Here is a 113,271-nt window from a genome sequence, read left to right on the forward strand (position 1 = left end):
GCAGTACCGCGGCCGTGGCGGCGTCGGACAGCTCGTTGCGGTACACGTCGCTCTTGCCGGCCGGCGGCACCGGGAAGGTCCCGTCCGCCCAGACGTCACCCGCGTCCAGCGCCGCCTCGGCCTGAAACACCGTCACCCCCCACTCGCGGGCGCCCTCGTCGATCGCCCAGTCCAGGGAGGACGGGCCCCGGTCGCCGGGCGGTCCGGGACGCACGATCAGACAGGTGTGCTCCCGCCACACGTCCTCGGGCAGCGCCGACCTCAGCAGGGGCGCGACGATCAGGTCCGGACGCACCTCGCGCACGGCGGCGCGGACCGCGTCGTCCCCGTGCGAGGCGAGGACGGCGTCCACCCGGTGTCCCTGGTCCGACAGTTCGGCGTAGACGCGCTGGGACAGGCTGTTGAACGCGCTGGCGACGAGCAAGATGTCCATGACACGGCATGGTCGCGGGTCGGAGCGGGGCCACGAAGGACCACGGCGGCGTTTCGCCCCTCTTGTCCGCTTACGGCCGGTACGGCGCCGCCCGGTTCAGGCCGGTGGCGACGGGCGCGGGCCTGGACCGGGCGTCGGCGACCGTCCTCAGCCGCCGCGCAGGTCCTTCACCCGGCGCAGTTTGCCCAGCGAGCGTTCCAGCGTCTCCGGTTCGACGATCGTCACCTCGGCGGAGACGCCGACCCCGTCCTTGACGGCTTGGGCGATCGCCCGGGCCGCGGCCTCCCGCTCGCCGGGGGCGGTGCCGGGGCGGGTCTCGACCCGCACGGTCATGTGGTCCAGCCGGCCCCGCCGGGTCAGCTCGATCCGGAAGTGCGGCGCGACCCCGGGCGTGCGCAGCACGATCTCCTCGATCTGGCCCGGGAAGACGTTCACCCCGCGCAGGATGATCATGTCGTCGCAGCGGCCGGTGATCTTCTGGATGCGGCGGAACGCGGGCCGGGCCGTGCCGGGCAGCAGCCGGGTCAGATCGCGGGTGCGGTAGCGGACCACCGGCAGCGCCTCCTTGGTGAGGGACGTGAAGACCAGTTCGCCCTCCTCGCCCTCGGGCAGCACCTCGCCGGTGATCGGGTCGACGACCTCGGGGTAGAAGTGGTCCTCCCACACGTGCAGCCCGTCCTTGGTCTCCACGCACTCCTGCGCGACGCCCGGGCCGATCACCTCCGACAGGCCGTATATGTCGACGGCGTGGAGGTCCGTCCGCTCCTCGATCTCGCGGCGCATCTCCTCCGTCCACGGCTCGGCCCCGAAGATGCCCACCCGCAGACCGCACGCGCGCGGGTCGACGCCCTGCCGCTCGAACTCGTCGAGCAGCGCGAGCATGTACGACGGGGTGACCATGATGATCTCGGGCCGGAAGTCCTGGATGAGCTGCACCTGGCGGGCCGTCATGCCGCCCGAGGCGGGGATCACCGTGCACCCGGCCCGTTCGGCGCCGTAGTGCGCGCCCAGGCCGCCGGTGAACAGGCCGTAGCCGTAGGAGATGTGCACCCTGTGACCCGGGCGCCCGCCGGCCGCCCGGATCGAGCGGGCCACCAGGTCCGACCACATCGACAGGTCGTTCTCCGTGTAGCCCACCACCGTGGGGCGGCCGGTGGTGCCGCTGGAGGCGTGCACGCGCCGCACCTGGTCCATGGGGACCGCGAACATGCCGAACGGGTAGGTGTCCCGCAGGTCGGCCTTCGTGGTGAACGGGAAGCGGGCGAGGTCCGCCAGGGAGCGGCAGTCCTCGGGCGTGACCCCGGCCGCGTCGAACTTCTCGCGGTACGCCTCCACGTTGTCGTAGGCGTGCCGCAGGCTCCGGCGCAGCCGGTCCAGCTGGAGCTCGCGCAGCTGCTCGCGGGTCAGGCGCTCGGCGTCGTCCAGCAGGTCGTGGGGGAGGGGTTCGCCCCGCCGCCCGGCGCCGGCCGCGGTGTCCGTCGTGGTGCCCGTCTCGCTGGTCATGCCGGCTCCTTCGGCCTCGTGCTCCTGATGCTGCGGCTGCGGCCCCGGAACTCCGCTATCACCTCGTCGCCGCGCCGCACGGTCACGTCGTACAGGCCGCTGCGGCCGTACCGGGTGCGCTCCTCGGCCCGTGCCACGAGGACGTCGCCCTCGTGCGCCGGGGCCACGAAGGTGATGTCGGCGCCGGCCGCGACCGTCGTCGGGCCGTGACTGTTGCAGGCGCAGGCGAAGGCGCTGTCGGCGAGCAGGAAGACGTACCCGCCGTGGGCGATGCCGTGCCCGTTCACCATCGACCGGGTCACGGTCATCCGCAGCACGGCCGTCCCCTCGCCCCGCTCCAGCAGCTCGATGCCCAGCCCGCGGGAGGCCTCGTCCGCGGCGAACATGGCCTCGACGGCCGGTGTCGCGTCAGCGGCATGACTCACTTCTCGCACCACCTTGTAGCCCGACCGAACATTCGGTTAGCTTCGGTGCCGCCAAATAACCAATCCGCCTCGGCGCCTGTCAAGGGCCGGGGTCTTACCAAGGTGCGGCGCCTTGTCATACCATGGACCGAACGAATGGTCGGTTGGGAAGTGGGACGGATGCACACGACACACTCCAGCCCCCCGGGGGCGGACGGCACCGAGCCGGACCTCCAGCGGCACTTCGACGCGACGATCGCGCGCGACCAGCGGATCGAGCCGCGCGACTGGATGCCCGAGGGCTACCGGAAGACACTGATCCGCCAGATCGCGCAGCACGCGCACTCGGAGATCATCGGCATGCAGCCCGAGGGCGAGTGGATCACGCGCGCCCCGTCGCTGCGCCGCAAGGCCATTCTGTTCGCGAAGGTCCAGGACGAGGCCGGGCACGGGCTGTACCTGTACGCGGCGGCGGAGACGCTCGGCGCCGACCGCGCGGATCTGACCCAGCGGCTCATCGAGGGCCGCCAGAAGTACTCCTCGATCTTCAACTACCCGACGCTGAGCTTCGCCGACGTCGGCGTGATCGGCTGGTTCGTGGACGGCGCCGCGATCTGCAACCAGGTGCCGCTGTGCCGCTCCTCGTACGGGCCGTACGCGCGCGCCATGGTGCGCATCTGCAAGGAGGAGTCGTTCCACCAGCGGCAGGGCTACGAGCTGCTGATGACGATGATGCGCGGCACCCCCGAGCAGCGCGAGATGGTGCAGGACGCCGTGAACCGCTGGTGGTGGCCGTCGCTGATGATGTTCGGCCCGCCCGACGACGCCTCCCCCAACTCCGCGCGGTCCATGGCCTGGAAGATCAAGCGGCACAGCAACGACGAACTGCGCCAGCGCTTCGTCGACATGACCGTCCCGCAGGCCGAGAAGCTCGGCGTGACGCTCCCCGACCCGGAGCTGCGCTGGAACGAGGAGCGGGGACACCACGACTTCGGCACGCCCGACTGGGACGAGCTGATGCGGGTCATCAAGGGCGACGGCCCGTGCAACGAGCAGCGCGTGACCCGGCGGCGCACGGCCCACGAGGAGGGCGCCTGGGTGCGCGAGGCGGCCTCCGCCCACGCCGCCAAGCAGGCGTCCCGGACGCGGAAGGGAGCGGTGGCATGACCGCCGGCAAGCAGGACTGGCCGCTGTACGAGGTGTTCGTGCGCGGCAAGCGCGGCCTGAACCACGTCCACGTCGGTTCGCTGCACGCCGCCGACGACCGCATGGCGCTCACCCACGCCCGCGACCTCTACACCCGCCGCAACGAGGGCGTGTCCATCTGGGTCGTGCGCTCGGAGCACATCGCCGCCTCCACGCGCGACGAGAAGGACCCCTTCTTCGAGCCCAGCGCCGACAAGGTCTACCGCCACCCGACCTTCTACGACATCCCCGACGACGTCCCGCACATCTGAAGGAGAGGGCATGAGCGACGACCACGTCTACCTGACCCTCGCCGAGGGACACGAGGACGACACCCGCTGGGCCTACGGCACCGGCTTCGAGGACCCCCTGCACGGCGTCGACACCACCGTCCCGGACGGCGTCGACCCCGGTGAACTGTCGGACCTCTGCGTCACCTTGGCCGACGACGCCCTGGTCTCGGCCCAGCGGCTCGCCGAATGGACCACCCGGGCCCCCGAGCTGGAGGAGGAGGTGGCCCTCGCCAACATCGGCCTCGACCTGCTCGGCCAGGCCCGTCTGCTGTACTCCCGCGCGGGCCAGGTCGACGGCACCGGCCGCGACGAGGACGCCTTCGCCTACTTCCGCGACGCCGGCGACTTCCGCAACGTGCGCCTGGCCGAACTGCCCAACGGGGACTTCGCGTTCTCCATCGTCCGGCTGCTGGTGTTCGCCAGCTGGCGCCTCGCGCACTTCGAGCGGCTCACCGGCCACCGCGACCCGGTGCTCGCGGCGATCGCCGCCAAGGGCGTGAAGGAACTGACCTACCACCGCCAGTACGCCGCCGAGTGGGCCGTGCGCCTCGGCGACGGCACCGAGGAGTCGCACCGGCGGATGCGCAGGGCCCAGGAGCAGGTGGCGCCCTACCTGGGCGAGCTGTTCACGGCGTACGACGTCCGGGACGAGGTGGTCGCCGTCCTGCGCCAGGTCACCGAGGCGGCCGCACTGCCCATGCCGGTCTACCGGCCGCTGCCCGGCTCCGGCCGCGCCGGCGAGCACACCGAGCATCTGGCGCCGCTGCTGGCCGAGTTGCAGGGCGTGGCCCGGGCCCACCCGGAGGCGGCATGGTGACCACGCTGCTCGACGCCCGGCGGGCCCGGCGGATCGCGGAGCAGGTGCCAGACCCGGAGCTGCCCATGCTCACCCTGGCCGACCTCGGTGTGCTGCGCGAGGTGTCGCTCACCGAGGACGGCACGGTCGTCGCGAGCCTGACCCCCACCTACTCGGGCTGCCCGGCCATGGCGGAGATGCGCGCCGGGGTGGCCGCCCGGCTGCGCGACGCCGGGTACGCGCGCGTGGAGATCCGCACCGTCCTGGACCCGCCGTGGACCAGCGACTGGATCACGCAGGAGGGCCGCCGCAAGCTCGCCGAGCACGGCATCGCCCCGCCCGGGGCCGCCCCCGTGCGCGCCGCCGGTCCGGTGCCGCTGGTGCTGTCGCCGACCCGGCGCTCGGTGCCCTGCCCCCGCTGCGGCAGCGCCGACACCGAGGAGACCTCCCGCTTCGCCGCCACCTCGTGCAAGGCCCTGTGGCGCTGCCTCGCCTGCCGCGAGCCGTTCGAGTACGTCAAGGAGATCTGATGGAGGACCTGATGGAGCCGGCCCCCGCCCCGGCGGCCCGCCCGCGCGCCCGCCGACGCCCGGTCTTCCACCCCCTGCGGGTCGCCGCCGTGCAGCCGCTGTGCGAGGACGCGGCGGCCGTCAGCTTCGACGTCCCGGCCGAGCTGGCCGAGGAGTTCGCCTTCGCGCCGGGCCAGTCGCTCACCCTGCGGCGCGAGATCGACGGCCGCGACGAGCGCCGCTCCTACTCCATCTGCTCACCCGCCGGCGCGGCGCCGCGCATCGGCGTACGGGTCGTCCCGGGCGGCCTGTTCTCCTCCTGGCTGGTGCGCGAGCTACGCCCCGGCGACACCGTCGAGGTCATGGCCCCCACCGGCGCCTTCACCCCCGACCTCACCACGCCCGGGCACCACGTCCTGATCGCGGCCGGTTCCGGGATCACGCCCATGGTCTCCATCGCCGAGTCCGTCCTGGCCGCCGACTCCCGTTCCCGCGTCACCCTCCTCTACGGCAACCGCCGCAGCGGGACGGTGATGTTCGCCGACGAACTCGCCGACCTGAAGGACCTGTACCCGACGCGCTTCCAGCTCGCCCACGTCCTCTCCCGCGAACCCCGCGAGGCCGAGGTGCTCTCCGGCCGCCTCGACGCCGAGCGGCTCTCCGCGCTGATCGGCGCGCTGGTCGACGTGGAGTCGGCCGACCACTGGTGGCTGTGCGGCCCGCACGGCATGGTCCGCTCCGCCCAGCAGGTCCTTGCCGAGGCGGGCGTCCCCGCCGGCCGGGTGCATCAGGAGCTCTTCTACGCCGACGACGAGCCGGTGCGCGAGGTGCGGCACACGGAGACCGGCCCCTCCGGCCCGGTCAGCCAGGTCACGATCACCCTGGACGGCCGCTCCACCACCTCCGCCCTGCCCCGCGAACGCACCCTCCTCGAAGGCGCCCAGCAGACCCGCCCCGACCTGCCCTTCGCCTGCAAGGGCGGCGTGTGCGGCACGTGCCGGGCCCTGGTCACCGACGGCAAGGCCGACATGCGCCGCAACTTCGCCCTCGAACCGTCCGAGGTGGACGCGGGCTACGTCCTCACCTGCCAGACGTACCCGGTGTCCGAGACGCTGACGGTGGACTTCGACACCTGAGCCCCGGGCGGAAAGGGAAAACCCCGCCCGTGCCCGACGCCCGGGACCGGCCGCGAAGACGCAATATGAAGGCATGAACGGGTCTTCATGTATTCCTGTATGGTGAGGGGCGCCGACGCGTCCCCGCCAGAAGGACCCCCGATGACCTCCACCCTCACCCCGCAGCCGGTCGACCGGGCCGCACCCGCCCGCGCCGGGGCCGCACCCCGCCGGCGCACCCGGGTCCTCGCGCTCCCCGAGGCGCGCTGGGCCGTCGCGGCCACGGCCTTCTTCCTGCTCGCACTGCCTCTGGACCTCACCGGCGCCCCCGCCTGGGCATGGGGCCCGCTGTACGCGCTGGCGTACGTCACGGGCGGCTGGGAGCCGGGCTGGGAAGGCCTGAAGGCGCTGCGGGAACGCACCCTCGACGTCGACCTGCTGATGGTCGTCGCAGCCCTCGGCGCGGCCGCGATCGGGCAGGTGATGGACGGGGCGCTGCTCATCGTCATCTTCGCCACCTCCGGCGCGCTGGAGGCCCTGGCCACGGCCCGCACCGCCGACTCCGTCCGCGGCCTGCTCGACCTGACCCCCGCCACGGCCACCCGGCTGGCCTCCGACGGCGGCGAACAGACCGTGCCCGTGGAGGAACTGGCGGTCGGCGACATCGTCCTGGTGCGCCCCGGGGAGCGGATCGGCGCCGACGGCCGGGTCCTGGACGGCGTGAGCGAGGCCGACCAGGCCACCATCACCGGCGAACCGCTCCCCGTGCCCAAGGAGCCCGGCGACGAGGTCTTCGCGGGCACCCTCAACGGCACCGGCGCCCTGCGCATCCGCGTCGGGCGCGACGCGTCCGACTCGGTCATCGCCCGGATCGTCCGCATGGTGCAGGAGGCGTCCGAGACCAAGGCCCCCACCCAGCTGTTCATCGAGAAGGTCGAACAGCGCTATTCCCTGGGCATGGTGGCCGCGACCCTGGCCGTCTTCCTCGTGCCGCTCGCCTTCGGCGCACAGCTCACCGACGCCCTGCTGCGCGCCATGACCTTCATGATCGTGGCCTCGCCCTGCGCGGTCGTGCTGGCCACCATGCCGCCCCTGCTCTCCGCCATCGCCAACGCCGGACGGCACGGCGTGCTGGTCAAGTCGGCCGTGGTCATGGAGCGGATCGGCCAGGTGGACGCCGTCGCGCTGGACAAGACCGGCACCCTGACCGAGGGCACCCCGCGCGTCACCGACGTCCGGCCGCTGCCCGGGTCCGGCCTGTCCGAGGACGAGCTGCTGACCCTCGCGGCGGCCGCCGAGCGGCCCAGCGAACACCCGCTGGCCCGGGCCGTCGTGGACGCCGCACGCGAGCGCGGCCTCGACCTGCCCGAGGCGGCGGACTTCGCGTCCGCGCCCGGTGTCGGCGTCACGGCCGTCGTCGCCGGCCGTGCCGTCGCGGTGGGCGCCCCGGCCCGGCTGCTGGACGGCACCGCGGGCCCGGCCGCCGACCTGGAGGAGTCGGGCCGCACCGCCGTCCTGGTCGTCGTCGACGGCGACCCCGCCGGGCTCCTCGGCATCGCCGACCGGCTGCGTCCGGACGCGGCCGGGACAGTGCGCTCCCTCGCCCGGCTCACCGGCACCGCCCCGGTGCTGCTCACCGGCGACAACCCACGGGCCGCCGCGCACCTCGCCGCGGAGGCCGGCGTCGCGGACGTGCGGGCCGGGCTGCTGCCCCAGGACAAGCTGGCCGCCGTCCAGGAGATGACGGACGCGGGCCGCAAGGTGCTGGTCGTCGGGGACGGCGTCAACGACGCGCCCGCCCTGGCCGCCGCCCACACCGGGGTCGCCATGGGCCGGGCGGGCTCCGACCTGGCCCTGGAGACCGCCGACGCCGTCATCGTGCGCGACGAACTCGCCGCCGTGCCCGCCACCGTCGCCCTCTCCCGCCGCGCCCGCAGGCTGGTGGTGCAGAACCTCGTCATCGCCGGGGTGTTCATCGCCGGTCTCGTCGTGTGGGACCTGGCCGGCGACCTGCCGCTGCCGCTGGGCGTCGCGGGCCACGAGGGCTCCACGGTCCTCGTCGGGCTGAACGGACTGCGGCTGCTGCGGGAGGGCGCCTGGCAGCGGGCCGTCACCGAGGGCCGGGCCTGACGCACACCGCCACCGCCCGGCGGCGCACGGGCGCGGGCCGCCACCGGCAGGCACGACCGCAGCGTCCGGGACGCGCCTCGGGGCCCCGGCGGCGGACCACCGCGCCCGTACGAGCCGGCCGACCGGGGCGAGCGCGCCGCGCGGGGCCGCACGCCGGGCCGTCGAGGCGGTCCGGGGCGGGCGCGGCGAGCCTGAGCCGGTCCCGGCGACGTCGGTGCGGACCGTGATCGGCGCGGGGCAGACATCCCGCCTCGGGGGTGTCGTCGTCATCGACGGCGGTGACGTCCTGCGGGGGTGGTGCGGCGGCCCCAGGGCCATCCGTCGCTCGGCGACCCAGCGTGCGACGCCGCCGTCTCCGCGGCGGCTGGGCACACCAGCGGACGTGCCCGTCGCCAGTGTCCGGGCCCCACGAGGTCGCAGGCGGTGCGGGCGGCGGGTGCGTAGGCCGGCTGCCAGGAGAAACGGCGGGCGAGGTGCGGACGGGCGTGACGGCCGTACCTGTCGCTACGGAGGCGGCCGGCCGGGGCGTAGTCTCAAGGGCTTCCACCGACCCGACGGAGAGGGAACCAGCCGCATGGCCGTCATCCACCGGACCACACTCGAGCCGACCAAGCTGGAACTGCTCGCCTCCTGGCTGCCCTCCCGCCCCTGGTACCGCGCCGGTGCGGCCCGGCCGCGGCTGGCCAGGGCCGGGGGATTCCGGCTGGACGACCCGCGGGGCGAGGTCGGGATCGAGTTCCTCGTCGTCACCGACGCCCGCGGCCCCCGCCCCACGGCCTACCTGGTGCCGCTCACCTACCGCGGCGCCCCGCTCGCGGGGGCCGAGCACGCCCTGGTGGGCACCATGGAGCACGGCGTGCTCGGGCGGCGCTGGGCCTACGACGGCTGCCACGACCCCGTGTTCCTCGCGCAGCTGCCGGCCCTGATCGAAGGGCGGGCCCGGGCGCAGGACCAGGACGTCAGCGACCTCCCCGACGACGACGTCTCCGCCTCCTGGACCGGCGAAGACCCCCTCCCCACCGACTTCACCGCCACGGACGACGAGGACGGCACCCGGCTGGTCCCGGCGTCCGGGCCGGTGCTGCGCCTGCACCGGGTCCTGGAGCCCGCCCCGGACGGCCCGCCCGGCGGGGGAGCGACGGGCCACCTCGCCGCCTCCTGGACGCTGCCCGACGGCACGCGCGTACGGGGACCGCTCGCCGTTCTGCACGGCTGATCCCCGAAGCCTCCCGGGAACCTCCGGGACCGGCGAGGGTTGCCCCGGGCCCGTTCGGGTACGCGAGCAGGACCGCACCCGGGGCGGATCATGCCCCGGGTGGGCCGCACGACCGCCGCTACCAGGGAATCTGCCATGGAGACACCCGCAAACGACCCCACGCCCACGCCCGCCCAGCGGGCTCTGGACGTCCTCTCCGAGAACACGGAGGACGCGGCGGCTCTGGACGCGCTCGCCAACAGCGACGTGCTCATCCCCGTGCCCGACGACGCCAACGACGCCGACGCCGCCAACCCCTCGGCGGTGGCGCTGCCCGTCCTGGAGCAGCCGGGCGGCGAGCCGGTGGTGCCCGTGTTCACCTCGGAGGTGGAGATGGCCGGGCTGCTGCCGTTCGTCTCCCGGTACCGTCTGGTGCCCCTCGGCGCGCTCGCCGCGCAGTGGCCGGCCGACGACCTGTCGCTCACCATCGACGGCAGCTCGGAGCACCGGCTGACACTCACCTCGGAGGGAGTCCGCACCCTGCTGGCACGCCCGTAGGCGTACCGGCCCCCGTCCGGGCCCTGGCGCCCTACTCGCCCAGGGTCCGGGCCAGCGCGGCGCGCTGCAGGGGCAGCACCTCGGCGTGCAGGTCCCGGCCCTTGGGCGTGAGGGCGACCCACACGCCCCGCCGGTCCTCCTCGCACACCGACCGCGTCACCAGCCCGTCCTTCTCCAGCCGGGCGATCAGCCGCGACAGCGCGCTCTGGCTCAGATGCACCCGCCCCACCAGGTTCTGCACCCGGCACTGCTCGCCCCCTTCGGCCGTGGCAGTCGCGAGCATGTCCAGGACCTCGAAGTCGGACGCGCCGAGACCGTGCGGATGCAGCGCCCGGTCGATCTCGCACATCGTGCGCGCGTGGGCCGACAGGATGTCCCGCCACCGTTCCTCGAGCCGCGCACCAGCCGTTTTCGCCGCCATACGGGAACGGTAACACCGGCACGGCGTTCCATGACCATGCATGCAGCGGGACTGCCGCCCCGCGGCCGGGGGCTAGGTCGATTCCCGCTTCACCAGCTCCGTCGGCAGGATCACCGCCGCCGGATCCTCGCCCCCGATCTGCGCCAGCAGCACCCGGACCATCTCGGCGCTGATCCGGTCCCACGGCTGCCGGATGGTGGTGAGCTCGGGGCTGGAGGCCAGCGCGGCGGGGGAGTCGTCGAAGCCGCCGACCGCGACGTCCTGCGGCACCCGCCGCCCCGCCCGCTGCAGGGCCGTCAGCACGCCCTGCGCCATGAGGTCCGAGGCGACGAAGACCGCGTCCACGTCCGGGGCCTGCGCCAGCAGCCGCTCGGCGCCCGCCTCGCCGCCGGACCGGCTGTAGTCGCCGGGGACGACGAGCCGTTCGTCGAACTGCAGCCCCGCCTCGGCCAGCACCTCCTTGTACCCGGCGAGGCGCTCCACACCGCCGGGCGTGTCCAGCGGCCCGGTCACCGTGCCCACCCGGCGCCGCCCGAGCGACAGCAGGTGGCGCACCATGTCCCGGGCGCCGTCCCGGTCGTCGGCGGCCACGTAACTCACCTTCGAGCCCAGGCCGATCGGCTTGCCGCACGCGACCAGCGGCACCCCCGCTCCGCGCAGCTGCTCGGCGACCGGATCGCCGGAGTGGCTGGAGACCAGCAGCACCCCGTCCACGTGCCCGGCGGTGATGTAGCGCGTGATGCGCCGCCGTTCGTCGTCGGTGCCCGCCAGCATCAGCAGCAGCGGGATGTCGTGCGCGGCGAGCGCCTGGGTGCAGCCGCGCAGCAGGACGTTGAAGTTCGGGTCCTCGAAGAACCGCTCCTGCGGCTCGGTGAGCAGGAAGCCGACCGAGTCGGACCGGCCGGTGATCAGGGAGCGCGCGTGCCGGTTGACGACGTAACCCGTCCTGCGGATGGCCGCGTTGACCGCCTCCTGGGCGGCCGGGCTGACGTAGTGACCGCCGTTGAGCACACGTGAGACGGTGCCGCGCGAGACCCCCGCCTCGCGCGCCACGTCGTGGATCGTGGGCGGCCTGCGCCTGCCCCCCGCAGCGTTCATGGTCATGACTTTACGGCTCCGGAGAGCAGATCCAGGCTCCAGAACCGCTGGATGACCAGGAAGAGGGCGACCAGCGGCAGCACCGCCAGGAACGCGCCCGTGATGACCAGCGTGTACAGCGCCGGGGTGTTGGCGCCCTGCTCCAGCAACGTGAACAGCCCCAGGGTGATCGGGAACTTCTCGTCGTCGCTGAGCATGATGTACGGCAGCAGGAAGTTGTTCCAGATCGCCACGAACTGGAAGAGGAAGACCGTGACCATGCCGGGGACCATCATCGGCAGCGCGATCCGGGTGAAGATCCGCCACTCGCCGGCGCCGTCCATCCGCCCGGCCTCCACGACGTCGGCCGGCACCGCGGCGGCGGCGTAGACCCGGGCCAGGTAGACGCCGTACGGCGAGAGGACCTGCGGCAGCAGGACCGACAGGTAGGAGTCGGTGAGGTCGGCCTGCGCCAGCAGCAGGTACTGCGGGACGGCGAGGATCACCGGCGGCATCAGCACGCCCGCGAGCAGCACGTTGAAGAGCGTCTCGCGGCCCCGGAAGCGGTAGACCGCCAGGGCGTAGCCGCTCACCGCCGAGACGCACGTCGACAGCAGGGCACCGAGGCCGGCGTACAGGGCGGAGTTGCCCATCCACTGCCAGTAGACACCGTCGCGGTAGGCGTTCAGGTCCCGGAGGTTGTCCGCGAGGCCGGTGCCGGGCAGGAACGTGAACGTGGAGAACAGCTCCCGCCCGGACTTGGTGGCCGCGATGACCACCCAGGCCACCGGCAGCAGGCAGTACAGGGCGCCCAGCAGCAGCGTGACCGTCGGGAGCAGGGCGGTCCGGCGGCGCAGCGGCGGGCGGTCCTGGGCCGTACCGGGCGTGCTGCCCGCCACCGGTTCGGCCTGGGGGACGGCAAGGGAGCTCATCGGGCTGCCTCCTGCTTCTGACGACGGTTCGCGGCTCGCAGGAAGCCGAAGGACAGCAACAGCGTGGCGAAGGCGATGATCACGGCCTGCGCTGCGGCCCCGTGGATGTCACCGTCGCCGAAGGCGTCCCGGTACACCTTCATCAGCGGACTCCACGTCGTCGACACGGAGTTGGTGAGCGGCTTGAGGGTGGTGGGCTCGTTGTACACCTGCAGCGTGGCGATGATCGAGAAGAAGAACGTCAGCACCAGCGACGGGGCCACCATCGGGATCTTGATGCGCAGGGCGATCTGCAGCGGCGTGGCGCCGTCCAGCCTGGCCGCCTCGTACAGCTCCCCGGGGATCGCGCGGAGCGAGGTGTAGATGACGATCATGTTGAAGCCGGTGCCGCCCCACACCGCGATGTTCGACAGGGCCAGGTACAGCGGCCCGCCGTCCAGCAGGTCCGGCTGCGGCAGCCCCAGCTCGTCGAGCACAAAGTAGAAGGGGCTGACGTCCGGCAGGTACAGGAAGCCCCACAGCAGCGCCGCCACCACGCCCGGGATGGCATACGGCAGGAAGATCGCCAGCCGGGTGAAGGGCGCGAGCCGCACCCTCTCCGAGTCGAGCATCAGCGCGAAGAGCAGGGCGAGCCCCAGCATCACCGGGACGACGATGCAGCCGTAGCCCAGCACCCGCAGGGTGCCGTCGAGCAGTTCGCTGTCGGAGAGGGCGTCGGTGTAGTTCTCCACACCTGCCCAGACCTCCCTGCGGGCGCCGGAGCCCAGGCCGAGGCCGGAGACCTGGACCTTGCGGAAGCTGAGCCAGAGCGCGTAGCCGATGGGGAGGGCGAAGAACGACGCGAACAGGACGATCGCGGGGATCAGGAAGACGTACGGGGCCCCCTTGACCCCGTACGACCGCCGGCGTGCCGTGCTGTTCACTCCGCGACCTCGAAGCCCTGCTTCTTCATGTCGGCGACCGTGTCGGCCTGCACCCTGTCCAGCGCGGCGCCGAAGTCAGACTTGTTCTTCGCGGCGGCCCCGAAGGCGTCCTTGAAGCTGGTGTAGGCGACGTTGACGTTCGGGCCCCAGGCGGAGGGGGCGGTGGTCTCCGCGATGTCGGCGGCCTTGCGGTAGAAGTCGGCCTGGTTGGCGAAGTAGGCCGGAGGCTTGAGGAAGGCGCCGCTGGTCTGGGCGGTGGTGGCGGCCGGGTAGATGCCGCTCTCCTTGGCCAGCGCGTTCAGCGCGGCGCGGTCGGTGTTCAGCCAGGTGGCGAACTTCGCGGCGGCCTGCCGGTGTTCGGAGTCCGTGGTGACGGCGGTGGAGGAGCCGCCCCAGCTGCCGGTGCGGTTCTCGCTCGCCGACCACTGGGGGAGCGGGGCCATGGCCCACTTGCCCTGGGTGTCGGGGGCGGCGGTGGTGAGGGTGCCCGGGGCCCACACCGCGCTGACCCAGGCGATCTGCTTGCCGGTGTTGAGCGCCTTGTTCCAGGACGGGGTGTACATCGGCTGGTTGTCGATGGCGCCCTCCTTCACGAGGCCGCCCCAGAACTTCGCCACCTTCCGCGTCGCCGCGTCGTCGATCGCGACCTTCCACCGGTCGCCGGAGGTCGTCCACCACTTCGCGCCCGCCTGCTGGGCGAGGCCCGCGAAGAGGCCGGAGTCATTGGCGGAGAAGGTCGTGAGGTCCTTGTCGGGCGCCGCCTTCTTCAGCCTGCGGGCGGTGTCGGCGAACTCGTCCCAGGTGGTCGGCACGGTCAGGCCGTACTTCTCGAACAGGTCCTCGCGGTAGTAGAACATCATCGGCCCGATGTCCTGGGGGACCGCGTAGACCGCGTCCGTGCCCAGGGTCGTCTGCTGCCAGACGCCCTCGGCGAACCGGTCCTCGGCCTCCGCCACGTCCTTCGATATGTCGGCGAGGGCGTCGTTGCTGACCAGCGTGGGCAGGGCCTGGTACTCGGCCTGCACGAGGTCGGGCGCCTTGCCGGCCTTGTGCGCGGTGAGGATCTTGGTGACCAGGGTGTCACCGGAGGCCTGCTTCTTCACCGTGACGGTGATCCCGTCCTTCTTGCCCGGGCCCTTGTTCCACAGGTCCACGACCTTGTCCATGCCGGGCGTCCAGGTCCAGTACGTCAGCGAGGCCGGCCCCGACTCGGTCCCGCTGTCCCCGGAGTCCGAGCCGCAGGCGGCGAGGGTGGTGGCGCCGAGCGCGAGGGCGACGGCGGATGTCACGAGGCGGCGGCGCGTCGTGTACGGCATGGATCTCTCCCCTGACCTGGGGTCCTCGCCTGCTGCGAGAACCTGCCATGCTTCTGTGAGCGTTCACAGTAGAGAAACATCCCGGACACTTGTCAATGGTTGATGCTGTGCGGTTATGTTGGGCTCCGCACCGCGCTGCTGTGTGTGCACGTTCCCAATTGATCGATCAACGGGAGACCATCCATGCCGGACACCACCCCCAGGGGCCTGACCAGGCTCGCCTTCGGCGGGGACTACAACCCCGAGCAGTGGCCGGAAAGCGTCTGGCAGGAGGACGTCCGGCTGATGCGCGAGGCCGGCGTCACCATGGTGAGCGTCGGGATCTTCTCCTGGGCCCTGCTGGAACCCTCGCCCGCCACCTACGACTTCGGCTGGCTCGACCGGCTCCTGGACCTGCTCCACGAGCACGGCGTCCGCGTCGACCTCGGCACCCCCACGGTCGTCCCGCCCGTGTGGTTCTACCGGGCCCACCCCGAGGCGCTGCCCGTCACCGCCGAGGGCGTGCGCTACGAGTTCGGCTCCCGCGCCGCCATCTGCCACAGCAACGCCCACTACCGCGCCGCCGCCGCGAGCATCACCACCGCGCTCGCCGAGCGGTACGGGAACCACCCCGCCCTGGCGCTGTGGCACGTCCACAACGAGTACGGCGTTCCCGTCTCGGCCTGCTACTGCGACTCCTGCGCCGCCCACTTCCGCCGCTGGCTCGCCGCCACGTACGGCACCGTCGACGCCGTCAACGAGGCCTGGGGCACGGCCTTCTGGGGCCAGCGGTACACCGACTTCGAGCAGATCAACCCGCCCCGGCTCACCCCGGCGGCCGTCAACCCGGGCCAGGCGCTGGACTACAAGCGGTACGCCGACGCCACCATGCGCGAGAACTTCGTCGCGGAGCGGGACATCCTGCACCGCCTCTCCCCGGGCGTCCCGGTCACCACCAACTTCATGACGGCCCTGAGCCAGTGCGACTCCGTCGACTACTGGGCCTGGGGCCGCGAGGTCGACCTCGTCACCAACGACCACTACCTGATCACCGACGGCCGCCGCACCCACGTCAATCTCGCGATGGCCGCCGACCTCACCCGCTCCGTCGCGGGCGGCGCCCCCTGGCTGCTGCTGGAGCACTCCACCTCGGGCGTCAACTGGCAGGCCCGCAACCCCGCCAAGGCGCCCGGCCAGATGGCCCGCAACTCCCTCGCGCACGTGGCGCGCGGCTCCGAGGGCGCGATGTTCTTCCAGTGGCGCCAGTCCCGGCGCGGCGCCGAGAAGTTCCACTCGGCGATGGTGCCGCACGGCGGCACGGACACCCGCGTGTGGCGCGAGGTCGTCGAACTCGGCTCCCGCCTCGAGGCGCTGAGCGAGATCCGCGGCACGCGCACCGAGGCCGACGTGGCCGTGCTGTGGGACTGGCAGTCCTGGTGGGCGCAGACCCTCGACTGGCGCCCCAGCGTCGACCACGACGCCCGCGAGCGCGCCGACGCCTTCTACGAGGCCCTCTACGACCGCCACCTCACCGTCGACTTCGCCCACCCGGAAGCCGACTTGTCGAGGTACCCCCTGGTCGTCGTTCCGGCCCTGTACCTGATGACCGAGGCGGCCGGGCGCAATCTGGCGGCGTACGTGGAGGGCGGCGGCACGCTGGTCGTCTCGTACTTCTCCGGCATCGTCGACGAGCACGACGCCGTCCACGAGGGTGCCTACCCGGGGCCGCTGCGGGACGTCCTCGGCCTCACGATCGAGGAGTTCTCCCCGCTGCTGCCCGGCGAACGCGTGCGGATCACCGGCCCCGACGGGACGGAGCTGGGCGCCGACGTGTGGACCGAGTTCGTGGTGCCCCGCGGCGCCGACACGGTGCTGACCTACGCCGACGGCCTGGCCGCCGGCCTGCCCGCCGTGACCCGGCACCGCCTCGGCGAGGGCACCGCCTGGTACGTCTCCACCCGGCTCGGCGCCGACGGCCTCGACGCGCTGCTCGGCATGGCGGGCGCGGACGCCCGGCTCGCGCCGCGGACCGACCTGCCCCGGGACGTCGAAGTGGTCCGCCGCACCGGTGCGTCGGGCACCTACCTGTTCGCCGTCAACCACACCGGGGCGGACGTCAAGGTGCCCGTGGAGGTCCCGGGCACCGAGCTGCTCACCGGCGAACGGGCCGCCGGCCGCCTGGCCGTGCCCGCCGGAGCCGTCCGGGTCGTCCGGCTCGACGGCTGAACCGACTCCCTCCGCCCGCGCGTGCCACGAGCCGCGGGCGGAGGGCTCTCCCGCCCGGCCGCGGACGGGAGGCACTCCCCAACCCCACGTCGAAGGGACGACGGACGACGATGTTCCATCCCAGACGCACCCTGAGAGCCCTGCTGGTGCCGCTCACCGCCGGGCTCGCCCTCACCGCCCTGCCCGCCACCTCCGCCCACGCCGCGAGCACGCTGACCAACGGCGGCTTCGAAGCCGACGGCGCGGGCGCGGCCGCACCGGCCGGCTGGTCCGAGTACGGCGACACCGGCGCCTCGTTCACCGAGCCCGGCGGCCACGGCGGCAGCCACCGCCTGAGCCACTGGGCCGCCGGCGCCTACAAGGTGGAGACCTACCAGTACCTGTCCGGACTCACCAACGGCGCCTACAAGCTCACCGCCTGGGTACGCTCGGGCGGCGGGCAGAAGTCCGCCTACATAGCGCTGAAGAACTGCGGCGGCGCCGAGCAGCGCACCGACCTGCCGGTCTCGGCCAGTGGGTGGATCCGGATCGTGGTGCCGGTCAACGTGACCACCAACCAGTGCACCATCAGCATCAACAGTGACGCGAACGCGGGCAACTGGATCAATGTCGACGACCTGACCTTCGCGTCGGGCACGTCCGGCACGTCGATCAAGGGTGCCGACATCTCGTCCCTCGCCAAGAGCGAGGCCAGGGGCGGCGTCTACCGCAGCGCCTCCGGCACCGCCGGCGACGCCCTGTCCCTGCTGAAGTCGAACGGCATGAACTACGCCCGCCTGAAGGTGTGGGTCGACCCGGCCGACGGATTCAACAACAAGGCCCGCGTCCTGGCCACGGCCAAGCGCGTCAAGGCCCAGGGGATGAAGCTGCTGGTGGACTTCCACTACTCCGACTTCTGGGCCGACCCGGGCCGCCAGGACAAGCCCGCGGCCTGGGCGGGCCATTCTTACAGTCAACTGAAGACGGACGTGTACCACCACACCTACGACGTGTTGAACGCGTTGAAGGCCCAGGGCACCACCGCCGACATGGTCCAGGTCGGCAACGAGATCAACGGCGGCATGCTGTGGAACGAGGGCTCCACCTCCCACTGGACGCAGCTGGCCGGTCTGCTCAACTCCGGCTACGACGCCGTCAAGGCGGTCGACTCCGGCACCGCCGTGGCCCTGCACCTCGCCGAGGGCGGTGACCTGGAGGGCACCCGCTGGTGGTTCGACAGCGCGCGCTCCCACGGCGTGCGGTTCGACGCGATCGGGCTGTCGTACTACGGCTACTGGCACGGCACCCTGTCCGACTTCCAGACGACCCTGGACGACGCCGCCACCCGCTACGGCAAACCCGTCTTCGTCGCCGAGACGGCCTACCCGTTCCGCCTGGACAGCGAGGACTCCCACGAGAACATCATCGACACCGCCGCTGAGCTGGTCCCCGGCTATCCGGCGAGCGTGGCCGGCCAGACGCGGTGGATGAACGACGTGGCGAGCATCGTGGAGGCCGTCCCGAACGGCCGCGGCCTCGGAGTCTTCTACTGGGAGGCGACCTGGACCGCCGTGTCCGGAAACGGCTGGGATCCGACCGCCCCGTCCTCCGGCAACGGCTGGGAGAACCAGGCGCTGTTCGGCTACGACGACCGGGCGCTCGCCTCGATGTCCTGGTTCCGGCACCGCTGAGCCGGTGGGGGAGGGGACACGGCCCGGGATACCGCCCGTTCCGCCGTGTTCCCTCCCGCCCTGCACAACTCCTGCGTTCCACGGAGGAGTCCGGTATCGGTCAAGCCTGCCGAGTGCGGGACACGGCCGCATCGAGTGCGGGACAGTGGGAAGACGCGGTGGGGAGGAACGACGCCGCGAGGCAGGGGCACGTCATGCTGAGGACTCCCACGGACGAGACGCGGCTGCGCATCCTGGCCTGGCTGAGGGAACCGGGGGCCGCCGCGGACGGGGTCACCGCCGACGCCGTCGCCGAGCGGTTCGCGCTGCCGCGCCCGGTCGCCGCCACCCACCTGCGGCTGCTGGAGGCCACCGGCATGCTGCGCACCAGCCGGTCCGCGGGCCGGCTGCGCTACCGCCGCGACGACATGCGCATCGCCGAGGTCGCCCGGATGTTCGAGAAGGGCTGGTAGGCCACTCCGGAGTAAGGAGTGGGTGTGAAGCGCCGAGGCGGTGACACGGTGCACCGCGCCTTGCCACGGGGGACAAGGGCGCGGCAGGGGCGTTCGCGAGGGCTCGCGCCCGCGCGTAGGTGAGAGCCGGTTCTCGCCCGCGTGGAGTACGACTGACGCCTCCGCTCCCGCCCCTCCCGAGCAGAACTGGATCCCATGAGCGCCATCACCGTCGGTCAGGCCGTCGTCCTCGGAGCCGTCGAGGGGGTGACCGAGTTCCTGCCCGTCTCCTCCACCGGCCATCTGAAGATCGCCGAAGGGCTCATGGGCATCCCCGTCGACGACCGTGCCGTGGTCGGGTTCTCGGCCGTCATCCAGGTCGGCGCGATCGCGGCGGTGCTCGTGTACTTCTCCCAGGACATCCTGCGGATCGTCTCGGCCTGGGGGCGAGGTCTGCGCCACTGCGAGGAGCGCCACCACCACGACTACAGATTCGCCTGGTGGGTCATCTGCGCCACCGTCCCGATCGTCGCCGTGGGACTCGCCGCCAAGCCGCTCATCGAGGGTCCGCTCGCCTCGCTGTGGGTGGTGGCCGGCTCGCTGATCGCGGGCAGCGGTGTGATGTGGGCGGCCGACCGGATGGGCCGGCACAAGCGCGGCGAGGACGACACCTCCTTCAAGGACGCCATGCTGGTCGGCAGCTCCCAGATCCTCGCCCTGCTCTTCCCGGGCTTCTCCCGCTCGGGCGCCACCATGTCGACGGCTCTGGTCCTCGACCTCGACCGCGTCGCCGCCACCCGGCTCTCCTTCTTCCTCGGCATCCCCGCGCTGACCGGCGCCGGACTCTACGAGCTGAAGGACGCCCTGGGCACCGGGGTGGGCGCGGTGCCACTCGCCGTCGGCACGGTCGTCTCCTTCGTCGTGGCGTACGCCTCCATCGCCTGGCTGCTGAGGTTCGTCGCCAGGCACTCCTTCGACGCCTTCGTGATCTACCGCCTCGCCGTGGGTGTGCTGCTGTTCGGGCTGCTCGGGGCGGGTGTGCTGCACAGCTGAGTGTCCTGCGGATATGTGCCGTCGTCTGTCCGCGGTGCCATCGTGGCTCGTCGCGCAAGTTCCCCGCGCCCCCTGCGGGGCGCCCCTTGACAGCTTGAGCCGCCGCCCGGAGGATCACTCCCGTGAACCTGTCAGACAGCCGGACAGCCGGACAGCCTGTGCGCCGCGTCAGTGCTATGGAAGCGGTGCTGGCGCACCTGCGGGGCGCCATCGAACGGGGCGAGTACGCCATCGGCGACAAGCTCCCCTCCGAGGCGGAGCTCTGCCGCACCCTGGAGGTCTCCCGGCCGGTGCTGCGCGAGGCGCTGCGCGCGCTGCAGACCATGGGCCTGACGGTGTCCCGCACCGGCAAGGGCACCTTCGTCGTCGCCAGCACGGTCGAGGACCCCACCTTCGGCGACTACGCGGCCAGCGACCTGCTGGAGGTCCGCCGCCACGTGGAGATCCCGGTCGCCGGGTACGCGGCCCTGCGCCGCACCCCGGAGAACCTCGACCACCTGGCCCACCTGCTGGACCGGATGGAGCGGGAGACCGACACCACCGCCTGGGTCGCCATGGACTCGCTGTTCCACCTCGCCGTGGCCGAGGCCGCCCAGAACCCGGTCTTCCGCCGGGTCATCGAGGAGATCCGGGACGCGCTGGCCCGGCAGTCGGCCTTCCTCAACGAGCTCGGCGGCCGCCGCGAGCAGTCCAACCGCGAGCACCGGGCCATCGTCGAGGCGCTGATCGACGGTTCCGAGAACGACGCGGTGGAGGCCATGACCCACCACCTCGACCGCGTCGAGACGACCCTCACCGACATCGTGCGCTCCCCGCGCACGGACACCGGCACGGAAACCCCCACGGAAGGCGGACCCGAGGCGTGAGCGAGCAGTCCCTGCACGACGGAGTGCAGAAACGTTCCGGCCATGTCGACGCCGGAGACGCGGGCTACAGCAAGTCCCTGAAGTCCCGGCACGTCAACATGATCGCCATCGGCGGCGCCATCGGCACCGGCCTGTTCCTCGGCGCCGGCGGCCGCCTCGCCGACGCGGGCCCGTCCCTCTTCCTCGCCTACGCGGTCTGCGGCCTCTTCGCCTTCCTCGTCGTCCGCGCCCTCGGCGAGCTCGTGCTCTACCGTCCGTCCTCCGGCGCCTTCGTCTCGTACGCCCGCGAGTTCATGGGGGAGAAGGGCGCCTACACCGCAGGGTGGATGTACTTCCTGAACTGGGCGACCACCGGCATCGCCGACATCACCGCCGTCGCCACCTACACCCACTACTGGGGCATGTTCTCCGACATCCCGCAGTGGGTGATCGCCCTGATCGCGCTGGCCGTCGTCCTCGCCGTGAACCTGATCTCGGTGAAGATCTTCGGCGAGCTGGAGTTCTGGTTCGCGATCGTCAAGGTCGGCGCACTGGTCGTCTTCATGTGCATCGGCATCTTCCTGCTGGTCACCCGGCACCCCGTCGACGGCCACACCCCGGGCCCGTCCCTGATCGGCGACAGCGGCGGCGTCTTCCCGCACGGCCTGCTGCCCATGCTGCTGATCATCCAGGGCGTCGTCTTCGCCTACGCCTCCGTCGAACTGGTCGGTGTCGCGGCCGGCGAGACCGAGAACCCCGAGAAGATCATGCCCAGGGCGATCAACTCGATCATGTGGCGCGTGGGCCTGTTCTACGTGGGCTCGGTCCTCCTGCTGTCGATGCTGCTGCCCTGGAACAAGTACACCGCCGGCGAGAGCCCCTTCGTCACGGTGCTGTCCAACATCGGCGTCCCGGCGGCCGGCGGCGTCATGAACCTCGTGGTCCTCACCGCCGCGATGTCCTCGCTCAACTCCGGCCTGTACTCCACCGGCCGCATCCTGCGCTCCATGGCCATGGCCGGCTCCGCGCCCAGGTTCACCTCCGTGATGAGCCGCAGCCAGGTCCCCTACGGCGGCATCCTGCTCACCAGCGGCGTCTGCGTGCTCGGCGTCGGCCTCAACTTCGTGGTGCCCGCCGAGGCGTTCGAGATCGTGCTGAACTTCGCCGCGATCGGCATCCTCGCCACCTGGGGCATGATCATGGTCTGTCACCTCCTTTTCTGGCAGAAGACCCAGAAGGGCGAGCTCACCCGCCCCGGCTACCGGCTGCCGGGCTCCCCCTGGACCGAGATCGTGACGCTGGCGTTCCTCGCCTCCGTCCTGGTCCTCATGTACGCCGACGGCGGCGCGGGACGCACCACCGTGCTGTGCCTGCCGCTGATCGTCGGGGCCCTGGTCGCCGGATGGTTCGGCATCCGGGGCCGTATCGCCCGCACGTCCACCACCGGAGCCGACGCGTGACCCACGCGCGACTCCCGGAGAAACAGGCAGTGATGCACAGCAGTTCCCTCGCGGCCGCACCCTTGGTCCGTGAACCCGTCCACGCCCCCGTCGCCCACCTCATACGCGGCGGAATCGTCGAAGGCATGCACTACGGCTCCGTCGTCGTCCTCGGCGCCGACGGGGAGGTCCGGCTCCAGATCGGAGACGTCGAGGCCGCCTTCTACCCCCGCTCCGCGATCAAGCCCGTCCAGGCCGTGGCCATGGCCCGGGCCGGACTCCCGCTCCACGGCGAGCTGCTGTCGCTGGCCGCGGCCAGTCACTCCGGCGAGGAACGCCACCTCGCCGGTGCCCGCCGCATCCTCGAACTCGCCGGGCTCAGCGAGGACCACCTGCGCAACGTCCCCGACATGCCGTTCGGCCCCGCCGTCCGGGACGCCTGGATCCGCGAGGGCCGATCGCCCTCCCGGCTCGCCCAGAACTGCTCCGGCAAGCACGCGGCCATGCTCTACACCTGCGCCCTCAACGGCTGGCCGCTGGAGACCTACCTGGACCCCGGCCACCCGTTGCAGCAGGCCATCGCCGAGATCGTCGAGGACCTCACCGGGCAGCGGATCGCCCGGGTCACCGTCGACGGCTGCGGCGCGCCCCTGTTCGCCATCTCCCTGCACGGCCTGGCCCGCGCGACCGCCCGGATCGTCTCGGCCGCCCCGGGCACGCCCGAGGCCCGGGTCGCCGACGCCATGCGCGCGCACCCCGAGATGGCCTCCGGCTCCGGCCGGGACGTCGCCGCGCTGATGCGGGCGGTGCCCGGGCTCCTCACCAAGGACGGCTTCGAGGGCGTGCAGGTCGCCGCCCTGGCCGACGGGCGGGCCGTCGCGGTGAAGATCGCGGATGGTGCGAACCGCGCGCGTGTGCCGGTGACCGCCGCCGCCCTGGCCCGGGCGGGTGTCGACCCGGAGCTGCTCACGCAGTTCGCGGGCGAGCCGCTGCTCGGGGGCGGACGGGAGGTCGGGCGGGTGCGGCCCGTTCGCTCGCTGGAGCCGCTCGCCGGTGCCGCCTGCGCCTGAGCGCGTGCCGGGTTCTTCCGTGCGGCTGCGGGCTTCCCGCGGCTGATCGCGCAGTTCCCCGCGCCCCCCGACGGGGCGCTCCTCCCCTGTCCGTTCCAGAAAAAGGGACCCCTCACCCTCATGACCGCCGCCACTCGCCGCGAGCACGACCTGCTCGGTGACCGTGACGTTCCCGCCGACGCCTACTGGGGTGTGCACACCCTGCGGGCCACGGAGAACTTCCCCATCACGGGAACGCCGATCTCCGCCTACCCGCACCTGATCGACGCGCTGGCCGCGGTGAAGGAGGCCGCGGCCCTGGCCAACGAGGAACTCGGCCTGCTGGAGGCGCGGAAGGCGGCCGCCATCGTCGCGGCCTGCCGGGAGATCCGTTCCGGTGAGCTGCACGACCAGTTCGTCGTCGACGTCGTGCAGGGCGGGGCGGGCACCTCGACCAACATGAACGCCAACGAGGTCATCGCCAACCGGGCGCTGGAGCTGCTGGGCCACGCCAAGGGCGAGTACCGCCACCTGCACCCGAACGAGGACGTCAACCTCTCCCAGTCCACCAACGACGTCTACCCGACCGCGGTGAAGGTAGCGACCGTCTTCGCGGTGCGCGGGCTGCTGGAGGCGATGTCCGTGTTGCAGGACGCGTTCGCCCGCAAGGCCGTGGAGTTCCGTGACGTGCTCAAGATGGGCCGTACGCAGTTGCAGGACGCGGTGCCGATGACGCTGGGGCAGGAGTTCTCCGCGTACGCCGTCATGCTGGACGAGGACCGGTCCCGTCTTTCCGAGGCCGTGGAGCTGATCCACGAGATCAACCTGGGCGCCACGGCCATCGGCACCGGTCTCAACGCCCCCGCCGGATACGCCGAGTCGGCCCGCCGCCACCTGTCGGAGATCACCGGACTGCCTCTGGTGACCGCGGCCAACCTGGTCGAGGCGACCCAGGACTGCGGCGCGTTCGTGCAGATGTCCGGCGTGCTCAAGCGCATCGCGGTCAAGCTCTCCAAGAGCTGCAACGACCTGCGGCTGCTGTCCTCCGGCCCGCGCGCCGGCCTCGGCGAGATCAACCTGCCGCCGGTGCAGGCGGGTTCGTCGATCATGCCGGGCAAGGTGAACCCGGTCATCCCCGAGGTGGTCAACCAGGTCGCCTTCGAGGTGATCGGCAACGACGTCACCATCACCATGGCCGCGGAGGCCGGACAGCTCCAGCTCAACGCGTTCGAGCCGATCATCCTGCACGCCCTGTCGGAGTCCCTGACCCATCTGCGCGCGGCCTGCCTGACGCTGGCGGAGCGCTGCGTGCACGGCATCACCGCCAACACCGAGGCCCTGCGCGCCACCGTCGAGAACTCCATCGGCCTGGTCACCGCGCTCAACCCGCACATCGGCTACACGGCCGCCACCGACATCGCCAAGGAAGCCCTCGCGACGGGCCGGGGCGTGGCCGAACTCGTCCTGGAGAAGGGCCTGCTCCCCGCCGAGTCCCTCGCGGCCCTGCTGCGCCCGGAGGTCCTGGCGGGCAGCGGGCCCACGGAGCGTCCGGCCGTGGTCTGATCCGGGTGAGCGCCGGGGCGGAGAGCCTCGGCTGACCCCCGCGTGTCAACCACCGGCCGCGTCCGCCCGGGCCGGCGGCGTCCGGCCCAGGCGGGCGAGCGGGGACAGCGCCATCAGCACGGGGGACAGCAGCATCCCCGCTGACGTCACCAGGAGGCCGGTGCGCAGACCCCACTGCTCCGCGACCACACCGCCGAGCAGGGAGCCGAGCGGGGCCAGGCCCATGCCCGCGCACGTGACGGTCGCCGCCACACGGCCCTGCAGGGCGTCCGGGGTGACGGCCTGCCGCACGGACATGGTGGTGACGTTGACCAGCTGGCCGAAGACACCGAAAAGGAAGTTGACCGCCACGAGCGCGGGCGCGGTCACGACGGCAGGGCCGTGCAGCCACGGCACGCACAGCATCACGCCGTCGCCCAGGGCCGCCGCGGACACCAGCACCACGCCGTGGCCGAACCGGCCCGGCAGCCGGGCGGCGAGCAACGAGCCCAGGAGCGCGCCGGGCCCGGTGGCCGCGAGCGCCAGCCCCACGGCGGTGCCCGACAGGTGCAGTTCCCGCGGCAGGAAGAGCAGGTACACGGTCATCACGGCCGCGAAGGAGAACTGGAAGGCGGCCGAGGCGAGGGCCACGGCCCGCAGCAAGGGGTCACGGGCGACGAGGCGGACGCCCGCCATGATCCGGTGCCGGAAGGGCGGGGGAGCGGCGGTGGGCTCGGGAACCGCCTCGATCCGGCGGATCCGCCGGATCGACAGGAACGACCCCACGAAGAACAGCGCGCCGCACGCCGCCGCGACCGGAGCCGACAGCAGGGACACCAGCGCCCCGCCCAGAGCGGGGCCGCCCGTCTGCGCCGCCGACCGGCTGCCCTCCAGGGCGCTGTTGCCCCGCAGCAGCTGATCGCGCCTCACCAGCCGTACCAGGGACGTCTGGTAGGCCACGTCGAAGAACACGGACAGGGCCCCGACGGCGAACGCGGCGACGAGCAGGGCCGGCAGTCCGAGCGCCCCGAGGAGACCGGCCACGGCGACCGCACCCAGCGCCACGGCGCGGCCGGCGTCCGCCAGGACCATCACCGTGCGGGTCCGCCACCGGTCCACCCAGGCGCCGGCGAGGAGCGAGAGCAGCAGGACCGGCGCCTGCCCCACCGCGCGCAGGACGCCCAGCCGGCCGGCGTCGGTGTGCAGCGTCAGCACGGCGATCAGGGGCAGCACCACCAGGCAGGCGTGCTCGCCCAGCTGGGAGGCGGTCTGGCCCCACCAGAGCCTGCGGAAGTCGACGTCCCGCCACAGGCCGGGCGGAGCGGAGCGGAACGCGCGGGACGCGGAGGAATCGGACGGCACGAGGACCCCTTGGCTTGCCGAGGAGGAGGCCCGCCACCCCGGGCGACAGGGCGCACCGAGGGTGCCGGACGGGAAGAGGGCTCGCCGTGCCACGGGTCGAGGGCGGCACGCGATGACGGGCCGGCGACGGCCCACGACGTCAACGCGCGCTTCGGCGACCGACCATGCTCAGCTCCTCCGGGATCACTCGCTGCCCGCACGGTAGCCGCCGGCGTCCCGGCGCGGCAACGGAATAGGGGCGCGTGCGCGGGCGGGCCGGCACGCGGGGACAATGGTGATCATGACGTCGCCCACCACCTTCCAGCCGGTTCTGGAGCGCATCGCCGAGGAGATCGAGCGGACACCCGGCCGCGGCCGGGCCGCCGACTACATCCCGGCGCTCGCCGCCCGCGACCCGCGCAGCTTCGGCATGGCCGTGGCCGAACCCGACGGCACCGTGTACGGGGTGGGGGACTGGCGGCAGCCGTTCTCGGCCCAGTCCATCACCAAGGTCTTCACCCTCGCCCTGGTCCTGGCCCGGGAGGGCGACGCCCTGTGGGAGCACGTCGGCCGGGAGCCCTCCGGCAACCCGTTCAACTCCCTGGTGCAGCTGGAGTACGAGAACGGCATCCCGCGCAACCCGTTCATCAACGCCGGTGCGCTCGTCGTCACCGACCGGCTGCACACCCGCACCGGCGACGCGTCGGGCGAACTGCTGGGCTTCCTGCGCGCGGAGAGCGGCAACCCGGAGCTGACCTTCGACAAGGAGGTCGCCGCCTCCGAGTCCGCCCACGGCGACCGCAACGCCGCGCTCGGCCACTTCATGGCGTCGTACGGCAACATCGACAACCCGGTGCCGGTCCTGCTGGAACAGTACTTCCGCCAGTGCTCCGTCACGGCGTCCTGCGCCGACCTCGCCCTCGCCACGACCTTCCTGGCCCGGCACGGCATCCGCGCCGACGGCACCCGTCTGCTCACCCGCAGCCAGGCCAAGCAGATCAACGCGATCATGCTGACCTGCGGGACGTACGACGCGGCGGGCGACTTCGCGTACCGCGTGGGCCTGCCCGGCAAGAGCGGCGTCGGCGGCGGCATCGTCGCGGTCGTCCCGGGCCGCTGCGCCCTGTGCGTGTGGAGCCCGGGCCTGGACGAGCGGGGCAACTCGGTGGCCGGAGTGGCGGCCCTCGACAGATTCACGACCCTGACGGGCCTGTCGGTCTTCTGAACGCCCCAAGGGGTGCGGGGAACGACCCGGCAGGCCACCCGGCCTGCGTGCTGATCACCCTCCGGTCACACCCCGGCCGCTCCCCGGAGGGCCCCGCGTCGCCGCGGCGCCACCCCGCGTTGCCACGCTGCCCGAGTGTTGGCCATGGCTCTTCCCGTCGATCTCCGCCGCTGCCAGGTACTCGGTCTGGCCGGAACCGCCTGCCTCGCCCTGGGCGGTGGGACGGCCGGAGCCCTGCCCGTACGGGACCTCCTCCACCCGGCCTCCGCGCGTGCCGCCCTGGGGCTGGTCGGCACGTACTTCGGCGTCGTGCTGCTGATCGCCGCCTGGGCGCTGCTGGGCCGCCTGGTGCGGGGCCCCCGGCCGCCCGCCCCGCGCGCCCTGCTGCTCGTCCTCGCCGTCTGGGCGGCCCCCCTGCTGCCGGCGCCGCCGCTGTTCAGCCGGGACGTGTACAGCTACCTCGCCCAGGGAGCCATGGTCGAGGCGCACCTGGACGTGTACGCGCACGGGCCGGCCCGGCTCGGCGGCCCGCTCGCCGACGAGGTCGCCCCGCTGTGGCGGCACACCGGTGCCCCGTACGGCCCGGTGTTCCTGGCCGTGGCCGCGGCCCTGGCCGGTGTGACGCGTGGTGAGCTGCCCGCCGGGCTCCTCGGGATGCGGCTCGTCGCCCTCGCCGGCGTCGCCCTGATGGCGGCCGCGCTGCCCCGCCTCGCCCGGCACGGCGGGGCCGACCCGTCCGCCGCGCTGTGGCTGGGCGCCCTCAACCCGCTCGTCCTGCTGCACCTGGTCGCCGGCGCCCACAACGACGCCGTCATGCTGGGCCTGCTGGGCGCGGGCCTGGTCGCCGCGCTCGGCCGTCGGCCGGTCCTCGGCGCCGTCCTCGTGACGCTCGCCGCGCTGGTCAAGGTGCCCGCGCTGCTCGGTCTGGCCGCCGTCGTCGCCGTGCGGGTCCGCGCGGGCGACAGTCCCGTGCGGACCCTCGCGACCACCGCCGTCGCCGCGGCGGGCACGACCGTCGCCGCCACGGTCGTCGCCGGCACCGGGTACGGCTGGATCGGTGCCCTCAACACCCCCGTGTCACCGGAGAACTGGGCCCTGACCACCCTGCTCGGCCGGGCCACCCGCGCGTTCCTGGAGCACCTCGGCAGCGATCTCGCGCCCCTGGCGGTGCCCGTCTGGCACGTCCTGGGCATCGTGGCCGCCGTGGTCGCCGTCGCGGTGATCTGGCTCCGGCTGCGGCCGCGGCCGGTGTACGCCCTGGGCCTGAGCCTGGCGGCGGTCGCCGCGCTCGGCCCGGCGATCCGCCCCTGGTACGCCCTGTGGGGCCTGTTCCTCATCGCCGCCGCCGCGCCCAGCGGCTCCGTACGCCACCGCATGACCGCCGTGACCGGCGTCCTCGCGCTGTGTGTCCTGCCCAGCGGCGGACCGGCGGACTCCGGGCAGCTGCTGCTGGCCGTCTCCGGCGGGGCGCTCGCGGTCGTCGTGCTGTGGCAGGCCCACCAGGCCCGGCTCGCCCCGGCGCTGGGACGCGCCGCATGACCCCGTCCCTGCCGCGCACCGACCGCGGCCGGCTGCTGCTGGTGCTCGCCCTCGCCACGGCGGTCACCGTCTTCACCGCGACCGTTCCCCTGCTGCGCGACTGGTTCGACCTGCGCGTCTACCACGGCAGCATCGACACCTGGGTCCACCGGGGCGGCGCCCTCTACGACTACCGCGTGCCGGGGACGCCGTACGGCTTCACCTACCCGCCGTTCGCCGCGGTCGCCATGCTGCCCATGGCCCTGCTGGACCTGCGCACCGCGATCGCCGCGGCCCTGCTGCTCAACCTGGCGGCCCTCACCCTGGTGCTGCGTCTGCTGGCGGGCCCGGCGTGGCGGCGGTTCGGCTGGTTCGGGTGGGCCCTGGCCGCCTGCCTGCTCGCGCTGTTCGAACCACTGCGCGACACCTTCAGCTTCGGCCAGGTGAACGTACTGCTGCTGGCCCTCGTCCTCACCGACGCGGCGCTGCTGGCGACCGGACGCGGCCGGCTCGCGGGCGTGGGCATCGGACTCGCCGCGGCGGTCAAGCTCACGCCGGCGCTGTTCATCGGGCTGCTGCTGGTGACCCGGCGGTGGCGCGCCGCCGCGGTCGCCACCGCCGTCGCCCTCGGTGCGACGGCCCTCGCCGCCCTCGTGGACCCGGACGCCTCGCGCTTCTACTGGACCGAGGCGCTGTGGGACACCGGCCGGGTGGGCCGGCTCGCCTACGTCTCGAACCAGTCGGTGCAGGGCGTCCTCGCACGGCTCGGCGCGCCGGACCGGGCGGTGTGGGCGGCGGCCGTCCTGACGGTCCTCGTCGTGTGGGCCGTACGGGCGCGCCGGGCCGCGGCGGCGGGGGACTGGACGGCCGCGTTCGCCGTGACCGGCCTCGCCGCCTGCCTCGTCAGCCCCGTCACCTGGGTGCACCACCTCGTCTGGCTGCTGCCGTCCCTCGCCGTACTGGCCCGGGCCGGGCACCTGCGCGTCGCGGGCGCCCTGTACGCCGCGCTGTGCACCAGCGTCGTCTGGCTGTGGTTCGACGACGCGTCCGGCGTCGACGGGTTCCTCGGGGGCAACCTCTACGCGTGGATCACCCTCGGCCTGCTGCTGTGGCTGCCGGCCGGTCAGCTCCGTCCCGGCCTGCGCACCGGGAGCCGCAGCACCAGCACCACGACCGCGGCGCCCAGCCCGGCCGCTCCGACGATCAGCCCCGCCTCCGTCCAGGCGGACCCCGGCTCCCTCGGCACGGTTGCCGCGGCCGCGGGCACGGCCGTCACCTCCGTGCGCGCGGGCGGACGCGGCACCGCGAGCGAGCCCACCGGTTCGACCGTCCCGGCCGAACCGAAGCCCCAGTCGAGCAGCGACCGGGCCTCCTCGTAGACGGCGGACCCGCCGCCCTCCTGGGGGTTCATCACCGTCACGACCAGGGTGCGGCCGTCCCGCCGCGCCGCCGCGACGAGCGTGCTGCCGGCTTTGCTGGTGTAACCGTTCTTGATGCCGATCAGCCCTCGGTACGGCTTCACCCCGCGGGCCCCGCTCAGCAGCCGGTTGGTGTTGCGGATCGGGTACGACCAGCGGTCGCCGCCCGGGAACCGGGCCTCGACCGTGGCGCAGTACCGCGCGAAGTCCGGGTTGCGCAGTCCCGCCGCGCCGAAGACGGCCAGGTCGAACGCCGACGACACCTGGCCCGGGGCGTCGTAGCCGTCCGGCGACACCACGCGCGTGTCGAGGGCGCCGAGGGACCGGGCCTTGGCCTGCATCCGCTCGGCGGTGGCCCGCCAGCCACCGTTGAGCTCGGCCAGGACCCGCACGGCGTCGTTGCCGGAGTTGAGGAAGACACCGCGCCACAGGTCGGCGACCTGGTACGTCCGGCCCTCGGCCACCCCGACCAGGCTGCTGCCGGCGCCGATGCCGCGCAGTTCCTCCGCGCGGACCGTGTGCCGGATGCCCGCGGGCAGGGACGGCAGCACCGTGAGGGCGAACAGTGTCTTCAGCGTGCTGGCCGGCGGGAGCCTGCGGTGCGCGTTGCGGGCGGCCAGCACCTCCCCGGTGCGGGCGTCGGCCACCAGCCAGGACAGGGCGGAGACCTCGGGGAGGCGCGGTGTTCCGGCGCGCGGGCGGACGTGCAGGCCCGGCCGGTACAGCAGCGAGGGGTGCGGGGCCGCCGCCCGCGGCGCGGCCGGCGCGGTGGGCTCCGCGCGGCCGGGGTCGGCCGCGGCGGCGGGCGTCACCACCAGGAGCCCTGCCACGCAGAGCGCGCCGGCCGACACGGCCACCCGGGAAGAGAATCCGATGATCATACGATCAACGTAGAAACGGTCGGACTGCGTACGGCGACGACGGGGCCGGAGACCGCCCGCGAGCACCCGGATGCCGCACCGGCCGCGTCGGCCGGCCGGGTCCGCGAGCGGCCTCACCACCGCCGCCGCGGGGGCTTCCTCGGCCCCGTCCTGCCCCGCGCGGTCCTGCCGAACCCCCGTCCCGCCCCGCGGGTCCTGCCGGGCCCCGTTCCGCCCCGCGCGGTCCTGCCGAACCCCCGTCCTGCCCCGCGGGTCCTGCCGGGCCCCGTTCCGCCCCGCGCGGTCCTGCCGAACCCCCGTCCTGCCCCGCGCGGTGCCGCCGGGCCCCGTTCCGCCCCGGCGGGTCCTGCCGGGCCCCGTTCCGCCCCGCGCGGTCCCGCCGGACCCCGTCCCGCCCCGCGCGGTCCGGCCGGGCGGCGGCCGTCTCCCGCGCGGCTCGGCTGGGCCAGGGCGAGCATGTGCGGCGCCTTGCGCCGGACGGCGGTGTCGAGGCCGGGTGAGGACCTCCGGACCCGGGCGTCCGGAGGGGTGCGCGGGCCGCCGGACGTACTCGCGGGTCCGCGACCCAGCGGCCCTTCGCCGCGCCCGCGTCCTTCCGCGCACCCGTCAACGGGGAGGCAGGGTCGGCTGGATGCGCCGCAGGAACGTCGCGTTGTCCGGTGTCTCGCGCAGGCGGTCCAGGAGGGTCTCCAGGGCGCTCCCCCCGTCCCGGTTCTGCAGGACCCGTCGCAGGCCGTGCAGGGCGGTCAACTCGGCCGGGGGCAGGAGGAGTTCCTCACGGCGGGTGCCGGAAGGGGTGATGTCGACGGCCGGGAAGACGCGCCGGGAAGCCGGTTCGCGGCTCAGGCGGAGCTCCATGTTGCCGGTGCTCTTCAGCTCCTCGAAGTAGTAGTCGTCCGCCCGGGAGCCGGTCTCCACCAGGGCAGTCGCGAGGATGGTGAGGGAGCCGCCCTCCTCGGCCGCGCGGGCGGCGCCGAAGAACCGCTTGGCCCCGGTCAGCGCCGTCGCGTCGACGCCCCCGGTGAGGATGCGGCCACCGGCCGCGGCCGCGTTGTTGTGCGCCCGGCACAGCCGGGTCAGCGAGTCGAGGAGGAGGACGACGTCCTCACCGGCCTCGACGCGCCGCTTGGCGCGTTCGACGACGAGTTCGGCGAGCGCGATGTGCTGCCGGGCGCCGCGGTCGAAGGTGGAGGCGTACACCTCGCCGCGCACGCTGCGCCGCATGTCCGTGACCTCCTCGGGCCGCTCGTCGAGCAGCAGCATCATCAGCCGGCACTCGGGATGGTTGCCGGCGACGGCCGCCGCGAGCTGCTGGAGCAGGACGGTCTTGCCGGTCTTCGGCGGCGCCACGAGGAGCCCGCGCTGGCCCTTGCCGACCGGTGCGACCAGGTCGACGACCCGTCCGGCCAGACCGGCCGCCGGGTGTTCCAGGCGCAGCCGCTCGTGCGGGTGCAGCGGTGTCAGATCCCGGAACCGGCGGCGCCCGCGCGGTGCGGCCGGGCCGGCACCGCCGACGCGTTCGACCTCGGTGAGGCCGCCCCGGCCGTCGTGTACGCCTGCGACGAGGTCGCCCGCGCGCAGGTCGTGCCGGCGGATCAGCGCGGGGGAGACGACGGGGTCGGCGGGTGTGGGCAGGAGGTCGTCGCCGCGCACGTGGCCCTTCCCCCGCGCGTCGATGTCGAGGACGCCGACGGCGGGCCGGGGCGCGGTCCGCTGCCGGGCGGACGGGTGGTCGAGTGTGGTGGTCATGGGGTGGGTCCTTCCGCGGACGGGAACGGCATGAGACATGCGAAGGGGAGGGGGAGAGCCGCGAGGGGAGGGCCTTGGGCACGCCTCCGTGCGGCGGGAACAGCGCCTCGGGTACGACGGCACGCGTCGTGGCGCTGGGAAACGAAGAAGTGATGCGAAGAAGAGGTGATGCGAGAGAGAACTGGCACCGGCGCCCACGAGAGGGGCAAGCACACGTGCTGTCCGGCAGGCTACCACGCCGGGTGCCGCCAGGAGAACGGGTCAGGTCTCAGCGTGTGGCCAGCAGTCCGTACAGCAGGGGGATCCGCGGCTCGGGGAGCCGCCACCAGCCGGACGGGGTGCGGGTCATGTGCGGCCAGCGCGGCCAGGGGAGTTCGTCGCCCTCGCGCAGGCGCCGCACGGTGAGTCCCGCATCCGTCAACGCGTTGACGACCTCGCCCATTCCGTGCATCCACTCGTAACTGTCCGTGGCGCCCTCGACGGCGGGGCCGTCGGTGTACGTGTGGGTCGCGTCGCGGTGCACCGGACCGCCGCCGCCCAGGTAGTCGTGGCGCAGCAGCAGCTCGGGGCCCTCGCCCGGGGCGGGCTTGGGGCCCAGGGAGTTGAGCAGCGGGTGGAACTCGACGACGTACAGCCGCCCGCCGGGCCGCAGGAGCCGGCCGACGACCCCGGCCCAGCGGTCCAGGTCGGGCAGGTAGCACAGGGCGCCCTTGCCGGTGTACACGACGTCGAACCGGCGCCCGTCCAACGCCTCGACGGCGTCGTACACGTTGGCCCGGACGTACGTCACCTCCGCCCCGGCCCTCGCCGCGATACCGGTCGCGGCGGCCACGGACGCGGCGGAGAAGTCGAGCCCGACGGCCCGGGCCCCGCGCCGGGCGAAGGCGATCGTCTCCGTGCCGAGATGGCACTGGAGGTGGAGCACGTCACGGCCGGCCAGCTCGCCGAGGTCCTCCCACTCGAAGGGGGCGAACCAGCGTTCGGGGTCGAGGTCCTCGTCGAGGCCGTAGAACCGGCTGGCGAGGTGGACGGGCGTGCGGGCGTCCCAGTTGGCCTGGTTGGCCCGCATCAGCCGGTCGTGCTCGGCGGACGTCATGGGGACATCCAACCGCGAACGGGTCCCGGGCGGCGGGAGAACGGGGGAAACGGCCCCGCGAACCGCACCGGCACGTCGCCGGGGCGGGACCCGGGGCCCGGGAGCCGCCCCTCACGCCGTGCGGGCCCTGGCCTCCTCCGCGATCCGCTCGAACTGCTCCCCCATGGCCGCCGCGAGCGCCCGGGCCGCCGACAGGGGACGCACCATCACCGTGAACTCGTCGATGAGCCCGTCGTCGCCGACGTGGAGGAAGTCGCAGCCGTTGATCTCCCGGTCACCCACCCGCGCGGTGAAGACCAGCGCGTGGTCACGGCCGCCCGCGTCGTTGATCTCGCGCACGTAGCGGAAGTCCTCGAAGACACCGGAGACGGCCCGCAGGATGGCCGCGGTGATCGCCTTGCCCGTGTACGGCTTGAACACCACCGGGCTGGTGAAGACGACGTCCGGCGCCAGCAGCGCCTCGGCGGCGTCCAGGTCGAGCGCCTCGACCGCCTCACGGAATGCACGCATCACGACCGCCTTACTCAACTAGTTGACTAGGTGCGAAGTAGATTAGTCAACCGTTGGTACCGTGTCCACATGTCTCTCAAGTACGCCGTCCTGGCCGCCCTGCTGGAGGGCGAGGCGTCGGGTTACGAGCTGTCGAAGGTGTTCGACGTGTCGCTCGCCAACTTCTGGGCGGCGACCCCGCAGCAGCTTTACCGGGAGCTGGAGCGCCTCGCGGGCGAGGGCCTGATCGAGGCCCGGGTCGTGCGGCAGGAGCGGCGGCCCGACAAGCGCATGTTCACGCTGACCGAGGCGGGCCGCAGGGACCTGGACGCGTTCGCCGCGACACCGCCCCGGCGGCCCACGGCCATCCGCGACGAACTGCTCATCAAGATCCAGGCGATGGACGGTGCCGACCCCGGGGCGACCCGGGCCCTGATCGAGGAGCGCGAGGCGTGGGCCCGCGGCAAGCTGGCCCGCTACCTGCGCGTCCGCGAGCGCCTGCTGGCCGGCCGCGATGAGGAGGAGTACCTGCGCCGGGCCGACCGCGTCGGCCCGTACCTCACCCTCCTGGCGGGCATCGCCCTGGAGGAGGAGAACCTCCGCTGGTGCGCGCGCGTGCGGGCGGTACTGGACCAGCGCTCCCCCTTGAGCGGACGGCCGCGCCCTCCGGCCCAGGACAGCACGCGATAGGTCACGGGCCCCGACGCCCGGGGCAGTGCTTCGGAACGACTCGGGGCAGCCCGTAGGCTGAGCCGATGTTCAGCCCCCAAGGCCCCAGCGCGCGCGAGCTCGCCGTCCAGGCCCTGTCGTCGGTCGAGCGCGGCTACGACCTCCTCGCGCCGAAATTCGACCGCACTCCCTTCCGGGCCCCCGACGCCGTGCTCGACGCCGTCGAGTCGGCACTGCGGCCGATGGGTCCCTTCGACGCCGGGCTCGACCTGTGCTGCGGCACGGGTGCGGGGACCGGCGTGCTGACGCGGCTGTGCCGGGACCACGTCACCGGGACCGACTTCAGCACGGGCATGCTCGACGTCGCCCGCGCGCGGATCCGGTCCGGCGGGCCGCGGCTCTCCTGGGTCCGTGCCGACGCCCGGGCGCTGCCGTTCGCGCCCGCCTTCGACCTGGTGGTGAGCTTCGGGGCCTTCGGCCACTTCCTGCCCCGCGAACTGCCGGGTCTGTTCGCGCAAGTGCGCGCGGTGCTGCGGCCCGGCGGCCGGTTCGCGTTCCCGCTGGTCGCGCCGCCACGCCCGGGCACCCCCGGCTACTGGGCGCTGCTGGGCTTCGACACGGTGATGCGGGTGCGCAACGCCCTGTGGCGGCCTCCGTTCGTCATGTACTACCGGGCGTTCCGGCTGGGGCGGGTGCGCGGCGAGCTCATGCGGGCCGGATTCCGGGTGGAGCTGTACGCCCTGCCGGAGTTCGGGCGGAGACGCGACGGCAGCCCGCGGGTGCGTCTCGTCGTGGCCCGAGCTCCGGACGGGCCGGCCAGCCGCTGACGAAGGCCGGCAGGTCCTCGTCGAACGCCTTCTCGAAGTCGCCCATCAGGCCCGCTTCACCCGCCGCCTCCGCGCGGCGTACGGCGTGACGCCCCGGCGGCTGCGGGCCGCGCCGCCCGGCCCGGCACGGTGAACTCGTAGACCAGCGCGTCCTGCTGGGCGTCCACGACGAGGTCGGTGATCTCCAGCGGGCGCGCGTACTGGTCGTACACCCGCCGGGTGACCCGAACCGATTGCCTGCTCGCGAGCGGGGTGATGGTGTCGCGGTGGTGCAGCGTCAGACCGGCCCGGCGCATCCAGTCGTAGGCCCGGCGCAGCTGCGCGGCGGCGGTGCCGTCGGCGCGGTCGCGGTACCGGGCCAGTTCCTCCACCTCCTCGAGGGCGACGGCGGAGAAGGACGTGAGGGCGGTGCGCAGGCCGTGCCCGTCCGCGGTCGCGTACCGGTAGCGGTGGATGAGGGTGGGGCGGCCGGGAGCCAGCCCCAGGGCCTCGGCGTGTTCCGGCGGGGGAGGTTCCCAGGTGACGGTGGCGCGGGCGACGGCGCCGGGTGTCGCGCTGCGGGCGCCGACCGGGAAGGTGAGCGTCGCCGGTGCCTGCGCCGGCCGGCCGGGCAGGGTGGCGTGGCTGCCACGCCGGTCGGTGGCGACGAGACCCTCGCGGCGCAACAGCTCCAGTGCCTGCCGTACGGTCTCCCGGCTGACGCCGAAGTGCCCGGCCAGCCGGCGTTCGCCGGGCAGCCGTTCGCCGGGCGGGACGGTGCCGTCGCGCAGCTCGCCGAGCAACTGCGTCGCGATCCGCCGGTACAGGGGCTCTCCTTCGGTCGCCGGGTGGCCGGTCGCCAGGTCGTCGGACGGGGTGGTGCGGGCCATGCCGCGCCTCCTGTTGGTGACGTGCGGTAGCCGTTCGGGCTCGGTGCGCCACCAGATCTATCATTGGTCTAAACCAGCCGGGAAGGGCGCCCGGGCGGTTCGGCCGAAACCGGCTGCCGCCGGGACGGACGGCTGTCGCGCGGGCCGTGTGCCGCACGGGTCGCGTGCCGTTCAGCTGTCGCCCCGGTGGATGCGCCGCCGCACGCGGCGGCGCACGGGCCGGGCCGCGGGCGCGGGCCGAGCCGCGGGGTGGAGGGGGATGGGGCCTGGGCGCGCCGGTGCGTGTGGTGGTCCGGGCCGACAGGGGCGGTCCAGTGTGGTGTGGTGGTCCATGTGGCAGGCCGGGGTGTGGCGGGCCGCGTGGTGTCCGGACCGGGAGTGGATGGCCGGGGTGGGGTGGTTCGCGTGGTGGTCCTTACCGGAGGCGGTGGCGCGTACGGGTGGTGGTCCGCGTGGTGGCCCGGACCGGCCGGGTGTGGTGATCCGTGTCGTGGTCCGGATCGGGGGGCGGGGGACCGGACACGGGCCCAGCGGTTCGGACGGTGGGCGTGGCGGCGTGCCGTGGCCGGCCGAGGAGACTGCGAGGCGCCCACCACCGGGTGCCGCGGCGCCCTACAGGGCGCTGTACAGCGCTCCGACCAGTGCCATCTTCCGCGGGTCGTCGGCGATGTGCGGCCCCATCCGGTTCATCACGTATCCCAGGGACACCTCCGCCTCCGGATCGGCCAGACCGCAGGAGCCGCCGAAGCCGTCGTGCCCGAAAGCGCGCGGGTTGGGTCCGTAGGAGCCGTTGCCGCCGCTCAGCCAGAGCCCGAGCCCCACCTCCGTCTCGGCCGGGAGTCCGGCGCCGAGGACCAGGTCCCGGCAGCTGCCCTGCCCCTCGCGCACCCGCTCGGCCGCCTCCGGGGACAGCACACGGCGGCCCCCGTACGAGCCGCGCCCGGCGAAGACGCCGTACAGCTCGGCGACCGCCCGCGCGGTGCCGTGCCCGTTGGCCGCGGGGATCTCGGCGGCCCGCCAGCCGGGCGTGTTGGCCGCGGCCGCGTCCACCGGCGGATTGGTCAGCGCGGCGATCGCCGCCGGCGCCAGCCGGGCGAGGACGGCGGCCTGTGTGCCGCCGGCCGGGACGGGCGGCTGGACCAACTCCGCCGCCCGGCCCGCGTCCTCCTCCGCCAGGCCGATGCGGAAGTCGATACCGAGCGGCCGGGTCACCTCCCGCTCCAGGAAGGCCCCGGGCCGCAGCCCCGACACCCGCCGCACGACCTCGCCGACCAGGTGACCGTACGTCAGCGCGTGGTAGCCGGATCGGGTGCCCGGCTCCCACCAGGGCTCCGTCGCCGCGAGCCGCTGTGTGGTCAGCTCCCAGTCGCAGAGCTGCTCCAGCGAGTGCGGCTCCCGGAGCCCGGCCAGGCCGGCCCGGTGGGACAGCAGGTGCCGTACGAGGACCCTGTCCTTGCCCGCCGCCGCGAACTCGGGCCAGTACGCCGCCACCGGCGCGTCCAGGTCCAGCAGCCCCCGGTCGGCGAGGAGGTGAGCGCAGAGCGCCACCGGGCCCTTCGTCGTGGACCACACGTTGACCAGTGTGTCGCGCTCCCACGGCCGGCTGCGCGCCGCGTCGGCCCAGCCGCCCCAGAGATCGACCACGAGCCTGCCGCCGACGGTGACGGCCACCGCGGCACCCAGCTCGCCCCGCTCGTGGAAGTTCTCCTCGAAGGCCTCGCGCACCGCCGTGAAGCGCGGGTCGCAGTGGCCGTGCACCCGCACCCGGTCGGCGAGCGCCCGGTCGGCGAGCGTCCGGTCACCGGGTGCCGCGTCAGCGCGTGCAGTCTGCTCGGACGCCTCGTCGTCGGACATGGGCCCCACCCCTTCGCCGGTCGTGTCCAGCCCGGGCCGCAGCGTCGCGGGCCCGGGCGGCAAGAACGTACCGACCGGTCGGACCAGAGGGGAAGGGCGTCGGCGGGGAACGGCTGGATCAGATGTACGAACGCAACCAGCGCAGCTTGGCCGCCTCCTGGAAGGGGCCGCCGCCCTCGTGGTCGTTGAAGTCGTACACCTCGATCACCTTGTCCTCGTGGCTCCAGGCGTTGAACGCCGCGAAGACGGTCGATGGCGGGCAGGTCTGGTCCTCCAGGGCGGCCGAGAAGAGGGCGGGGGCCCGGCCGCGGGCGGCGAAGTGGACGCCGTCGAAGTAGGAGAGGGTACGCAGGGCCTCCTGGCTGCGGCCGCGGTGCGTCTTGAGGTAGAGGCCGATCTCCCGGTACGGGTGCCGGTCCGTGAGGGTCGCCGCGCGCGGGTAGTCGCACAGGAACGGCACGTCCGGCGCGATGCCCGCGAGGTCCGGCACCAGGCCGCCGACCGCGATCGTGATGCCGCCGCCCTGGCTCGCGCCCACCGCCACCGTGCGGGCGGCGTCGGTCAGCGGATGCGAACGGGCCGCCTCGATCGCACGCACGGCGTCCGTGAAGACGCGACGGTAGTAATAGTGCTCCGGCGCGTCGATGCCGCGGGTCATGAAGCCGGGGTAGGCGGGTGCGCCGCCCACCGGGTCCGCCGTGCCGCCGCCCCCGCCCCAGGCGCTGCCCTGGCCACGGGTGTCCATCACGAAGTGCGCCCGGCCCGTGGACGCCCAGAGCAGATGCTCGTGCGGCAGCCCGCGTCCGCCGCCGTAGCCGACGAACTCCACGACCAGCGGCAGCGGGCCGTCCGCTCCGGCCGGCAGGGTCAGCCAGCCCTTGACCGGGTGGCCGCCGAATCCGGCGAAGGTCACGTCGAGCACCCGCACGGTGGACAGGCCCGTGTCGACCGGTTCGAAGCGGGCGTCCAGATCGTGCTCGCGTGCCTCCTGGAGCGTCTTGGACCAGAACGCGTCGAAGTCCTCCGGCTCGGTGGACGCGCTGCGGTACTCGCGGAGTTCGTCGAGGGGAAGGTCGAACAGGGCCATGCAGGACCGCCTTTGGTGAGGAACCGGTGCCGAGACAGTGCTGATCACCCTACGGCGGTGGTCGGAGGACTGACCAGATGCCCGCCGGGCGCACCGGGCGCGAGGGGTGGCGCCCGAGCGGGGCACTCGCTGGTCAGGAGCGTGTGGCCGGGACACGGGCACCACGCGGAGCGGAACCCCGTACGCGGGTGGTCGGGTCACCGGATGCCGCGGCCCTCAGCCGAAGCGCTCGATCCGGATGCGGTCCACCGGCTGACCCGCCGTCACGAGCAGCCGTGAGGCGTGCTCGGCGAAGGAGTTGGAGCCGCACACATAGGCTTCCCACCCACCGGGAGGCGCAGCGGCCAGGAGCGGCGCTACATGTGCTGCTGCCATGCGTCCCACCGGCACACCCGCCGGCGCGCTCCGGGTGAACACGGCTGTCGTCTCGGCACCCAGCTCCCGGGCGTAGACCAGTTCCTCGGGGCTGCGTGCGGACACCAGCATGCGCAGCGGCACGGCCAGGTTCCGCGCCCGGTGGTGCCGGACCATCGACATCAGCGGCACGACGCCGGAACCGGCGCCGAGCAGCAGCGCGGGCCGGTCGCCCGGCCACGCGAAGAAGCCGCTCACCGGGCCCCGCACCTCGATCCGGTCGCCGACCCGGGCGACCGTGTGGAACCAGCCCGAGACCTCGCCGCCCTCGACGTGGTCCAGCGTCAGTTCGACGTGCCCCGAGTCGTCCGGCGCGGACGCGATCGAGTAGTGGCGCTGGGCCACATAGCCGTCCTGGGCGGTCAGCCGCACCATCAGGTGCTGCCCGGGCAGATGCCCCGGCCAGCCGGGCACGGCCAACCGAAAGGTGGCCGTGCGCGGGGTCTCGCGGCGGATCCCGGTGAGCGTGGCGGTCTGCCACACCGAGGCGGCCTGCTCGTTCACGGCGATGCGCCCGGGCACGGCGAACCGCGTGGGCGGCACGAACGTCTCAGTCACCGGCGTACCTCTGCTCCTCCCACGGGTTGCCCCGCTCGTGGTAGCCGTTCCGCTCCCAGAAGCCCGGCTCGTCGTGGTCGAGGATCCGCAGGCCCGCGATCCACTTGGCGCTCTTCCAGAAGTACAGGTGCGGCACGAGCAGGCGCGCCGGGCCGCCGTGCTCCGGGGGGAGCGGCTGCCCGTCGTACTCCCAGGCGATCCAGGCGCGCCCGCCGGTCAGGTCGGAGAGCGGGAGGCTCGTGGTGTAGCCGGTGTGCGCGTAGGCCACGGCATGGGTCGCCGACTCATGGGGCCGGACCACATTCAGGAAGGCGTCCAGGGACACGCCCGAGAACCGCACCCCGAACTTCGACCAGCTCGTCACGCAGTGGATGGCGCCCTCGTACGCCGACGGCGGCAGCCGGTGCGCCTCCTCCCAGTCCCAGGTGCGCGGCTCGGCGACCAGACCGTCGACGCGGAAGGTCCAGTCGGCGGGCGCGAGGTCCGGGGTGACCTCGGCGGACAGCACGGGCCAGTCGTCGCGGGCGTCGTACTGCCCGGGCGGCAGACCGGGGTCGGCGCCGCGCGGGCGCCCGGTGAAGCCTCGGGTGATGTGCATCGGGTGGTGCCTCCGGGCCGGCCGGCGGTGCCCCGTCCGGTCCGGCGTGATCAGTGATGGCGTGCTCAACCGTACGTGCGGTGGTCCTCGTCCCGCGGCCCGGGGCCGGATGCCGCGTTGTACCGCACGAGGTGGTCGGCGAACCGCGACAGGTCCTCCTCCGGCCAGTGCGCCAGCCGCTCCCGGAAGACCGCCCGGCGGCTCTCGGTGACCCGGGCCAGGACGCGTCGGCCGGCCCGCGTCGGTTCCAGCACCTGGACGCGGTGGTCCCGGGGGTCGGGGCGGCGGCCGACGAGCCCGGCGCGCTCCAGGACGGCCACCTGGCGGCTGACGGTGGACTTGTCCAGGGCGTAGTGGGCGGCCAGATCGGTGGCCCGGCATCCGCCGCTCTCCTCCAGGTGCCCCAGGAGCGTGTACGACACCAGCGACAGCTCGGGGTGCATCCGCCCGGCCGCGGCATGCGCCCGGCGGGCGAAGACCGTCAGCTCCCGCTGGATGGTCTCCACGGCGTCGGCTGTCTGCACGGGGACCTCCCTCACGGCGCTGCTGTCTCCGTATCCCATGGTCGCACGGCGGTTGCACGCCCCGACCAGGTCCCCGCCGGGCCGCTACCGGCGTACCGGGCGGGGACGCCGTCGGGTAGGGTTGCGGTCCGGCTGCGGAGGGTCCCAGCCGTCGGGAACCGGGGAGGTGAGACCCATTACCGCTGTGTCAGCTCGGGTGCTCCCCCCTCGACGTGGCGCGGATCGCCGGCCGTAGGCGACCGCCGGAGCGCCCTTCGGCTCCCGAAAGGCTCATGGCTTCCATGCCGTCCGTGTCCGCTGTGCCGCCCTCCCCGCCCTCGTCCCGTGACACCCTCGTCGCCGCCCTGCGCGCGGCGGGCTGCGTCTTCGCCGAGGACGAGGCCGACCTGATCCTCGCCACCGCCTCCACCCCGGCCGAGGCCGCCGCCATGGCCGAACGCCGCGCCGCCGGACTGCCCCTGGAACTCGTCGTCGGCTGGGCCGAGTTCCGCGGGCTGCGCATCGGCCTCGCCCCGGGCGTCTTCGTACCGCGCCGCCGCACCGAGTTCCTGGTGGAGCAGGCCCTCGACCGGGCGCCCGGCGCGCGGGTCGTCGTGGACCTGTGCTGCGGCTCGGGCGCCGTCGGCGCGGCCCTGGCCGCCGGGCTCGGCCGCGTCGAACTGCACGCCGCCGACATCGACCCGGCCGCCGTGCGCTGCGCCCGCGCCAACGTCGCCGCCGCCGGCGGGCACGTCCACCGGGGCGACCTGTTCGAGGCGCTGCCCGGCGCGCTGCGCGGCCGCGTCGACATCCTCGCGGCCAACGTGCCGTACGTCCCGAGCGACCAGATCGGCCTGCTGCCGCAGGAGGCCCGGGACCACGAGCCGCTGGTCGCCCTAGACGGCGGCACCGACGGCCTCGACGTCCTGCGCAGGGTGGCCGCCGGGGCGCTCCGATGGCTCGCCCCGGGGGGCTGCGTCCTGGTGGAGACGAGCCGGCACCAGGCACCGGACGCCGTCGCCGCCTTCGAGCGCGGCGGCCTCGCGGCCCACCTGGCCGTCTCGCAGGAGCGGTACGCCCACGTGGTGATCGGCGTGCGGCCGTGACGCCGCTCAGTGCGGAGTCGTCGCCCGTGCGATCAGCAGCGCCACGTCGTCGAAGTTGTCCGGCTCGTGCAGGGTGCGCAGCAGCAGCTCGCAGACCTCCTCCAGCGGCCGGTCCGGCCCGTCCAGCAGGGACAGCAGCGTGCCGAGCCGGTCGTCGAGCGGGTCGCGCCGGGTCTCGACCAGTCCGTCGGTGTAGAACACCAGCCGGTCGCCGGGCTCCAGGTCGACGGTGGTCGTGGCGAAGGCGACCCCGCCGACCCCGAGCGGCACCCCGGTGGGCAGGTCCAGCAGCTGCGGGGGCCGGCCGGCCCGGACCCGGACGGGCGGCAGATGCCCCGCGTTGGCGATCCGGCACTCCCGGCGGCGCGGGTCGTGCACGGCGTAGACGCAGGTGGCGATGGCCTGGTCGAGTCCGGCGGTGATCTTGTCGAGGTGTTCCAGGAGCACGTTCGGATCCAGGTCCAGGGAGGCCAGCGTGTGGGTGGCCGTGCGCAGCCGCCCCATGGCGGCCGCCGCCGGGATGCCGCTGCCCATGACGTCGCCGACGACCAGCGCGGTCTTGTCGTCGTCCAGCGGGATCACGTCGAACCAGTCGCCGCCGACCTCGCTGGTGGCCCCGGCCGGCTGGTAGCGGGAGGCCACCTCCAGCCCGCCCGTCACCGCGGGATGGCTGGGCAGCAGACTGCGCTGCAGCGTGAGCGCGGTGTCACGGGCGCTCTGGTACCAGCGCGCGTTGTCGATCTGCACGGCGGCCCGGGCGGCCAGCTCGCGCGCCAGCAGCAGGTCGTCCTCGGTGAAGGGCAGCGGATTGCGGGTGCGCTTGAGGTCCAGGGCGCCCAGCACCTCGCCGCGCGCGATCAGCGGCACCGCCAGGTACGAGTGCACCCCGGCCCGGCCCAGCAGCCCGGCCGCCTCCGGGGAGCGGGCGATGCGCGCCAGGTCCTCGTCCTTGACCTCCGGCAGCATCACGGGGCTCGCCGTGCGCACGCACTGGGTGACGAGCCGGTCGGGGGCGTACCGGGCCACCTGCCCGGGCGGGTCGGCCGCCTCCAGCGCCTCGGCGGAGTCGTAGCCCTGCACCGCCAGCGCCCGGATCACCGCCGACTCGGTGGGTCCGAGCGTGGACTGCCGGCCCTGCACCACGGCGTCCAGGAGGTCCACGGCCGCGATGTCGGCCAGTTCCGGCACGGCCACCTCGGCGAGTTCGTGGGCCGTGTGGTCCAGGTCCAGCGTGGTGCCGATCCGCCCCGAGGCGTCGGCGATCAGCGCCAGCCGCCGCCGGGCCGCCTCGGCCTCGATCCCCGCGCGGTACTGCTCGGTGACGTCGACGATGGAGACCGCCACGCCCAGCACGGTCCCGAAGGCGTTCTCCAGCCGGTACAGCGAGACCGACCAGGCGTGGTCCTGGTGCGGGTCGGCCGCGGTACGGCCGATCGTGGACTGGTCGACGACCGGCGTGCCCGTCTCCAGCACCCGGCGCGTGGCGGTCTCCAGGGCGTCGACGTCCATGCCGGGCACCACCTCGCGGGGCGTGCGGCCCAGATGCTCCTCGGCCGGTACGCCGTTGATCTCCTCCAGCGCCTGGTTGACGGAGACGTAGCGCAGGTCCGTGTCCAGCACGGCCAGCCCGATCGGGGACTGCGCGATCATCCGCGTCGACAGCGCCACCTCCCGCTCCAGCCGGTGCACGGTCGACTGGTCGGCGCACAGGCCCAGCGCGTAGACGTCGCCCCGGTCGTCCAGCAGCCGCATGTTGCGGAACTCCACCAGCCGGGTGCTGCCGTCCTTGCGGCGGACGGGGAACGCACCGGCCCAGCTCTGGCCGGTGCCCATGACGTCCGCGAACAGTTTGACCACCAGGTCGACGTGCTGCTCGTGGACCATGATCCGCGCGGCGTACTGCCCGAGCGCCTCCCGCGCCTCGTACCCGAACAGCTCCTCGGCCTGCGGGCTCCACAGCACGATGCGGCCCTCGGCGTCCAGGACCACCGAGGCCACGCGCAGGACGTCGAGCAGCCCGCTCGGCCGCGCCGCGCCGCGCAGCGGCTCCTCGCCTCCGGCTTCGGGAGACCCGGCTGCACTCATCCCACGCCCCGCCTTCGCCGTTCCTCGCGGCACTCCGTCACGGTGCCGACACCCCAGTTCTACCGCGCGGAGCCCTTCGTGAGAGGCCCCTTCCGCCACCTTCCACCATCTCCCGGCGGGGCGCCTGCCGCCCCGCGGATCCGCGCCCCCCGGCAGGGGCGCCGCCGGTAGTGCTCGGCGGGAGGTGGTGCTTTGCTGGGGGAGGGGCGGAAACGGCAGCGTGGGCACGTAAGGAGCGAGCACGATGGCGATGAACCACGAGCGACCGCACCCCCACTCCGTCTCGGTGGAGATCAGCGGGTGCAGCAAGCACGACGCCCGGATCGTGTTCGACACGCTGTGCGCCTGCTTCGAGTCCGACCGGTGCGCCGACGACGTCCCGGAGGAACTGCACGAGACCCGCCCGACGGTCTGGCTCGGCACCTTCGACGTCGCCGACACCCACGAGGGGGCGCCTCCGCGGGCCAGGCTGTCGTCCTCGGTGGAGGCCGACCTGCACGGCGGCTACTGGGCCATCGAGCGCCTGCGCACGACCCTGGACTCGCTGTTCGACGTGCACGACCTGAGCACGGTCTCCGGCGACCAGGAGAAGGAACTGCACGTGCGCCTGCAGAGCCGCTGAGCACCGCCCGCGCCCGGCGGGCCGAGGACGGCCAGCCGGGCGCGGCGTGTGCCACGGGCGGGCCCGCGGGGCGCGCCCCTCGCCGAGCGGTGGGCTTCTCGGCAGGCGGGCCGGAGCGAGCCGGCCGTGGGCGGGGTGCCCCCGGCCGCGGGCGGATCACCGACGCCCCACGGGCCCACCCGTCCTGGCCCGTGCCCGCAGCCCTTGCCCTGTCCGCGATCCAAGGCCCCTGGTCACAGCCCTCCTGTGCCTTCCATCACCCCTTGTGCAACTAGTTGCACAAACCGGCGGTAGTCCTCTACAACTACAGGCACGACACCGCTGACGGAGGGCCCGATGAGCCGTTACCCGCACCTGCTGAGCCCCCTCGACCTGGGCTTCACCACCCTGCCCAACCGGGTCCTCATGGGCTCCATGCACGTGGGCCTCGAAGAGGCCGAGGGCGGTTTCGCGCGCATGGCCGCCTTCTACGCCGCCCGCGCCCGCGGGGGAGTGGGCCTGATCGTCACCGGCGGCATCGCCCCCAACGACGAGGGGCGGCCCTACGAGGGCGGCGCCAAGCTCACCACCGAGGCGGAGGCCGAGCAGCACCGCGTCATCACCGACGCCGTGCACCGCGAGGGCGGACGGATCGCGATGCAGATCCTGCACTTCGGCCGCTACGCCTACCACCGGGACCTGGTCGCGCCCAGCCCGCTGCAGGCGCCCATCAGCCCCTTCCCGCCCCGCGAGCTCACCGACGCCGACATCGAGCGGACCATCGGCGACTACGCGCGCACCGCCCGCCTCGCCCGGCAGGCCGGCTACGACGGCGTCGAGATCATGGGCTCCGAGGGCTACCTCATCAACGAGTTCATCGCACTGCAGACCAACCGGCGCACCGACCGCTGGGGCGGCTCCTACGAGAACCGCACGCGCTTCCCGCTGGAGATCGTGCGCCGGGTGCGCGAGGCGGTCGGCGAGGACTTCATCGTCATCTACCGGCTGTCCATGCTGGACCTCGTGCCGGGCGGCTCCACGCTCGACGAGGTGATCACCCTCGCCAAGGCCGTCGAGGACGCCGGGGCGACGATCATCAACACCGGCATCGGCTGGCACGAGGCCCGGATCCCCACCATCGCGACCTCCGTGCCGCGCGGTGCCTACACGTGGGTGACCCGGCGCCTCATGGGCGAGGTGTCGGTGCCGCTCGTCACCACCAACCGCATCAACACCCCCGAGCTCGCCGAGGAGCTGCTCGCCGAGGGCGCGGCCGACATGGTGTCGATGGCCCGCCCGATGCTCGCCGACCCCGACTTCGTCACCAAGGCCGAGGCCGGCCGCCCCGAGGCGATCAACACCTGCATCGGCTGCAACCAGGCCTGCCTCGACCACACCTTCAGCGGCCTGATCACCTCCTGCCTGGTCAACCCGCGCGCCTGCCACGAGACCGAGCTGGTGCTCTCCCCGACCCGGCTGCGCAAGCGCGTCGCGGTCGTCGGCGCCGGACCGGCCGGGCTCGCCTGCGCCGTGTCGGCCGCCGAGCGCGGGCACGACGTCACGCTGTTCGACGCGGCGGCCGAGATCGGCGGACAGCTCAACGTCGCCCGCAAGGTGCCGGGCAAGCAGGAGTTCGACGAGACGCTGCGCTACTTCCGCACCCAGCTCGACTGGCACGGCGTCGACGTCCGGCTGAACACCCTCGTCGCCACGGCGGACCTCGACGGCTTCGACGAGGTCGTCGTCGCCACCGGCGTCACCCCGCGCACCCCCGACATCCCCGGCGTCGACCACCCGAGCGTCCTCGGCTACCTCGACGTGCTGCGCGACGGCGCCCCCGTCGGCGACCGGGTCGCGATCCTCGGCGCGGGCGGCATCGGCTTCGACGTCGCCGAATACCTCACCGACACCGGCGACAAGGCCCACGAGAACCCGCGGACGTACTTCCGGCAGTGGGGCGTCGACCTCGACTACCGCGCCCCCGGCGGCCTCGCCGCGCCCGAACGTCCCGTCCCGCCGCGCACCGTCCACCTGCTGCAGCGCAAGACGTCCAAGGTCGGCGCCGGGCTGGGCAAGACCACCGGCTGGATCCACCGCACCGAACTCAAGCACCGCGGCGTCACCATGGTCCCCGGCGTGCGCTACGACCGGATCGACGACGCCGGACTGCACATCACCGTCGGCGAGGAGAGCACGGTGCTCCCCGTCGACACGATCGTGCTGTGCACCGGCCAGGAGCCGCGCCGCGGGCTGTACGAGGAGCTGATCGCGGCCGGGCGCAGCGCGCACCTCATCGGCGGGGCCGACGTGGCCGCGGAGCTGGACGCCAAGCGCGCCATCAAGCAGGGCACCGAGCTGGCGGCCGCCCTGTAGGGCCGCGGGCCGTCCCTAGGATGAGGCCATGTCACTCCCGCACGCGATCCTCACCGCCCTGCTCGAGAAGCCGTCGTCCGGGCTGGAGCTGACCCGCCGCTTCGACCGGTCGATCGGCTACTTCTGGTCGGCGACGCACCAGCAGATCTATCGCGAGCTCGGGAGACTGGAGACCGACGGCCTGATCAGGGCCCTGCCGGCCGAGCAACCGGCCCGGGGGCAGAAGAAGAGCTACGAGGTCCTGCCCGCGGGCCGCGCCGAACTGGCCCGCTGGACCGCCGCCCCCCAGGACCCCAAGCCGCACCGCGACCCCCTGCTGCTGCGGCTCAGGGCGGCCGCCGTCGTCGGCACCGCCGGCCTGGAGACCGATCTGCGCCGCCATCTGGAGCTGCACGAGCGGCAGCTGGCGGAGTACCGGGAGATCGACAAGCGCGACTTCCCGCCCGGCCGGGACGGCACCGAGGACCGGCTGCGGCACCTGGTGCTCCGGGCGGGGATCGACCTGGAGACGTTCTGGATCCAGTGGCTCAGGCGCGCCCTGGAGGACTTCGCCGAACTGCCCGGTCCCGGGCCCACCCGCCCGGTCTGACCGGGAGGTGACGGCGGCCCGGCCGGCCGGAGCGCTTCGACCGGGCGGGCCGCCATCCGTACCGGGTCAGAGCCGGTACGGCTTGTTGCGCCGGCGCAGGTACCAGGCCGTCGCGAGGAGGCCCGAACCGACCAGCGTGCCGCCCGCCACCAGCGTGACGGTCCCGTAGTCCGTCGACGATCCGCCGACCCCGCCCATGACGCCGCGGGACGGCGAGGCCGAGGGGGACGCGGTCCGCGTGGGGGTGGGGGCGGGGGAGACGATCACGGACTGCGTACCCGCGGTGGTGCCGTCCGAGCAGATGACGATGACGGTGTACGTGCCCGCGGTGACGTTCGACCAGGCGGCGGACTGGCTCGTCGACGTGCCCGACAGGGTCACCTGCCGCCCCTGGGCGAAGCTGCCCTGGCGGCTGGTGAGCAGCGAGGCCGTGCCCCAGCTGCCGTTGATCTGGGTGCACACGCTGGTCGTGACCGACACCGTGGAGCCCGTGGTGCTCACGGAGATGCCCGGGTCCGCGGCCGCGGGCACCGCCGCCAGGGCGAGGGGCAGCGCGGCGGCGGCCACGGTCAGGCCGGAGCGGAGAACTATCGATGAGTTGCGCATGTGGACTGCCCTCCGGCGGCACGGTCGGCGGTACATCCCTAGCGCCGCCGAGGGTCGGGAACGCCCGTGCTGCCTCAAAGGCCAGCCAAAGCGCCCCGGGTGCGGGACGCACGCCGGACGCCGCCGTGCAGGTGACGCCGTCCCCGCACCGGCCGACACGGGCAAGCGTGGGGTCAGCGCCCCCCGCCCGTCGTCACCGTCCGCTCGGCCGAGAAGCCGCCCCAGGTGCCGTCGGGCAGCATCGCCCGGATGCGGACGCGGTGGGTGACACCGCTCTCGCGCCCCACGTAGAAGCTGTACGTCGCCCGTCCGCGCGGCGGGTCCCCGCCGAACACCAGGGACGTGGCCGCCCGGCCGTCCAGCTGGATCTGGTACTCGGTGACCACGCCGTCCACCCGGGGCGGCACCCAGCTGAGGTCCAGGTGGTAGGCCCCGTCCGCGCGGTGGCTCGTGACCCGGAAGCCGGTGGGCGCCGTGGCCCGGCCGTCGCCCCTGCCCGGGGTGGTGAGCCGGACGGCGGCACTGGCCGGGGAGACGTTGCCGGCCGCGTCCCGGGCCCGGACGGTGAACGCGTAGGCCGTGCCCGGGCGCAGCCCCGTGACCACGGTGGCTGTCTGCCCCCCGCCCACACTGTGGATCTTCGTGTCCCCCTGGTGGATGTCGTACGACACCACGTCCCGGTCGTCCTTCGAGGCGGACCAGGAGAGCTGGACCGCCCTGCTCCCGGCCGTCCGGCCGCGGGGGGCCGCGGGGCGGGTCGGTGCCGAGCGGTCGTTCGCGGCGACCGCCGGGGTCCTCGCCCGCACCTCCCGGCTGCGCGGCCCGAGCCGACCGTCGGCGTCCCGCGCCCGCACGGTGAAGGCGTACAGCGTGGAGGGCCGCAGCCGGGTGACGTCCACCATGTGCTGCGAACCGGGCACTTCCTCGACCTTGGTGGTGCCTCGATACACCTCGTAGCGGTCGGCCCGCTCGGTCGCGTTCCACATCACGTGCACACTGGTGGCGCTGCCCGCGGCCGCGGTGACGCCGGTCGGCGCGCCGGGCGGGGAGCCCTCGCCGCCTCCCGCCGTTCCGGTCCGGCCGCAGGAGGCGGCGAGGGCGGCCGTCGCGCAGAGCACCGCGCACCGTCGGAGCAGGGCAACACGTCGCACGGGACTGCCTCCCGGGGTGGGGCTCGGGAATGGTCCGGACCAATATGACGCGACTGACGCGATCACATCAAGAGGGGGGCGGAGGATCGAGGGGCGCCCCGTGGTGTGCGACCGCCCGGGGGAGTTACGTATGCTGAAGTTCCTCACGGCCGAACACCTGGCGGACACCAAGGAGTTCGGGCATGTCGCGCGGACCGCTGTCGTCGCAGATGCCGCGTTGGCGCGGGTGGCCGGGCGGCCCGGGGTCTCACACGGACTCAGGCCCCCGGCCCCTTTCCGGTGAGGGGGGCGTGCACCGTCCGGCCCCTCAGCGGTGGCCCGCCGGCCGCACCGGGGACAGATTGGGCTGAGTGCCCGTCAGGTCCCCGAGGAGAGGCTCCCGTATCGTGCGTGTCCAGTCGCTCTCACTGGCCGCGGCCAGCGCCGCCCTGCTCGCCCCGACGACAGCCCCCACCACCCCGCCCCACGGCGATCGGCCGGTCGCGTGGCGCCAGGGCACGGTGCCCGCCGCCGACCTGCTGGCCAAGGTGCGCGACTGCGACCCCGTCTCGCGCGGCCGCTACCGCAGCGACGCCGGCGCCCCCGCCACCATCCCGGTCTGCGGCACCCGCGACGCCGTGTTCTGGAAGGCGGACATGGACATCGACTGCGACGGCCGGCCGGGCCCCCGCTGCAACCGCCGCACCGACCCCTACTTCGCCCCGAGCACGGCCTTCGCGCAGTCCGACGGGCGTCCCCTGAGCGCCGAGCGCCTGCCCTTCATCGTCGTGCCCGCCCCGAGCCGCATCTGGGACTACCGCGACCACGGCGTCCGCGGCGGATCGGTCGTGGCCGTCGTCCACCGCGACCGGGTGCAGTACGCGGTCGTCGGCGACACCGGCCCGCGCCAAATCATCGGAGAGGCGTCCTACGCGACCGCCGAGGCCCTCGGCATCCGCCCCGACCCGCACGGCGGCGGTGTGCCCTCGGGCGTCACCTACATCGTTTTCAAGGACACCCGCGTGTCACCCATCGAGGACCATGCCGCCGCCGTGGCGGCGGGCGAGCGTGCGGCACGGCGCTTCGTCGGGGCGCCCTGACGAGGGCCGGCCCCGCGTCGGAACGCGCCCCGGCCGGCCCCGCGTCGGAACGCGCCCCGGCCGGGCCCGCCGTCCGCGGGCGGGCCCGGCCGCGTGCGGCGCGGGCCTCACACCTTCCGGTACGCGTACGCCTCCGCGGCGGCCGCCTCCACCGCCGCGAGGTCGGCCCCGGTGGCGGCCGTGACGACCGCGGCCACGGCTCCCTCCACGAACGGGGCGTCCACCAGCCGTGTCCCCTCCGGCAGTTCGTCGCCCTCCGCGAGCAGCGCCTTCACGGTCAGCACCGCGCTGCCCAGGTCCGTCAGGACGGCGACGCCGGCCCCGCGGTCCACGGACGCGGCCGCGGCGGCGATCAGCTCCGCGCTCGTACCGAGCCCTCCGCCCTCGGTGCCGCCCGCCGGGGCCACCGGCACCGCCGTGCCGCCGCCCGCGAGCCCCTTCGCCAGCGCGGCGACCGAGGCGGCCACCTCCGCGCTGTGCGACACCAGCACGATCCCCACCAGCCGTTCGTCACTCACCGGCGGCCTCCGCGAGCGCGGCGATCAGCAGGGCCGAGGACGTGGCACCCGGGTCCTGGTGCCCGATGCTGCGCTCGCCCACATAGCTGGCCCGGCCCTTGCGCGCCTGCAGGGGCGTCGTCGCGACGGCGCCCTCCTCCGCGGCGGTCCGGGCGGCCGCGAAGGACTCGCCGAGCGCGTCGACCGCGGGCACCAGGGCGTCGATCATCGTCTTGTCGCCGGGCGCGGCTCCGCCGAGCGTCATGACCGCCTCCACCCCGGTCCGCAGCGCCTCGGCCAGTCGCTCGGCGCTGACCTCGGCCTCGTCCCCGAGCGCCTTGCCCGCCCGGCGCAGCAGCGTGCCGTAGAGCGGCCCGGAGGCGCCGCCGACCGTCGAGATGAGCTGGCGCCCGGCCAGGGTCAGCACCCCGCCGGGCGTTGCCGGGGCCTCCTTGTCCAAGGCGGCCTTCACCGCCTGGAACCCGCGCTGCAGGTTGCTGCCGTGGTCGGCGTCCCCGATGGGGGAGTCGAGGGCGGTGAGCCGTTCCGCCTCGCGGTCGACGGACGCGGCGGTCGCCGTCATCCAACGGCGGAAGAATTCGGCGTCGAGCACTGGAACTCCTTGCCTGGTAGGTACGTGGTGCTCCGCTGGTCCCTGTCTCTCACACGCCCCAGCGCAGACCCGCCGTCTTCACCGGCGCGTCCCACAGCCGCAGCAGCTCCTCGTCGACCTGGCACAGGGTGAGCGAGGCGCCCGCCATGTCGAGGGAGGTGACGTAGTTGCCGACCAGGACACGGGCCACGGCGACGCCGCGCTCCGCGAGCACCCGGTGCACCTCGGCGTTGAACCCGTACAGCTCCAGCAGGGGCGTCGCACCCATGCCGTTGACGAGGACCAGCACCGGATTGCGCGGCCGGAGGTCCTCCACCACGGCCTCGACGGCGGCCCCGGCGATCTCGCCCGAGGTCATCATCGCCCGCCGCTCCCGGCCGGGCTCACCGTGGATGCCGATGCCCAACTCCAGCTCACCCGGCGGCAGATCGAAGGTGGGGCTGCCCTTGGCCGGCGTGCTGCAGGCGCTCAGGGCGACACCGAAACTGCGGGAGTTCTCGTTGACCTGCCGGGCGATGGCCTCCACCCGCTCCAGCGGCATGCCCTCGTCGGCGGCGGCGCCCGCGATCTTCTCCACGAAGAGCGTCGCGCCGGTGCCGCGCCTGCCCGCCGTGTAGAGGCTGTCGGTCACCGCCACGTCATCGTTGACCAGGACCTTCGCGACCCGGATCCCCTCGTCCTCGGCCAGCTCGGCGGCCATGTCGAAGTTGAGGACGTCACCGGTGTAGTTCTTCACGATGAACAGCACCCCCGCCCCGCTGTCCACGGCGGCCGCCGCACGCAGCATCTGGTCGGGCACGGGGGACGTGAACACCTCACCCGGACAGGCCGCCGACAGCATGCCGGGGCCGACGAACCCGCCGTGCAGCGGCTCGTGCCCCGAACCTCCGCCCGAAACCAGCCCCACTTTCCCGGCGACAGGAGCGTCCCGCCGCACGACCACCCGGTTCTCCACGTCCACGATCAGGTCCGGGTGGGCCGCCGCCATACCGCGCAGCGCGTCCGCGACCACGGTCTCGGGAACGTTGATCAGCATCTTCACGGGTACCTCCTGGTGAGAGCAGGTGTGCCTGTGACTCATCCTGTCACGCATGCCCGGAGGAGTCCCCCGGCACCGCGTTGCCCCGACCGCGACTGTCTGACTAAGGTCAGAGAATGACGGCGGAGCAAGTAGCACGCGTACGGCGCTTCAACCGCACGGTCGCCGAGCGGGTGGGGGTGCTGCACGACCACTACCTGGGGACCGCCCGTCCCTACGGGCAGGCCCGGCTGCTCTGGCAGATCGGTGACGGGGGCACCCATGACGTGCGCAGCGTCCGGGACCGGCTCGGTCTCGACTCCGGCTACGTGAGCCGGCTGCTGCGGGCCCTCGAACGCGACGGCCTCGTGACCGTCGGACCCCACCCGCGCGACGGGCGGGTGCGCACCGTGCGGCTCACCGAGGCAGGGCGAGCGGAACGCGCCCTGCTCGACGAGCGCAGCGACGCACTCGCCGCCGCGCTCCTCCACCCGCTCGGCGCCCGGCAGCGGGACCGGCTCACCTCGGCCATGGCGACGGTCGAGCGCCTGCTGACCGCCGCGGTGGTCTCCCTGGAGGTCCTCGACCCCGGCCACCCTGACGCCGCGCACTGCCTGCGCGCCTACGCCGCCGAACTCGCGCGGCTCTTCGACGGCGGCTTCGACCCCGCCCGGAGCCTGCTGCCCGACCCGGGCGAACTGCGCGCGCCACGCGGGGTGTTCCTCGTAGCCCGGCTGCACGGCGAGCCGGTGGGCTGCGGCGGCCTGAAGCTGCCCGCCGGAGCCCCCGCCGAGATCAAGCGGCTGTGGGTCCGCCCCGACACCAGAGGTCTCGGTCTCGCCCGGCGGCTCCTGGCCGAACTGGAGGAACGCGCCGCCCGGCACGGCAGCGAGCGGGTACGGCTCGACACCAACAAGGCCCTGGAAGCGGCCACCCGCCTCTACCGGGACAGCGGGTACACCGAGGTCCCCGCCTTCAACGACGAGCCGTACGCCCACCACTGGTTCGAGAAGCGGCTCACCCCCGGCGCGGGGCGGGAACCCTGACCGCGGAGGCCGGATCCCCACCCCCGGGCCGTGCTGCGCCGGGGGGCGCACCCGCCGGAACGACCCGCCGCTCCTTACGGAACGCGGACGTCGAGGACCCGAGCGGCGACCCGGCACCCCGGCGGTGAGGGCGCGGTGCCAGGCTGGGGGGATGCAGCAGCAGCCGTACGAGCCTTCGAACACCGGCGAGGGGCCCGCCCGGATCCTCGTCGTGGACGACGATCCGACCGTCGCCGAGGTCGTCGCCGGATACCTGGACCGCGCCGGCTACGCCGTCGACCGGGCCGACGACGGCCCGGCCGCCCTCGCCCGCGCCGCCGCGCAGCGGCCGGACCTGATCGTGCTCGACCTGATGCTGCCGGGCATGGACGGACTGGAGGTGTGCCGGCGGATCCGCGGACAGGGGCCCGTGCCGGTCATCATGCTCACCGCCCGCGGCGACGAGGACGACCGCATCCTGGGGCTGGAGGTCGGGGCGGACGACTACGTCACCAAGCCCTTCAGCCCTCGCGAACTCGTCCTGCGCGTGGAGTCCGTGCTGCGCCGCAGCAGGCCGGCCGCCCCCGGCCGGCGGCTCGTGGCAGGCGGTCTGACCGTCGACCCCGCGGCCCGCCGCGCCACCAAGAACGGCGACGAACTGGCCCTCACACTCAGGGAGTTCGACCTGCTGTCGTTCTTCCTGCGGCACCCGGGGCGGGCGTTCGGCCGTGCCGACCTGATGCGCGAGGTGTGGGGCTGGGACTTCGGGGACCTGTCGACCGTCACCGTCCACGTCCGCCGGCTGCGCGGCAAGGTCGAGGACGATCCCGCCCGGCCCCGTCTGATCCAGACCGTGTGGGGCGTGGGCTACCGCTTCGACCCCGCGGGCGGCAGGGACCGGCCATGAGGGACATGCTGCTGATCGCCCTGTACGCCTTCGCCGGCGCCGCCGTCACCGGGCTGGCCGGAGCGGGGGTGCTGCGCCTGATCCGGCGCCGCTCGCTGACCGCCTCGCTCGCCGTGGTCGCGGCGGTCGGAGTCGTCGCCATGCTCGCGGGAACGCTCGCCGTCGCCTGGGCGATGTTCCTCTCGCCGCACGACCTGACCGTCGTCACCACCGTGGTCGCCATGGCGGCCGTCGTCTCCCTGGCCACCGCGCTGCTGCTGGGCCGCTGGGTCGTCGCCCGCAGCCGCGCCCTGGCCGTGGCCGCCCGCTCCTTCGGCGACGGCGGGGACTTCACCGCCCCCGACGGCCCGGCGACCGCCGAACTGGAGTCGCTCAGCCGCGAACTGGCCGCCACCAGCGCCCGGCTCGCCGAGTCGCGGCAGCGGGAGCGCGCGCTGGAGACCTCACGGCGCGAGCTCGTCGCCTGGATCTCCCACGACCTGCGCACCCCGTTGGCGGGGCTGCGCGCCATGTCGGAGGCTCTGGAGGACGGCGTCGCCGCCGACCCCGACCGCTACCTGAGACAGATGCGTACCGAGGTCGAACGCCTCAACGACATGGTCGGCGACCTCTTCGAGCTCTCCCGCATCCACGCCGGCACCCTGCCCCTCACCCCCACCCGGATGTCGCTGTACGACCTGGTCGGCGACGCGCTGGCGGGAGCCGACGCCCTCGCCCGGGAGCACGGGGTGCGGCTGGTGGGCGGCCGGATCGAGCCGGTGCCGGTGGAGGTGGACGGCAGGGAGATGAGCCGCGTCCTGGGCAACCTGCTGGTCAACGCCATCCGCCGGACCCCGGCCGACGGCACGGTCGCGATCGCCGCGGAACGCTTCGCCGACGGCGTCGTGGTGTCGGTGACGGACGGCTGCGGCGGCATCCCGGAGGAGGACCTGCCGCGCGTCTTCGACACCGGCTGGCGCGGCACCCACGCCCGCACGCCCCCGGCGGGCGCCGGCCTCGGCCTCGCCATCGTGCGGGGGATCGTGGAGGCGCACCAGGGGCGGACCACCGTACGCAACATCCCCGGCGGCTGCCGCTTCGAGGTGGTGCTCCCCGCCGCCTCCTGAACCGGGTGGGGCAGCGGCCCCCGGGGCGGTGCGGGCGGACGTAAGGGTTTCGTCATCCGGTGAACGGCCCAGGACACCCCCGCGGCCCGTTGAATGGGGGCCGACGACGAACTCTCAGGAGGTGGGCGGCATGGGGCGGATGCGGAGCGCGCTGGTCAGGCCGTGGGTGATCGGTGTGTCGGCCCTGGCGGTCGCCGGAGCCGGCCTCGGGCTGTACTGGTTCCAGCCGTGGAAGCTCTGGCAGGACGAGACGGTGCGGGAGGCGCTGCCCGGCGGTGCCGCCCGCCCGACGGCGACGGCACCGCCGTCCGGGACGTCCCCCGCACCGGCCCCGGCCGGGCCGGAGACCCTGGCGGGCGGCGAGCTGATCAGCCACGAGCACGCCACGTCCGGCACCGTGCGGCTGCTGCGGCTGGCCGACGGCAGCCATGTGGTGCGCCTGGAACGGCTCGACACCAGCAACGGCCCCGACCTGCGCGTGTGGCTGTCCGACGCGCCGGTGCGGGAAGGGCGGGCGGGCTGGCACGTGTTCGACGACGGCGACCACGTCAGCCTGGGCCGGCTCAAGGGCAACAAGGGCAGCCAGAACTACGCCGTGCCCGAGGGCGTCGACGTGAACCGCTTCAGCAGCGTCAGCATCTGGTGCGACCGCTTCGACGTGTCCTTCGGGGCGGCGCCCCTCGCCCGCGTCTGATTCGGACGCCGGGAGGGGGCCGGCAGGCGCGAGGGCGGGCTCTCGTCCTATCCCAGCAGCGCCGCGGCGGCCCCGCCGCCGAGGAAGGCGGCGGCCAGTCCGGCGCCGACGCCGAGCACGACGTTGGCCACCGCGGACACTCTGGCGCCCGTCTCGGCCAGGCGGACGGTCTCGTAGGAGAACGTGGAGTAGGTGCTCAGCGTCGCGCACAGCCCGGGCCCGACCAGGTGCTGCAGCGCGGGCGGCACGGCCGTGGTGGCGGCGGCTCCGGTGAGGAAGCCGAGCACGGCGCAGGCGGCGAGGTTCACGGCGAGGGTCCCCCAGGGGAAGGCGCCGTCGTGCCGGGCCCGCACGGCGCGGTCGGTGAGGTAGCGCAGGGGCGCGCCGACCGCGGCCCCGACGGCGACCATCAGCCAGTTCACGCCTCGCCCCCCGTTCTCGCGGCCCGCGGCGGGGCGAGCAGCCGGGTCAGCCCGGCCCCGGCCCAGAGGGCGAACAGCGCGGCGGCGAGCGTGGCGGTGAGATAGAGCAGCGCGGTCGCGGCGTGGTGGCCGGCGAAGAGGCCGCGGGCGTCCACGGCGTACGTGGAGAACGTCGTGTAGCCGCCCAGGACGCCCGTGCCGAGGAAGGGGCGGACGAGGGGGTGGGCGGTGGCGCGCTCGGTGATCAGCACCATCAGCACGCCCATGGCGGCGCTGCCGGTGACGTTGATCCAGAACGTGGTCCACGGGAAGGCGCCCGGGACGGTGGGCCACAGCAGGGTGGCGCCGTAGCGGACGCAGGCGCCGATGACGCCGCCGGCCATGACGGCCGCGAGGATCTCGGCCCGGCGCCGCCGGGGACCCGGGTCCCGGTGCGGCGGCCACGGGTCGACGGCCGGGTCGGGGTCGACGGGCCCGGCCCGCCGGCCGAGCGCAGGGGCGGTGGGGTCGGGGCGGTCGGCGTGCACGGTGTCCAGGCTCCTACCTGATCGGCTCGGACCGCGTGCGGGCACGCGGAAAGGTCAGGCAGGGACCGTTGGCGGCCGTCACGGCCACGGTTGGGTACGGCGGGCCCCACCGCCGTACTGCCACCCGGCTCCGGGCGGCAGCGCCTCCAGCCTACCGGCCGCCCCGGAACGGCCGGTACACGGCCCGCGGCCGCGACCTCCGCGCCCCGCCCCACCCCTCGACGTCGCCGCGGCCACCCCGGAACCCGGGACCGGGCCCGGGCCGCTGACTACAGCCTGTGCCGCCGCCCGCCGCCCGCCGCCCGCCGCCCGCCGCCCGCCGCCCGCCACGGGCCGAACGGCCTCCGCCGGGGCCCGGCCGCCCCTCGCGCGCGGCCCCCGCGGGTGCGACGGTGGGAGTGGACCCCAGGACGCGGATCCGGAAGCTGTCCGAGGTCGAGGCGGTGGGAGCGATGACGACGGAACTGCCCCTGGTCGTGGGCGTCGACGGTTCGGACGGCAGCCTGCCCGCGGTCGACTGGGCGGTGGACGAGGCGGCCCGGCACGGTCTTCCCCTGCGGCTCGTCCACGGCTCCCTCTGGGAACGGTACGAGGGCCTCGCCCCGTCGGTCGGTCTGGCCCGGCCCGCGGGCCGGGCGACGGCCGACCACATCGTCGCCTCCGCTGCGGAACGCGCCGGACGGCGCAACCCGGACGTGAAGGTGACCACCGACGTGCTCCTCGACGACGCGGCGGACGCCCTCCTGCACGAGGGCAACAACGCCACCGCCCTGGTCACCGGGTCCCGTGGCCGCGGGGGGCTGAAGGGGCTGCTGCTCGGCTCCGTCGGACTGGCCGTCGCGGCCCGCGCGCACTGCCCGGTGATCGTGGTGCGCGGCGACCGCGCCGGTCCGGCCGGCGGTCACGACCGGATCCTGCTGGGCGCCGGGGGCCCCGCCACCGGGGCGGAAGCGGTGCGCTTCGCCTTCCGCGAGGCGGAGGTCCGCGGCTGCGTCCTGGACGTCGTACGGGCCTGGCGCTGCCCCGCGCGGGAAGCGGCGGCCGAGGACACGCTCGCCGAGGCACCCGGGCGCCACCACGAGGAGCGGGCCCGCGCCGAGCTCGACGCGCTGCTGCGCGACGCCGTGGCCGAACGCCCCGGCGTGCGGGTGCGCCGCACGACGGTCGAGGGCCCGGCCGGCAAGGTGCTCGTGCACCGTTCGGCCGCGGCCGACCTGGTGATCGTCGGAGCCCGGCGCCGGCAGGGCCACTTCGGACTCCAGCTCGGCAGGGTGGCCCACACCCTGCTGCACCACGCCGACTGCCCGGTCGCCGTCGTTCCGCAGCGCGTCTAGGAGGATACGGCCCGTGACGGACCGGATCTGGGAGTACGAGGGATACGTTCCCGCCGAGGAGCGGCTGCGGGAGTCGCTGTGCACGCTGGGCAACGGCTGCTTCGCCACCCGCGGCGCGCTGCCCGAGTGCGCGGCCGACGACGTCCACTACCCGGGCACCTACGCGGCCGGCTGCTACAACCGGCTGGTCTCCGAGGTCGCCGGACGCCGCGTCGAGAACGAGGACCTGGTCAACCTGCCCAACTGGCTGCCCCTGCGCTTCCGGCTCCCGGGCGGGCCGTGGCTCTCCCCGGACACGGCGACCGTCCTGGACCACCGGCAGACCCTCCACCTCGACGAGGGGGTACTGGAGCGCCGCACCCGGTACGACCTCGGCGCCGGACGGGTCCTCGCCGTGCGGCAACGGCGGCTGGTGCACATGGCGGATCCGCATCTCGCGGCGCTGCGCAGCGAGTTCACCGCCGAGGGCTTCGCCGGCGAGCTGGACGTCGAGGCCGCGCTCGACGGGAGGGTGACCAATGCCGGAGTGCCGCGCTACCGCGACCTGGACGGCCGTCACCTGACCCACGTGCACACCGGGACCGCCGGGCCGGACACGGTGTGGCTGCGCTGCCGGACGCGCACCTCCGACATCCGGATCGGCATGGCCGCCCGGCTGACCGCCGCCGAGCCCGTCGCGGACCCCCACGAACCCGCACGCGCCGTGCAGCGCCTCACCCTGCCGCTGGCCCCCGGCCGCACCGACACCGTCGACAAGACCGTCGCCCTGCACACCTCGCGCGACCCGGCGATCAGCGACCCGCTGCAGGCCGCCGTGGACCGGGTGGGCGCCGCGCCCGCGTTCGACCCGCTACTCGCCTCCCACCGCACCGCCTGGGCGCAGCTGTGGCGCCGGGCCGAACTGGACGTGCCCGGCGAGCCCGGCCACATCCTGCGCCTGCACCTCTTCCACGTGCTGCAGACGCTCTCGCCGCACACCGCCGACCTGGACGTGGGGGTCCCGGCCCGCGGACTGCACGGCGAGGCCTACCGCGGGCACGTCTTCTGGGACGAGCTGTTCGTCCTGCCGTACCTCAACCTGCACTTCCCCGAGGTGTCCCGCGCCCTGCTCCGCTACCGCCACCGGCGCCTGGAACGGGCCTGCTCGGCGGCGCGGGCCGTCGGCCGGCGCGGCGCGCTGTACCCGTGGCAGAGCGGCAGCGACGGGCGCGAGGAGACGCAGCAACTGCACCTCAACCCGCGCTCGGGCCGCTGGCTGCCCGACCACACCCACCTGCAGCACCACGTCGGCTCGGCGATCGCCTACAACGTGTGGCAGTACTGCGAGGCCGGCGGGGACGCCGAGTTCCTGCACACCAAGGGCGCCGAGATGCTGCTGCAGATCGCCCGCTTCTGGGCCGACTCGGCAACCTGGGACGCGTCCCTCGGCCGGCACCGCATCCGCGGGGTCGTCGGGCCCGACGAGTACCACGAGGCCTATCCGGGCGCCGAGCGGCCCGGCCTGGACGACAACGCCTACACCAACGTCACGGCGGCCTGGGTGCTCAACCGCGCGCTGGACGTGCTGCGCACCCTGCCCGAGCCCCGCCGCCGCGAACTCGTCGAGCGCATCGCCCTGGACGCCGGCGAACCGGCCCGCTGGGAGGACGTCTCCCGCACCCTGCACGTGCCCTTCCACGACGGCGTCGTCAGCCAGTTCGAGGGCTACGGCGACCTCGCGGAACTCGACTGGGCCGAGTACCGCAAGCGTTACGACGACATCCGCCGCCTGGACCGGATCCTGGAGGCCGAGGGCGACACCGTCAACCGGTACAAGGCGTCCAAGCAGGCCGACGTGCTGATGCTCGGCTACCTCTTCTCACCGGCCGAACTGCGGGGCCTGTTCCGGCACCTGGGCTACCGGCTGGACGAGGCGACGTGGCAGCGCACGGTCGACCACTACCTGGCCCGCACCAGCCACGGCTCCACCCTCAGCGGCCTGGTGCACGGCTGGGTCCTGGCCCGGTGCCGGCGGGCCGAGGCGTGGACGTTCTGCCAGGAGGCCCTGCGCGGCGACATCGCCGACCTCCAGGGCGGCACCACCGGCGAGGGCATCCACCTGGGCGCCATGGCGGGCACCCTCGACCTGGTCCAGCGGGGACTGACGGGCCTCGAGACCCGGGCCGGGGCCCTGTGGCTGGACCCGGTGCCGCTGCCGGAGCTGTCGTCGTACGGGTTCTCCATCGCCTACCAGGGGCACTGGGGCATCCGGCTGCGCCTGACCAGCGGTCAGCTGGAGATCGCCGTACCGCCGTCGGACCTGCCGCCGATCGACGTCGAACTGCCCGACCGGGCGATCGGCGTGCAGGCGGGGGAGACGGCCCGGCTGCTCCTCACGGACGGCCGGGAGACGTGACCGGCGCTCGCTTTGCGGCCGCTCGCTCGCAGCGGCCGAGATCCGGCCCGCGCGTGCGGGCCGAGAGCCACCGCGACCCGGCACGGGCGTTGCCCCGGCCGGAAGGGCGGCGCCGCCGAACCTCCGCTCCCGCACGGCCCGGCCCTCCCGTCCCGCCGCGGCCCCGTTGACCGGCCTCCGCGGCCGTCGCTAGCCTCACCCCGAAACTGTCGGGCGGCCGAGCTCGAAAGTTTCGCAGGCTTCTCCGGCGAGAGGACTCGATGAGGGTGCCGAGCATGCCCGAGACGGACGCCACCGTCAGCAACCCCGTGATACCCGGCTTCCACCCGGACCCGACCGTCTGCCGGGCGGGCGACGACTACTACCTGGCGTGCTCCAGTTTCGAGTACTTCCCCGGCGTGCCCGTCTTCCACAGCCGGGACCTGGTGCACTGGACCCAGATCGGCAACGCGCTGGACCGTCCCGGGCAGCTGCGCCTGCCGCCCGGCACTCCGGCCTCCGGCGGCATCTACGCGCCGACCCTGCGCCACCACGACGGCCGTTTCTGGCTCATCGTCACGAACGTCAGCGGCGACGGGAACCTGCTCTTCACCGCCACCGACCCGGCCGGACCCTGGTCCGATCCCGTACCGCTGCCCGGCGTGCACGGCATCGACCCGGACCTCGCCTGGGACGAGGACGGCACCTGCTGGTGCACCACGGCCGGAGTCGCCCAGGTCCCCATCGACCCCACCACCGGGGAGACGCTCGGCGAGCGGCGGAGCCTCTGGTCGGGCACCCCCGGGGCGAAGGCCCCCGAGGCGCCGCACCTCTACCACATCGGCGACTACTGGTACCTGCTCATCGCCGAGGGCGGCACCGAGCGGTGCCACGGCGTCTCCGTCGCCCGCGGCAGCTCCCCGCAGGGCCCGTTCGAGCCCTGCCCGGCCAATCCGGTCCTGACCCACCGCGGCACCGACCACCCCATCCAGAACACCGGCCACGCCGACCTCGTCCAGGGACCGGACGGCTCCTGGTGGATGGTCCTGCTCGGGGTCCGGCCGCACGGCGGCACACCCGGCTGGCACGTCCTCGGCCGCGAGACCTTCCTGGCGCCGGTGACCTGGTCCGACGGCTGGCCCGTCGTCGGCGGCGTGTCACCCGCGCTGCCCCGCCCCCCGTGGCCGCTGCACCGGCCGGCACCCGCGCCGGTCCGCGACGACTTCGACCTGAGCGAACTCGCCCCGGTCTGGATCTCGCTGCGCTCGCGTCCCGTGGCGCACTGCACCACCAAGGAACGGTCCGGCTGGCTCACCCTGCGCGCCCGCGGGGCGTCGCTCGACGACCCCGAGGCCGTCTTCGTGGGCCGTCGCCAGCAGCATCCGTCCTGCCGCGCCCGGGTGTTGATCGACCCCGCCGAGGGCCGCGGCGGGCTGGCCGTCCGTCTCGACGAGGAGCACCACTACGAGGTCGAGGCGACGCCGGGTGAGGTGCGGGTGCACGCCCGCGTCGGCTCGCTGCGCTCGCAGGTGGCGTCCCGGGCGACGGCGGGCGGTCCGGTCGTGCTCAGGATGGAGACGAGAGCCACCCGGCAGGTCACCGACCCGCGCCAGGGGCCGGACACCGTCATCCTCGGCCTTGAGGACGCGCGGGGCGCCGTCACGGAACTCGCCGCGCTCGACGGCCGCTACCTGTCCAGCGAGGTCGCCGGCGGATTCACCGGCCGCGTCCTCGGCATGTACGCCGCGTCCGGCACCGTCCACTTCGACTGGTTCGACTACGAGCCGCTCGACGACGCCGGAGCACCGGCCTGACGCCGGTGTCAGAGAGCGGTGCCCGTCTCCTCGGCGAGGGTCCGCAGCAGACGGTCCTGGAACACCCGGTCGTGGACGGCGGCGTGCGGCTGCCGCCGTTCGCCGTGGTACCAGTAGCCGCCGGTCGTCAGGGCCTCGGGTTCGTCGCTCACCGCCAGCCACTCCTGCGTGCGGTGGCCGAGTTCGAGGTCGTCCGGCGCGTCCGGCCCGCCCATCCTCGTCGGCACCCAGCCGGGGTCCACCGCGTTGCTCGGCACGCCGGGACGCAGGCGGGCCACGGCGGCCGCGAGGGCCGTGACGAAGAGTTTGCTGTCCGCGTACGAACCGGCGCTCCCGCCCCGCCAGTCCACCCCGTCCAGGACGGGACGCCCGCCGAAGTGCGAGCCGCTGCTCAGGTACACCAGCCGGCCCACCCCGCGCAGCAGGGCCGTCAGCAGATACGGGGCGATGACGTTCACCGGCATGACGGCCGGACCCCGCCACACGCCGGCGTTGTGGATGACCGCGTCCAGCGGGGGTGTCCCGTCGAGCTCGCCGGCGACGCGCCGTACGGCGTCCCGGTCCGTGAAGTCGCCGACGACGAGCCGCGCCCCCCGCTCGACGAGCGGGTCGAGCTCCTTGGCGCGCTCCCGGTTGCGGGCGTGCACCACCACGTCGTGCCCGGCGGCCAGCAGCGTGTCGGCCGCCGCCCGTCCGAGCCCGTCCGCCGAACCGGTCACCAGGATCCGACTCACGATCACACCGCCCCTCCCACGCCTGGACCTCCCACTGTGCACCACCGCGCGGCGCGGCCCGTCAGCGGGTCAGCACCCCGGCCAGGGAGCTCACCGCGGTGCCGCACGCGAGGACCGCGCAGGCGGCCGCCGCGTGCCGGCGGAACAGCAGGCGGCGCAGCTCGGCGTAGCGCTCCTCGTACTCCTCGCGCAGCTGCTCGGCCCGGCGGACCGTGCCCAGCAGCAGCTGACGGCTGACGTCCAGCCGCAGCCGGACGTAGTGGCCGGTGAGCTCCTCGGCCTGAGCGGTGGTCAGCCACGGCAGCCGGGCCCGGAGTTCCTCGGCCTCGCGCCGGATCTGCTCGTGATGGGCGTGCGCGAGGAGGTAGCCCTCGGCCTCGGCGGCCAGCACGCCGGGCCGCTCGCCGTCCAGCGCGTCGTGGCCGCCCCGGGTCACGGCCGGTCGCCCTTGTGCCCCTCGGCCTCCAGCACGTCCCGGCGTCCGGTGTTCTCCGCCTGGTCCAGGCTGGCCACGTCCGGATGGCGCAGGTCGAACGCGGGGGACTCGGAGCGGATCTTGGGCATGGTCAGGAAGTTGTGGCGCGGCGGCGGGCAGGAGGTGGCCCACTCCAGGGAGCGCCCGTACCCCCACGGGTCGTCGACCTCGACGCGCTCGCCCTTCTGGGCCGTGCGCCACACGTTGTAGAGGAAGGGCAGGGTCGACAGGCCGAGGAGGAAGGCGCCGATGGAGGAGACGGTGTTGAGGGCGGTGAAGCCGTCGGCGGCCAGGTAGTCGGCGTAGCGGCGGGGCATGCCCTCCGCGCCGAGCCAGTGCTGCACCAGGAACGTCATGTGGAAGCCGATGAACAGCGTCCAGAAGTGCACCTTCTCCAGGCGCTCGTTCAGCATGGTGCCGGTCATCTTCGGCCACCAGAAGCTGAATCCGCCGAACATCGCGAAGACGATGGTGCCGAAGAGCACGTAGTGGAAGTGGGCCACCACGAAGTACGAGTCGGTGACGTGCCAGTCCAGCGGCGGCGAGCCGAGGATGACACCGGTCAGGCCGCCGAAGAGGAAGGTGACCAGGAAGCCCGCCGCCCACAGCATCGGTGGCTCGAACGACAGCGAGCCCTTCCACATGGTGCCGATCCAGTTGAAGAACTTCACGCCCGTCGGCACCGCGATCAGATACGTCATGAAGGAGAAGAACGGCAGCAGCACCGCGCCCGTGGCGAACATGTGGTGCGCCCACACCGTCACCGACAGCCCGGCGATGGCGATCGTGGCGCCGATCAGACCCGTGTAACCGAAGATCGGCTTGCGGGCGAAGACCGGGATGATCTCGCTGATCACGCCGAAGAACGGCAGCGCGAGGATGTACACCTCGGGGTGGCCGAAGAACCAGAACAGGTGCTGCCAGAGGATCGCGCCGCCGTTCCCGGGGTCGAACACCTGGGCGCCGAACCGCCGGTCCGCCTCCAGCACCAGCAGCGCGGCGGCCAGGACCGGGAAGGCCAGCAGGACCAGCACCGAGGTGAGCAGCACGTTCCAGGTGAAGATCGGCATGCGGAACATCGTCATGCCCGGGGCGCGCATGCAGATGATGGTCGTGATGAAGTTGACCGAGCCGAGGATGGTGCCGAAGCCGGACAGTGCCAGCCCCATGATCCACAGGTCTCCGCCGACATAGGCGGTGCGCTCCCCGCCGCTGAGCGGGGTGTACGCGGTCCAGCCGAAGTCGGCGGCGCCCTGCGGGGTGAGGAAACTGCCGAGCACGATCAGGCCGCCGAAGAGGAACAGCCAGTAGGAGAGCATGTTCAGCCGCGGGAACGCCACGTCGGGCGAACCGATCTGCAGCGGCATGATCGCGTTGGCGAAGCCGGCGAAGGTGGGCGTCGCGAACAGCAGCAGCATGATCGTGCCGTGCATGGTGAACGCCTGGTTGTACTGCTCGTTGGAGAGGATCTGCAGGCCCGGGCGCGCCAGCTCCGCCCTGATCGCCATCGCCAGCGCCCCCGCGATCAGGAAGAACAGGAACGACGTGATCAGGTACAGGTGCCCGATCTTCTTGTGGTCGGTGGTCGTCATCCAGGAGACGATCACCTGGCCCCTTCCGCGGCGCTCCGCCGCGGGTACTGGCGCAACGGGCTCGGTATGTGTCGCCATCAGATCCTCGATCGGCAGCAGCGGTTTCGTGACGGGCGCGGCGGGGAGTTCCCAGCCCGCAGGAACCTAGCCCCGCCGGTTCGGCCGATCACCATGCGTCGTGGCCCGATTGGGCCGGATGGCTCCCTCAATCACTCGTCCGGGCGATGTCGGCCCTGTCCTGGTTTGCCCGGGGGAGGGCGCGGCACTCGGTACTCCGGCGGGGGTGGCCCGACCCGGCCGGCCGGGCGGAACAGAGGGTGATCGATGACGACGATCGGCGTGGAAGAGGAGTACCTGCTGGTCGACCCGGTCACGGGACTGCCGGTGCCCCAGGCGGACAAGGTGCGCGCCGCGGCGGGGCTGGGACGTCTCGTGACGGACCAGGAGGTGCAGTACGAGCTGCTGCAGGCGCAGGTCGAGGTGGCCACGCCGGTGTGCGCCACGCTGGAGGAGGCCGGCGGGCACCTGCTGCGCCTGCGGCACGCCGTCGGCGTGGCCGCCGAGGAGCACGGCTGCCGGATCGCGGTCTGCGGCACCCCACCGGTGCGGCACGGCCGTCCCATCGCCGTCACGGACCAGGCCCGGTACCGGGCCATGGTCACCCAGGCGCCCCAGCTGGTGGCCGAACAACTGGTCAACGGCACGCACGTGCACGTCGCCGTGCCCGACCGGGAGGCGGGGGTGCAGGTCCTGAACCGGATCCGGCCCTGGCTGCCCGCGCTGACCGCCATGGCGGCGAACTCCCCGCTGTGGGACGGCCGCGACACGGGGTTCGCCAGCTGGCGCACCGTGATCTTCAGCCGCTGGCCGGTCAGCGGCATCCCGCCGTACTTCCGCGACGCCGAGGACTACGACGGGCGTGTGGCGCGCCTGCAGCGGGCGGGTCTGATCTCCGACACCGGTCAGCTGTACTGGCAGGCCCGCCTGTCGTCCAGGTACCCGACCGTCGAGGTGCGGTGCCTGGACGTCCAGCTGCGGGCGGACGAGGCGGTCATGCTCGCCGCCCTCATCCGGTCCCTGGTGGAGACCGCCCTGGCCGAGGCGGCGGACGGGGTGCCCGCGCCCGAACCCGCCCCGGAGCTGCTCCAGGCCTCGATGTGGCACGCCGCCCGGCACGGCCTGGAGGACACCCTGATCGCACCCGACGGCACCCCGCAGCGCGCCGGCGACATGCTGTACGAGCTGCTGCGGTACGTCACCCCCGCCCTCGACGCCTCCGGAGACACCCGTCAGGTGACGTCCCTGGTGCACCGGTTGCTGCAGGACGGGACCGGCGCGGACCGGCAGCGCGCCGCCCTCGCCGCCGGCGGCCTTCGCGCGGTCACGGAACTCATCAGCGTGCAGAGCACCATGCCGTGACCCCCAGGCCCAGGCCCTTGGGCCCGGCTACGCCGCCGCGGCGTACGCGGCGGCGACGGCGGTGTCGCTACGGGCGTGGATGACCAGCCGGGTGCCGGCGGTGTCGGCGTTCGCCTCCAGCAGGCGGCGGGTGGGCGCGCTGCCCGTGGCGACCGACATCAGCAGGCCCAGTCGGCTGCACAGGCGGTGGACGCGCAGGACGACGCTGACGGCGGCGCCCTGCGCGGCCGGCTCGTCCAGGACGACGACCACCGGGGCGGGCCGGTAGGCCTCGACCAGTGCGCTGATCTGCGTCAGCAGCGTGGCACGCCCGCCGATGCCGGGGTCTTCGTGGACCGTGATGACGAGAACTCCGTGATCGAGAGAATGCGACAGCAACACGGCCCTCGCGCCTCCGTTTCCTCCTTCGGCGGGTCGTTCCACCATGGAAGTACCCGGAGGTGGCCCCCTGAAGCCTCATCAAGCGGAAGCAGCTCGACCAATCGCCCCGGCATCCGTTCCGTGCCGGATCCCGATGCGACCACCGGGGCGGGCCGGTAGGCCGCCAGCCACCTCATGCCCGTGGAGCTGCTCCCGGCCAAGGTGAACGAGTGCACCGTAACCGCTGGACCACTCACCTCAAGTGCCGTCCGGCCCACCCGATGGGCACCGTACTCGGCCTGCCCGGCACCGTCTGCCAGGAGCACCTGCAGCCCGGCGACCGCATCGTGCTGTACACGGACGGCATCACCGAGGCACGGCGCGCCGGGGACCGGGAGTTCGGCCTGCACCGCTTCACCGACTTCCTCATCCGCCACCACGCCGACGAACCGCCCGTGCCCGAGACCCTGCGCCGCCTCATGCAGGCCGTCCCCGACTACCACGACGGCAGCCTCCAGGACGACGCCACGGCGCTGATGTGCGAATGGATCGGCCCCCACCTGGAGCCGGCCCGTACGGCGGCGGAGCGGACCGGCCTGGCGTCCGACGGCCCCGGCGACGGCCCTCACCCCCGGCCGGCGGGCTCGTAGCCGCTGACGTCGTAGCGGGCCTCGTCGTCGACGGCGTTCCCGTCCTCGTCCAGGACGATCCGCACGGGGTGGCCGTCCGCCGCGTACCGCGCCTCGGCCGTGCCCGCGTCGCCCCGTCGCGCCCGCTCCAGCTCGGCGAGGAGCTGCCGGAGCGTCGGCACCGCCCCGGGCGTGCCGTCCACCACGCGCCGGGCGGTGTCGTCGAGGCCCACCGCCCTCACCACGGCACCGTCGCGGACCCATATCCGGAAGGTGCCGAGCAGGGTCCGCTCCCCTCCGCTCGACCGGAGCGTGTACGCGTACGCGGCGGGCTCCTGCCAGGCCGTGCGCCCGGAGGCCTCCGGGCCCTGCGCGCCCCGGGTGCCGCTGCCGCAGGCGGTGAGCGCGCAGAGCACTCCCGCGATCAGGGCGGTCCGCACGGTACGGGAGGCGGTGGTCATGGCGGTTGTCCCTTCGGCGACGGCTGACGCTGTGACGCCCGGCGCCGGGGAAACGTTCGGGGACCGGCCCGGGCGTTCTCAGCCGTTCAGACCGGAAGGACGAACGGCGGGTGCGAGCCGTTGAGGAAGTAGTCGCCGACGTCCCGCAGCCGCGGGGTGACGGGCTCGTACAGCGTGTGGGTCCGGGCGTTGCGCCAGAACCGGTCGAAGCCCAGCCGCGCGGACGCCGAGCGGACGCCGATGATGTCGAGGGCACGCGCGGTGGACTCCTGCACGGCCCTGGACGCGGCGGCCTCGGCCATGGCGACCAGGACGGAGATCTCCGCGTACTCCTCGTAGGAGAGGTCCTCGCCACGGGCCAGACCGGCCTGCACGGCGTCCCGCGCCTGGTCGGCGAGGGCGGACGCCGAGCGGGTCAGCACGGTCAGTTCCCCGTAGGCGGTCAGCACCTGCGGATCCCCGGGCGACCCCGCCGGCCGGTCCGGGTGCCAGGGCTCGCGGCCGGTCCTGCTGTACTCACGGGCCTCGGCGAGCACCCCCTCGGCCATGCCGAGCCGGATCTGCACCGACAGCAGCCGTCCCACGGGCGACACCAGGCCGGTCGGCGGCGACAGGACGTCCTCGTCCGCGGCCAGCGATCCCAGGACGTCGGCGGCGGCGACCGGCACGGCGTCGAACTCCACGCTGCCGCCGGCCGCGAGCCGCTGGCCGAAGGGGTCGGCGTCGCCGTCGGTGACCACGCCCCGCCCGGCCGGATCGACCACCACCGCGAACGGCTCGCCGGTGTCCGCCCGTACCGCCCGCACGGCGAGCCGGTCGGCGACCAGCACCCCCGCGGCATAGCTCTGACGGCCGTTCAGGACCCGTCCCTGCGCGGTCCTGGCGAGGGTCAGCGTCGGTTCCTGGCGTGCCAGGCCACCGCCCCAGCACCACTGCTCCGCCGCGGTCCGCCGTGCCAGGGCGGCCGCGCGGGCCGGCTCGGTGAGGAACTGGGCGCTCCAGGACGTGAAGTAGTGACAGCCGAGGAGCTGGCCGATCGCTCCGTCGGCCGCCGCGATCTCGCGGACCACGGCGTAGGCGGTCGGCCAGTCGGCGCCGCCGCCGTCCAGCCCGGCCGGTACGAGCAGGGCCAGCAGCCCCGACTCGCGCAGCCGCGCCACCTCGTCGAACGGGGGCTTGCCCGCCTGGTCCCTGGCCACCGCGTCCGTGGCCAGGTCCTCCGCCGTCTCGCGGGCGACGCGCAGCCAGTGGGCCCTACCGGGCCCGGCCGGATCGGACTCCGCCTCGGGTCCGGGCGGCGCGGGGGCAACGCCCATGGCAGGGGTCTCCTCAACCTCGGTGGCACGGTGGGGGGTCGGGGCTCACCGGCAGCGCGTACACCGGAAGGATGTGTGGGCCATGCGCATCATCCTGCGCAGGGCCGTCAGGCGTCGTCAATACTTTCCTAGTAATTCGATAGGAAACGTAGGGAAAGGCGGCGGACGGTGGCCGGATCCCCAACCGCCGCACCAGCGGCGGCACTCGTCGGCGCCCCGTCGCGGTCAGCGGTCGACCGCAAGGCCTGACACGGTGAGCGGGCAGGCAGCCGCCCCGGCACCCCGCCGCGGGCCGGCACCGGACTCGAAGGCACAGGTGCTGTGATGACCGTTCTCGACGCCCGGGCGCTCAACCGCGCCACCCTCGCCCGGCAGTTGCTCCTCGACCGCGCCGGGCTGCCGGTCCTCGACGCCGTCGCCCACCTGGGCGGGCTCCAGGCGCAGGAGCCGCAGGAGCCGTTCACCGGCCTGTGGTCGCGGCTGCGGGCCTTCGACCCGGCGGTGCTGTCGGGGCTGCTGACCGGACGGCGCGTGGTGCGGGCCCACCTCATGCGCCGCACCGTCCACCTCGTCACCGGCGACGACCTCCTGGCCTGGCGGGCCCGGCACGACGACATGCTGCGCCGGAAGGTGCTCGGCGTGTACCGCCGTGAACTCGACGGGGTCGACCTCGCCGCACTCGCGGCGGCCGGACGGGAGGTCATGGCCGACGGCGAGCCCCGCTCGATGTCCGCCCTCGCCAGAGCCGTCGCCGGCCGCTGGCCGGCGGTGGCGACGCGGCCGCTGGGCGAGATGCTGGCCGCCGGGCTCCTCCCGACGGTGCAGGTGCCGCCGCGGGGACTGTGGCGGACCAAGGGGGGCGCCCGCTACGCGCTGGTCCCCGCCTGGCTCGGACGCGACATCGACCCGCTGGACCCGGACGCCTCCGACCCCGTGGGACAGACACTGCTGCGGCGCTACCTCGCCGCCTACGGCCCCGCCGCCTCGGCCGACCTGCGGGCCTGGTGCGGTCTGAGCGGGCTCCCGGCCGCGGTCGCCGCCCTGCGCGGGGAACTGGTCCGCTTCCGCGACGCACGCGGCCGGGAGCTGCTCGACCTCCCGGACGCCCCGCGCCCCGACCCGGACACCCCGGCCCCGGTGCGCTTCCTGCCCGCGTTCGACAACGCCGTCCTCGGCTACCACGACCGCGGCCGGATCATCGACGACGCCCACCGCGGCCTGTCCGTCGCCGGGGCCCGCTTCGTGCTGGTCGACGGCCGGGTCGCCGCGACCTGGACGGTCGAGGCCGACACCGTCGTGGTCTCCCCGCTGCGCCGTCTCACCCGGGCCGACGTCGCCGCCGTCACGGAGGAAGGACGGGCCCTGGCGTCCTTCCTCTCCGGCGACGGCGGCGACAGGGTGCGCGTCGCCGCGTCCCGCCGGTGACGCCGGTGCCGCCCACCGGCTGGTACGTCCGCGGACGGGCGGGTACCCAGAGGGCGCCGCGGGCGCGACATCCGCAAGCGACCGCACGGAACAGCGAGGAGCCCGGCATGGGACGCGAGGAGCCGCGGACGGACCGCGCCGGACGCCTGCGGCGGACCGCCGCCGAGGTGTTCGGCTGGGACACCCTGCTGCCGGAGCAGCTCACCGCCATGGAATGGGTGCTCGACGGCGAGGACACCCTCGTCGTCATGCCCACCGGGTCCGGCAAGTCCGCCGTCTACCAGGTGCCCGCCGTGCTGCTGTCCGGGCCCGTCGTGGTCGTGTCGCCGCTGCTGGCCCTCCAGCGCGACCAGATCGCGGGCCTGCCGGACGGCGACCGCGCGCCCAAAGCCGTCGCGCTCAACTCCGACCTCGGGGCCGCCGCGACCGAGGAGGCGTGGGAGGCGGTGCGCAGCGGCGACGCCCGCCTGCTGTACCTGGCGCCCGAACAACTGGCCAAGGACGCGGTGCTGGAGCGGCTGGCCGCGATGCGCCCCGCCCTGTTCGTCGTGGACGAGGCCCAGTGCGTGTCCTCCTGGGGGCACGACTTCCGCCCCGACTACCTGCGCCTGGAGCAGGCCGTCCGGCGCGTGGGCGGCCCGCCCGTCCTGGCCCTGACCGCCACCGCCGCCGCACCCGTGCGCCGGGAGATAGCCGAACGCCTGGGCATGCGCCGGCCGCGGCTGCTGGTGACCGGCTTCGACCGGCCGAACATCACGCTGCGGGTCCGCCGCTTCCTGGACGAGGACGAGCGGCGCCTCGCCGTCGTCGAACGGGCCGCCGCCGCACCCAAACCCGGCATCGTCTACGCCGGGACCCGCAAGGACACCGAGCACTACGCCCGGGAACTGGCCGCCCTGGGACTGTCCGCCGAGGCCTACCACGCCGGACTGCGCGCCTCCGAGCGCGAACGCATCCACGACGCCTTCCTCTCCGGCACCGCCGACGTCGTCGTGGCGACCTCGGCGTTCGGCATGGGCATCGACAAGGAGGACGTGCGGTTCGTGCTGCACGCCTCGCTCCCGGGCTCCCTCGACGCCTACTACCAGGAGATCGGCCGCAGCGGCCGGGACGGCCACCCGGCCCTCGCCGTCCTGCACTACCGGTCCGAGGACACCGGCATGCGGTCGTACTTCGCGGGCCGCGCCCCCGGCCCCGAGGCCCTGTCGGACGTCGCGCAGGCCGTGCACGAGCACCGCGCGGACCCGGCGGACCTCGACGACCTGCGCGAGGACACCGGCCTGTCCAGGAACCGGGTCACCGCGGCGGTGAACCTGCTGGAGGAAGCCGACGCCGTCGCCACGGGCGAGGAGGGCGAGGTGCGCCCCGCCTCCGGCATGTCCCCCGGGCAGGCCGCCGAGGAGGCCGCGCGCACGGCCGAGGCGCACCGCCGCACCGAGCGGAGCCGGGTCGAGATGGCCCGGGCGTACGCCGAGACCACCGGCTGCCGGCGGCGTTTCCTGCTCGGCTACTTCGGCGAGGACCACCCGGGCCGGTGCGGGAACTGCGACGTGTGCGACGCCGAGCGGGACGAGGACGGACCCGGGGAGCGGGCCGCCCACCCGGCCGCGGCGGCCTATCCCGTCGGCACCGAGGTACGGCACGAGCGGTGGGGCGAGGGGACCGTCCTCAGTGAGGACCAGGACCGCATCACCGTGTTCTTCGGGCAGGCCGGCTACCGCACGCTGGCGCTGGAGGCGGTGGCCGGCCACGACGGCCTGCTGTCCGTGCTGCGCAAGCCCGGCGAGGACCGGTGGGCCGGCTGACCCACCGGCCGTCGCCGCGTCCCGCCGCCGGCGGGCCCGCGCGGCGGTGCCGGGAGCACACTGGAAGGGTGCCGCCGGTGCTCGCGAAGGGGGTGTCGGCCGATGACGGCGTCCGGGCGCACGACCGTGCGGTGGTGGCGGTGGCGGCGCAACGCGCTCAAGCGCCGCGTCGACGTCGTCGAGGCCTGGGTCGTGCTCGCCGGGTGGGTGTGCGCGCTGCTCGGCGGGGTGGGCTGCGGGCTGGTGGCGGCGGACGCGGTGCAACGGGCCGCCGAACGGCACCGGGCGGAGAGCCGCCCGGTTTCTGCGGTCCTCGTCCACGACGCCCCGGGCCCCTCTCCGGCCCGGGCGGCGAGCGATCACCGCGTGTGGGGCACGGTGCGGTGGACGGCACCCGACGGCACGGCGCGCAGGGACGAGGCGCGCGTCCCGCCGAGGGCCCCCGCCGGAAGCACGATCCGCGTGTGGGCCGACCGGAGCGGCGACCTCACCACGGCGCCGGTGCCGCCGGGTGAGGCACTGCTCCACACCGCCCTGGGCGGCACCCTGGCCGGTTCCTTCACGGCCGGGGCCCTGCTGGGAACCGTCCGGCTGGTCCGGCTCTCCCTCGACCGCCGCCGGATGGCCGCCTGGGACGCGGACTGGGAGCGGCTCGACGCCCAGCGCGGCCGGAGGACCGGCTGAACCGGCGGACTCCCACGGCGCAAGCCCTATCCGCTGGCGGGCTCCCACGGCGCAAGCTCCATCCGCCGGCGAACTCCCACGGCGCAAGGTCCGTGACCGCCGGCGGTCACGGGCGCCCGACCGCGTCCCGGCCCTCGATCGCCGTGTGCCCGCCGGGCGGAACGGAAGCCGGCGGCCCGGCCCCTGCGCGGCGTGGCCGAAGCCCGGTCAGGCGCGTGGCCACGGGCTCGGTCCAGCGGGCGGTGAGGGGACCGAGGAGGACCAGGATGAGGACGTAGGCCGTGGTGAGGGGCCCCAGCGAGGGGTCGACGCCGGCCGTGACGGCGAGACCGGCGATGACGATGGAGAACTCGCCCCGCGCGACGAGCGTGCCCCCGGCACGCCAGCGGCCGCGGGGTCCGATGCCGGCCCGGCGCGCCGCCCAGTACCCGGTGGCGATCTTCGTCGCGGTGGTGACGGCGGCCAGGGCGAGGGCCGGCAGCAGGACGGGCGGGATGCTCGCCGGGTCGGTGTGCAGGCCGAAGAAGACGAAGAACACCGCCGCGAACAGGTCCCGCAGCGGCGCCAGCAGGTTCGCCGCCCCCTCGGCCACCTCCCCGGACAGGGCGATGCCCACCAGGAACGCCCCCACGGCCGCGGACACCTGCAGCTCCTGGGCGACCCCGGCGACCACCAGGGTCACGCCGAGCACGACCAGCAGCAGCTTCTCGGGGTCGTCGCTGGAGACGAAACGGGAGACATGGCGGCCGAAGCGCACGGCGAGGACGAGCACGAGCGCGGTCACGCCCAGGGCGATGGCCAGCGTGAGACCGCCCGCGGCCAGCCCCACCCCGGCCAGCAGGGCGGTGACGATGGGCAGGTACACGGCCATGGAGAGGTCCTCCAGGACCAGGATGCTCAGCACGGCCGGGGTCTCGCGGTTGCCGAGCCGCCCCAGCTCGCCCAGCACCTTGGCGATGACCCCGGAGGACGACACCCAGGTCACGCCCGCCAGCACCACGGCGGCGACCGGGCCCCAGCCGAGCAGCAGGGCCAGGGCCGCGCCGGGCAGGGCGTTGAGGACCGCGTCGACCACGCCGGCGGGATAGTGGGTGCGCAGGTTGGACACGAGGTCGGTGGCCGTGTACTCCAGGCCCAGCATGAGCAGCAGCAGGATCACGCCGATCTCGGCACCGACGGCGACGAAGTCCTCGCTGGCGCCCAGCGGCAGCAGGCCGCCCTCGCCGAAGGCCAGCCCGGCCAGCAGGTACAGGGGGATGGGGGAGAAGCGGAAGCGCCCGGCGAGGCGGCCGAGCAGCCCCAGCCCGAGGATGAGGCAGCCGAACTCGATCAGGAAGAGCGCGGAGTCGTGCACGGCGGGTCACTCCCGCCCGAGTATCGCGGCGGCCGCCTCCACGCCCTCGCGGGTCCCGATCACGATGAGGACGTCACCGCCGGCGAGCCGGAAGTCCGGAGCGGGGGAGGGGATCGCGTCGGCCCGGCGCAGCACCGCCACCACGGAGGCGCCCGTGTCGGTGCGGATCCGTGACTCGCCCAGCAGCCGCCCGTTCCAGTGCGAGGAGCCGGGCAGCTCGATCCGCTCGGCGACGAGGCCCAGGTCGGTGGTGGACAGCAGGTTCGGCGTGTGGTGGGCGGGCATCATCGCGTCGATGAGGGTGGCCGCCTCGTCCGCCGTCAGCCGCACGGACAGGTCGCAGGCGTCCGGGTCGTCCTCGCGGTAGGCGCTGATCGTGCGGTGGCCGTCGCGGTGGGCGACCACCGACAGGCGGCGGTGCTCCCGGGTCGTCAGGTCGTAGCGGACGCCGATGCCCGGCAACGGCGTACTGCTGAGGCGGGGCGCGCTCATGACTGTCCCCCTTCGGTCGGCGTGCGCGTACCGGTGGGCTCGTCTGCGGGGGCCGCGTGGGGAACCGGCCCGTGGGGCTCATCGTAGGCGGCCGCGCGGCAGGGGTCCCGTCCGCGTGTGCTATCTGGAGTGCTCCGGGGAAGGAGGCCCGGACGGGCGGGGGGTGGGCGTGGGCAGCCCGACCGTGGCGCCCTCGACCTGCCGCACGGTGCCGTCCTCCGGCCGGCCGCCCGTGCCGGTGCTCGTGGCCAGCTGGGACCAGGCGCCGAGGGCCAGGGCCACGGCGGCCGCGGTGGCGGCGACCCGTCCCGCGCGCCGGGCCTTGGCGCGGCGGTCCAGATCCCGCCAGGCCACCCGGACCCAGAGCTCCTCCGGCTGCCACAGGTCCCCCACGGTGTGCGGGAGTTGGGGCTGCTCTCCGCGCGCCCGCTGCCTCGCGGACGGTTCCCTGGGCGCCGAGTCGCGTATGGCGGACTCGCTGTCCGTGAGGAAGCGCAGCCACACCTCGTCCGGCACCGGGGGGACGCCGTCCGGCTCACCGGGCGTTCCCCGCCCGCTCGTTCCTCCGGTCGCCACGCTCCGCTCATCCCCTCTCCGGCCCTCGCACCGATCTCACGCCCGTGCAAGATCAGTATGCCGTCCGGGCCCTGGAGCCGCATGAGGTCCCCGGGGGCGCGGGAACCGCGGGGCCCACCCGCCCGCGGGGGCCGGACCGTGCCGGCCGGACGCGGTCGCCGGTGGCCCGCTGCCTCGCCCGACAGCAGCGCCCGGACCGCTCCCGGCCGGCGGCCTCGCCCGACGGCGGACGGCGGGGCGCACCGGGCGGCCCGCTCGCACGGCTGCTCCACCGGCCGCTCACCCCACCGACGGCGGCGCGCCGGGCGGGTGCCGGCACGACGAGCACGGCAGGGGGACGCAGGCCTCCGGGGCCTGCCCACACCGGTGTCCACCTCGTTCCCTCGCAGTGCGGGCATGGCGGAAGTGCGGGCATGGCGAAGGGCCCGTGCGCAGGCACGGGCCCTTTCGCCGGCTACGGCTTCGCTAGGTGCGGTTGGCCTTCGGCTGGGCCGGCTGGTCGGGCGTGCCGTGCGGCGGGGCGCTGTGCGGCTGGGGCGACGTCGCGGGTGTGACGCGGGATCCTCCCCGGCCCCCCTGCGCCGCCTCGGGCCGCAGCGCGTTCGGGTCGCCGGACGTCGGCTCGGCGCCCGAGCGCAGCTGCTCCAGCCGTGAGCCGAGCAGCTCGGTCACCGGCAGCCGGTCGGCGTGCGACCGCTCGTACGCCAGCAGTTCCTCGACCTCGTCCGCGGACAGCGACCGCACCCGGCTTTCCAGGCCGCCGATGGGCAGATGGTCGTAGTCGGGCAGCGGCAGGGTGTTGCGGGCGGGATCGGCCATGGTTCTCACTTCCCTGTGTACGACGTGATGTACGACCGGGGGCGGGGTGACGGTGACGGCGGCGGAGGCTCAGCGGGCCCCCGGCCCGCCGCTGCCGAAGCCGCCGCTGCTGCCCTCGTTCCAGCGCGGCCGCTCCTGCGAGTCGCTCGTCCGGTCGCTCTGGCGGCCGTTGGTCTTCAGCTCGTGCGGCGTCAGACGCTCCTCGCTTCTGGGCATCTCGTCGGGTTCGCGGCGCTCGCTCGTCTCGCGGACCGGCCCCCCGGGGGGCACCTGCGGCTGTTCCTCCGGTCGCGGCGTGGGCAGTTCCTTGCGCTTGTTGCGAAAGCCGAGGACGAAGGCCCCCAGCAGCAGGGCCACGACCACCACGCCCGCCACACCCAGCCCGATGCCGAGGGCGCCTCGGCCCGCGGCCAGCTCCATCCATGCGGTATTCATGCCACGCGAGTACCCCTGGACCTCGTCATGAACCGGCTCACCTCGAACGCGACGACGATCGCGACCGGGAGGAATCCGACGGGGACCGCGCCGAGCGGGTCCGGGAGCGGTTGGCCTCGCGGACGGCCTGGAGCAGCTCCGCCTTCGACATGCGCGAACGCCCCTCGACGCCCAGCCGCTGCGCGAGGTCGTACAGGTGCGCCTTCGAGGCCTGCTCGTCGACGCCCTCGCCGCTGCGTCCGCCCTGCTGCCGGGGCCGGGCCGACCGCGGGTCCGAGGGACCCCTGCGGCCGCCCTCCTTGCGCTCCCAGTGGTCGCCGACCTTCTCGTGCGTGTGCTTCAGCGCGCCGAACGCCGTACGGTGCGCGCGCTCGCCCTCGCCGTACTGCTCCACGGCCGAGTCGTGCGCCTTGATCCAGGTGCGCTGCGCCTCCTGCGAGGAGCGCTCCAGGGTCGACGGGAGTTCCTCTCGCCCGGGCATGTGACCCACCTCCGCGCGTCGTCGTTCCGGGCCGGCCGGGTGCCCGGCGGGCCGGGCCGGAAAACCGGCCGGAACCCGTGGCGGGACCGGGTTTGACCACGGTCGCCCGGGGCTACCCGCGCGGTGTGACTTCGACGACATCCCAGCAGGAGCTGTTCCGGTTCCTGGAGGACCGCTTCGCCTGTGCCCAGGCCTGCACCGAGTGCGCCCGGGCGTGCGCGTTGCGCGCCAGCCTCGTGGATCCCGACGGCACCGAGAACCAGGAACTCGTACGGCGCAAGGGCATCATGTGCGCGGAGGTCTGCGACGCCACCTGCCGTGTGCTGTCCGAGCAGAACCAGGTGGACGAGAACAGCATCCGCGTCCAGGTGGAGTGGTGCCGGACCGTCTGCCTGGAGGCCGCGCACGTCTTCGACCGGCAACCGGGGGCGGAGGACTCCGCGGCGGCGTGCCGGGCCTGTGCGCGGGCCTGCACGGACTTCCTCGCGACCCTGGACTGACCGCCGCGGCGGGCCGCCTCGCGCCATCGCGACGCGGCCTCGCCATTCCCAATTTCTGAAACACGTTCTACGGTGTGCGCCGACAGGACCGCCCTGGGGAGCCTGGAGGCGCCGTGCACCTCGACCACACGCCCGAGCAGCAGCGGCTGCGCAGCGAACTGCGCGCCTACTTCGCCGAACTGGTCCCGGACCACGCGTACGCCCGGCACACGGACCCGGCCGCCCAGAAGCGGTTCTACCGCGACACCATCCGGCGGCTCGGCGCCGACGGCTGGCTCGGCGTGGGCTGGCCGCAGGAGTACGGCGGGCGCGGCCTGTCGGCGATGGAGCAGTTCATCTTCTTCGACGAGGCCGCACAGGCCGGCGTGCCGCTGCCGCTCATGGCGCTGAACACCGTCGGCCCGACGATCATGCGGTACGGCACCGACGAGCAGAAGGCGTACTTCCTGCCGCGCATCCTCTCCGGCGAGATCGACTTCGCCATCGGCTACAGCGAGCCGGAGGCGGGCACCGACCTCGCGTCCCTGCGCACGCGCGCGGTCCGGGAGGGCGACGTGTACGTCGTGAACGGCCAGAAGGTCTGGACGACCAACGGCGACACCGCCGACTGGGTGTGGCTGGCCGTGCGCACCGACCCGGCCGCGCCACCGCACCGGGGCATCACCATGCTCCTGGTGCCGGCCTCCGACCCCGGCTACTCCTGCACCCTCATCCACACGCTGGCCTCGCACGACACCACCGCCGGCCACTACGAGAACGTCCGCGTCCCCGTCTCCCTCCGGGTCGGCGCCGAGAACGAGGGCTGGCGGCTGATCACCAACCAGCTCAACCACGAGCGCGTGACCCTGGCCGCCCACGGCACGATGGCGATCCGCGCCCTGCACGACGTGCAGCGCTGGGCCATGGAGACCAAGCTCGCCGACGGCCGCCGCGTCGCCGACATGCCCTGGGTCCGCCGCCTCCTGGCCCGCACCCACGCCCGCCTGGACGCGCTCAAGCTGCTCAACTGGCAGATGGTCAACGCCGTCCAGGACGGCACCCTCACCCCGCAGGACGCCTCCGCCGTGAAGGTCTACGGGTCCGAGGCGCGCCGCGACGCCTACGCCTGGCTCCTGGAGATCACCGCCGCCCCCGGCGCGCTCAAGGAGGCCTCCGCGGGCGCGGTCCTGCACGGCGAACTGGAACGCGGCTACCGCTCGGCGGTCGTCTTCACCTTCGGCGGCGGCAACAACGAGATCCAGCGGGAGATCATCTCGTGGCTCGGGCTGGGGATGCCGCGGGTGCGGCGCTGAACGGGCAGGGCGGGCCCGCTCACAAGAGCCTCTTCGTCACCCCGCCATGGGCCGATGGATCCTGGCCCGGTCCGGTCGTTCGCCCCGGGACGGGAGTGCCCAGCGGGGCGGCGCGGGCGGGGGACGAGACGGCGGATGGACGCCAACGACGGATGCGGTGCACCGAGTCGGCGGGAGTGCCTGCGGCTCATGGCCCGGGTGCCCGCGGGCCGGACCGTGTTCTCCCGGTAGGCACTGCCCGCCCAGCGATGACCCTGGCGTGCGGTCCGTGACTTCGGCCGCGCCCAGGCCGGCTGGAGCGTGGTGACCACCGGCACGGCCACCTTGTTCACCGACCCGGCCGGGCACGCGCGGCTGCCGCGTGAGGGTCCGCGGTCCTGAACCCCGCCCCGCACGAGGTCTTCCTCCGGGGGGAGGGCCGGATCGAGCGGTCCCCGGGCGGCGGCCGACCGGCCGGCCGCGGGAACGCCTACCGGGACTCGCCCTTCCCCCGCCCCAGCACACTGCCCGTCACCGCCAGCACGGACAGCACCACCAGCGCCGCGGCCGGACCGAGAACGGTCCACGGGGCCAGTTCTGCGTAGGGCTGGTTCTCCGACAGCAGGCGGCCCCACTCGGGTGTGGGCGGCTGTTGGCCCAGGCCCAGGAACCCGAGGGAGGCCAGCACCAGAACGGTGGTGGGCAGCCGCAGCAGGGCGTTGCGCAGCAGGGGCGGTACGAGCGCGGGGAGCAGGTGACGGCGCATCAGGTGCAGCCGCCCCGCGCCGAGGGCCACGGACGCGGCGATGTGACCGCTCGCGCGCTCCTGTTCGAGCAGCGCGGCGGTCTGGGCGGCGTACGGGCTCCAGCCGACCACGCACACCGCGCAGGCGGCACCCCACACCGACGGCCCGGTCACCCCTGCGACGAGCAGCCCGGCGAGCACGGCCGGGAGGGTCGACACCACCTCGGTGAGACCGGCGCTGGCGCGCGGTGCCATGCCCAGCAGGAGCCCGGTCAGCGCGCTGACGGCCGTCACGGCCAGGGCGACACCGGCTGTGCGCAGCGCCCCGTGCCCGAGCCGGGCCAGCAGGTCCCTGCCCAGGGCGTCCGTGCCCAGCGGGTGTGCGGGGGACGGGGGCAGCAGCCGCGCCGCCGTGTCCACCTGCAGGGGGTCGCGCAGCAGACCGGCCGTGACCAGCGCGAGCAGGGCCAGGGCGCAGGCCGCGGTGGCCCAGCGCAGGGAGCGCGGCACGGTCAGCGGGGGCCGGTGCAGGGCCGGCAGCGCGCCGTCGCGCAGGGGCCGGCCGAGCAGCGCCTGGCGCAGGGCCCGGATCACGGCGCCCGCGGCCACCCCGAGCACGGCCAGGGCGAGGGTCGCCGTCTGCAGCACGGGGAGGTCCTGGGCGACGGCGGCGTCCAGGGCGAGCCGGCCGAGCCCCGGGATGTTGAAGATCTTCTCCACGGCGACGGCGCCCCCGACCAGGGCCACCACGGTCGGCAGCAGTTGCGGCAGCATGCCGGGCAGGGTGCGGCGCAGCGCGTTGCGGGCGATGTGGCCGGGCGGGAGCCCGGTGGCCCAGGCGGTGCGCGCCCACGGTTCGTGGAAGGCCGCGGGCAGGGCCTGGTCGAGCAGACCGCCGAGCATCGCCCCCGAGGGGATGCCCAGCGCGAGCGAGGGCAGCACCATCGACTGCGGTCCCTCCCACCCGCTGGACGGGAACCACCCCCACCACACCCCGCACACCGTCGCCAGCACCGAGGCGAGGAGGAACTTCGGCAGCGCGGCCAGCACGGCGGCCGTGCCGCCGGCCCGGTCCCGCCGCAGCCGGCGCCGCGAGCCCAGCAGGACCGTGCGGGCGCAGACCAGTCCCGTCACCGCGGCCGTGACCACCAGCGCGCCGAGCACCAGTGTCAGGGAGACCGTCAGGGCGGTGGCCACCTGGGGCATGACCGGTTCGCCCGACACCCAGGAGACGCCCGCGTCCCCGCGCGGCAGGCCGGCCAGCCAGTGCGCGAGGTGCGCGAACGGTCCCTCGTCCAGCCCCAGTTGCCGCCGGACGGCGTCCAGTTCCGCCGGGGTGGGGTTCTGGTCGGCGGAGCGGGCGCGCAGCACGGTACGGGCCGGGTCCGCGCCGGACAGCCACGGCAGCGCGGCCACCGCGCCGAGCAGCGCGGCCCCGGCGAGGACACGGCCGGCCGCCGTCGGCCAGAGCAGGGGGCGGGCAGGGGTGTGGGCGACGCTCACGGGGATCCGGGCCTACTTCAGGCGGGTGCCGAGGTCGACCAGGGAGCGCTCGCGCGGGTCGAGGACGACACCCTCGACGTTCCGCGCGATGCCCTGCACGACCCGCTCGTGGACGAGCGGCACGACCGCGTCGGTGCGCAGGATCTCCGCCTCCGCCCTCATGATCTTCTCCTGGCGGCGCCCGGTGTCGCGTTCCCCGGCCGCGGCCCGGATGGCGCTGTCCACTGCCGGGTCCTTGAGGCCGGCGATGTTGTAGACGCCCTCGCTGGTGAAGTCGCTGGCGAGGTAGTCGACCGCGTCACCGGTGTCCAGGAGCGTCACGCGGGAGAAGACGAGGGCGTCGTACTTCCCGGCGAGGAGGTCGGACTCCATCTGCGTGTACTCGCGCACGTCCTGCTTCACCGTGAACCCGGCCTTCTCCAGCTGCTGCTGGAGCACGGTCGCGGCCTCGGGGAGTTCGGCCCGGTTGGTGTAGGTGGCCAGGCGCAGGGTCCTGCCCCCGGTCTCGGACTTCACCCGGGCGGCGGTCGCGGCCCCGGCACGGCCGGTCACCTTCACGCGCTTGTCGGCGGCCCACGGGACGGCGGGCCCGAACAGGCCCTGCGCCGGGTCGGCGTAGCCGCCGAAGACGGAGTCGACCAGCGCGGAGCCGTCCACGGCAGCGCGGGCGGCGGCGCGCAGCCCGGCGTCGGCGAACAGGCCGCCGCGGGTGTTGAGGATCAGGCTGTCGGTGCGCACCGACGGGACCTCGTGCCGGGTCGCCTCGTCCAGCAGCTTCGCCTGGGCGGTGGGGATCCACTCGGCGATGTCGGCCTCGCCGCCGCGCAGCGCGTTGGCGCGGGCCGTGCCGTCCGCGATCCAGCTCACGTCGATGCCCGGGGCCTTCGCCTTGCCGCCCCAGTAACCGTCGTAGCGCTTCAGCGCCGCCTTCGTCTTGCCGCTGAGCCGGGTGATCTCGAACGGGCCGGTGCCGGTGCCGACCGGGCTGACGGCGCCGTCCTTCGCGTACGCCTTCGGCGACAGGATGGCCAGCGCCGGACTGGCCAGCCGCAGGGGCAGCACCGGGTCGGGCGACTTGGTGGTGAGGGTGACGGTGTCGGCGTCCTTCGCCTCGGCGGTGAGGGTGACGTCGCTGAGGACACGGGGCCTGGGCTCGGCCGCGTTCGCGTGGTCGAGCGCCTCGACGACGGACCGGGCGGTGACCTCGGTGCCGTCCTGGAAGGTGGCCGGGCGCAGTTCGAAGGTCCAGGTGGTGTCGTCGTCCTGCTTCCAGGACTTCGCCAGGGCGGGCTTGGCCCTGCCGTCGCGGTCGAGGGCGGTGAGGCCCTCGGCGACGGACAGCTTGCTCAGCACGGTGGCGTCGTTGCTGTACGGGGAGAGCGCCTGGACCGGAGGCACGGCCAGCGCGATCCGCAGCCGCCCGCCCGGTCCCGCGGCCCCGGCGTCGTTGCCGCCCGGTGCGAAGCAGCCGGCCAGCAGCGGTGTGAGGGCGAGCGCCGCGAAAAGACCGCGGGAGGTGGTGCGCATGTCGGATCCTGTCGTGCGTGAGGCGGGGCATGCCGGCCGGGCCGGGCCCGGGCTTGATCGGCGGCGCCAGCATATAAGGGAAGCCTTACCAACCTCGGGCCCGGGTGGATGAAATCTCAACGACTGGACATCGCCGGCCCCCGCGTCCGGAGGCCGCGGGCGGTGAACCCGGTGGTGTCGACCGGCTGTTCGGGCCGTGACATCGTGGGCCGGGGCGGCGGTGAGGCGCATGACAGGCGCGGACCCGGGGGCCAGCTGCGGCGCACCGCGTCGGCACGACGACCTACGGCACCACCGAGGCCGCCGAGCGGGCGGGCGCCCGGGTCCGCGGGATCCGCAGCCCGCTGTCCGCCACCGACTCCGCCACCGGCGAGCGCTACGGCGTCGGCGACCCCGCCCTGCTGCTCTGGGTGCACCGCGCCGAGATCGACTCCTAGCTGCACCTCCCGCGCCGGTCCGGGCTCCGCCGCACCGACGCCGAGGCCGACCGCCACGTCGGCGAACACCGGCGAAACGCACGCCTGGTCGGGCTCGGCCCCGGCGCCGTACCCGCCGACCGGGCCGGACTGGCGGAGTACTGCGACCGGGTGCGCCCCGAACCGGCCGCCGGGCCCGAGGCACGCGAGGTGGACGACTTCCCGCTCCGCCCCCCGACGCACCCGCTCCTCGTACCGGCGCGCGCGGTGCTCTGGCGGCGTGTGGCACACCTGGCGTACGCCTCCCTGCCGCCGTACGCCCACGAGTTGTACGGCAGAGCGGCCCCCGGACCCGCCGCCGTCACCCGGCAACTGCGCCTCACGGGCCTCCTGCTGCGCCGCGTCCCCGCACGTGTGCGGTGGCAACTGCCTCCCAAACACATCCCGCGCGCCCTGGCGCGGCTCGGCCCGGACGCGCGTCCGGCACCGTACAAACTCGGGCGGTGGGCCGCCATACTGGGTGGGCCAGGGGGCGGGGCGGGCGAACGGCTACCGGGGGGAGCGTCGCGCGAGATGGGGGACAGCAGGCTCATCCACGGCCGGTACCGGCTGCTCGACCTGATCGGGCGCGGCGGTATGGGCGAGGTGTGGCGGGCACGGGACGAGTCCCTCGGCCGGCACGTCGCCGTCAAGTGCCTCAAGCCGCTGGGACCGAACCACGACCACGCCTTCACCCGCGTCCTGCGGGAGCGGTTCCGCCGCGAGGCCCGGGTCGCCGCCGCCCTGCAGCACCGGGGCATCACCGTCGTCCACGACTTCGGCGAGTCCGACGGCGTCCTCTACCTCGTCATGGAGCTGCTGGACGGCCGCAACCTCAGCCAGCTGCTGGAGGACAACAGACAGCACCCGCTGCCGGTCGCCGACGTGGTGGAGATCGCCGAACAGGTCGCCGCCGCACTCGCCTACTGCCACGAACAGGCCATCGTCCACCGGGACCTGAAGCCCGCCAACATCGTGCGGCTCGGCGACGGGACGGTGAAGATCTGCGACTTCGGCATCGCCCGCCTCGGCCACGACATCGGCTTCACCTCGCGCCTGACCGGCACCGGCGTCGCCATGGGGACCCCGCACTACATGTCCCCGGAGCAGATCGGCGGCACCGAGGTCGACCAGCGCAGCGACCTGTACTCGTTCGGCTGCGTCCTGTACGAGATCGCCACCGGCGTACCGCCGTTCGACCTCGACGACGCCTGGGCGATCCTGGTCGGCCACCGCGACACCCCGCCCCGGCCGCCGCGCGAGCACCGCCCCGAACTGCCCGGCTACCTGGAGCGGGTCATCCTCGACCTGCTCGCCAAGGAACCGGACGAACGGCCCGGCGACGCCCGCGAGCTGGCCCGCAGAATCAGCGCCCACCGGGCCGCGCCGGTGTACGTGCCGGCCGTCGTGGCGCCCCGGCCCGCCCCCGGCGCGCTGGCCGGCGCGGGGGGCCGGCTGCCCTCCTGGACGCACGGCATGACCACCGGCCGCAGGGCGGCCGGCACCGCACTGCGCACCACTGCCCCGGACCCGGCGGCCGGGCTGTCCGGCGAGTGGATCGCGCGTCCCGCCATCGGGCCCGTCGTCGAGGAACCCGTCCCCGAGGAGCGGCCCGCCCCGTCCCCCGAGGTCCTCACCGCCCTGGCCGGCCGGCACAACGCGGGCCTGAGTCTCGGCCGGCTCGGCCGCTGGACGGAGGCGGGGGAGGTGCACCGGGCGGTCGCCGCCGAACGCGAGCACCTCCTCGGGCCCGACCACCCCGACACCCTCGCCAGCCGCTACGAGGTCGCCTTCACCCTCAGCCGCACCGGCCGCGCCGCGGACGCCCTGCGCGAGTACAAGCACGTCACCGAGGCCAGGATCCGCACGCTCGGCGCGGACCACCCCGACACCCTGGCCGCGCGCCAGGAGATGGCCTACGTGCTCGGCCAGCTGGGCCGCCCCTTCGACGCCCACCGCGTCTACACCTCCGTCCTCACCGCGCGCGAGCGCACCATGGGCCCGGACCATCCCGACACCCTGCGCTGCCGGCACAACCTCGCGTTCAACCTCAGCCGCCTGGGCCGCCTGGAGGACTCCTACCGCCTGGCCCGGGAGGTGGCCGCCGCCCGCACCCGGGTGCTCGGCCCGGACCATCCCGACACCCTGGTCACCCGCTACGAGGTGGCGTACGCGCTCGGCCAGTTGGGGCGCTGGGCCGAAGCGCTGCAGACCTACCGCGAGGTCGCCGAGGCCCGCCTCCGGGCGCTCGGCGCCGACCACCCGGACACGCTCGCCGCCCGCCACGAGATCGGCATCAGCCTGGGCCGCCTCGGCCGCAGCGCGGAAGCCCTCGACCTCTACACGGCCCTGGCCGAGGATCGCGGCCGGGTGCAGGGCCCCACCCACCCGGAGACCCTGCGGGCCCGGCACGGGCGGTGCGTCAACCTGGGGCGGCTCGGACGCTGGGAAGAGGCCCTGGCCCAGTCCCGCGAGGTGAGCGCCGTCCGCGAGCGGGTCCTCGGCCCCGACCACCCGGACACCCTGGTCAGCCGCCGCGAGGTGGCCGTGGGCCTGGGCTGGCTGGGCCGCTGGGCGGACGCGCTCACCGAGTACCGGCGGGTGGCCGCCGCCCGCGCCCGCGTCCTCGGCGCCGACCACCCCGACACCCTCGCCAGCCGCAACGACGAGGCGCACTGCCTCCAGCAGCTGGGCCACGCCACGGAGGCCGCGGAGCTGTACCGCACGGTGGCGGCCCTGCGCGAACAGCGGACGTCCAGCGGCCATCGGGCCTCGGGCGGTCGCTGAGCACCGCCGGGACTCCGAGGGCCCCTCCGGCGGGCCCCGCCTCCCGCCCGATCAGGACCCGGCGGATCGAAGACCCCGGCGACTGGATCCCAGCGGTCACCGGTGCGGCCGGTGCCGGCCCGAGCGGCCCGCCGCATCCCGGACGAGCTCGACGGCTGCCGGCGGGACTCGCCGCGGAGCGGAGGGCTGCCGGCCGGCCGGAGCGCTCACCGCGTTCCCTCACGGCCCGGTCGCCGCCGCAGCGGGGCGCCGCGCCCCGGCCCGCACCGCCGGCGGACACCGACCCCACGGCCGAGGCTCCGGCCTGCCCGAAGCGGCCCGCCGTGTCCGCCGGAGGCCCCGCGCAGCTCTGGCCGACCCGGATCACCCCGTGTTACGAAGAACCATGACCGCACCCCTGGGACCCCGCGCGCACCGGACGTACGACGCCGTCATCGTCGGCGGTGGCCACAACGGCCTGGTCGCCGCCGCCTACCTGGCCCGGGCCGGCCGCTCCGTGCTGGTGCTGGAGCGGCTGGAGCACACCGGTGGCGCGGCGGTGTCCACCCGGCCCTTCACCGGAGTCGACGCCCGGCTGTCGCGCTACTCGTACCTGGTCAGCCTCCTGCCCAGGAAGATCGTCCGGGACCTCGGCCTGGACTTCCGGGTGCGCACTCGCACCATCTCCTCCTACACCCCCGCCGAGCGCGACGGCCGGCCCACCGGCCTCCTCGTCGGCGGCGGTGAACGGCGCACCCGGGAGGCCTTCGCCCGGCTCACCGGCTCGGAGAGCGAGTACCGGGCCTGGCGGGAGTTCTACGGCATGACCGGCCGCGCGGCCCAGCGGATCTTCCCCACCCTCACCGAGCCGCTGCCCACCCGCGAGGAGCTGCGCGGTCGCCTGGACGACGAGAAGGCCTGGCGGACCCTGTTCGAGGAGCCGATCGGTGTCGCCGTCGAGGAGCACTTCGACGACGACCTGGTCCGCGGCGTGGTCCTCACGGACGCGCTCATCGGCACCTTCGCCGACGCCCACGACCCGTCCCTGAAGCAGAACCGCTGCTTCCTCTACCACGTGATCGGCGGCGGCACCGGCGACTGGGACGTCCCGGTCGGCGGCATGGGAGCCCTCACGGACGCGCTCGCCGACGCGGCCCGCTCGGCCGGAGCCGTGATCGCCACCGGCCACGAGGCACTGCGCGTCGCCACGGACGGCCGCACCGCCGAGGTCACCTACCGCACGGCCGGCGGCGAGGGCACGGTCGCCGCCCGGCACGTCCTGGTCAACGCCTCGCCGCAGGCCCTCGCCGACCTGACCGGCGACACACCCCCCGGCCCCGCCGAGGGCGCCCAGCTGAAGGTGAACATGCTGCTCACGAGGCTGCCGCGGCTCCGCGACAGCTCGGTCGACCCGCGCGAGGCCTTCGCCGGCACCTTCCACATCGCCGAGGGCTACGAGCAACTGGCCACCGCCCACGCGCAGGCCGCCGCCGGCGAGCCGCCCGCCGCGCCGCCCTCCGAGATCTACTGCCACTCGCTCACCGACCCGACGATCCTCGGCCCCGACCTGGCCGAGCAGGGCTACCAGACGCTGACCCTGTTCGGCCTGCACACCCCGGCCCGCCTGTTCGCACGGGACAACGACGCGGTGCGCGAGGAACTGCTGAAGGCGACACTCGCCCAGCTCGACGCCCACCTGGCCGAACCCCTCGCCGACTGCCTGGCCACCGACGCGGACGGCCGTCCCTGTCTCGAGGCCAAGACCCCGCTCGACCTGGAACGCGACCTGGGCCTGCCCGGCGGCAACATCTTCCACCGGGAGCTGAGCTGGCCGTACGCCCAGGACGGCACCGGCCGCTGGGGTGTGGAGACCCGGCACGCGAACGTCCTGCTGTGCGGGGCGGGAGCGGTGCGCGGGGGCGGGGTGAGCGGGGTGCCGGGGCACAACGCGGCGATGGCGGTACTGGAAAAAGGAAACGACTGAATCGCACGCCGATCGAGGGGCACTCCGACAGGACGAGGAGACAAGCAACCGCCGGCCGCCCCGCGCGGACGGTCGCACCACCCCCCGGGAGGCCCTCATGGCCGAGCTCAGCCCGACCGATCTGCAGAAGGCCCTCAAGGGCATGGACTACCCCACGGACAAGCAGCACCTGGTGGAGCGTGCCCGCAGCAACAACGCCGACGAGAAGGTCGTCAGCACCCTCGACGGTCTGAAGGAGAACCGCTTCGACGGTCCGAACGAGGTGCAGAAGGCCGTCTTCAACCAGTGACCCGGAGCCCGTGACCCGGCCGTCTCAGTCGGCCGACGGCGTCCATCCCACCGTTTCGATCCGCGACGCGTCCGCCGGGCGCGCCTCGTCGAAGAGGACGCCGCCGGCCGCCGTCACGCGCAGCCCGTCCACGTAGCAGCCGCGGCCCACGTACAGCCGGTCCGTCGCGTACCGCCAGCGCAGGGTCAGGGCCCGGGCGGCGGGAAGGCGGGCGGCGAGGCGGTGCCAGACGCGGCCCGACCAGCCGGTGACCGAGCCGGACGGACGCGGGACCGGGTCCTCGCCGCGGCGCGACGTCGTGAAGGGCACCGGCTGCCATGTCGTACCGCCGTCGGTGGTGGCCTCCAGGACCAGGACGTCGGCCTTCGGCTCGGTGTCCCACCACAGCGCGCAGTCCAGCCGCGCGCCGCCGGGGGAGGTGTCGAGCGCGGGCAGGGCGAGCGTCGCCGTCGTGGCGGCCGTCATCCCGGAGAACCAGGCCGTGCGGCCGCGCGCGGGACGGACCGGCACGGCCCGTGCCAGGTGGTTCGCGGCGGCCACCCGGGGCGCCGAGCCGGAGCGCCAGCCGCGCACCGGGTGCACGGAGTTGCCGAGCACGACGAGGAACGAGTCGCTCGTCGGGTCGAGCACCAGCGAGGTGCCCGTGAAGCCGGTGTGCCCCGCGGTGCGCGGCGTGGCCATCGCGCCCATGTACCAGTGCTGGTGGAGCTCGAACCCGAGGCCGTGCTCGTCGCCGGGGAAGGCGGTGTTGAAGTCGGTGAACATCAGCCGCACCGACTCCGGCTCCAGGACGCGGGCCCGTCCGTAGGCGCCGCCGTTGAGCAGCGTGCGGCCGAGGACCGCGAGGTCCCACGCGTCGCAGAACACGCCGGCGTGGCCCGCGACCCCGCCCAGCGCGAAGGCGTTCTCGTCGTGCACCTCACCCCACACCAGGCCCCGGTTCAGGCCGGACCACGGCGGGCGCGCGTCCTCCGTCGCCGCGATGCTCGGCCGCCAGGAGGCGGGCGGGTTGTAGCGGGTGCGGCGCAGACCGAGCGGCGCGGTGATCTCCTCGCGCAGCAGGGTGTCCAGCGCGCGGCCCGTGCTCCGCTCCAGCACGAGCTGGAGCGAGATGAGGTTCAGGTCCGAGTACAGGTAGGCCGTCCCCGGGGCGCTGACCGGCTTCTCGTCCCAGATGCGCCGGAGCTTGTCCTCGTACGTGGGGGCGCTGTACAGCGGGATCCAGGAGCGGAACCCCGAGGTGTGCGTGAGCAGCTGCCGGATCGTGACGTCCTGCTTGCCGGCGCGCCCGAAGTCCGGCAGGTAGGAGGCGACCGCCGCCTCCAGCGCCAGCGCGCCCCGCTCGATCTGCTGCACGGCCAGGATCGACGTGAACAGCTTCGACACCGACGCCAGGTCGAAGACGGTGTCCTCGGCCATCGGGATCTGCTGGTCCGGCGGGAACTCCACACCCGTGTCGGTCTTCTCGTCGTAGGCCCGGTAGCGCACCGCCGTGCCGATGGGCCGGTGCAGGGCGACGGTGCCGCCGCGTCCGGCGAGCAGGACCGCGCCCGCGTACCAGGGGTGCGTGGGGGAGGGGTTGAGGAACGCCTCGGCGTCGGCGACGAGGCGGCGCAGGTGGGAGGCGAGCAGTCCGGCCCGGGCGGCGGAGCCGTGCCGCAGGGTGGGCCGCCCGCCTCCCGCCGCCGGGGCGGCTCCGGCCGGTCCGGCCGGCAGCGGGGCGAGGGCGAGCGCACCGCCCAGGGCCAGTCCCGCCCGGCCGAGTCGACGCCGGGTCAGTTCGCCGTTCGCCGGTCTGTCGGTCACCGCGTACCCCTTCGTCCCAGCCGTCTCGCGCGTCCCCCGGAGTATGTCCGCCGCGCCCCCGCGCGAACCGGCCGGGGAACGGGGAAGTCCGCGCACGCGTCTGACGGAACGTCAGAAAACCTCTTCCGTCCTCCGGGGGACTCCGGCATCCTGCGCCCATGCAGACGGAGCTGAGCCAGACACTGGGAATCGAGCACGCCGTCTTCGGCTTCACGCCGTTCCCCGCCGTCGCCGCGGCCATCAGCCGGGCCGGCGGCCTCGGGGTCCTCGGCGCGGTCCGCTACACCGCCCCCGACGAGCTCGCACGCGACCTGGACTGGATCGAGGCGCACGTGGACGGCCGCCCCTACGGCCTCGACGTCGTGATGCCCGCCAGGAAGGTCGAGGGCGTCACCGAGGCCGACGTGGAGGCGATGATCCCGCAGGGGCACCGGCAGTTCGTCAAGGACACCCTCGCCCGGCACGGCGTACCCGAACTCGCCGAGGGCGAGGCGGCCGGCTGGCGCATCACCGGCTGGATGGAACAGGTCGCCCGCGGCCAGCTCGACGTCGCCTTCGACCACCCGATCCGGCTGCTGGCCAACGCCCTCGGCTCCCCGCCCGCCGACGTCATCGCCCGCGCCCACGACCGGGGCGTCCTCGTCGCCGCGCTCGCGGGCAGCGCCCGGCACGCCGTCAAGCACCGGGAGGCCGGGATCGACATCGTCGTGGCGCAGGGGTACGAGGCAGGCGGCCACACCGGCGAGATCGCCACCATGGTGCTCACCCCCGAGGTCGTCGACGCCGTCGCCCCGCTGCCCGTGCTGGCCGCCGGCGGCATCGGCAGCGGACAGCAGGTGGCCGCCGCGCTCGCCCTCGGCGCCCAGGGCGTGTGGCTCGGCTCCCTGTGGCTGACCACCACCGAGGCCGACCTCCACTCGCCCGCCCTGACCCGGAAACTCCTCGCCGCGGGGTCCGGCGACACGGTCCGCTCCCGCGCCCTGACCGGAAAACCGGCCCGCCAGCTGCGCACCGGGTGGACCGACGCCTGGGACGATCCGGCCGGGCCCGGACCGCTGCCCATGCCACTGCAGGGCCTGCTGGTCGCCGAGGCCGTCTCACGCATCCAGAAGTACGAGGTCGAGCCCCTGCTCGGCACCCCGGTCGGGCAGATCGTCGGGCGGATGACCGGCGAACGCAGCGTCCAGGAGGTCTTCGACGACCTCACCCGCGGCTTCGAGAAGGCCGTGGACCGCATCAACCGCATCGCGGGAAGGAGCGGCCCGTCGTGAACACGGTGAGCACATCCCCCGCGGGTTTCTGGGCCCAGGCCGCCCAGGACCCCGGCCGCACGGTCCTCGTCGCACCCGACGGCGAGCAGTGGACCGCGGGACGCCTGCACGCCGCCGCCAACCGGCTCGTGCACGGCCTGCGCGCGGCCGGGCTGGAGCGCGGCGGCACCTTCGCCGTCGTCCTGCCCAACGGCGTCGAGTTCCTCACCGCCTATCTCGCCGCCAGTCAGGCCGGGTTCTACCTCGTCCCCGTCAACCACCACCTGACCGGCCCGGAGATCGCCTGGATCGTCTCCGACTCCGGCGCCAGGGTCCTTCTTGCCCACGAGCGCTTCGCCGACGCGGCACGCGACGCCGCCGACGAGGCCGGCCTGCCGGACACCCACCGGTACGCGGTCGGCACGGTCGCGGGCTTCCGGCCGTACGCGGAACTCCTCGCCGGGCAGCCCGGGTCACCGCCCGGCGACCGCACCCTCGGCTGGGTCATGAACTACACCTCCGGCACCACCGGCCGCCCCCGCGGCATCCGCCGCCCGCTGCCCGGCAAGCCACCGGAGGAGGCCTACCTCGGCGGCTTCCTCGGCATCTTCGGCATCCGGCCGTTCGACGACAACGTGCACCTGGTGTGCTCGCCGCTGTACCACACGGCCGTCCTGCAGTTCGCGGGCGCGTCCCTGCACATCGGGCACCGGCTGGTCCTGATGGACAAGTGGGCACCCGAGGAGATGCTCCGCCTCATCGACACCCACCGCTGCACCCACACCCACATGGTCCCCACCCAGTTCCACCGCCTGCTGGCCCTGCCCGACGAGGTGAAGGCCCGCTACGACGTCTCCTCCATGCGGCACGCCATCCACGGCGCCGCCCCCTGCCCCGACCACGTGAAGCGCGCCATGCTCGACTGGTGGGGGCCCTGCGTGGAGGAGTACTACGCGGCCAGCGAGGGCGGCGGCGCCTTCGCCACCGCCGAGGACTGGCTGAGGAAACCCGGCACGGTCGGCAAGGCCTGGCCCATCAGCGAACTCGCCGTGTTCGACGACGACGGCAACCGGCTGCCGCCCGGCGAACTCGGCACCGTCTACATGAAGATGACCACCGGCGGCTTCTCGTACCACAAGGACGAGGACAAGACCCGCAGGAACCGCATCGGCGACTTCTTCACCGTCGGCGACCTCGGCCACCTCGACCAGGACGGCTACCTCTTCCTGCGCGACCGCAAGATCGACCTGATCATCTCCGGCGGCGTCAACATCTACCCGGCCGAGATCGAGTCGGCCCTGCTCGCCCACCCGGCCGTCGCCGACGCCGCCGTCTTCGGCATCCCGCACGACGACTGGGGCGAGGAGGTCAAGGCCGTCGTCGAACCGGCCCCCGGGCACCGGCCCGGACCGGCCCTCGCGGCCGACCTCCTCGACCACTGCGCCCACCGCCTCGCCGGGTACAAGCGGCCCCGGAGTGTCGACTTCGTCGCCGAGATGCCCCGCGACCCCAACAGCAAGCTGTACAAGCGACGGCTGCGCGCGCCGTACTGGGAGGGACGGACCCGGTCCGTGTGAGGTGGTGTGGCCGCTCCGGCCGCGCGGGGCGGGGTGCCGCCCCACCGGGAGCGGCACCCCTTCCGCGCACCGGTCAGCGGCGCTCGTGCACCCGCAGGACCCTCAGCTGCGGCGAGGACAGGATGTCCCGCTCGCAGAAGCGCGACGTCACCCACTTCTCCTGCGAGAACAGCCGGGTCTGGTCGGCGAAGTGCGGCGACGCGGGGTTCGACGACTGGGAGTACGTCAGCAGCGTGCGCGCCACCGGGCAGCCCGTGCCGTCCCAGCCCACGGCCTGCAGGTGACTGGTCCCGAACGGCACCTCGGGGTAACCCGCGGCGGCGTCCCACACCGGCTCGATCACGTTCCACACGCCCAGCCGGCCCGCTCCGCCCGGCATCGGCAACCGCCTCCCGTCGCGCACGACGTACTGGTGCGCACCGAGCGGCGCGTCGAGCGCGATGCCCGCGGCCCGCAGCTCCGTCACGGTGTCCGCGAGGGCGGTGGCGACACCGGGCTCGTCGGTGTCGAGCGCGCGCGGCGTGCGGACGGGGTCCGCCGCCGAGAAGGGCACCTTCCACAACCGCTCGGCCGGCACGGCCGGTTCGAGCCTGCGCCAGAACCGGTCGAAGAGCAGCGCCCCGCGGCTGCCGGTGTCCATGGTGCGGTCCCACGCCCGCAGCACGCCACAGGCCCCCGACACGTCGACGGCCCTGCCGTCGCTGCCCGTCGCCGAGCCGCCGGGCAGCGCGGCGCAGGCCCGGGCGACGTCCGCGGCGGCGAGGTCGCCCGCGGGCACCCGGTTGGCGAACTGCTGCCGCTGCAGGTCGCCTACCGTCAGGCCGCCCCGGTCCGCCATCCCCGCGACGTCCTCGATGCCCCCGCGGGTGCGCAGCCCGAGTTGCGTGCCCACCGTGCCGAAGATCCGCTCGTAGCCGGTCAGTGGCCGGTCGGCGTTGGTCATCCACGGCGTGCCGTTCATGTTCGCCGCGTACGGCGCGTCCTTCAGGGTCGGCATCCTGCCCGGCCCGAAGATGCCGGGCACGGCGGCGTCCGGGTCGCTGCCGAGGGCGCAGTCACCGCGCGAGCCGTCGAGGATCGCCACGCCGGACGCCGGGTAGGTGCTCCGGCCGAGCTCGGTCGAGCAGCGCTCGGCCAGTTCGTCGGTGATGCGGGGGAGCACCTGCGACTGGGTGTAGAGCGAGTGGCCCGCCCGGTCGGCGGCGATCGTGTTCACCCAGGGGATGCCCTGGTGGCGGGAGAGGGAGGCGAGGACACCGGCCGTGGAACGGGCCTTGCCGAAACCGAGGGAGGTGTCGGCGAAGCGCAGGTTGGCGGCGTTCGGGTCGTGCAGGGCGTACGCCGTCGTCGGCGTCCAGGGCAGCGGCACCTGCGCGCTGAGGGAGGTGACCACGGGGCCGTAGCGGGTCCACCACTGGGTGCGCGTCACCGGCGCGCCGCCCTTCACGGCGACCGTCACGGTCCGTTTCCTCATCTTCTCCGGCTTGCCGTCCACGCGATAGACCGTGGGATCGGCCGGGTCCAGCGTCAGCCGGTGGAAGCTGGCCGGCACGCCGGTCGAGACGGTGTGGCTCCACGCCACGTGGGCGTTGAACCCGATGGCCACCACCGGAAGACCGAGCAGAGTACCGCCGGAGACGTTCAGCTCCCCGGGGATCGACTGCTGCGACTGCCAGAACCGCCGCCCGCCCTGCCACGGGTAGTGCGGGTTGCCCAGCAGCAGACCGCGGCCGTTCGCCGTGGTGTCGCCGCGGAAGGCCACCGCGTTGGAGCCCATGCCCGTTTGGCCCCACAGTTCCCCGGCCGCCCGCGCCACGGCCTTCGCGTCCGGCGCACCGGCGGACCGCGCGGACGGGGCGGGGGCGGTGGAACCGGGCGAGGGCGGCCGCGCCGCCGTGACCGCGTCCACGAAGCGGCCCTCGCCGGACACCGAGGCGATCGCGAGCCCGCGCGCGGCCACGTCGGCTTCGGTGACCGGCCGGACCCAGGAGGCGCCCGCGCAGGCGGGGTCCGTGATCCCGTGCTGCTTCAGCCAGGCGTTGTACCCGGCCGCCCAGCCGCGCATCAGGTCCCGGACCGCACGGCTCGGACCCACCGGCGCCGGCTTCGTCAGGAGCCGCTCCACGGCGCGGGACTCCCGCACGCCGCGGAAGTACAGGTCGCTGGCCAGATTGGTGCGGGCCGCGGACAGGTCGCCGCCCGCGGCGGCGTCGGCGCCGAAGTAGCGGGACCGCTCGCCCCGCAGGGTCACGAACCCGTCGGCCAGCGTGCAGACCTCGTCGGCGGCCTGGGCCCAGCCCGTACCGAAGCCCAGTCCCGCGTAGTTCTCCGCCCGGATGTGCGGGATGCCGTACTCGGTGTAGCGGATGACGGCGGACAGGCCGCCGTGGGACGGGTGTTCCCGCGCTCGCTCCCGGTCCTGGGCCGCGGCCGCGGGTAACGCGGACGCGGCCGTGAACAGGGCCGTGGCCCCGAGGACGAGTCGTCTCCAGCGGGTGCGCATCGAGCCTCCCGGCTTCGTCGAGAAAGGGGCCGGCCGGGTGTGCGCGGTGCGGCGCCCCGGCCGTCCGTTCCATGACAGCGGACGCACGGGGGCCCTGGTGAGGTTGAGCCGGCCGGGGCTCGGCGCGGCCGGGCGCCGGCCGCATCCGGGATCCTTGACCTCCCCCCGCGGTGAGCCGAGGATCATGTGCCATGACGATGCCAGGACACGGCAGCACGGTCGACGGAGTCCTGCGGCGCAGCGCCCGGCGCACCCCGGCGCGCGTCGCCGTCGAGTACGCCGACCGCACCTGGACGTACGGCGAACTCGACGCCGCCGTCTCCCGCGCGGCGAGCCTCCTCCTCGGCCAGGGCCTCGCACCCGGGGACCGGGTCGGCGCCTACGGCCACAACTCCGACGCCTACCTGATCGCCTTCCTCGCCTGCGCCCGGGCGGGCCTGGTCCACGTTCCCGTCAACCACCACCTCACCGGCGACGACCTCGCCTACATCGTGGGCCAGTCGGGCAGCTCCCTGGTCCTCACCGACCCGGGCCTGGCCGGCCGGCTCCCCGGCGGCGTGCGGACCCTGCCCCTGCGCGGCACCGGCGACTCGCTGCTCGCGCGGCTGGACGGCGCGCCCGCGTACGACGGGCCCGAGCCGCGGACCGAGGACCTCGCGCAACTGCTGTACACGTCCGGGACGACCGCCCTGCCCAAGGGCGCGATGATGACGCACCGGGCCCTGGTACACGAGTACCTGAGCGCGATCACCGCCCTCGACCTGAGCGCCGGCGACCGTCCCGCGCACGCGCTGCCGCTGTACCACTCGGCGCAGATGCACGTCTTCCTGCTGCCCTACCTCGCCGTCGGCGCGACGAACCTCATCCTCGACGCACCCGACGGCGACCGGCTCCTCGACCTCGTCGAAGCGGGCCGCGTCGACAGCCTGTTCGCCCCGCCCACCGTGTGGATCGCCCTGTCCCAACGGCCCGACTTCGCCACCCGCGACCTCGGCGGCCTGCGCAAGGCCTACTACGGGGCGTCGGTCATGCCGGTCCCGGTCCTCGAACGGCTGACGGAGCGCCTGCCGGAACTCGCCTTCTACAACTGCTTCGGACAGAGCGAGATCGGCCCGCTGGCGACCGTCCTCGCCCCGGAGGAGCACGAGGGCCGCATGGACTCCTGCGGCCGGCCCGTCCTGTTCGTCGACGCCCGGGTGGTCGACGAGGACGGCAAGGACGTCCCCGACGGCACCCCCGGCGAGATCGTCTACCGCTCCCCGCAACTGTGCGAGGGCTACTGGGACAAGCCCGCGGAGACCGCCGAGGCCTTCCGCGACGGCTGGTTCCGCTCCGGCGACCTCGCGGTGCGCGACGCCCACGGCTACTACACGATCGTCGACCGCGTGAAGGACGTCATCAACTCCGGCGGAGTCCTCATCGCCTCCCGCCAGGTCGAGGACGCCCTGTACACCCACCCCGCCGTCGCCGAGGCGGCCGTCGTGGGCCTGCCCGACGAGCGCTGGATCGAGGCCGTGACGGCAGTCGTCGTCCCGCGCGCGGACGTCTCGGAGGAAGAGCTGATCGACCACGTCCGCGAGCGGCTCACCCCGTTCAAGGCGCCGAAGCGCGTGGTGTTCGTGGACGAACTCCCGCGCAACGCCAGCGGGAAGATCCTCAAGCGGGAGCTGAGGGACAGGTTCGCGGGCGGGCCGGACGACGCGGTGTCCGGCCGCTGACGCCGCGGGGAACCCTGTTGCGCCCGAGTGCCCGGGGCGGCGAGGATCCCGGGCATGCCGGTCTTCGACGCCCCGGACGGAACGCCGCTCGCCTGCCACCCGCGCGGGGAGGGCGAGCCGCTCGTCGTGCTGCCCGGTGGACCCATGCGCGCCTCGGCCTACCTCGCAGACCTGGGCGGACTGGACGCCCACCGGCAACTGGTCCTGCTCGACCTGCGCGGCACGGGGCAGTCCGCGGTGCCGGACGACCCCGCGACCTACCGCTGCGACCGGCTCGTGGACGACGTGGAGGCCCTGCGGCGGCACCTCGGGCTGGAGCGGATGGACCTGCTCGCGCACTCGGCGGGCGGAAGTCTCGCCCTGCTGTACGCGGCCCGGTATCCGCACCGGGTCGGACGGCTCGCGCTGATCACCGCCGTGCCGTGGGCCCTCGGCCTGCCGGCGACCGAGCAGGACCGGCTGGCGGCGGCCCGGGCACGGGTGTCGGAGCCCTGGTTCCCGGCCGCCTTCCCGGCGTTCGAGGCCTGGCTCGCGAACCCCGCCGACTTCGATCCCGCGATCTGGGCGTTCTGGTACGGACGGTGGGACGACGCCGCCCGGGCGCACGCCGAGCGCGACGAGGCGGAGACCAACGACGAGGCCGCGGGCCGCTACGGCGCGGACGGCGCCTACGACCCGGCCGCGACCCGGGCCGCGCTCGCCCGTCTCACGGCCCCGGTGCTGGTCCTGGCCGGAGAGGCCGACGGCGGCCCGAGCCCGGCCCTCGCCCGCCGCACCGCCGACGCCTTCCCGCACGCGGAGTTCGCCGTGCAGCCGGACGCGGGGCACTACCCCTGGCTCGACGACCCGGAGTGGTTCGCGCGGCGCGTGTCCGCCTTCTTCGCCTGACCGGGCGGCACGTCCGCGCGCGGTCGGCGGAGCGGCCCCGCCCGGCGGGCGAGTCGGCCCCACGGGCGGCCGGGGCGTTCCTCAGTCCTGCGGGCCGTAGGCCGTCATGAAGCGGTCGCGGAACTCGTCCATGCCCCACCGGGGAGCGTCCGGGGCCGGCTTGAGACCGTCGGTCCAGCCCCAGTCGGCGACCCGGTCGAGCACCTTCTCGTCGTGCGCGACGATCGTGACCGGCACGTCCTTGCCGGTGTCCCCGGCGGTGACGGTCGGCACCGGCTGGTGGTCGCCGAGGAACACCAGCACCGTGTCCTCGCCGCCGTAGCGCTCCATCCACTCGGTGAGGCTGCGGATCGAGTACTTGATGGCCTTGCGGTACTCGGCGCGCACCTTCTCCGGGTCCTTCCAGACCTCGGCGGGGTCGGTGCCCTCCTTCTTGATCCGGTGGAACACCGAACCGTCCCCGAGGTCCTCCCAGTCGATCATCCGGGCGAGGGGGGACCAGGGGTTGTGGCTGGAGGCCAGGATGATCTCCGCCATGATCGGCTGACGGTCCTTCCTGCCGTGCTCCAGGCGCTGGAAGGCCTCCATGCTGAACTGGTCGGGCACGGGCGTCCAGCTGAAGTACGGCCCGTGGTAGCCGAGGTGCTGGGAGTCGTAGATGTGGTCCAGGCCGAAGAACTCGCCCTCCGGCCAGGCCCGCCGCACGCCCGGCACGATGCCGACGGTCCGCCAGGCGCCCGTCTTGCCGAAGTACTTGGTCAGTGTCATGCGGTCGCTGGTGGTCAGGCTGCGGTACCGCTGCTGGTTCTTGATCCACAGCCCCGACAGGAACGTCGAGTGGGCGAGCCAGCTGCCGGCCCCCGTCACCGGCGAGCGCAGCCAGCCGCTGCGCGACTCGAACCCGGCCGCCCTCAGCCTGCCGGTGCCCTCCTTGAGCACGGCGTCGGTCCGCTCGGCCATCGCCGGGTCGTCGATCGCCACCCGGCCGTAGCTCTCGATGAAGGTGAACAGCACGTCCTTGCCGCGCAGGCCGGTCAGCAGCCGGTCGGGCGGCGTCTTGGCGAAGGCGTCCACGGCGGCCTGCTTCTCGAAGACGCGGGCGTCCTTCAGGCCCGCGCGCACCTGCTCCACCCGGTTGCCGACGAACTCGGCGTTGCCCTTGGTGGCGATCGGCACCGTGCCGAGCTGCACGCCCAGTGTCATGCAGGTGATCCACGCCGTGCCGAGGATCAGCGTCGTGCGTGCCGCGACGGGCCGGTGCCGCACCATCAGGTCCGTCAGCCGCACCACCGCGAGCGTCGTGAGCACGAGCACCGCGACGAACAGGACGAGCACCCCGATCACGGCCAGCACCTGGCCCGTGCGGCCGAAGGTCTCCCGGAGGAAGTCGGTGGCGTGCTCGACGAGGATCCAGTCCAGGACGAGGTCGAAGGGCCGGGCCAGCACCTGGTAGAAGCCCATGTCGACGAACTTCAGGACGGTGATCAGCCCGAGGAGGGCGCCCGCGACCACCGCCGTGACCCGGCGGGCCCGCGGGGGGAGCGCGAGCAGCAGGCCCGCGAGCAGCACGCCCTCGGCGGGGATCCGCAGGAACGAGGCGAACGCGATCCGCTCGATCCGGTTGGGCACGAGCAGCGCGAACACCACGAGCGCCCCGGCCAGCACGGTCGTCCCCACGGAGATGCCCCGCGCGGCCCGCGGGCAGCGCCGCCGCCAGCCGAACCAGCCGAACCAGCCGGGCGCGCCGGCGCGCGCCGCGGTGTCCGGCGTGCCCGGGGCGGTCGTGCCCGACGGGTCGCCCTCCCGGTGTGGCTCGCTCGCTTCGTCCGTCCCGGCCCCGCCGGTCCCGCCGCGCGCCGTCTCCGCGCTGGTTCCCCGCTGCGGCCCGGCCGCATCCGAGCCGTCGTCCGGTTGCGCCCCGCCCCCGGTGCGGTCCGGCTGCTGGTGGGGGCGAGTGAAGAGCGACACCCGGTGGTCCTTCCGTGCGGTCGTGCGGTGGCAGGGCGAACAGAGCCCGGTGCCGAGCCTGCCACCACCAGTACGTCCGTACGTCACCTCGGGTTCAATCCCGGGGCCGGTGAATCACCCGTCCGCAGCCGCCGCCACCTCCCGCGCCCACCGGTAGTCCGCCTTGCCGCTCGGCGACCGGCGCACCTCGTCCGTGATCACCAGCTGCCGCGGGATCTTGTAACCGGCGAGCCGGTCACGGCAGTGCGTCCGGATCTCCTCCAGGGACGGCCGCGCCGCCCCCGCGCGCAGTTGCACCACGGCCGCCACGTGGTGGCCCCACCGGGGATCCGGCACCCCGGCCACCAGCGCGTCGTAGACGTCCGGGTGGGACTTGAGCGCCTGCTCGACCTCCTCCGGATAGACCTTCTCCCCACCGGTGTTGATGCACTGCGAGCCCCGGCCGAGCACGGTGATCACGCCGTCCTCGCCGACGGTGGCCATGTCCCCGAGCAGCACCCACCGTTCCCCGTCCTTCTCGAAGAAGGTCTCGGCGGTCTTGACCGGGTCGTTGTAGTAGCCGAGCGGGACGTGCCCGCACTGCGCGACCCGCCCCACCTCCCCGGCCGCCACCGGCTCGTGCGTCACCGGATCCACCACCCGCGTACGGGCGTTGACCCGCACCCGGAAGCCCCGCTCCGGCCCCGCGTCCTCGGTCGCCGTGCCGTTGAACCCGGACTCCGACGAACCGAAGTTGTTCAGCAGCACGGTATGCGGCACCAGTTCCCGGAACTGCCGGCGCACCGTGTCCGACATGATCGCGCCGGACGACGACACGCTGAACAGCGACGAGACGTCGATGTGCTGCAACGGGCCGCTCAGCGCGTCGACCAGCGGCCGCAGCATCGCGTCGCCCACCAGCGAGATGCTGCTGACCTTCTCCTTCTGCACGGTGCGCAGCACCTCCTCGGGCACGAACTTGCGGTGGACGACCACCCGCTGCCCGAAGTGGAAGCCGATGAACGCCGTGAGGGTGGACGTGCCGTGCATCAGCGGTGCCGTCGGGAAGAACGTGATCCCGTCCCCGCCGGCGGCCACCCGCTCGGCGAGCTCCTCCGGCTTCCGCACCGGCTCACCCGTCGGCGCGCCCCCGCCGAGCCCCGCGAAGAACAAATCCTCCTGCCGCCACATCACACCCTTGGGCATCCCGGTCGTACCGCCGGTGTAGATGATGAACCGGTCGTCGCCCGAGCGGGCCGGAAAGCCCCGCTCCGGGCTGCCCGCCGCCTGCGCCCGGGCGAACTCCGCGCACGGCACCGCGGCGGCCCCCGGCGGGGGAGTGCCCACCCGGAGGAGATGCCGCAGCTTGCCCGCCCGGGGCCGCACCGCCGCCACCCGGTCCGTGAACTCCGCGTCGAAGACCAGCGCCACCAGGTCCGCGTCCCGGTAGAGGTACGCCAGCTCGTCCTCGACGTAGCGGTAGTTGACGTTGACCGGGACGATCCGCGCCTTCAGGCAGCCCAGCACCGTCTGCAGGTACTCCACGCAGTTGTAGAGGTGGAGCCCGAGGTGCTCACCGGGCCGGATTCCGCTGTCCAGCAGGTGGTGGCCGACACGGTTGGCCGCCGCGTCCAGCTCCGCGTACGTCAGGCGGCGCTCGTCTCCCGTCCCGGGATGGTCGACGTGGACGAGCGCCTCGCGGCCGGGAACGACGTCGACGACCGACTCGAACAGGTCGGCAAGGTTGTACTCCACCGTTCCTCCTGACCCCGGGGCGTGCCTGGTACCGGACGGTTCGCCGGTCATCAGAGCAAAGGGCGCCGGAACTGTGAAGGCTCCGCGCGAAAAAATCTGACTGCCTGTCAGAAAACCCTTGAAGTGCCTCGCCACCTACTGCAACCTGTTCTCGTTCCGGGAGAGGGGAGTTGGCCATGGGTGGGACCGAACACCTCACCGTGCAGCGGGAAGGCGCCACACTGGTGCTCACGCTCAACAGGCCGGAGGCCAGGAACGCGCTCTCGTTGCCGATGCTCGTCGGCCTGTACGACGGCTGGCTGAAAGCCGACGCGGACGACTCCGTCCGCTCGGTCGTCCTGACGGGCGCGGGCGGCTCGTTCTGCTCCGGCATGGACCTCAAGGCCCTCGCCGGGAACGGCATGGCGGGCGAGGAGTACCGCGACCGGCTCAAGGCCGACCCCGACCTGCACTGGAAGGCGATGCTGCGCCACCACCGCCCGCGCAAACCGGTGATCGCCGCCGTCGAGGGCCACTGCGTCGCGGGCGGCACCGAGATGCTCCAGGGCACCGACATCCGCGTCGCCGGCGAGTCGGCGACCTTCGGCCTGTTCGAGGTCCGCCGCGGCCTGTTCCCGATCGGCGGGTCCACGGTCCGCCTGCCCCGCCAGATCCCCCGCACCCACGCCCTGGAGATGCTCCTCACCGGCCGTCCCTACCGCGCCCGCGAAGCAGCCGCCATCGGCCTGATCGGCCACGTCGTCCCCGACGGCACCGCGCTCGGCCGGGCCCTGGAGATCGCCGAGCGGATCAACTCCTGCGCCCCGCTCGCCGTCGAGGCCGTCAAGGCCTCCGTGTACGAGACCGCCGAGATGACCGAGGCGGACGGCCTCGCGGCCGAACTCACCCGCGGATGGCCCGTCTTCGACACCGCCGACGCCCAGGAGGGCGCCCGCGCCTTCGCGGAGAAGCGACCGCCCGTCTACAAGCGCGCCTGACCGAAGGAGCCCCCCGGCATGCCCGAACTCCTCAAAGCCCCCCTGGTCGTCGAGTTCCCGTTCACCCGCTCCCTGGGCCCCGTCCAGAGCGCCTTCCTGACCGGCCTGCGCGAACGCGTCGTCCTCGGCGTGCGCACCGGCGACGGCCGGGTCCTCGTGCCGCCCGTCGAGTACGACCCCGTCACCGCCGAGGAGATCCGCGACCTGACCGAGGTCGCCCCCACCGGCACGGTCACCACCTGGGCCTGGAACCACGCCCCGCGCCGCGGCCAGCCCCTCACCACGCCCTTCGCCTGGGTCCTGGTCCGCCTCGACGGCGCCGACACCGCCCTGCTGCACGCTCTCGACGCCCCCGGCCCCGGGGCCGTGCGCACCGGCATGCGCGTCCGCGTCCGCTGGGCGCGGCGACGCACCGGCGCCATCACGGACATCGCCTGCTTCGAGCCGTACGACGGCGGCCCCGCTCCGCAACCCGCGGGGCACACCGGCGGGTTCGAGGACCCGGTCACCGGCATCGTCGCCGCGGCACGTCTCGACTACACCTACTCTCCCGGCCGCGCCCAGACCGCCTACATCGAGGCCCTCTCCCGCCGCCGCACCGTCGGCGAGCGCTGCCCGGACTGCCGCAAGGTGTACGTCCCGCCGAGGGGCGCGTGCCCCACCTGCGGGGTGGCCACGTCCGAACAGGTCGAGGTCGGACCGCGCGGCACCGTCACCACCTTCTGCATCGTCAACATCAAGGCGAAGAACCTCGACATCGAGGTGCCGTACGTCTACGCCCACATCGCCCTCGACGGTGCCGACCTCGCGCTGCACGGCCGCATCGGCGGCATCCAGTACGACGAGGTCCGCATGGGGCTGCGCGTCGAACCCGTGTGGACCGAGGGCGCCCGCCACCCCGACCACTACCGCCCCACGGGCGAACCCGACGCGGACTACGACACCTACAAGGAGCTGCTGTGACGAGCGCGCCGCCGCACCGCGACATCGCCGTCGTCGCCTTCGCCCAGACCGTCCACCGGCGCACCAGCGACGAGTTCTCCGAGGTGGAGATGCTCATGCCGGTGCTCCACGAGGTCCTCGACCGAACCGGCCTGAGGACCGCCGACATCGGCTTCACCTGCTCCGGCTCCAGCGACTACCTCGCCGGGCGCGCCTTCTCCTTCACCCTGGCCCTCGACGGCGTCGGCGCCTGGCCACCGATCTCCGAGTCCCACGTCGAGATGGACGGGGCCTGGGCGCTGTACGAGGCCTGGACCAGGCTCCTCACCGGCGACGCCGACACGGCCCTCGTCTACGCGTACGGCAAGTCCTCGCCCGGGCCGGTCCGCGACGTCCTGACCCGCCAGCTCGACCCGTACTACGTGGCACCCCTGTGGCCCGACTCCGTCGCCCTCGCCGCCCTCCAGGCACAGGCCCTGATCGACGCGGGCCACACCGACGAACCGGCGCTCGCCGCCGTCGCCGCCCGCAACCGGGAGAACGCGGCGGCCAACCCCCACGCCCAGCTGCGCCGCGGCGTGCCGCAGGGCGACTACCTCGTGCGGCCCCTGCGCACCGGCGACTGCCCGCCCATCGGCGACGGCGCCGCCGCCGTCGTCCTCGCCGCCGGGGACCGGGCCCGGGAGCTGTGCGGGCGCCCCGCCTGGATCCGCGGCATCGACCACCGGATCGAGCCCCACGGCCTCGGCGTGCGCGACCTGACCGACTCGCCCTCCACCCGCCTGGCCGCCGAGCGGGCCGGCGCCTTCGAACGGCCCGTGGACACCGCCGAGCTGCACGCGCCCTTCACCGCCCAGGAGATCGTCCTGCGCAGGGCACTGCGCCTCGGCGACGACGTGACCGTCAACCCCTCCGGCGGGGCCCTCGCCGCCCACCCGATCATGGCCGCCGGGCTCATCCGCGTCGGAGAGGCCGCCGCCCGCATCCACCGCGGGGACTCCCGCCGCGCCCTCGCCCACGCCACGTCCGGCCCCTGCCTCCAGCAGAACCTGGTCGCCGTCCTCGAAGAGGAGCACCGATGAGCAAGGAGCCCGTGGCCGTCGTCGGCATCGGCCAGACCAAGCACGTCGCGGCCCGCCGGGACGTCTCCATCGCCGGACTGGTCCGGGAGGCGGCCCACCGGGCCCTGGCGGACGCCGAGTTGACGTGGGCCGACGTCGACGCCGTCGTGATCGGCAAGGCGCCCGACTTCTTCGAGGGCGTCATGATGCCGGAGCTGTACCTCGCCGACGCCCTCGGGGCCGTCGGCAAACCCCTGCTCCGCGTGCACACCGCGGGCTCGGTGGGCGGATCCACCGCCCTCGTCGCCGCGAACCTCGTCGCCGCCCGCGTCCACGGCACCGTCCTCACCCTCGCCTTCGAAAAGCAGTCCGAGTCGAACGCCATGTGGGGCCTGTCCCTGCCCATCCCCTTCCAGCAACCCCTGCTCGCCGGGGCCGGCGGGTTCTTCGCCCCGCACATCCGCGCCTACATGCGGCGCAGCGGCGCACCCGGGACGATCGGCGCCCTCGTCGCCTACAAGGACCGCCGCAACGCCCTGAAGAACCCCTACGCCCACCTCCACGAGCACGACATCACCCTGGAGAAGGTGATGGCCTCGCCCATGCTGTGGGACCCGGTGCGCTACTCGGAGACCTGTCCCTCCTCCGACGGCGCCTGCGCCATGATCCTCACCGGCCGGGCCGGAGCCGCCCGGGCCCCGCGAGCGCCCGCCTGGCTGCTCGGCGGGGCGATGCGCAGCGAACCGACCCTGTTCGCGGGCAAGGACTTCGTCTCCCCGCGGGCCGGGCGGGACTGCGCCGCCGACGTCTACCGGCAGGCGGGCGTCACCGACCCCCGCCGCGAGATCGACGGCGCCGAGATCTACGTGCCGTTCTCCTGGTACGAACCCATGTGGCTGGAGAACCTCGGCTTCGCCGGCCCGGGCGAGGGGTGGAAGCTCACCGAAGCGGGCGTGACCGAACTGGACGGGGACCTGCCCGTCAACATGTCGGGCGGCGTGCTGTCCACCAACCCCATCGGCGCCTCCGGCATGATCCGCTTCGCCGAGGCGGCCCTCCAGGTGCGCGGGCAGGCCGGGGAACACCAGGTGGAGGGCGCCCGCAGGGTGCTCGGGCACGCCTACGGCGGCGGATCGCAGTTCTTCGCCATGTGGCTCGTGGGAGCACGGCCGCCGGACTCCTGAAAGGTCCCGCTCACGTGCTCTGTCGGGCCCGGTGCGCGATCGCTAGGCTGGCCGCGGACGACGCAATCGGGAGGAGCACGGACGTGGCCGAGACCACCACCCAGCAGCGCCCGCTCATGGGCTGGGACAAGCCGGACCTGGACCTCAGCAAGGCACAGTGGCAGTCCAGCAGCCGTGGCCTGGGGGATGTGCAGATCGCCTTCGTGGAAGGCTTCATCGCCATGCGGAACAGTGCCCGCCCCGAGAGCCCCTCCCTGATCTTCACGCCCGCCGAGTGGGGCGCGTTCGTCTCGGGAGCGCGGGAAGGGGAGTTCGACCTCACCTGACGCCGGTGAGCGCACCACCCCGGGCGGCCGTGGTCCCACGGCCGGTCCGGGGGTGTTCCGGCGGCGTTTCCGGACACGCGACCCGAAGCAGCTTTCCTCGGCCGCCTCCTGCGTCAGGCTGGCACCGGGGAGGGCACGGTCGTCACCCGGAAGCGAGGAACTCATGAGTACCCAGCCGGTCGTCGCCGCGGTCGACGGTTCGGACGACAGCCTGCGCGCCCTGGAGTGGGCCGTCGACGCGGCCGTGCGGCGCTCGGCCCCCCTGCGCGTGGCGCACGTACGCCAGTACGCCCACTGGGCCCAGCCCGAAGTCCTCGCCGCCGGTCCCGCCGACCCGCGGGAGGATCCCGTCCTCGACCGTGCGCGCACCCACCTGGAGACCCGCACCGGCCTGCCGGACACGGAGTACGTCGGCCTGGAGGGCGCGACCGGCGTGGCCCTGCCCGAACTGGGCGCCACCGCCCAGTTGCTGGTGCTCGGTTCCCGCGGCCGCGGCGGCTTCGCCAGTCTGCTGCTCGGCTCCACCAGCCTGGCCGCCGCACGCGACGCCGAGTGTCCCGTCGTCGTGGTGCCCCGGCCCGGACGCGAGGTCCACGGCGGGGCTCCGGGCGGATTCGCCCCGCGCGTGGTGGTCGGCCTGAAGGTCGACGGCCCCGACGACGCCACGCTGGAGTTCGCCTTCACCGAGGCCGCCCGGCGCGGGGCCCGGCTCCGGGCGGTCGCCGCCTACCCGTGGCCCGCGCAGCCCTGGATGCTGCCCGGGGAGGTGCCCCCGCCGGTCGTCGAGCAGGACGTCGTCGAGGACGAGGCCCGGGTCCTCGCCGAAGGCTTCCTGGCCCCCTACCGCGAACGGCACCCCGGCGTCGAGGTCGAGGCGGTCCCGGCGGCGGGGGACGCGGCCGGGCACCTCGTCGCCGCCTCCCGGGACGCCGACCTCGTCGTCGTCGGCCGTCACCGGCGGCACCTGCTGGCGCCCGCCCGCATGATGGGCTCGGTCACCCAGGCGGTCCTGCTGCACGCCGCGAGCCCGGTGGCGGTGATCCCTCCGGCGCCCCCGGAGGACTGAGCCCCGGGGGCGGGGACGCCCGCCCGCCTATCATCGGCGCCATGCGGGAACCGATCAGCAGGGACGCCCGGCTCGCCCTGGACCTCGCCCTCACCGTCCGGCACGACGGCGAGGGCGGTGTCACCGACGACCTGACCACCCCGGAGGACCTGACCGCCTGGGTGCGGGCCCACCCCGAGGCCCTGCCGGACGCCCGCCGCGACCGGGCCGCCCCGTGCGGCACGGGGCGGCGAGGGAAAGGGGAAGACGCCGGTGCCGGTTTCACCGCCGACGCCGCGCAGCTCGCGGCCGTCCGCGAACTGCGGGCGGCCGTGCGCGCGCTCTTCGCCCGCGCCGTGCGCCCCGGCGCACCGAGCCCCGCGGACGCCACCCGGCTGATGCCCGCACCCGAAGCCGTGCGGCGGCTGAACGCGGCGGCGTCCCGCACCCCGACCGTGCCCGTACTGGACTGGCCCGAGGACACCGGCCCGGTCGTGCGCCACCGGCCCGTCCGGGCCGGGAACGACCTGACGGCGGCCCTGGCACAGGCCGTGATCGCGTTCCTCGCGAGCCCCGACCGCGACCGGCTGCGGGCCTGCCACGCACCGCGCTGCGTGCGGTACTTCCTGAAGGACCATCCCCGCCAGGAGTGGTGCACACCGTCCTGCGGCAACCGGGCCCGGGTGGCCCGCCACCACCGCCGGCACCGGGCCACGGCCTAGCCGGACCGAGCCGCCGCCCGCCCGGCACGTCGTAGGCCCGGGCACGTACCATGGCGACATGTCGTTCCTCCGCCGCCGCAGCGCCACGCCCGCCGGGCCCGACTTCGACGTACTGGCCATGGACCCGGGCGACTGGCCCGGCAACCTCGGCGCGGGACTGCTGCCCGCGCCCGACGGCACCTGCCAGGGCGTCTTCCTCCGTTACGACCTGTTCGGCGGCCGTGGCCCCGCCATGATCATCGGCAATCTGCCGGAGGGCTCCCCGGCCCGCGACGTCCCCGAGGGGGAGGTCCCCTTCGAGGTGGCGCAGCTCCTCCTGGCGCTGGAGAACGACGAGGAGGTCACCGTCGTCGGCACCGAGGACGTGCCGGTGATGCAGGGCGACAACCTCCTGATCGTGCGCCGGATCAAGCTCTCCGAGAGCCGGATCTCCTGCGTGCAGTTCGACCGCAGCGACAACGTCCTGGTGACCATCGCGGCCTGGGACCGCCCGATCACGGACGACCTGTACGCGCTCCTCAAGCCGCTGCCGGCGGAGCTGTTCCAGCAGGGCTGACCCGGCGGCGGGCCCGCGCACACGAAAGGGCCGCTGTGCGCCTCGCCAGGCGCACAGCGGCCCTTTCGTCCCCGTCAGCGAGTGCCGACCGCCGCGCGCACGGCCCGCCGGGCCAGCTGGCAGTCGTCGTGCAGCCGCCGCAGCAGCAGCCGCTGCTCCTCGCCGGACGGCACGGCACCGGGGTGGGCCGGTCCCGGTACCGCCGGGGCCGCGTCGTGCATCGAACGCTGCACGGCCGTCTCGTACGTCCGGATCTCACGCGTCAGCACCAGCATCAGGTTCACCAGGAAGGCGTCCCTGGACGCCGGGCCCGCCGACTGCGCGATCTGGCTGATCTGCCGGCGCGCGACCGGTGCGTCCCCGAGCACCGACCACAGCGTCGCCAGGTCGTACCCCGGCAGGTACCAGCCCGCGTGCTCCCAGTCCACCAGCACTGGACCGGCCGGTGACAGGAGCAGGTTCGACAGCAGGGCGTCGCCGTGGCAGAACTGGCCCATGCCCTGCCGGCCGGCGGCCTGCGCGATGCCGTGCAGCAGCTTCTGCAGGTCGCCCAGGTCGCGGTCGGTGAGCAGGCCGAGCTCGTGGTACCGCGCGATCCGGGCCGCGTAGTCCAGCGGGGCGTCGAACGTGCCCGCCGGCGGCCGCCAGGCGTTCAGCCGGCAGATCGCGCCGAGCGCCGCCCTGATGTCCGCCCGGGGCGGCGCCTCGGCCGGGTGCCGCTGGAGGGCCGCCACCCGCCCGGGCAGCCGCTCGATCACGAGGGTGCAGTTGTCCGGGTCCGCCGCGATCAGCCTCGGCGCCCGCACGGGAGGGCGGTGCCGGACGAACGAGCGGTACGCCGCTATCTCGTGGCGGATCCGCTCGGACCAGGCGGGGGAGTGGTCCAGTAAACACTTGGCGACGGCCGTGCTGCGACCGGTCGTACCGACCAGGAGCACGGACCGGCCGGTGCGGCGCAGCACCTGGACCGGGGCGAACTCCGGGCAGATGCGGTGCACCGACGCGATCGCGGTGCGCAGCTGCGCGCCCTGGGGGCCGGACAAGTCGAGTCTCCCGCTGAGCGGTTGGGTGCCGAGCACCGCGCCGCGCCGAGCCCTGCCCGCTCCGAGCACGGGGGCCGCCGGCCGCGCGGGGGCGAGGTAGGGGCCGCTGTCCGTGGGACGCGGGTGGAGCGACCGGGGCGGTGCGGACACGGAGGACGATGCTGCGTACATGGGCGAGACAGATCCCTTCGTGTGCCTGCGACGACAGCGCCGTCCCGGCCCGGACGCCCGGGATCACCCTGGGGAATGTTCCTGCGGCGACCGGGTCGGGGTGGCGCGTTCCTACCTGACACCGGATGGCCGGTGGCACACCATCTGGCGCACCCTGGCGAACCCTGGCGAATAGTCGCCCGGCAAGTCTCCCCGGGCTACTGTCAACTCAGCCGAGAACCTGGGGGCTTGACGTGAGCGGACAACCCAACACCCGGCTCGCGGACCTGTTCGGCCTGGCCGGCTGGTCCAAGGGCGAACTCGCGAGGCTGGTCAACCGGCAGGCGGCGGCCATGGGCCATCCCCAGCTGTCGACCGACACCTCCCGGGTGCGGCGGTGGATCGACCTGGGAGAGATCCCGCGCGATCCGGTGCCGCGGGTGCTGGCGGTCCTGTTCACCGAGCGTCTCGGCCGTGTCGTGACCATCGAGGACCTCGGTCTGGTCCGGCACGGGCGTGCGGGGAAACGGCAGGGCGGCGGGAGCCCGGAGGCTCCCGACGGTGTGCCGTGGGCGCCCGAGCGGACGGCTGCGGTCCTCACCGAATTCACGGGAATGGACCTCATGCTCAACCGACGCGGCTTGGTGGGCGCGGGCGCCGCGCTCGCCGCGGGATCCGCACTCAGCAGCGCCATGTACGACTGGCTGCACTCCGACCCTGCCCTGGCTGCCGACGCCCCCGACCTCGACCATCCCCTGCACGCCGACCCCGCTGGGTTCGACCGCTACGAGGCCGCCCCCATCGGGTCGCAGGAGATCGAGGAACTGGAGCGTTCGGTCGAGGTGTTCCGCGCCTGGGACGCCGCCCGCGGCGGCGGACTCCAGCGCAAGGCCGTGGTGGGCCAGCTCAACGAGGTGGGCGGCATGCTCGCCTACCGTCACCCACCCCATCTCCAGCGGCGCCTGTGGGGCGTCGCCGCCAACCTGGCCGTCCTCGCGGGCTGGATGTCGCACGACGTCGGCCTGGAGCCCACGGCCCAGAAGTACTTCGTCATCGCCGCGCACGCGGCCAGAGAGGGCGGGGACCGGCCCCGCGCGGGTGAGGCGCTCTCCCGCGCGGCCCGCCAGATGGTGCACCTGGGCCGGCCGGACGACGCCCTGGACCTGATGAAGCTGGCCACGTCCGGCTCGGGCGACGAGGTGCTGCCCCGCACCCGGGCGATGCTCTGCACGATCGAGGCCTGGGCGCAGGCCTCGATGGGCAAGGGCCAGGCCATGCGCCGCACCCTCGGCCGGGCGGAGGACCTGTTCGTCTCCGACAAGTCCGACGTCCCCCCGCCGGACTGGATGCAGACCTTCAAGGAGGAGGACCTGTACGGCATGCAGGCCCTGGCCTACCGCACGCTCGCCGAGTTCGAGCCGGGCGCGGCCGCGCACGCCCAGCACTACGCGGAGAAGGCGCTGGCCCTGCGGGTCGACGGCCGGCAGCGCTCGAAGATCTTCGACTACCTGTCGATGGCCTCGGCCTGCTTCATCGCCGACGATCCCGAACAGGCCGACCGCTACGCCCGCCTGGCCCTGGTGTCGATGGGGTCCAACTCCTCCCACCGCACCTGGGACCGGCTGCGCCAGATGTACCGGCTCACCGCCCAGTACGCGGGCTATCCGAAGATCCAGGAGCTGC

Annotated in this window: 100 protein-coding genes and 3 pseudogenes (2 of these 103 running past the window's edge); 57 read left to right on the plus strand and 46 right to left on the minus strand. The window is 74.1% G+C overall.

The features are described from left to right. The 3 genes from AC07DA_RS02885 to paaI all read right to left on the minus strand — a co-directional run. Positions 1–433, minus strand: the 5' portion of a protein-coding gene (locus AC07DA_RS02885) for an enoyl-CoA hydratase-related protein (protein WP_479123988.1). The gene continues 1,313 nt to the left of window position 1, outside the view; 433 of the gene's 1,746 nt are visible here — the first part of the coding sequence; the start codon lies at positions 431–433; the stop codon falls past the left edge of the window. A 147-nt stretch (positions 434–580) separates the two neighbouring features. Next, positions 581–1,936: a phenylacetate--CoA ligase PaaK gene (gene paaK, locus AC07DA_RS02890; protein WP_479123990.1), complete on the minus strand. Its 1,356-nt coding sequence runs from the start codon at positions 1,934–1,936 to the stop codon at positions 581–583. Further along, positions 1,933–2,322, minus strand: a complete 390-nt coding sequence (paaI, locus tag AC07DA_RS02895; RefSeq protein ID WP_479124689.1) for a hydroxyphenylacetyl-CoA thioesterase PaaI — start codon at positions 2,320–2,322, stop codon at positions 1,933–1,935. The genes paaK and paaI overlap by 4 nt, the downstream gene beginning before the upstream one ends. Before the next feature lie 198 nt (positions 2,323–2,520). Here paaI and paaA point away from each other — a divergent pair, with 198 nt between their 5' ends. The 8 genes from paaA to AC07DA_RS02935 all read left to right on the plus strand — a co-directional run bounded on the left by paaA (position 2,521) and on the right by AC07DA_RS02935 (position 10,121). Further along, positions 2,521–3,507: a 1,2-phenylacetyl-CoA epoxidase subunit PaaA gene (paaA, locus tag AC07DA_RS02900; protein ID WP_479123992.1), complete on the plus strand. Its 987-nt coding sequence runs from the start codon at positions 2,521–2,523 to the stop codon at positions 3,505–3,507. Continuing rightward, positions 3,504–3,797, plus strand: coding sequence for a 1,2-phenylacetyl-CoA epoxidase subunit PaaB (paaB, locus tag AC07DA_RS02905; protein ID WP_094051976.1), 294 nt, complete (start codon positions 3,504–3,506; stop codon positions 3,795–3,797). Before paaA ends, paaB begins: the two co-directional genes overlap by 4 nt. Before the next feature lie 10 nt (positions 3,798–3,807). Then, the gene (gene paaC / locus AC07DA_RS02910; protein ID WP_479123994.1) at positions 3,808–4,635 is read left to right on the plus strand and encodes a 1,2-phenylacetyl-CoA epoxidase subunit PaaC; all 828 of its coding nucleotides are present in this window, start codon (positions 3,808–3,810) and stop codon (positions 4,633–4,635) included. Next, positions 4,629–5,144 carry a 1,2-phenylacetyl-CoA epoxidase subunit PaaD gene (paaD, locus tag AC07DA_RS02915; RefSeq protein ID WP_479123996.1) on the plus strand — a complete coding sequence of 172 codons (516 nt, stop codon included), beginning with the start codon at positions 4,629–4,631 and terminating at the stop codon, positions 5,142–5,144. The genes paaC and paaD overlap by 7 nt, the downstream gene beginning before the upstream one ends. Continuing rightward, positions 5,144–6,259: a 1,2-phenylacetyl-CoA epoxidase subunit PaaE gene (gene paaE / locus AC07DA_RS02920; protein ID WP_479123998.1), complete on the plus strand. Its 1,116-nt coding sequence runs from the start codon at positions 5,144–5,146 to the stop codon at positions 6,257–6,259. The genes paaD and paaE overlap by 1 nt, the downstream gene beginning before the upstream one ends. 141 nt (positions 6,260–6,400) lie before the next feature. Continuing rightward, positions 6,401–8,368, plus strand: a complete 1,968-nt coding sequence (locus AC07DA_RS02925; RefSeq protein ID WP_479124000.1) for a heavy metal translocating P-type ATPase — start codon at positions 6,401–6,403, stop codon at positions 8,366–8,368. Between the two features lie 574 nt (positions 8,369–8,942). Then, a complete protein-coding gene (locus AC07DA_RS02930) occupies positions 8,943–9,584 on the plus strand; it encodes a maltokinase N-terminal cap-like domain-containing protein (RefSeq protein WP_479124002.1) in 642 nt (213 codons plus the stop codon). A 135-nt stretch (positions 9,585–9,719) separates the two neighbouring features. Next, complete coding sequence (locus AC07DA_RS02935) at positions 9,720–10,121, plus strand: SseB family protein (RefSeq protein ID WP_479124004.1); 402 nt, start codon at positions 9,720–9,722, stop codon at positions 10,119–10,121. Positions 10,122–10,152: 31 nt separating this feature from the next. On the opposite strand, the gene AC07DA_RS02940 is transcribed toward AC07DA_RS02935, so the two are convergent. From AC07DA_RS02940 to AC07DA_RS02960, 5 genes are all read right to left on the minus strand, one after another. Beyond that, the gene (locus AC07DA_RS02940; RefSeq protein ID WP_479124006.1) at positions 10,153–10,542 is read right to left on the minus strand and encodes a MarR family winged helix-turn-helix transcriptional regulator; all 390 of its coding nucleotides are present in this window, start codon (positions 10,540–10,542) and stop codon (positions 10,153–10,155) included. 72 nt (positions 10,543–10,614) lie between these two features. Next, complete coding sequence (locus AC07DA_RS02945; protein WP_479124008.1) at positions 10,615–11,646, minus strand: LacI family DNA-binding transcriptional regulator; 1,032 nt, start codon at positions 11,644–11,646, stop codon at positions 10,615–10,617. Continuing rightward, entirely contained in the window at positions 11,643–12,551 is a 909-nt protein-coding gene (locus tag AC07DA_RS02950) for a carbohydrate ABC transporter permease (protein ID WP_479124010.1), read from the minus strand. The genes AC07DA_RS02945 and AC07DA_RS02950 overlap by 4 nt, the downstream gene beginning before the upstream one ends. After that, positions 12,548–13,474: a carbohydrate ABC transporter permease gene (locus AC07DA_RS02955; protein WP_479124012.1), complete on the minus strand. Its 927-nt coding sequence runs from the start codon at positions 13,472–13,474 to the stop codon at positions 12,548–12,550. The genes AC07DA_RS02950 and AC07DA_RS02955 overlap by 4 nt, the downstream gene beginning before the upstream one ends. After that, positions 13,471–14,790 (minus strand): ABC transporter substrate-binding protein, encoded by a 1,320-nt coding sequence (locus AC07DA_RS02960; RefSeq protein ID WP_479124014.1) that lies wholly within the window; start codon positions 14,788–14,790, stop codon positions 13,471–13,473. Before AC07DA_RS02960 ends, AC07DA_RS02955 begins: the two co-directional genes overlap by 4 nt. Before the next feature lie 183 nt (positions 14,791–14,973). Here AC07DA_RS02960 and AC07DA_RS02965 point away from each other — a divergent pair, with 183 nt between their 5' ends. From AC07DA_RS02965 to aspA, 8 genes are all read left to right on the plus strand, one after another. After that, positions 14,974–16,995: a beta-galactosidase gene (locus AC07DA_RS02965; RefSeq protein ID WP_479124016.1), complete on the plus strand. Its 2,022-nt coding sequence runs from the start codon at positions 14,974–14,976 to the stop codon at positions 16,993–16,995. Positions 16,996–17,105: 110 nt separating this feature from the next. Next, positions 17,106–18,665 carry a glycoside hydrolase family 53 protein gene (locus AC07DA_RS02970; protein ID WP_479124018.1) on the plus strand — a complete coding sequence of 520 codons (1,560 nt, stop codon included), beginning with the start codon at positions 17,106–17,108 and terminating at the stop codon, positions 18,663–18,665. Between the two features lie 194 nt (positions 18,666–18,859). Continuing rightward, positions 18,860–19,117, plus strand: a complete 258-nt coding sequence (locus AC07DA_RS02975; RefSeq protein WP_479124020.1) for an ArsR/SmtB family transcription factor — start codon at positions 18,860–18,862, stop codon at positions 19,115–19,117. Between the two features lie 195 nt (positions 19,118–19,312). After that, a complete protein-coding gene (locus AC07DA_RS02980; RefSeq protein WP_479124022.1) occupies positions 19,313–20,149 on the plus strand; it encodes an undecaprenyl-diphosphate phosphatase in 837 nt (278 codons plus the stop codon). A 176-nt stretch (positions 20,150–20,325) separates the two neighbouring features. Beyond that, positions 20,326–21,015 carry a FadR/GntR family transcriptional regulator gene (locus tag AC07DA_RS02985; RefSeq protein WP_479124024.1) on the plus strand — a complete coding sequence of 230 codons (690 nt, stop codon included), beginning with the start codon at positions 20,326–20,328 and terminating at the stop codon, positions 21,013–21,015. Next, complete coding sequence (locus AC07DA_RS02990) at positions 21,012–22,454, plus strand: amino acid permease (RefSeq protein ID WP_479124026.1); 1,443 nt, start codon at positions 21,012–21,014, stop codon at positions 22,452–22,454. Before AC07DA_RS02985 ends, AC07DA_RS02990 begins: the two co-directional genes overlap by 4 nt. A 32-nt stretch (positions 22,455–22,486) precedes the next feature. Next, complete coding sequence (locus AC07DA_RS02995) at positions 22,487–23,503, plus strand: asparaginase (protein WP_479124028.1); 1,017 nt, start codon at positions 22,487–22,489, stop codon at positions 23,501–23,503. Positions 23,504–23,623: 120 nt separating this feature from the next. Continuing rightward, on the plus strand, positions 23,624–25,045 hold the full coding sequence (gene aspA / locus AC07DA_RS03000) for an aspartate ammonia-lyase (protein WP_479124030.1): 1,422 nt from the start codon (positions 23,624–23,626) through the stop codon (positions 25,043–25,045). Positions 25,046–25,090: 45 nt separating this feature from the next. On the opposite strand, the gene AC07DA_RS03005 is transcribed toward aspA, so the two are convergent. Next, positions 25,091–26,386, minus strand: coding sequence for an MFS transporter (locus AC07DA_RS03005; RefSeq protein WP_479124032.1), 1,296 nt, complete (start codon positions 26,384–26,386; stop codon positions 25,091–25,093). A 271-nt stretch (positions 26,387–26,657) separates the two neighbouring features. Between AC07DA_RS03005 and AC07DA_RS03010 the strand changes: the two genes are divergently transcribed. The 3 genes from AC07DA_RS03010 to AC07DA_RS03020 all read left to right on the plus strand — a co-directional run bounded on the left by AC07DA_RS03010 (position 26,658) and on the right by AC07DA_RS03020 (position 30,487). Continuing rightward, positions 26,658–27,590 (plus strand): glutaminase, encoded by a 933-nt coding sequence (locus AC07DA_RS03010; RefSeq protein ID WP_479124034.1) that lies wholly within the window; start codon positions 26,658–26,660, stop codon positions 27,588–27,590. Positions 27,591–27,734: 144 nt separating this feature from the next. After that, complete coding sequence (gene mptB, locus AC07DA_RS03015; protein ID WP_479124036.1) at positions 27,735–29,129, plus strand: polyprenol phosphomannose-dependent alpha 1,6 mannosyltransferase MptB; 1,395 nt, start codon at positions 27,735–27,737, stop codon at positions 29,127–29,129. Further along, positions 29,126–30,487 carry a glycosyltransferase 87 family protein gene (locus AC07DA_RS03020; protein WP_479124038.1) on the plus strand — a complete coding sequence of 454 codons (1,362 nt, stop codon included), beginning with the start codon at positions 29,126–29,128 and terminating at the stop codon, positions 30,485–30,487. The genes mptB and AC07DA_RS03020 overlap by 4 nt, the downstream gene beginning before the upstream one ends. A gap of 83 nt (positions 30,488–30,570) precedes the next feature. On the opposite strand, the pseudogene AC07DA_RS03025 reads toward AC07DA_RS03020, so the two are convergent. The 4 genes and pseudogenes from AC07DA_RS03025 to AC07DA_RS03040 form a co-directional block, all read right to left on the minus strand. Continuing rightward, a pseudogene (locus AC07DA_RS03025) lies at positions 30,571–31,407 on the minus strand (D-alanyl-D-alanine carboxypeptidase family protein); the annotation flags it as partial. Between the two features lie 606 nt (positions 31,408–32,013). Then, the gene (gene rho / locus AC07DA_RS03030) at positions 32,014–33,156 is read right to left on the minus strand and encodes a transcription termination factor Rho (protein WP_479124040.1); all 1,143 of its coding nucleotides are present in this window, start codon (positions 33,154–33,156) and stop codon (positions 32,014–32,016) included. A gap of 268 nt (positions 33,157–33,424) precedes the next feature. Then, positions 33,425–34,252: a class I SAM-dependent methyltransferase gene (locus AC07DA_RS03035; RefSeq protein ID WP_479124042.1), complete on the minus strand. Its 828-nt coding sequence runs from the start codon at positions 34,250–34,252 to the stop codon at positions 33,425–33,427. A 111-nt stretch (positions 34,253–34,363) separates the two neighbouring features. Further along, complete coding sequence (locus tag AC07DA_RS03040; RefSeq protein WP_479124044.1) at positions 34,364–34,762, minus strand: nuclear transport factor 2 family protein; 399 nt, start codon at positions 34,760–34,762, stop codon at positions 34,364–34,366. A 69-nt stretch (positions 34,763–34,831) separates the two neighbouring features. On the opposite strand from AC07DA_RS03040, the gene AC07DA_RS03045 reads away from it, so the two are divergent. Further along, complete coding sequence (locus AC07DA_RS03045) at positions 34,832–35,431, plus strand: PadR family transcriptional regulator (protein WP_479124045.1); 600 nt, start codon at positions 34,832–34,834, stop codon at positions 35,429–35,431. 65 nt (positions 35,432–35,496) lie between these two features. Further along, on the plus strand, positions 35,497–36,237 hold the full coding sequence (locus AC07DA_RS03050; RefSeq protein WP_479124047.1) for a class I SAM-dependent methyltransferase: 741 nt from the start codon (positions 35,497–35,499) through the stop codon (positions 36,235–36,237). A gap of 56 nt (positions 36,238–36,293) precedes the next feature. Here AC07DA_RS03050 and AC07DA_RS03055 read toward each other — a convergent pair whose 3' ends face one another. The 6 genes from AC07DA_RS03055 to AC07DA_RS03080 form a co-directional block, all read right to left on the minus strand. Next, positions 36,294–37,106, minus strand: a complete 813-nt coding sequence (locus AC07DA_RS03055; RefSeq protein ID WP_479124049.1) for a GntR family transcriptional regulator — start codon at positions 37,104–37,106, stop codon at positions 36,294–36,296. A 612-nt stretch (positions 37,107–37,718) separates the two neighbouring features. Beyond that, positions 37,719–38,960, minus strand: coding sequence for a serine hydrolase domain-containing protein (locus AC07DA_RS03060; protein WP_479124051.1), 1,242 nt, complete (start codon positions 38,958–38,960; stop codon positions 37,719–37,721). Positions 38,961–39,078: 118 nt separating this feature from the next. Continuing rightward, positions 39,079–40,047, minus strand: coding sequence for an acetylxylan esterase (locus AC07DA_RS03065; RefSeq protein ID WP_479124053.1), 969 nt, complete (start codon positions 40,045–40,047; stop codon positions 39,079–39,081). Between the two features lie 216 nt (positions 40,048–40,263). Then, the gene (locus AC07DA_RS03070; RefSeq protein ID WP_479124055.1) at positions 40,264–41,019 is read right to left on the minus strand and encodes a ferredoxin reductase; all 756 of its coding nucleotides are present in this window, start codon (positions 41,017–41,019) and stop codon (positions 40,264–40,266) included. Beyond that, positions 41,012–41,617 (minus strand): sulfite oxidase-like oxidoreductase, encoded by a 606-nt coding sequence (locus AC07DA_RS03075; protein ID WP_479124056.1) that lies wholly within the window; start codon positions 41,615–41,617, stop codon positions 41,012–41,014. Before AC07DA_RS03075 ends, AC07DA_RS03070 begins: the two co-directional genes overlap by 8 nt. Positions 41,618–41,682: 65 nt before the next feature. Then, positions 41,683–42,141, minus strand: a complete 459-nt coding sequence (locus AC07DA_RS03080; RefSeq protein ID WP_479124058.1) for a MarR family winged helix-turn-helix transcriptional regulator — start codon at positions 42,139–42,141, stop codon at positions 41,683–41,685. A 281-nt stretch (positions 42,142–42,422) separates the two neighbouring features. Between AC07DA_RS03080 and AC07DA_RS03085 the strand changes: the two genes are divergently transcribed. Then, positions 42,423–43,226: a putative protein N(5)-glutamine methyltransferase gene (locus AC07DA_RS03085; protein ID WP_479124060.1), complete on the plus strand. Its 804-nt coding sequence runs from the start codon at positions 42,423–42,425 to the stop codon at positions 43,224–43,226. Between the two features lie 6 nt (positions 43,227–43,232). On the opposite strand, the gene AC07DA_RS03090 is transcribed toward AC07DA_RS03085, so the two are convergent. Continuing rightward, the gene (locus AC07DA_RS03090; protein ID WP_479124062.1) at positions 43,233–45,311 is read right to left on the minus strand and encodes a SpoIIE family protein phosphatase; all 2,079 of its coding nucleotides are present in this window, start codon (positions 45,309–45,311) and stop codon (positions 43,233–43,235) included. Between the two features lie 250 nt (positions 45,312–45,561). Between AC07DA_RS03090 and AC07DA_RS03095 the strand changes: the two genes are divergently transcribed. From AC07DA_RS03095 to AC07DA_RS03105, 3 genes are all read left to right on the plus strand, one after another. After that, the gene (locus AC07DA_RS03095; RefSeq protein ID WP_479124691.1) at positions 45,562–45,933 is read left to right on the plus strand and encodes a hypothetical protein; all 372 of its coding nucleotides are present in this window, start codon (positions 45,562–45,564) and stop codon (positions 45,931–45,933) included. 336 nt (positions 45,934–46,269) lie between these two features. Next, positions 46,270–48,285, plus strand: coding sequence for an FAD-dependent oxidoreductase (locus AC07DA_RS03100; RefSeq protein ID WP_479124064.1), 2,016 nt, complete (start codon positions 46,270–46,272; stop codon positions 48,283–48,285). Between the two features lie 28 nt (positions 48,286–48,313). Further along, positions 48,314–48,874, plus strand: a complete 561-nt coding sequence (locus AC07DA_RS03105; RefSeq protein ID WP_479124066.1) for a PadR family transcriptional regulator — start codon at positions 48,314–48,316, stop codon at positions 48,872–48,874. A gap of 66 nt (positions 48,875–48,940) precedes the next feature. Here the strand turns inward: AC07DA_RS03105 and AC07DA_RS03110 are convergent, their stop codons facing one another. Beyond that, positions 48,941–49,480 carry a hypothetical protein gene (locus AC07DA_RS03110; protein ID WP_479124068.1) on the minus strand — a complete coding sequence of 180 codons (540 nt, stop codon included), beginning with the start codon at positions 49,478–49,480 and terminating at the stop codon, positions 48,941–48,943. A 173-nt stretch (positions 49,481–49,653) separates the two neighbouring features. Continuing rightward, positions 49,654–50,631: a fibronectin type III domain-containing protein gene (locus tag AC07DA_RS03115; protein WP_479124070.1), complete on the minus strand. Its 978-nt coding sequence runs from the start codon at positions 50,629–50,631 to the stop codon at positions 49,654–49,656. Positions 50,632–51,017: 386 nt separating this feature from the next. Here AC07DA_RS03115 and AC07DA_RS03120 point away from each other — a divergent pair, with 386 nt between their 5' ends. Continuing rightward, a complete protein-coding gene (locus AC07DA_RS03120) occupies positions 51,018–51,710 on the plus strand; it encodes a glycoside hydrolase family 75 protein (protein ID WP_479124072.1) in 693 nt (230 codons plus the stop codon). A 107-nt stretch (positions 51,711–51,817) separates the two neighbouring features. On the opposite strand, the gene AC07DA_RS03125 is transcribed toward AC07DA_RS03120, so the two are convergent. The 3 genes from AC07DA_RS03125 to dhaK are packed head-to-tail and all read right to left on the minus strand — an operon-like array spanning position 51,818 to position 53,862. Next, complete coding sequence (locus AC07DA_RS03125; RefSeq protein ID WP_479124074.1) at positions 51,818–52,228, minus strand: PTS sugar transporter subunit IIA domain-containing protein; 411 nt, start codon at positions 52,226–52,228, stop codon at positions 51,818–51,820. Further along, the gene (gene dhaL, locus AC07DA_RS03130; protein ID WP_479124075.1) at positions 52,221–52,820 is read right to left on the minus strand and encodes a dihydroxyacetone kinase subunit DhaL; all 600 of its coding nucleotides are present in this window, start codon (positions 52,818–52,820) and stop codon (positions 52,221–52,223) included. Before dhaL ends, AC07DA_RS03125 begins: the two co-directional genes overlap by 8 nt. A gap of 49 nt (positions 52,821–52,869) precedes the next feature. Next, entirely contained in the window at positions 52,870–53,862 is a 993-nt protein-coding gene (gene dhaK, locus AC07DA_RS03135) for a dihydroxyacetone kinase subunit DhaK (RefSeq protein ID WP_479124077.1), read from the minus strand. 113 nt (positions 53,863–53,975) lie between these two features. Here dhaK and AC07DA_RS03140 point away from each other — a divergent pair, with 113 nt between their 5' ends. The 4 genes from AC07DA_RS03140 (at position 53,976) to AC07DA_RS03155 (ending at position 57,570) form a co-directional block, all read left to right on the plus strand. After that, positions 53,976–54,884, plus strand: coding sequence for a bifunctional helix-turn-helix transcriptional regulator/GNAT family N-acetyltransferase (locus AC07DA_RS03140; RefSeq protein WP_479124079.1), 909 nt, complete (start codon positions 53,976–53,978; stop codon positions 54,882–54,884). A gap of 151 nt (positions 54,885–55,035) precedes the next feature. After that, positions 55,036–55,770 carry a response regulator transcription factor gene (locus tag AC07DA_RS03145; protein ID WP_479124081.1) on the plus strand — a complete coding sequence of 245 codons (735 nt, stop codon included), beginning with the start codon at positions 55,036–55,038 and terminating at the stop codon, positions 55,768–55,770. Next, positions 55,767–56,876: a sensor histidine kinase gene (locus AC07DA_RS03150; protein ID WP_479124083.1), complete on the plus strand. Its 1,110-nt coding sequence runs from the start codon at positions 55,767–55,769 to the stop codon at positions 56,874–56,876. Before AC07DA_RS03145 ends, AC07DA_RS03150 begins: the two co-directional genes overlap by 4 nt. Positions 56,877–57,006: 130 nt before the next feature. Continuing rightward, positions 57,007–57,570 (plus strand): DM13 domain-containing protein, encoded by a 564-nt coding sequence (locus AC07DA_RS03155; RefSeq protein WP_479124085.1) that lies wholly within the window; start codon positions 57,007–57,009, stop codon positions 57,568–57,570. Positions 57,571–57,617: 47 nt separating this feature from the next. Here AC07DA_RS03155 and crcB read toward each other — a convergent pair whose 3' ends face one another. Together crcB and AC07DA_RS03165 are read right to left on the minus strand one after the other, a co-directional pair. Continuing rightward, positions 57,618–57,992 (minus strand): fluoride efflux transporter CrcB, encoded by a 375-nt coding sequence (gene crcB / locus AC07DA_RS03160; protein WP_479124086.1) that lies wholly within the window; start codon positions 57,990–57,992, stop codon positions 57,618–57,620. Next, on the minus strand, positions 57,989–58,519 hold the full coding sequence (locus tag AC07DA_RS03165; RefSeq protein ID WP_479124088.1) for a FluC/FEX family fluoride channel: 531 nt from the start codon (positions 58,517–58,519) through the stop codon (positions 57,989–57,991). The genes crcB and AC07DA_RS03165 overlap by 4 nt, the downstream gene beginning before the upstream one ends. A gap of 452 nt (positions 58,520–58,971) precedes the next feature. Here AC07DA_RS03165 and AC07DA_RS03170 point away from each other — a divergent pair, with 452 nt between their 5' ends. The 3 genes from AC07DA_RS03170 to AC07DA_RS03180 all read left to right on the plus strand — a co-directional run bounded on the left by AC07DA_RS03170 (position 58,972) and on the right by AC07DA_RS03180 (position 64,041). Next, complete coding sequence (locus AC07DA_RS03170) at positions 58,972–59,853, plus strand: universal stress protein (protein WP_479124693.1); 882 nt, start codon at positions 58,972–58,974, stop codon at positions 59,851–59,853. Between the two features lie 13 nt (positions 59,854–59,866). After that, a complete protein-coding gene (locus AC07DA_RS03175) occupies positions 59,867–62,248 on the plus strand; it encodes a glycoside hydrolase family 65 protein (RefSeq protein WP_479124090.1) in 2,382 nt (793 codons plus the stop codon). Between the two features lie 275 nt (positions 62,249–62,523). After that, on the plus strand, positions 62,524–64,041 hold the full coding sequence (locus AC07DA_RS03180) for a glycoside hydrolase family 43 protein (RefSeq protein WP_479124092.1): 1,518 nt from the start codon (positions 62,524–62,526) through the stop codon (positions 64,039–64,041). 8 nt (positions 64,042–64,049) lie between these two features. On the opposite strand, the gene AC07DA_RS03185 is transcribed toward AC07DA_RS03180, so the two are convergent. From AC07DA_RS03185 to ctaD, 3 genes are all read right to left on the minus strand, one after another. Then, positions 64,050–64,775, minus strand: coding sequence for an SDR family NAD(P)-dependent oxidoreductase (locus AC07DA_RS03185; RefSeq protein ID WP_479124094.1), 726 nt, complete (start codon positions 64,773–64,775; stop codon positions 64,050–64,052). Between the two features lie 61 nt (positions 64,776–64,836). Then, complete coding sequence (locus AC07DA_RS03190; protein ID WP_479124096.1) at positions 64,837–65,211, minus strand: hypothetical protein; 375 nt, start codon at positions 65,209–65,211, stop codon at positions 64,837–64,839. Then, the gene (ctaD, locus tag AC07DA_RS03195; RefSeq protein ID WP_479124098.1) at positions 65,208–66,920 is read right to left on the minus strand and encodes an aa3-type cytochrome oxidase subunit I; all 1,713 of its coding nucleotides are present in this window, start codon (positions 66,918–66,920) and stop codon (positions 65,208–65,210) included. Before ctaD ends, AC07DA_RS03190 begins: the two co-directional genes overlap by 4 nt. Positions 66,921–67,166: 246 nt before the next feature. Between ctaD and AC07DA_RS03200 the strand changes: the two genes are divergently transcribed. After that, positions 67,167–68,261, plus strand: a complete 1,095-nt coding sequence (locus AC07DA_RS03200) for a carboxylate-amine ligase (RefSeq protein WP_479124100.1) — start codon at positions 67,167–67,169, stop codon at positions 68,259–68,261. Positions 68,262–68,288: 27 nt separating this feature from the next. Here the strand turns inward: AC07DA_RS03200 and AC07DA_RS03205 are convergent, their stop codons facing one another. Further along, positions 68,289–68,639, minus strand: a complete 351-nt coding sequence (locus AC07DA_RS03205) for a hypothetical protein (protein WP_479124695.1) — start codon at positions 68,637–68,639, stop codon at positions 68,289–68,291. A 212-nt stretch (positions 68,640–68,851) separates the two neighbouring features. On the opposite strand from AC07DA_RS03205, the pseudogene AC07DA_RS03210 reads away from it, so the two are divergent. After that, a pseudogene (locus AC07DA_RS03210) lies at positions 68,852–69,271 on the plus strand (PP2C family protein-serine/threonine phosphatase); the annotation flags it as partial. Here AC07DA_RS03210 and AC07DA_RS03215 read toward each other — a convergent pair. Continuing rightward, positions 69,247–69,711: a DUF6174 domain-containing protein gene (locus tag AC07DA_RS03215; RefSeq protein ID WP_479124102.1), complete on the minus strand. Its 465-nt coding sequence runs from the start codon at positions 69,709–69,711 to the stop codon at positions 69,247–69,249. The pseudogene AC07DA_RS03210 and the gene AC07DA_RS03215 overlap by 25 nt on opposite strands. Positions 69,712–69,797: 86 nt before the next feature. Next, positions 69,798–71,027 carry an acyl-CoA dehydrogenase family protein gene (locus tag AC07DA_RS03220; protein ID WP_479124104.1) on the minus strand — a complete coding sequence of 410 codons (1,230 nt, stop codon included), beginning with the start codon at positions 71,025–71,027 and terminating at the stop codon, positions 69,798–69,800. A gap of 324 nt (positions 71,028–71,351) precedes the next feature. On the opposite strand from AC07DA_RS03220, the gene AC07DA_RS03225 reads away from it, so the two are divergent. The 3 genes from AC07DA_RS03225 (at position 71,352) to AC07DA_RS03235 (ending at position 74,941) form a co-directional block, all read left to right on the plus strand. Continuing rightward, positions 71,352–72,452 (plus strand): winged helix DNA-binding domain-containing protein, encoded by a 1,101-nt coding sequence (locus AC07DA_RS03225; RefSeq protein ID WP_479124105.1) that lies wholly within the window; start codon positions 71,352–71,354, stop codon positions 72,450–72,452. 107 nt (positions 72,453–72,559) lie between these two features. Continuing rightward, complete coding sequence (locus AC07DA_RS03230; RefSeq protein WP_479124107.1) at positions 72,560–74,257, plus strand: RecQ family ATP-dependent DNA helicase; 1,698 nt, start codon at positions 72,560–72,562, stop codon at positions 74,255–74,257. A 102-nt stretch (positions 74,258–74,359) separates the two neighbouring features. After that, positions 74,360–74,941 (plus strand): Rv1733c family protein, encoded by a 582-nt coding sequence (locus AC07DA_RS03235; protein WP_479124109.1) that lies wholly within the window; start codon positions 74,360–74,362, stop codon positions 74,939–74,941. A 106-nt stretch (positions 74,942–75,047) separates the two neighbouring features. On the opposite strand, the gene AC07DA_RS03240 is transcribed toward AC07DA_RS03235, so the two are convergent. The 6 genes from AC07DA_RS03240 to AC07DA_RS03265 form a co-directional block, all read right to left on the minus strand. Beyond that, positions 75,048–76,295, minus strand: a complete 1,248-nt coding sequence (locus AC07DA_RS03240; RefSeq protein WP_479124111.1) for a cation:proton antiporter — start codon at positions 76,293–76,295, stop codon at positions 75,048–75,050. Between the two features lie 6 nt (positions 76,296–76,301). Then, positions 76,302–76,787, minus strand: a complete 486-nt coding sequence (locus AC07DA_RS03245; protein WP_479124113.1) for a cation:proton antiporter regulatory subunit — start codon at positions 76,785–76,787, stop codon at positions 76,302–76,304. Positions 76,788–76,907: 120 nt separating this feature from the next. Continuing rightward, the gene (locus AC07DA_RS03250; RefSeq protein WP_479124115.1) at positions 76,908–77,363 is read right to left on the minus strand and encodes a hypothetical protein; all 456 of its coding nucleotides are present in this window, start codon (positions 77,361–77,363) and stop codon (positions 76,908–76,910) included. Positions 77,364–77,828: 465 nt separating this feature from the next. Beyond that, the gene (locus AC07DA_RS03255; protein ID WP_479124117.1) at positions 77,829–78,182 is read right to left on the minus strand and encodes a DUF8129 domain-containing protein; all 354 of its coding nucleotides are present in this window, start codon (positions 78,180–78,182) and stop codon (positions 77,829–77,831) included. A gap of 69 nt (positions 78,183–78,251) precedes the next feature. Beyond that, positions 78,252–78,617, minus strand: a complete 366-nt coding sequence (locus AC07DA_RS03260; protein WP_479124119.1) for a DUF6479 family protein — start codon at positions 78,615–78,617, stop codon at positions 78,252–78,254. 37 nt (positions 78,618–78,654) lie between these two features. Continuing rightward, positions 78,655–79,098, minus strand: a complete 444-nt coding sequence (locus AC07DA_RS03265; protein ID WP_479124120.1) for a ChaB family protein — start codon at positions 79,096–79,098, stop codon at positions 78,655–78,657. Positions 79,099–79,223: 125 nt separating this feature from the next. On the opposite strand from AC07DA_RS03265, the gene AC07DA_RS03270 reads away from it, so the two are divergent. Next, the gene (locus AC07DA_RS03270; RefSeq protein WP_479124123.1) at positions 79,224–79,598 is read left to right on the plus strand and encodes a four-helix bundle copper-binding protein; all 375 of its coding nucleotides are present in this window, start codon (positions 79,224–79,226) and stop codon (positions 79,596–79,598) included. A 113-nt stretch (positions 79,599–79,711) separates the two neighbouring features. Next, on the plus strand, positions 79,712–80,890 hold the full coding sequence (locus AC07DA_RS03275) for an acyl-CoA dehydrogenase family protein (RefSeq protein ID WP_479124125.1): 1,179 nt from the start codon (positions 79,712–79,714) through the stop codon (positions 80,888–80,890). Positions 80,891–81,359: 469 nt separating this feature from the next. Here AC07DA_RS03275 and AC07DA_RS03280 read toward each other — a convergent pair whose 3' ends face one another. Both AC07DA_RS03280 and AC07DA_RS03285 read right to left on the minus strand, forming a co-directional pair. Continuing rightward, positions 81,360–83,117: an ABC transporter permease subunit gene (locus tag AC07DA_RS03280; RefSeq protein WP_479124127.1), complete on the minus strand. Its 1,758-nt coding sequence runs from the start codon at positions 83,115–83,117 to the stop codon at positions 81,360–81,362. A gap of 12 nt (positions 83,118–83,129) precedes the next feature. Beyond that, complete coding sequence (locus AC07DA_RS03285) at positions 83,130–84,644, minus strand: ABC transporter substrate-binding protein (protein WP_479124129.1); 1,515 nt, start codon at positions 84,642–84,644, stop codon at positions 83,130–83,132. Positions 84,645–84,913: 269 nt separating this feature from the next. Here AC07DA_RS03285 and AC07DA_RS03290 point away from each other — a divergent pair. From AC07DA_RS03290 to AC07DA_RS03305, 4 genes and pseudogenes are all read left to right on the plus strand, one after another. After that, positions 84,914–85,564, plus strand: a pseudogene (locus AC07DA_RS03290) (oxygenase MpaB family protein); the annotation flags it as partial. Positions 85,565–85,633: 69 nt separating this feature from the next. Then, entirely contained in the window at positions 85,634–87,886 is a 2,253-nt protein-coding gene (locus AC07DA_RS03295) for a serine/threonine-protein kinase (protein WP_479124697.1), read from the plus strand. Between the two features lie 385 nt (positions 87,887–88,271). Then, positions 88,272–89,849 (plus strand): phytoene desaturase family protein, encoded by a 1,578-nt coding sequence (locus AC07DA_RS03300; protein WP_479124131.1) that lies wholly within the window; start codon positions 88,272–88,274, stop codon positions 89,847–89,849. Positions 89,850–89,946: 97 nt separating this feature from the next. After that, positions 89,947–90,138, plus strand: a complete 192-nt coding sequence (locus AC07DA_RS03305) for a DUF2795 domain-containing protein (RefSeq protein WP_479124133.1) — start codon at positions 89,947–89,949, stop codon at positions 90,136–90,138. Between the two features lie 24 nt (positions 90,139–90,162). Here the strand turns inward: AC07DA_RS03305 and AC07DA_RS03310 are convergent, their stop codons facing one another. Continuing rightward, positions 90,163–91,944 (minus strand): serine hydrolase domain-containing protein, encoded by a 1,782-nt coding sequence (locus AC07DA_RS03310; protein WP_479124134.1) that lies wholly within the window; start codon positions 91,942–91,944, stop codon positions 90,163–90,165. A gap of 158 nt (positions 91,945–92,102) precedes the next feature. Between AC07DA_RS03310 and AC07DA_RS03315 the strand changes: the two genes are divergently transcribed. Both AC07DA_RS03315 and AC07DA_RS03320 read left to right on the plus strand, forming a co-directional pair. Continuing rightward, positions 92,103–93,215, plus strand: coding sequence for an NAD(P)H-dependent flavin oxidoreductase (locus tag AC07DA_RS03315; protein ID WP_479124135.1), 1,113 nt, complete (start codon positions 92,103–92,105; stop codon positions 93,213–93,215). 5 nt (positions 93,216–93,220) lie between these two features. Further along, complete coding sequence (locus tag AC07DA_RS03320) at positions 93,221–94,771, plus strand: acyl-CoA synthetase (RefSeq protein ID WP_479124698.1); 1,551 nt, start codon at positions 93,221–93,223, stop codon at positions 94,769–94,771. 73 nt (positions 94,772–94,844) lie between these two features. Here AC07DA_RS03320 and AC07DA_RS03325 read toward each other — a convergent pair whose 3' ends face one another. Beyond that, positions 94,845–97,274, minus strand: coding sequence for a penicillin acylase family protein (locus tag AC07DA_RS03325; protein WP_479124137.1), 2,430 nt, complete (start codon positions 97,272–97,274; stop codon positions 94,845–94,847). A gap of 191 nt (positions 97,275–97,465) precedes the next feature. Between AC07DA_RS03325 and AC07DA_RS03330 the strand changes: the two genes are divergently transcribed. Then, positions 97,466–98,992 (plus strand): acyl-CoA synthetase, encoded by a 1,527-nt coding sequence (locus AC07DA_RS03330; RefSeq protein ID WP_479124139.1) that lies wholly within the window; start codon positions 97,466–97,468, stop codon positions 98,990–98,992. 54 nt (positions 98,993–99,046) lie between these two features. Beyond that, positions 99,047–99,880, plus strand: a complete 834-nt coding sequence (locus AC07DA_RS03335) for an alpha/beta fold hydrolase (RefSeq protein WP_479124141.1) — start codon at positions 99,047–99,049, stop codon at positions 99,878–99,880. 81 nt (positions 99,881–99,961) lie between these two features. Here AC07DA_RS03335 and AC07DA_RS03340 read toward each other — a convergent pair whose 3' ends face one another. Both AC07DA_RS03340 and AC07DA_RS03345 read right to left on the minus strand, forming a co-directional pair. Then, positions 99,962–101,848, minus strand: coding sequence for an alkaline phosphatase family protein (locus AC07DA_RS03340; RefSeq protein ID WP_479124143.1), 1,887 nt, complete (start codon positions 101,846–101,848; stop codon positions 99,962–99,964). Positions 101,849–101,962: 114 nt separating this feature from the next. Next, on the minus strand, positions 101,963–103,582 hold the full coding sequence (locus tag AC07DA_RS03345) for an acyl-CoA synthetase (RefSeq protein ID WP_479124145.1): 1,620 nt from the start codon (positions 103,580–103,582) through the stop codon (positions 101,963–101,965). A 176-nt stretch (positions 103,583–103,758) separates the two neighbouring features. Here AC07DA_RS03345 and AC07DA_RS03350 point away from each other — a divergent pair, with 176 nt between their 5' ends. The 8 genes from AC07DA_RS03350 (at position 103,759) to AC07DA_RS03385 (ending at position 110,395) form a co-directional block, all read left to right on the plus strand. After that, a complete protein-coding gene (locus AC07DA_RS03350; RefSeq protein ID WP_479124147.1) occupies positions 103,759–104,559 on the plus strand; it encodes a crotonase/enoyl-CoA hydratase family protein in 801 nt (266 codons plus the stop codon). A gap of 18 nt (positions 104,560–104,577) precedes the next feature. Then, positions 104,578–105,522 carry a Zn-ribbon domain-containing OB-fold protein gene (locus tag AC07DA_RS03355; RefSeq protein ID WP_479124149.1) on the plus strand — a complete coding sequence of 315 codons (945 nt, stop codon included), beginning with the start codon at positions 104,578–104,580 and terminating at the stop codon, positions 105,520–105,522. Further along, on the plus strand, positions 105,519–106,583 hold the full coding sequence (locus tag AC07DA_RS03360; RefSeq protein WP_479124151.1) for a thiolase domain-containing protein: 1,065 nt from the start codon (positions 105,519–105,521) through the stop codon (positions 106,581–106,583). Before AC07DA_RS03355 ends, AC07DA_RS03360 begins: the two co-directional genes overlap by 4 nt. Further along, positions 106,580–107,746, plus strand: a complete 1,167-nt coding sequence (locus AC07DA_RS03365; RefSeq protein WP_479124153.1) for a thiolase domain-containing protein — start codon at positions 106,580–106,582, stop codon at positions 107,744–107,746. Before AC07DA_RS03360 ends, AC07DA_RS03365 begins: the two co-directional genes overlap by 4 nt. Before the next feature lie 83 nt (positions 107,747–107,829). Next, positions 107,830–108,072, plus strand: a complete 243-nt coding sequence (locus tag AC07DA_RS03370; protein WP_094052129.1) for a DUF397 domain-containing protein — start codon at positions 107,830–107,832, stop codon at positions 108,070–108,072. 163 nt (positions 108,073–108,235) lie between these two features. Continuing rightward, complete coding sequence (locus AC07DA_RS03375; RefSeq protein ID WP_479124155.1) at positions 108,236–109,138, plus strand: universal stress protein; 903 nt, start codon at positions 108,236–108,238, stop codon at positions 109,136–109,138. Between the two features lie 41 nt (positions 109,139–109,179). Continuing rightward, a complete protein-coding gene (locus tag AC07DA_RS03380) occupies positions 109,180–109,839 on the plus strand; it encodes a CGNR zinc finger domain-containing protein (protein ID WP_479124157.1) in 660 nt (219 codons plus the stop codon). Positions 109,840–109,897: 58 nt separating this feature from the next. After that, positions 109,898–110,395: a hypothetical protein gene (locus tag AC07DA_RS03385; RefSeq protein WP_094052128.1), complete on the plus strand. Its 498-nt coding sequence runs from the start codon at positions 109,898–109,900 to the stop codon at positions 110,393–110,395. 74 nt (positions 110,396–110,469) lie between these two features. Here the strand turns inward: AC07DA_RS03385 and AC07DA_RS03390 are convergent, their stop codons facing one another. After that, entirely contained in the window at positions 110,470–111,609 is a 1,140-nt protein-coding gene (locus AC07DA_RS03390; RefSeq protein WP_479124160.1) for an aminoglycoside phosphotransferase family protein, read from the minus strand. Between the two features lie 233 nt (positions 111,610–111,842). Here AC07DA_RS03390 and AC07DA_RS03395 point away from each other — a divergent pair, with 233 nt between their 5' ends. Next, positions 111,843–113,271, plus strand: partial view of a DNA-binding protein NsdB gene (locus tag AC07DA_RS03395; RefSeq protein ID WP_479124162.1) — the 5' portion only. Its footprint extends 65 nt past the window's final position; 1,429 of the gene's 1,494 nt are visible here — the first part of the coding sequence; it begins with the start codon at positions 111,843–111,845; its stop codon lies off the right edge, out of view.

It is taken from the genome of Streptomyces sp. NPDC044921 (assembly GCF_056432865.1).

Excerpts from the sequence above, each read along its gene's own strand:
- AC07DA_RS02950 (WP_479124010.1), bottom strand. The coding sequence starts at position 12,551 with ATGAGCTCCCTTGCCGTCCCCCAGGCCGAACCGGTGGCGGGCAGCACG.
- AC07DA_RS03260 (WP_479124119.1), bottom strand. The coding sequence starts at position 78,617 with ATGAATACCGCATGGATGGAGCTGGCCGCGGGCCGAGGCGCCCTCGGC.
- AC07DA_RS02970 (WP_479124018.1), top strand. The coding sequence starts at position 17,106 with ATGTTCCATCCCAGACGCACCCTGAGAGCCCTGCTGGTGCCGCTCACC.
- AC07DA_RS03380 (WP_479124157.1), top strand. The coding sequence starts at position 109,180 with ATGCGGGAACCGATCAGCAGGGACGCCCGGCTCGCCCTGGACCTCGCC.
- AC07DA_RS03010 (WP_479124034.1), top strand. The coding sequence starts at position 26,658 with ATGGTGATCATGACGTCGCCCACCACCTTCCAGCCGGTTCTGGAGCGC.
- AC07DA_RS03045 (WP_479124045.1), top strand. The coding sequence starts at position 34,832 with ATGTCTCTCAAGTACGCCGTCCTGGCCGCCCTGCTGGAGGGCGAGGCG.
- AC07DA_RS03365 (WP_479124153.1), top strand. The coding sequence starts at position 106,580 with ATGAGCAAGGAGCCCGTGGCCGTCGTCGGCATCGGCCAGACCAAGCAC.
- AC07DA_RS03155 (WP_479124085.1), top strand. The coding sequence starts at position 57,007 with ATGGGGCGGATGCGGAGCGCGCTGGTCAGGCCGTGGGTGATCGGTGTG.
- AC07DA_RS03385 (WP_094052128.1), top strand. The coding sequence starts at position 109,898 with ATGTCGTTCCTCCGCCGCCGCAGCGCCACGCCCGCCGGGCCCGACTTC.
- mptB (WP_479124036.1), top strand. The coding sequence starts at position 27,735 with ATGGCTCTTCCCGTCGATCTCCGCCGCTGCCAGGTACTCGGTCTGGCC.
- AC07DA_RS03390 (WP_479124160.1), bottom strand. The coding sequence starts at position 111,609 with ATGTACGCAGCATCGTCCTCCGTGTCCGCACCGCCCCGGTCGCTCCAC.
- AC07DA_RS03225 (WP_479124105.1), top strand. The coding sequence starts at position 71,352 with ATGACCGTTCTCGACGCCCGGGCGCTCAACCGCGCCACCCTCGCCCGG.
- AC07DA_RS02960 (WP_479124014.1), bottom strand. The coding sequence starts at position 14,790 with ATGCCGTACACGACGCGCCGCCGCCTCGTGACATCCGCCGTCGCCCTC.
- AC07DA_RS03075 (WP_479124056.1), bottom strand. The coding sequence starts at position 41,617 with ATGCACATCACCCGAGGCTTCACCGGGCGCCCGCGCGGCGCCGACCCC.
- AC07DA_RS03040 (WP_479124044.1), bottom strand. The coding sequence starts at position 34,762 with ATGCGTGCATTCCGTGAGGCGGTCGAGGCGCTCGACCTGGACGCCGCC.
- AC07DA_RS02980 (WP_479124022.1), top strand. The coding sequence starts at position 19,313 with ATGAGCGCCATCACCGTCGGTCAGGCCGTCGTCCTCGGAGCCGTCGAG.
- paaC (WP_479123994.1), top strand. The coding sequence starts at position 3,808 with ATGAGCGACGACCACGTCTACCTGACCCTCGCCGAGGGACACGAGGAC.
- AC07DA_RS02925 (WP_479124000.1), top strand. The coding sequence starts at position 6,401 with ATGACCTCCACCCTCACCCCGCAGCCGGTCGACCGGGCCGCACCCGCC.
- AC07DA_RS03265 (WP_479124120.1), bottom strand. The coding sequence starts at position 79,098 with ATGCCCGGGCGAGAGGAACTCCCGTCGACCCTGGAGCGCTCCTCGCAG.
- AC07DA_RS03215 (WP_479124102.1), bottom strand. The coding sequence starts at position 69,711 with ATGACCACCGCCTCCCGTACCGTGCGGACCGCCCTGATCGCGGGAGTG.
- AC07DA_RS03035 (WP_479124042.1), bottom strand. The coding sequence starts at position 34,252 with ATGACGTCCGCCGAGCACGACCGGCTGATGCGGGCCAACCAGGCCAAC.
- AC07DA_RS03230 (WP_479124107.1), top strand. The coding sequence starts at position 72,560 with ATGGGACGCGAGGAGCCGCGGACGGACCGCGCCGGACGCCTGCGGCGG.
- AC07DA_RS03060 (WP_479124051.1), bottom strand. The coding sequence starts at position 38,960 with ATGTCCGACGACGAGGCGTCCGAGCAGACTGCACGCGCTGACGCGGCA.
- AC07DA_RS03325 (WP_479124137.1), bottom strand. The coding sequence starts at position 97,274 with ATGCGCACCCGCTGGAGACGACTCGTCCTCGGGGCCACGGCCCTGTTC.
- AC07DA_RS03170 (WP_479124693.1), top strand. The coding sequence starts at position 58,972 with ATGACGACGGAACTGCCCCTGGTCGTGGGCGTCGACGGTTCGGACGGC.
- AC07DA_RS02995 (WP_479124028.1), top strand. The coding sequence starts at position 22,487 with ATGCACAGCAGTTCCCTCGCGGCCGCACCCTTGGTCCGTGAACCCGTC.
- AC07DA_RS03335 (WP_479124141.1), top strand. The coding sequence starts at position 99,047 with ATGCCGGTCTTCGACGCCCCGGACGGAACGCCGCTCGCCTGCCACCCG.
- AC07DA_RS03065 (WP_479124053.1), bottom strand. The coding sequence starts at position 40,047 with ATGGCCCTGTTCGACCTTCCCCTCGACGAACTCCGCGAGTACCGCAGC.
- AC07DA_RS03300 (WP_479124131.1), top strand. The coding sequence starts at position 88,272 with ATGACCGCACCCCTGGGACCCCGCGCGCACCGGACGTACGACGCCGTC.
- AC07DA_RS02965 (WP_479124016.1), top strand. The coding sequence starts at position 14,974 with ATGCCGGACACCACCCCCAGGGGCCTGACCAGGCTCGCCTTCGGCGGG.
- AC07DA_RS03235 (WP_479124109.1), top strand. The coding sequence starts at position 74,360 with ATGACGGCGTCCGGGCGCACGACCGTGCGGTGGTGGCGGTGGCGGCGC.
- AC07DA_RS03055 (WP_479124049.1), bottom strand. The coding sequence starts at position 37,106 with ATGGCCCGCACCACCCCGTCCGACGACCTGGCGACCGGCCACCCGGCG.
- AC07DA_RS03295 (WP_479124697.1), top strand. The coding sequence starts at position 85,634 with ATGGGGGACAGCAGGCTCATCCACGGCCGGTACCGGCTGCTCGACCTG.
- AC07DA_RS03145 (WP_479124081.1), top strand. The coding sequence starts at position 55,036 with ATGCAGCAGCAGCCGTACGAGCCTTCGAACACCGGCGAGGGGCCCGCC.
- AC07DA_RS03245 (WP_479124113.1), bottom strand. The coding sequence starts at position 76,787 with ATGAGCGCGCCCCGCCTCAGCAGTACGCCGTTGCCGGGCATCGGCGTC.
- AC07DA_RS03180 (WP_479124092.1), top strand. The coding sequence starts at position 62,524 with ATGCCCGAGACGGACGCCACCGTCAGCAACCCCGTGATACCCGGCTTC.
- AC07DA_RS03200 (WP_479124100.1), top strand. The coding sequence starts at position 67,167 with ATGACGACGATCGGCGTGGAAGAGGAGTACCTGCTGGTCGACCCGGTC.
- paaK (WP_479123990.1), bottom strand. The coding sequence starts at position 1,936 with ATGACCAGCGAGACGGGCACCACGACGGACACCGCGGCCGGCGCCGGG.
- rho (WP_479124040.1), bottom strand. The coding sequence starts at position 33,156 with ATGACCACCACACTCGACCACCCGTCCGCCCGGCAGCGGACCGCGCCC.
- AC07DA_RS03050 (WP_479124047.1), top strand. The coding sequence starts at position 35,497 with ATGTTCAGCCCCCAAGGCCCCAGCGCGCGCGAGCTCGCCGTCCAGGCC.
- AC07DA_RS03285 (WP_479124129.1), bottom strand. The coding sequence starts at position 84,644 with ATGCGCACCACCTCCCGCGGTCTTTTCGCGGCGCTCGCCCTCACACCG.
- AC07DA_RS03095 (WP_479124691.1), top strand. The coding sequence starts at position 45,562 with ATGAACCACGAGCGACCGCACCCCCACTCCGTCTCGGTGGAGATCAGC.
- AC07DA_RS03100 (WP_479124064.1), top strand. The coding sequence starts at position 46,270 with ATGAGCCGTTACCCGCACCTGCTGAGCCCCCTCGACCTGGGCTTCACC.
- AC07DA_RS03090 (WP_479124062.1), bottom strand. The coding sequence starts at position 45,311 with ATGAGTGCAGCCGGGTCTCCCGAAGCCGGAGGCGAGGAGCCGCTGCGC.
- paaI (WP_479124689.1), bottom strand. The coding sequence starts at position 2,322 with ATGTTCGCCGCGGACGAGGCCTCCCGCGGGCTGGGCATCGAGCTGCTG.
- AC07DA_RS03105 (WP_479124066.1), top strand. The coding sequence starts at position 48,314 with ATGTCACTCCCGCACGCGATCCTCACCGCCCTGCTCGAGAAGCCGTCG.
- AC07DA_RS03020 (WP_479124038.1), top strand. The coding sequence starts at position 29,126 with ATGACCCCGTCCCTGCCGCGCACCGACCGCGGCCGGCTGCTGCTGGTG.
- AC07DA_RS03375 (WP_479124155.1), top strand. The coding sequence starts at position 108,236 with ATGAGTACCCAGCCGGTCGTCGCCGCGGTCGACGGTTCGGACGACAGC.
- AC07DA_RS03255 (WP_479124117.1), bottom strand. The coding sequence starts at position 78,182 with ATGGCCGATCCCGCCCGCAACACCCTGCCGCTGCCCGACTACGACCAT.
- aspA (WP_479124030.1), top strand. The coding sequence starts at position 23,624 with ATGACCGCCGCCACTCGCCGCGAGCACGACCTGCTCGGTGACCGTGAC.
- AC07DA_RS02975 (WP_479124020.1), top strand. The coding sequence starts at position 18,860 with ATGCTGAGGACTCCCACGGACGAGACGCGGCTGCGCATCCTGGCCTGG.
- AC07DA_RS03315 (WP_479124135.1), top strand. The coding sequence starts at position 92,103 with ATGCAGACGGAGCTGAGCCAGACACTGGGAATCGAGCACGCCGTCTTC.
- paaE (WP_479123998.1), top strand. The coding sequence starts at position 5,144 with ATGGAGGACCTGATGGAGCCGGCCCCCGCCCCGGCGGCCCGCCCGCGC.
- paaD (WP_479123996.1), top strand. The coding sequence starts at position 4,629 with ATGGTGACCACGCTGCTCGACGCCCGGCGGGCCCGGCGGATCGCGGAG.
- AC07DA_RS02940 (WP_479124006.1), bottom strand. The coding sequence starts at position 10,542 with ATGGCGGCGAAAACGGCTGGTGCGCGGCTCGAGGAACGGTGGCGGGAC.
- AC07DA_RS03305 (WP_479124133.1), top strand. The coding sequence starts at position 89,947 with ATGGCCGAGCTCAGCCCGACCGATCTGCAGAAGGCCCTCAAGGGCATG.
- ctaD (WP_479124098.1), bottom strand. The coding sequence starts at position 66,920 with ATGGCGACACATACCGAGCCCGTTGCGCCAGTACCCGCGGCGGAGCGC.
- AC07DA_RS03350 (WP_479124147.1), top strand. The coding sequence starts at position 103,759 with ATGGGTGGGACCGAACACCTCACCGTGCAGCGGGAAGGCGCCACACTG.
- AC07DA_RS03330 (WP_479124139.1), top strand. The coding sequence starts at position 97,466 with ATGACGATGCCAGGACACGGCAGCACGGTCGACGGAGTCCTGCGGCGC.
- AC07DA_RS03150 (WP_479124083.1), top strand. The coding sequence starts at position 55,767 with ATGAGGGACATGCTGCTGATCGCCCTGTACGCCTTCGCCGGCGCCGCC.
- paaA (WP_479123992.1), top strand. The coding sequence starts at position 2,521 with ATGCACACGACACACTCCAGCCCCCCGGGGGCGGACGGCACCGAGCCG.
- AC07DA_RS03355 (WP_479124149.1), top strand. The coding sequence starts at position 104,578 with ATGCCCGAACTCCTCAAAGCCCCCCTGGTCGTCGAGTTCCCGTTCACC.
- AC07DA_RS02945 (WP_479124008.1), bottom strand. The coding sequence starts at position 11,646 with ATGACCATGAACGCTGCGGGGGGCAGGCGCAGGCCGCCCACGATCCAC.
- AC07DA_RS03140 (WP_479124079.1), top strand. The coding sequence starts at position 53,976 with ATGACGGCGGAGCAAGTAGCACGCGTACGGCGCTTCAACCGCACGGTC.
- AC07DA_RS03085 (WP_479124060.1), top strand. The coding sequence starts at position 42,423 with ATGCCGTCCGTGTCCGCTGTGCCGCCCTCCCCGCCCTCGTCCCGTGAC.
- AC07DA_RS02935 (WP_479124004.1), top strand. The coding sequence starts at position 9,720 with ATGGAGACACCCGCAAACGACCCCACGCCCACGCCCGCCCAGCGGGCT.
- AC07DA_RS02985 (WP_479124024.1), top strand. The coding sequence starts at position 20,326 with ATGGAAGCGGTGCTGGCGCACCTGCGGGGCGCCATCGAACGGGGCGAG.
- AC07DA_RS03220 (WP_479124104.1), bottom strand. The coding sequence starts at position 71,027 with ATGGGCGTTGCCCCCGCGCCGCCCGGACCCGAGGCGGAGTCCGATCCG.
- AC07DA_RS03110 (WP_479124068.1), bottom strand. The coding sequence starts at position 49,480 with ATGCGCAACTCATCGATAGTTCTCCGCTCCGGCCTGACCGTGGCCGCC.
- AC07DA_RS02930 (WP_479124002.1), top strand. The coding sequence starts at position 8,943 with ATGGCCGTCATCCACCGGACCACACTCGAGCCGACCAAGCTGGAACTG.
- paaB (WP_094051976.1), top strand. The coding sequence starts at position 3,504 with ATGACCGCCGGCAAGCAGGACTGGCCGCTGTACGAGGTGTTCGTGCGC.